The sequence below is a fragment of the Kosakonia oryzae genome (assembly GCF_001658025.2).
Taxonomy (GTDB): Bacteria; Pseudomonadota; Gammaproteobacteria; order Enterobacterales; family Enterobacteriaceae; genus Kosakonia; species Kosakonia oryzae.
Genome location: NZ_CP014007.2, coordinates 4,018,930 through 4,132,834, shown reverse-complemented (window position 1 = coordinate 4,132,834; position 113,905 = coordinate 4,018,930). Strand labels below are relative to the sequence as shown.

Annotated in this window: 109 protein-coding genes, 1 other RNA gene and 1 other annotated feature (2 of these 111 running past the window's edge); of the genes, 58 read left to right on the top strand and 52 right to left on the bottom strand. The window is 54.8% G+C overall.

Features of this window, described 5'->3' with window-relative positions; all coding sequences use genetic code 11:
• Positions 1 to 258, bottom strand: the beginning of a protein-coding gene (locus tag AWR26_RS19655; RefSeq protein WP_007373509.1) for a SadB/YajI family lipoprotein. It extends 285 nt beyond the left edge of the window; only the first 258 of its 543 coding nucleotides appear in the window; it begins with the start codon at positions 256 to 258; the stop codon falls past the left edge of the window.
• Between the two features lie 153 nt (positions 259 to 411).
• Between AWR26_RS19655 and nrdR the strand changes: the two genes are divergently transcribed.
• The 6 genes from nrdR (at position 412) to pgpA (ending at position 4,511) form a co-directional block, all read left to right on the top strand.
• Positions 412 to 861, top strand: a complete 450-nt coding sequence (nrdR, locus tag AWR26_RS19650) for a transcriptional regulator NrdR (protein ID WP_064568197.1) — start codon at positions 412 to 414, stop codon at positions 859 to 861.
• Positions 862 to 863: 2 nt separating this feature from the next.
• Entirely contained in the window at positions 864 to 1,967 is a 1,104-nt protein-coding gene (gene ribD / locus AWR26_RS19645) for a bifunctional diaminohydroxyphosphoribosylaminopyrimidine deaminase/5-amino-6-(5-phosphoribosylamino)uracil reductase RibD (RefSeq protein WP_064568196.1), read from the top strand.
• An 89-nt stretch (positions 1,968 to 2,056) separates the two neighbouring features.
• Complete coding sequence (gene ribH / locus AWR26_RS19640; protein WP_064568195.1) at positions 2,057 to 2,527, top strand: 6,7-dimethyl-8-ribityllumazine synthase; 471 nt, start codon at positions 2,057 to 2,059, stop codon at positions 2,525 to 2,527.
• A gap of 19 nt (positions 2,528 to 2,546) precedes the next feature.
• Entirely contained in the window at positions 2,547 to 2,966 is a 420-nt protein-coding gene (nusB, locus tag AWR26_RS19635) for a transcription antitermination factor NusB (RefSeq protein ID WP_007373513.1), read from the top strand.
• Positions 2,967 to 3,040: 74 nt separating this feature from the next.
• Positions 3,041 to 4,018, top strand: a complete 978-nt coding sequence (thiL, locus tag AWR26_RS19630) for a thiamine-phosphate kinase (protein ID WP_064568194.1) — start codon at positions 3,041 to 3,043, stop codon at positions 4,016 to 4,018.
• Positions 3,981 to 4,511, top strand: coding sequence for a phosphatidylglycerophosphatase A (gene pgpA / locus AWR26_RS19625; RefSeq protein ID WP_090397451.1), 531 nt, complete (start codon positions 3,981 to 3,983; stop codon positions 4,509 to 4,511). The genes thiL and pgpA overlap by 38 nt, the downstream gene beginning before the upstream one ends.
• 105 nt (positions 4,512 to 4,616) lie before the next feature.
• Here pgpA and AWR26_RS19620 read toward each other — a convergent pair whose 3' ends face one another.
• The 4 genes from AWR26_RS19620 to xseB are packed head-to-tail and all read right to left on the bottom strand — an operon-like array spanning position 4,617 to position 8,682.
• On the bottom strand, positions 4,617 to 5,591 hold the full coding sequence (locus AWR26_RS19620) for an aldo/keto reductase (protein ID WP_064568193.1): 975 nt from the start codon (positions 5,589 to 5,591) through the stop codon (positions 4,617 to 4,619).
• A 59-nt stretch (positions 5,592 to 5,650) separates the two neighbouring features.
• Positions 5,651 to 7,513 (bottom strand): 1-deoxy-D-xylulose-5-phosphate synthase, encoded by a 1,863-nt coding sequence (gene dxs, locus AWR26_RS19615; RefSeq protein WP_064568191.1) that lies wholly within the window; start codon positions 7,511 to 7,513, stop codon positions 5,651 to 5,653.
• Between the two features lie 24 nt (positions 7,514 to 7,537).
• Positions 7,538 to 8,437, bottom strand: coding sequence for a (2E,6E)-farnesyl diphosphate synthase (ispA, locus tag AWR26_RS19610; RefSeq protein ID WP_043954639.1), 900 nt, complete (start codon positions 8,435 to 8,437; stop codon positions 7,538 to 7,540).
• A gap of 2 nt (positions 8,438 to 8,439) precedes the next feature.
• The gene (gene xseB, locus AWR26_RS19605) at positions 8,440 to 8,682 is read right to left on the bottom strand and encodes an exodeoxyribonuclease VII small subunit (protein ID WP_043954637.1); all 243 of its coding nucleotides are present in this window, start codon (positions 8,680 to 8,682) and stop codon (positions 8,440 to 8,442) included.
• A gap of 214 nt (positions 8,683 to 8,896) precedes the next feature.
• Here xseB and thiI point away from each other — a divergent pair, with 214 nt between their 5' ends.
• Positions 8,897 to 10,345, top strand: a complete 1,449-nt coding sequence (gene thiI, locus AWR26_RS19600) for a tRNA uracil 4-sulfurtransferase ThiI (RefSeq protein ID WP_064568189.1) — start codon at positions 8,897 to 8,899, stop codon at positions 10,343 to 10,345.
• A 147-nt stretch (positions 10,346 to 10,492) separates the two neighbouring features.
• On the opposite strand, the gene yajL is transcribed toward thiI, so the two are convergent.
• On the bottom strand, positions 10,493 to 11,086 hold the full coding sequence (yajL, locus tag AWR26_RS19595) for a protein deglycase YajL (RefSeq protein ID WP_007373521.1): 594 nt from the start codon (positions 11,084 to 11,086) through the stop codon (positions 10,493 to 10,495).
• Positions 11,049 to 11,960: a 2-dehydropantoate 2-reductase gene (gene panE, locus AWR26_RS19590; RefSeq protein WP_064568188.1), complete on the bottom strand. Its 912-nt coding sequence runs from the start codon at positions 11,958 to 11,960 to the stop codon at positions 11,049 to 11,051. The genes yajL and panE overlap by 38 nt, the downstream gene beginning before the upstream one ends.
• Before the next feature lie 139 nt (positions 11,961 to 12,099).
• Between panE and AWR26_RS19585 the strand changes: the two genes are divergently transcribed.
• On the top strand, positions 12,100 to 12,591 hold the full coding sequence (locus tag AWR26_RS19585) for a YajQ family cyclic di-GMP-binding protein (RefSeq protein WP_064568186.1): 492 nt from the start codon (positions 12,100 to 12,102) through the stop codon (positions 12,589 to 12,591).
• A gap of 41 nt (positions 12,592 to 12,632) precedes the next feature.
• Here AWR26_RS19585 and AWR26_RS19580 read toward each other — a convergent pair whose 3' ends face one another.
• The 6 genes from AWR26_RS19580 to cyoA all read right to left on the bottom strand — a co-directional run bounded on the left by AWR26_RS19580 (position 12,633) and on the right by cyoA (position 18,977).
• The gene (locus AWR26_RS19580) at positions 12,633 to 13,994 is read right to left on the bottom strand and encodes an MFS transporter (RefSeq protein ID WP_064568184.1); all 1,362 of its coding nucleotides are present in this window, start codon (positions 13,992 to 13,994) and stop codon (positions 12,633 to 12,635) included.
• 195 nt (positions 13,995 to 14,189) lie between these two features.
• The gene (cyoE, locus tag AWR26_RS19575; protein ID WP_064568182.1) at positions 14,190 to 15,077 is read right to left on the bottom strand and encodes a heme o synthase; all 888 of its coding nucleotides are present in this window, start codon (positions 15,075 to 15,077) and stop codon (positions 14,190 to 14,192) included.
• A gap of 11 nt (positions 15,078 to 15,088) precedes the next feature.
• Positions 15,089 to 15,415 (bottom strand): cytochrome o ubiquinol oxidase subunit IV, encoded by a 327-nt coding sequence (locus AWR26_RS19570; RefSeq protein WP_043954629.1) that lies wholly within the window; start codon positions 15,413 to 15,415, stop codon positions 15,089 to 15,091.
• Positions 15,415 to 16,029: a cytochrome o ubiquinol oxidase subunit III gene (locus AWR26_RS19565; protein WP_043954628.1), complete on the bottom strand. Its 615-nt coding sequence runs from the start codon at positions 16,027 to 16,029 to the stop codon at positions 15,415 to 15,417. Before AWR26_RS19565 ends, AWR26_RS19570 begins: the two co-directional genes overlap by 1 nt.
• On the bottom strand, positions 16,019 to 18,010 hold the full coding sequence (cyoB, locus tag AWR26_RS19560) for a cytochrome o ubiquinol oxidase subunit I (protein ID WP_064568180.1): 1,992 nt from the start codon (positions 18,008 to 18,010) through the stop codon (positions 16,019 to 16,021). Before cyoB ends, AWR26_RS19565 begins: the two co-directional genes overlap by 11 nt.
• A gap of 19 nt (positions 18,011 to 18,029) precedes the next feature.
• The gene (cyoA, locus tag AWR26_RS19555) at positions 18,030 to 18,977 is read right to left on the bottom strand and encodes a cytochrome o ubiquinol oxidase subunit II (protein WP_064568176.1); all 948 of its coding nucleotides are present in this window, start codon (positions 18,975 to 18,977) and stop codon (positions 18,030 to 18,032) included.
• A gap of 550 nt (positions 18,978 to 19,527) precedes the next feature.
• Between cyoA and AWR26_RS19550 the strand changes: the two genes are divergently transcribed.
• Both AWR26_RS19550 and AWR26_RS19545 read left to right on the top strand, forming a co-directional pair.
• Complete coding sequence (locus AWR26_RS19550) at positions 19,528 to 21,231, top strand: molecular chaperone HscC (protein ID WP_064568175.1); 1,704 nt, start codon at positions 19,528 to 19,530, stop codon at positions 21,229 to 21,231.
• The gene (locus tag AWR26_RS19545; protein WP_064568174.1) at positions 21,231 to 22,574 is read left to right on the top strand and encodes a J domain-containing protein; all 1,344 of its coding nucleotides are present in this window, start codon (positions 21,231 to 21,233) and stop codon (positions 22,572 to 22,574) included. Before AWR26_RS19550 ends, AWR26_RS19545 begins: the two co-directional genes overlap by 1 nt.
• A 39-nt stretch (positions 22,575 to 22,613) precedes the next feature.
• Here AWR26_RS19545 and ampG read toward each other — a convergent pair whose 3' ends face one another.
• Together ampG and AWR26_RS19535 are read right to left on the bottom strand one after the other, a co-directional pair.
• A complete protein-coding gene (gene ampG, locus AWR26_RS19540) occupies positions 22,614 to 24,089 on the bottom strand; it encodes a muropeptide MFS transporter AmpG (RefSeq protein WP_064568173.1) in 1,476 nt (491 codons plus the stop codon).
• 40 nt (positions 24,090 to 24,129) lie between these two features.
• Entirely contained in the window at positions 24,130 to 24,708 is a 579-nt protein-coding gene (locus AWR26_RS19535; RefSeq protein WP_043954620.1) for a lipoprotein, read from the bottom strand.
• 301 nt (positions 24,709 to 25,009) lie between these two features.
• Between AWR26_RS19535 and bolA the strand changes: the two genes are divergently transcribed.
• The 9 genes from bolA to AWR26_RS19490 all read left to right on the top strand — a co-directional run bounded on the left by bolA (position 25,010) and on the right by AWR26_RS19490 (position 35,434).
• A complete protein-coding gene (gene bolA / locus AWR26_RS19530) occupies positions 25,010 to 25,327 on the top strand; it encodes a transcriptional regulator BolA (RefSeq protein ID WP_043954618.1) in 318 nt (105 codons plus the stop codon).
• A gap of 351 nt (positions 25,328 to 25,678) precedes the next feature.
• Entirely contained in the window at positions 25,679 to 26,977 is a 1,299-nt protein-coding gene (gene tig / locus AWR26_RS19525; RefSeq protein WP_007373537.1) for a trigger factor, read from the top strand.
• A 285-nt stretch (positions 26,978 to 27,262) separates the two neighbouring features.
• Entirely contained in the window at positions 27,263 to 27,886 is a 624-nt protein-coding gene (gene clpP / locus AWR26_RS19520) for an ATP-dependent Clp endopeptidase proteolytic subunit ClpP (RefSeq protein ID WP_007373538.1), read from the top strand.
• A gap of 128 nt (positions 27,887 to 28,014) precedes the next feature.
• Positions 28,015 to 29,289, top strand: coding sequence for an ATP-dependent protease ATP-binding subunit ClpX (gene clpX, locus AWR26_RS19515; RefSeq protein WP_043954617.1), 1,275 nt, complete (start codon positions 28,015 to 28,017; stop codon positions 29,287 to 29,289).
• A 183-nt stretch (positions 29,290 to 29,472) separates the two neighbouring features.
• Complete coding sequence (lon, locus tag AWR26_RS19510; protein WP_043954616.1) at positions 29,473 to 31,827, top strand: endopeptidase La; 2,355 nt, start codon at positions 29,473 to 29,475, stop codon at positions 31,825 to 31,827.
• A 210-nt stretch (positions 31,828 to 32,037) separates the two neighbouring features.
• On the top strand, positions 32,038 to 32,310 hold the full coding sequence (gene hupB / locus AWR26_RS19505) for a nucleoid-associated protein HU-beta (protein WP_007373541.1): 273 nt from the start codon (positions 32,038 to 32,040) through the stop codon (positions 32,308 to 32,310).
• Positions 32,311 to 32,519: 209 nt separating this feature from the next.
• On the top strand, positions 32,520 to 34,391 hold the full coding sequence (ppiD, locus tag AWR26_RS19500) for a peptidylprolyl isomerase (protein WP_064568172.1): 1,872 nt from the start codon (positions 32,520 to 32,522) through the stop codon (positions 34,389 to 34,391).
• A gap of 156 nt (positions 34,392 to 34,547) precedes the next feature.
• On the top strand, positions 34,548 to 34,928 hold the full coding sequence (locus AWR26_RS19495) for a helix-hairpin-helix domain-containing protein (RefSeq protein ID WP_064568171.1): 381 nt from the start codon (positions 34,548 to 34,550) through the stop codon (positions 34,926 to 34,928).
• A gap of 98 nt (positions 34,929 to 35,026) precedes the next feature.
• Positions 35,027 to 35,434, top strand: a complete 408-nt coding sequence (locus AWR26_RS19490) for a YbgC/FadM family acyl-CoA thioesterase (protein ID WP_064568170.1) — start codon at positions 35,027 to 35,029, stop codon at positions 35,432 to 35,434.
• A 109-nt stretch (positions 35,435 to 35,543) separates the two neighbouring features.
• Here the strand turns inward: AWR26_RS19490 and queC are convergent, their stop codons facing one another.
• Together queC and AWR26_RS19480 are read right to left on the bottom strand one after the other, a co-directional pair.
• A complete protein-coding gene (gene queC / locus AWR26_RS19485; protein ID WP_043954609.1) occupies positions 35,544 to 36,239 on the bottom strand; it encodes a 7-cyano-7-deazaguanine synthase QueC in 696 nt (231 codons plus the stop codon).
• A gap of 66 nt (positions 36,240 to 36,305) precedes the next feature.
• Positions 36,306 to 38,003, bottom strand: a complete 1,698-nt coding sequence (locus AWR26_RS19480; RefSeq protein WP_064568169.1) for an SgrR family transcriptional regulator — start codon at positions 38,001 to 38,003, stop codon at positions 36,306 to 36,308.
• A gap of 100 nt (positions 38,004 to 38,103) precedes the next feature.
• Between AWR26_RS19480 and cof the strand changes: the two genes are divergently transcribed.
• Complete coding sequence (gene cof, locus AWR26_RS19475) at positions 38,104 to 38,922, top strand: HMP-PP phosphatase (RefSeq protein ID WP_064569067.1); 819 nt, start codon at positions 38,104 to 38,106, stop codon at positions 38,920 to 38,922.
• Positions 38,923 to 38,963: 41 nt separating this feature from the next.
• Here the strand turns inward: cof and AWR26_RS19470 are convergent, their stop codons facing one another.
• Entirely contained in the window at positions 38,964 to 40,010 is a 1,047-nt protein-coding gene (locus AWR26_RS19470; RefSeq protein ID WP_064568168.1) for a PLP-dependent cysteine synthase family protein, read from the bottom strand.
• Between the two features lie 115 nt (positions 40,011 to 40,125).
• Between AWR26_RS19470 and AWR26_RS19465 the strand changes: the two genes are divergently transcribed.
• From AWR26_RS19465 to amtB, 5 genes are all read left to right on the top strand, one after another.
• Positions 40,126 to 40,584 carry an Lrp/AsnC family transcriptional regulator gene (locus tag AWR26_RS19465; protein WP_064568167.1) on the top strand — a complete coding sequence of 153 codons (459 nt, stop codon included), beginning with the start codon at positions 40,126 to 40,128 and terminating at the stop codon, positions 40,582 to 40,584.
• Positions 40,585 to 40,633: 49 nt separating this feature from the next.
• On the top strand, positions 40,634 to 42,397 hold the full coding sequence (locus AWR26_RS19460) for a SmdA family multidrug ABC transporter permease/ATP-binding protein (RefSeq protein WP_064568166.1): 1,764 nt from the start codon (positions 40,634 to 40,636) through the stop codon (positions 42,395 to 42,397).
• Complete coding sequence (locus AWR26_RS19455; RefSeq protein ID WP_064568165.1) at positions 42,390 to 44,168, top strand: SmdB family multidrug efflux ABC transporter permease/ATP-binding protein; 1,779 nt, start codon at positions 42,390 to 42,392, stop codon at positions 44,166 to 44,168. Before AWR26_RS19460 ends, AWR26_RS19455 begins: the two co-directional genes overlap by 8 nt.
• Positions 44,169 to 44,424: 256 nt before the next feature.
• Positions 44,425 to 44,763: a P-II family nitrogen regulator gene (gene glnK / locus AWR26_RS19450; RefSeq protein ID WP_002891893.1), complete on the top strand. Its 339-nt coding sequence runs from the start codon at positions 44,425 to 44,427 to the stop codon at positions 44,761 to 44,763.
• Between the two features lie 32 nt (positions 44,764 to 44,795).
• Complete coding sequence (gene amtB / locus AWR26_RS19445; RefSeq protein WP_007373552.1) at positions 44,796 to 46,082, top strand: ammonium transporter AmtB; 1,287 nt, start codon at positions 44,796 to 44,798, stop codon at positions 46,080 to 46,082.
• Positions 46,083 to 46,147: 65 nt separating this feature from the next.
• On the opposite strand, the gene tesB is transcribed toward amtB, so the two are convergent.
• Positions 46,148 to 47,008 (bottom strand): acyl-CoA thioesterase II, encoded by an 861-nt coding sequence (gene tesB, locus AWR26_RS19440; protein ID WP_007373553.1) that lies wholly within the window; start codon positions 47,006 to 47,008, stop codon positions 46,148 to 46,150.
• Between the two features lie 215 nt (positions 47,009 to 47,223).
• Between tesB and AWR26_RS19435 the strand changes: the two genes are divergently transcribed.
• The gene (locus AWR26_RS19435) at positions 47,224 to 47,793 is read left to right on the top strand and encodes a YbaY family lipoprotein (protein WP_064568164.1); all 570 of its coding nucleotides are present in this window, start codon (positions 47,224 to 47,226) and stop codon (positions 47,791 to 47,793) included.
• A gap of 35 nt (positions 47,794 to 47,828) precedes the next feature.
• Here the strand turns inward: AWR26_RS19435 and AWR26_RS19430 are convergent, their stop codons facing one another.
• A complete protein-coding gene (locus tag AWR26_RS19430; protein WP_007373555.1) occupies positions 47,829 to 48,140 on the bottom strand; it encodes an MGMT family protein in 312 nt (103 codons plus the stop codon).
• Positions 48,141 to 48,305: 165 nt separating this feature from the next.
• Here AWR26_RS19430 and ffs point away from each other — a divergent pair.
• An RNA gene (ffs, locus tag AWR26_RS19425) (signal recognition particle sRNA small type) lies at positions 48,306 to 48,402 on the top strand.
• A gap of 156 nt (positions 48,403 to 48,558) precedes the next feature.
• On the opposite strand, the gene yczR is transcribed toward ffs, so the two are convergent.
• Positions 48,559 to 49,980 carry a MocR-like transcription factor YczR gene (yczR, locus tag AWR26_RS19420; protein ID WP_064568163.1) on the bottom strand — a complete coding sequence of 474 codons (1,422 nt, stop codon included), beginning with the start codon at positions 49,978 to 49,980 and terminating at the stop codon, positions 48,559 to 48,561.
• Positions 49,981 to 50,064: 84 nt separating this feature from the next.
• Between yczR and yczE the strand changes: the two genes are divergently transcribed.
• The 7 genes from yczE to AWR26_RS19385 all read left to right on the top strand — a co-directional run bounded on the left by yczE (position 50,065) and on the right by AWR26_RS19385 (position 56,942).
• Positions 50,065 to 50,676: a membrane protein YczE gene (yczE, locus tag AWR26_RS19415; RefSeq protein ID WP_064568162.1), complete on the top strand. Its 612-nt coding sequence runs from the start codon at positions 50,065 to 50,067 to the stop codon at positions 50,674 to 50,676.
• 88 nt (positions 50,677 to 50,764) lie between these two features.
• Positions 50,765 to 51,310: a GNAT family N-acetyltransferase gene (locus AWR26_RS19410; RefSeq protein WP_064568161.1), complete on the top strand. Its 546-nt coding sequence runs from the start codon at positions 50,765 to 50,767 to the stop codon at positions 51,308 to 51,310.
• A gap of 233 nt (positions 51,311 to 51,543) precedes the next feature.
• Positions 51,544 to 51,795 (top strand): hypothetical protein, encoded by a 252-nt coding sequence (locus tag AWR26_RS19405; protein WP_007373564.1) that lies wholly within the window; start codon positions 51,544 to 51,546, stop codon positions 51,793 to 51,795.
• On the top strand, positions 51,792 to 52,010 hold the full coding sequence (locus AWR26_RS19400; RefSeq protein WP_007373565.1) for a hypothetical protein: 219 nt from the start codon (positions 51,792 to 51,794) through the stop codon (positions 52,008 to 52,010). The genes AWR26_RS19405 and AWR26_RS19400 overlap by 4 nt, the downstream gene beginning before the upstream one ends.
• 257 nt (positions 52,011 to 52,267) lie before the next feature.
• A complete protein-coding gene (locus AWR26_RS19395; protein ID WP_064568160.1) occupies positions 52,268 to 53,350 on the top strand; it encodes a LacI family DNA-binding transcriptional regulator in 1,083 nt (360 codons plus the stop codon).
• 104 nt (positions 53,351 to 53,454) lie between these two features.
• Positions 53,455 to 56,529, top strand: coding sequence for a beta-galactosidase (locus tag AWR26_RS19390; RefSeq protein WP_064568159.1), 3,075 nt, complete (start codon positions 53,455 to 53,457; stop codon positions 56,527 to 56,529).
• Between the two features lie 59 nt (positions 56,530 to 56,588).
• A complete protein-coding gene (locus tag AWR26_RS19385; RefSeq protein WP_064568158.1) occupies positions 56,589 to 56,942 on the top strand; it encodes a DUF1428 domain-containing protein in 354 nt (117 codons plus the stop codon).
• Positions 56,943 to 56,950: 8 nt separating this feature from the next.
• Here AWR26_RS19385 and AWR26_RS19380 read toward each other — a convergent pair whose 3' ends face one another.
• The 6 genes from AWR26_RS19380 to AWR26_RS19355 all read right to left on the bottom strand — a co-directional run bounded on the left by AWR26_RS19380 (position 56,951) and on the right by AWR26_RS19355 (position 62,615).
• Positions 56,951 to 57,496 (bottom strand): flavin reductase family protein, encoded by a 546-nt coding sequence (locus AWR26_RS19380; protein WP_064568157.1) that lies wholly within the window; start codon positions 57,494 to 57,496, stop codon positions 56,951 to 56,953.
• 29 nt (positions 57,497 to 57,525) lie between these two features.
• Positions 57,526 to 59,100 carry an EAL domain-containing protein gene (locus tag AWR26_RS19375; RefSeq protein ID WP_064569066.1) on the bottom strand — a complete coding sequence of 525 codons (1,575 nt, stop codon included), beginning with the start codon at positions 59,098 to 59,100 and terminating at the stop codon, positions 57,526 to 57,528.
• Positions 59,101 to 59,310: 210 nt separating this feature from the next.
• Positions 59,311 to 59,970: a methionine ABC transporter permease gene (locus AWR26_RS19370; protein WP_167351172.1), complete on the bottom strand. Its 660-nt coding sequence runs from the start codon at positions 59,968 to 59,970 to the stop codon at positions 59,311 to 59,313.
• Entirely contained in the window at positions 59,967 to 60,758 is a 792-nt protein-coding gene (locus AWR26_RS19365) for a methionine ABC transporter ATP-binding protein (RefSeq protein WP_074922453.1), read from the bottom strand. Before AWR26_RS19365 ends, AWR26_RS19370 begins: the two co-directional genes overlap by 4 nt.
• Positions 60,755 to 61,561 carry a MetQ/NlpA family ABC transporter substrate-binding protein gene (locus AWR26_RS19360; protein ID WP_064568155.1) on the bottom strand — a complete coding sequence of 269 codons (807 nt, stop codon included), beginning with the start codon at positions 61,559 to 61,561 and terminating at the stop codon, positions 60,755 to 60,757. Before AWR26_RS19360 ends, AWR26_RS19365 begins: the two co-directional genes overlap by 4 nt.
• A 25-nt stretch (positions 61,562 to 61,586) precedes the next feature.
• The gene (locus AWR26_RS19355) at positions 61,587 to 62,615 is read right to left on the bottom strand and encodes an isopenicillin N synthase family dioxygenase (RefSeq protein ID WP_064568154.1); all 1,029 of its coding nucleotides are present in this window, start codon (positions 62,613 to 62,615) and stop codon (positions 61,587 to 61,589) included.
• A gap of 264 nt (positions 62,616 to 62,879) precedes the next feature.
• On the opposite strand from AWR26_RS19355, the gene AWR26_RS19350 reads away from it, so the two are divergent.
• Positions 62,880 to 63,140, top strand: coding sequence for a type B 50S ribosomal protein L31 (locus AWR26_RS19350; protein ID WP_043954585.1), 261 nt, complete (start codon positions 62,880 to 62,882; stop codon positions 63,138 to 63,140).
• Positions 63,141 to 63,143: 3 nt separating this feature from the next.
• The gene (gene ykgO, locus AWR26_RS19345) at positions 63,144 to 63,284 is read left to right on the top strand and encodes a type B 50S ribosomal protein L36 (protein ID WP_007373577.1); all 141 of its coding nucleotides are present in this window, start codon (positions 63,144 to 63,146) and stop codon (positions 63,282 to 63,284) included.
• Here the strand turns inward: ykgO and AWR26_RS19340 are convergent.
• Positions 63,281 to 63,982, bottom strand: coding sequence for a GNAT family N-acetyltransferase (locus AWR26_RS19340; protein WP_064568153.1), 702 nt, complete (start codon positions 63,980 to 63,982; stop codon positions 63,281 to 63,283). The two genes, ykgO and AWR26_RS19340, sit on opposite strands and share 4 nt — an antisense overlap.
• A gap of 97 nt (positions 63,983 to 64,079) precedes the next feature.
• Here AWR26_RS19340 and pdxR point away from each other — a divergent pair, with 97 nt between their 5' ends.
• Positions 64,080 to 65,525 carry a MocR-like pyridoxine biosynthesis transcription factor PdxR gene (pdxR, locus tag AWR26_RS19335; RefSeq protein WP_064568152.1) on the top strand — a complete coding sequence of 482 codons (1,446 nt, stop codon included), beginning with the start codon at positions 64,080 to 64,082 and terminating at the stop codon, positions 65,523 to 65,525.
• Here the strand turns inward: pdxR and AWR26_RS19330 are convergent.
• The 6 genes from AWR26_RS19330 to acrA all read right to left on the bottom strand — a co-directional run bounded on the left by AWR26_RS19330 (position 65,491) and on the right by acrA (position 72,190).
• A complete protein-coding gene (locus tag AWR26_RS19330) occupies positions 65,491 to 65,970 on the bottom strand; it encodes a YlaC family protein (RefSeq protein ID WP_064568151.1) in 480 nt (159 codons plus the stop codon). The genes pdxR and AWR26_RS19330 overlap by 35 nt on opposite strands.
• Before the next feature lie 100 nt (positions 65,971 to 66,070).
• Positions 66,071 to 66,631 (bottom strand): maltose O-acetyltransferase, encoded by a 561-nt coding sequence (gene maa, locus AWR26_RS19325; RefSeq protein WP_064568150.1) that lies wholly within the window; start codon positions 66,629 to 66,631, stop codon positions 66,071 to 66,073.
• 65 nt (positions 66,632 to 66,696) lie between these two features.
• A complete protein-coding gene (locus tag AWR26_RS19320) occupies positions 66,697 to 66,915 on the bottom strand; it encodes an HHA domain-containing protein (protein WP_007373583.1) in 219 nt (72 codons plus the stop codon).
• Positions 66,916 to 66,937: 22 nt separating this feature from the next.
• Complete coding sequence (gene tomB / locus AWR26_RS19315) at positions 66,938 to 67,312, bottom strand: Hha toxicity modulator TomB (RefSeq protein ID WP_007373584.1); 375 nt, start codon at positions 67,310 to 67,312, stop codon at positions 66,938 to 66,940.
• 512 nt (positions 67,313 to 67,824) lie between these two features.
• Positions 67,825 to 70,974 (bottom strand): multidrug efflux RND transporter permease subunit AcrB, encoded by a 3,150-nt coding sequence (gene acrB, locus AWR26_RS19310; protein WP_064568149.1) that lies wholly within the window; start codon positions 70,972 to 70,974, stop codon positions 67,825 to 67,827.
• A gap of 22 nt (positions 70,975 to 70,996) precedes the next feature.
• Positions 70,997 to 72,190 carry a multidrug efflux RND transporter periplasmic adaptor subunit AcrA gene (acrA, locus tag AWR26_RS19305; RefSeq protein WP_043954577.1) on the bottom strand — a complete coding sequence of 398 codons (1,194 nt, stop codon included), beginning with the start codon at positions 72,188 to 72,190 and terminating at the stop codon, positions 70,997 to 70,999.
• Positions 72,191 to 72,332: 142 nt separating this feature from the next.
• On the opposite strand from acrA, the gene acrR reads away from it, so the two are divergent.
• Both acrR and mscK read left to right on the top strand, forming a co-directional pair.
• Positions 72,333 to 72,986 (top strand): multidrug efflux transporter transcriptional repressor AcrR, encoded by a 654-nt coding sequence (acrR, locus tag AWR26_RS19300; RefSeq protein ID WP_064568148.1) that lies wholly within the window; start codon positions 72,333 to 72,335, stop codon positions 72,984 to 72,986.
• A gap of 128 nt (positions 72,987 to 73,114) precedes the next feature.
• Positions 73,115 to 76,471 (top strand): mechanosensitive channel MscK, encoded by a 3,357-nt coding sequence (gene mscK / locus AWR26_RS19295; protein WP_064568147.1) that lies wholly within the window; start codon positions 73,115 to 73,117, stop codon positions 76,469 to 76,471.
• 33 nt (positions 76,472 to 76,504) lie between these two features.
• Here the strand turns inward: mscK and rsmS are convergent, their stop codons facing one another.
• Entirely contained in the window at positions 76,505 to 76,648 is a 144-nt protein-coding gene (rsmS, locus tag AWR26_RS19290) for a pleiotropic regulatory protein RsmS (RefSeq protein WP_064568146.1), read from the bottom strand.
• Between the two features lie 14 nt (positions 76,649 to 76,662).
• Positions 76,663 to 77,190, bottom strand: a complete 528-nt coding sequence (priC, locus tag AWR26_RS19285; protein ID WP_064568145.1) for a primosomal replication protein N'' — start codon at positions 77,188 to 77,190, stop codon at positions 76,663 to 76,665.
• Positions 77,191 to 77,253: 63 nt separating this feature from the next.
• Between priC and AWR26_RS19280 the strand changes: the two genes are divergently transcribed.
• From AWR26_RS19280 to AWR26_RS19240, 9 genes are all read left to right on the top strand, one after another.
• Entirely contained in the window at positions 77,254 to 77,631 is a 378-nt protein-coding gene (locus tag AWR26_RS19280; RefSeq protein ID WP_064568144.1) for a DUF454 family protein, read from the top strand.
• A gap of 151 nt (positions 77,632 to 77,782) precedes the next feature.
• Positions 77,783 to 78,334, top strand: a complete 552-nt coding sequence (apt, locus tag AWR26_RS19275; protein ID WP_064568143.1) for an adenine phosphoribosyltransferase — start codon at positions 77,783 to 77,785, stop codon at positions 78,332 to 78,334.
• A 120-nt stretch (positions 78,335 to 78,454) separates the two neighbouring features.
• Positions 78,455 to 80,395: a DNA polymerase III subunit gamma/tau gene (dnaX, locus tag AWR26_RS19270; RefSeq protein WP_064568142.1), complete on the top strand. Its 1,941-nt coding sequence runs from the start codon at positions 78,455 to 78,457 to the stop codon at positions 80,393 to 80,395.
• Positions 79,728 to 79,792, top strand: a sequence feature (DnaX frameshifting element). (Overlaps the previous gene by 65 nt.)
• A gap of 81 nt (positions 80,396 to 80,476) precedes the next feature.
• Positions 80,477 to 80,806, top strand: coding sequence for a YbaB/EbfC family nucleoid-associated protein (locus AWR26_RS19265; RefSeq protein ID WP_007373594.1), 330 nt, complete (start codon positions 80,477 to 80,479; stop codon positions 80,804 to 80,806).
• A complete protein-coding gene (recR, locus tag AWR26_RS19260) occupies positions 80,806 to 81,411 on the top strand; it encodes a recombination mediator RecR (protein WP_043954570.1) in 606 nt (201 codons plus the stop codon). Before AWR26_RS19265 ends, recR begins: the two co-directional genes overlap by 1 nt.
• Before the next feature lie 109 nt (positions 81,412 to 81,520).
• Positions 81,521 to 83,395 carry a molecular chaperone HtpG gene (htpG, locus tag AWR26_RS19255; RefSeq protein ID WP_064568141.1) on the top strand — a complete coding sequence of 625 codons (1,875 nt, stop codon included), beginning with the start codon at positions 81,521 to 81,523 and terminating at the stop codon, positions 83,393 to 83,395.
• Positions 83,396 to 83,570: 175 nt separating this feature from the next.
• Complete coding sequence (adk, locus tag AWR26_RS19250) at positions 83,571 to 84,215, top strand: adenylate kinase (protein WP_064568140.1); 645 nt, start codon at positions 83,571 to 83,573, stop codon at positions 84,213 to 84,215.
• Between the two features lie 125 nt (positions 84,216 to 84,340).
• Positions 84,341 to 85,303 carry a ferrochelatase gene (hemH, locus tag AWR26_RS19245; protein WP_064568139.1) on the top strand — a complete coding sequence of 321 codons (963 nt, stop codon included), beginning with the start codon at positions 84,341 to 84,343 and terminating at the stop codon, positions 85,301 to 85,303.
• A 64-nt stretch (positions 85,304 to 85,367) separates the two neighbouring features.
• Entirely contained in the window at positions 85,368 to 86,672 is a 1,305-nt protein-coding gene (locus tag AWR26_RS19240) for an inosine/guanosine kinase (RefSeq protein ID WP_064568138.1), read from the top strand.
• Positions 86,673 to 86,820: 148 nt separating this feature from the next.
• Here the strand turns inward: AWR26_RS19240 and ybaL are convergent, their stop codons facing one another.
• Together ybaL and AWR26_RS19230 are read right to left on the bottom strand one after the other, a co-directional pair.
• Positions 86,821 to 88,497, bottom strand: coding sequence for a YbaL family putative K(+) efflux transporter (gene ybaL / locus AWR26_RS19235; protein WP_064568137.1), 1,677 nt, complete (start codon positions 88,495 to 88,497; stop codon positions 86,821 to 86,823).
• A gap of 229 nt (positions 88,498 to 88,726) precedes the next feature.
• Positions 88,727 to 89,926, bottom strand: coding sequence for an MFS transporter (locus tag AWR26_RS19230; RefSeq protein WP_064568136.1), 1,200 nt, complete (start codon positions 89,924 to 89,926; stop codon positions 88,727 to 88,729).
• A 169-nt stretch (positions 89,927 to 90,095) separates the two neighbouring features.
• Here AWR26_RS19230 and ushA point away from each other — a divergent pair, with 169 nt between their 5' ends.
• Positions 90,096 to 91,748: a bifunctional UDP-sugar hydrolase/5'-nucleotidase UshA gene (gene ushA, locus AWR26_RS19225; RefSeq protein WP_064568135.1), complete on the top strand. Its 1,653-nt coding sequence runs from the start codon at positions 90,096 to 90,098 to the stop codon at positions 91,746 to 91,748.
• A gap of 14 nt (positions 91,749 to 91,762) precedes the next feature.
• On the opposite strand, the gene ybaK is transcribed toward ushA, so the two are convergent.
• The 4 genes from ybaK to AWR26_RS19205 form a co-directional block, all read right to left on the bottom strand.
• Entirely contained in the window at positions 91,763 to 92,242 is a 480-nt protein-coding gene (ybaK, locus tag AWR26_RS19220; protein WP_043954561.1) for a Cys-tRNA(Pro)/Cys-tRNA(Cys) deacylase YbaK, read from the bottom strand.
• 79 nt (positions 92,243 to 92,321) lie between these two features.
• Positions 92,322 to 93,131, bottom strand: a complete 810-nt coding sequence (locus tag AWR26_RS19215; protein WP_064568134.1) for a TraB/GumN family protein — start codon at positions 93,129 to 93,131, stop codon at positions 92,322 to 92,324.
• A gap of 90 nt (positions 93,132 to 93,221) precedes the next feature.
• Positions 93,222 to 95,720, bottom strand: a complete 2,499-nt coding sequence (gene copA / locus AWR26_RS19210; protein WP_064568133.1) for a copper-exporting P-type ATPase CopA — start codon at positions 95,718 to 95,720, stop codon at positions 93,222 to 93,224.
• Positions 95,721 to 95,883: 163 nt separating this feature from the next.
• A complete protein-coding gene (locus AWR26_RS19205; protein ID WP_007373606.1) occupies positions 95,884 to 96,180 on the bottom strand; it encodes a TM2 domain-containing protein in 297 nt (98 codons plus the stop codon).
• Between the two features lie 171 nt (positions 96,181 to 96,351).
• Between AWR26_RS19205 and cueR the strand changes: the two genes are divergently transcribed.
• Positions 96,352 to 96,759, top strand: a complete 408-nt coding sequence (gene cueR / locus AWR26_RS19200) for a Cu(I)-responsive transcriptional regulator (RefSeq protein WP_043954557.1) — start codon at positions 96,352 to 96,354, stop codon at positions 96,757 to 96,759.
• A 3-nt stretch (positions 96,760 to 96,762) separates the two neighbouring features.
• On the opposite strand, the gene AWR26_RS19195 is transcribed toward cueR, so the two are convergent.
• The 5 genes from AWR26_RS19195 to tesA form a co-directional block, all read right to left on the bottom strand.
• Positions 96,763 to 97,221: an NfeD family protein gene (locus AWR26_RS19195; protein ID WP_064568132.1), complete on the bottom strand. Its 459-nt coding sequence runs from the start codon at positions 97,219 to 97,221 to the stop codon at positions 96,763 to 96,765.
• A complete protein-coding gene (locus AWR26_RS19190) occupies positions 97,218 to 98,135 on the bottom strand; it encodes an SPFH domain-containing protein (RefSeq protein ID WP_064568131.1) in 918 nt (305 codons plus the stop codon). The genes AWR26_RS19195 and AWR26_RS19190 overlap by 4 nt, the downstream gene beginning before the upstream one ends.
• 84 nt (positions 98,136 to 98,219) lie before the next feature.
• Positions 98,220 to 99,074 (bottom strand): co-chaperone YbbN, encoded by an 855-nt coding sequence (locus AWR26_RS19185; protein ID WP_064568130.1) that lies wholly within the window; start codon positions 99,072 to 99,074, stop codon positions 98,220 to 98,222.
• Positions 99,075 to 99,135: 61 nt separating this feature from the next.
• The gene (locus AWR26_RS19180; protein WP_064568129.1) at positions 99,136 to 99,906 is read right to left on the bottom strand and encodes an SDR family oxidoreductase; all 771 of its coding nucleotides are present in this window, start codon (positions 99,904 to 99,906) and stop codon (positions 99,136 to 99,138) included.
• 29 nt (positions 99,907 to 99,935) lie between these two features.
• Positions 99,936 to 100,559: a multifunctional acyl-CoA thioesterase I/protease I/lysophospholipase L1 gene (tesA, locus tag AWR26_RS19175; protein WP_064569065.1), complete on the bottom strand. Its 624-nt coding sequence runs from the start codon at positions 100,557 to 100,559 to the stop codon at positions 99,936 to 99,938.
• On the opposite strand from tesA, the gene ybbA reads away from it, so the two are divergent.
• From ybbA to AWR26_RS19145, 6 genes are all read left to right on the top strand, one after another.
• Entirely contained in the window at positions 100,530 to 101,216 is a 687-nt protein-coding gene (gene ybbA, locus AWR26_RS19170) for a putative ABC transporter ATP-binding protein YbbA (protein ID WP_064569064.1), read from the top strand. The genes tesA and ybbA overlap by 30 nt on opposite strands.
• Positions 101,213 to 103,627, top strand: coding sequence for a putative ABC transporter permease subunit YbbP (gene ybbP / locus AWR26_RS19165; RefSeq protein ID WP_064568128.1), 2,415 nt, complete (start codon positions 101,213 to 101,215; stop codon positions 103,625 to 103,627). Before ybbA ends, ybbP begins: the two co-directional genes overlap by 4 nt.
• 196 nt (positions 103,628 to 103,823) lie before the next feature.
• Positions 103,824 to 104,975: a porin gene (locus tag AWR26_RS19160; RefSeq protein ID WP_064568127.1), complete on the top strand. Its 1,152-nt coding sequence runs from the start codon at positions 103,824 to 103,826 to the stop codon at positions 104,973 to 104,975.
• A 301-nt stretch (positions 104,976 to 105,276) separates the two neighbouring features.
• On the top strand, positions 105,277 to 106,113 hold the full coding sequence (locus AWR26_RS19155; RefSeq protein WP_064568126.1) for a MetQ/NlpA family ABC transporter substrate-binding protein: 837 nt from the start codon (positions 105,277 to 105,279) through the stop codon (positions 106,111 to 106,113).
• A gap of 56 nt (positions 106,114 to 106,169) precedes the next feature.
• Positions 106,170 to 107,192 carry a virulence-associated ABC transporter ATP-binding protein SfbB gene (sfbB, locus tag AWR26_RS19150; protein ID WP_064568125.1) on the top strand — a complete coding sequence of 341 codons (1,023 nt, stop codon included), beginning with the start codon at positions 106,170 to 106,172 and terminating at the stop codon, positions 107,190 to 107,192.
• Positions 107,185 to 107,844, top strand: a complete 660-nt coding sequence (locus AWR26_RS19145; protein ID WP_007373618.1) for a methionine ABC transporter permease — start codon at positions 107,185 to 107,187, stop codon at positions 107,842 to 107,844. Before sfbB ends, AWR26_RS19145 begins: the two co-directional genes overlap by 8 nt.
• A gap of 72 nt (positions 107,845 to 107,916) precedes the next feature.
• Here the strand turns inward: AWR26_RS19145 and mnmH are convergent, their stop codons facing one another.
• Positions 107,917 to 109,002, bottom strand: a complete 1,086-nt coding sequence (mnmH, locus tag AWR26_RS19140) for a tRNA 2-selenouridine(34) synthase MnmH (RefSeq protein WP_064568124.1) — start codon at positions 109,000 to 109,002, stop codon at positions 107,917 to 107,919.
• Positions 109,003 to 109,326: 324 nt separating this feature from the next.
• Between mnmH and AWR26_RS19135 the strand changes: the two genes are divergently transcribed.
• Positions 109,327 to 109,959 carry a hypothetical protein gene (locus AWR26_RS19135; RefSeq protein ID WP_139227853.1) on the top strand — a complete coding sequence of 211 codons (633 nt, stop codon included), beginning with the start codon at positions 109,327 to 109,329 and terminating at the stop codon, positions 109,957 to 109,959.
• 424 nt (positions 109,960 to 110,383) lie between these two features.
• Here the strand turns inward: AWR26_RS19135 and purK are convergent, their stop codons facing one another.
• From purK to ppiB, 4 genes are all read right to left on the bottom strand, one after another.
• Positions 110,384 to 111,451: a 5-(carboxyamino)imidazole ribonucleotide synthase gene (purK, locus tag AWR26_RS19130; RefSeq protein ID WP_064568123.1), complete on the bottom strand. Its 1,068-nt coding sequence runs from the start codon at positions 111,449 to 111,451 to the stop codon at positions 110,384 to 110,386.
• Positions 111,448 to 111,957, bottom strand: coding sequence for a 5-(carboxyamino)imidazole ribonucleotide mutase (gene purE / locus AWR26_RS19125; RefSeq protein ID WP_007373622.1), 510 nt, complete (start codon positions 111,955 to 111,957; stop codon positions 111,448 to 111,450). Before purE ends, purK begins: the two co-directional genes overlap by 4 nt.
• A 129-nt stretch (positions 111,958 to 112,086) precedes the next feature.
• A complete protein-coding gene (gene lpxH, locus AWR26_RS19120) occupies positions 112,087 to 112,809 on the bottom strand; it encodes a UDP-2,3-diacylglucosamine diphosphatase (RefSeq protein WP_064568122.1) in 723 nt (240 codons plus the stop codon).
• A 2-nt stretch (positions 112,810 to 112,811) separates the two neighbouring features.
• On the bottom strand, positions 112,812 to 113,306 hold the full coding sequence (gene ppiB, locus AWR26_RS19115; RefSeq protein WP_007373624.1) for a peptidylprolyl isomerase B: 495 nt from the start codon (positions 113,304 to 113,306) through the stop codon (positions 112,812 to 112,814).
• A gap of 173 nt (positions 113,307 to 113,479) precedes the next feature.
• Between ppiB and cysS the strand changes: the two genes are divergently transcribed.
• On the top strand, positions 113,480 to 113,905 hold the 5' portion of the coding sequence (gene cysS / locus AWR26_RS19110) for a cysteine--tRNA ligase (RefSeq protein ID WP_064568121.1). 960 nt of this gene lie beyond the right edge of the window; only the first 426 of its 1,386 coding nucleotides appear in the window; its start codon is at positions 113,480 to 113,482; its stop codon lies off the right edge, out of view.

The window sequence follows — 113,905 nt, the reverse complement described above, 5'->3', positions numbered from 1 at the left end:
AGACATGCGCAACATACCAATCTGGCTGTTCAGACGGGCTGGCGTGTTTGCGCCGGGCAGGAGATAGACACCGCTGCCTGATTTCGCATTCAGCGCGTTCTGCTGGGTGATTTTCACCGTTTCTTTGTTCAGTTTGCTCATCTCACTATTCAGCGTGCTGACGCTTTGATGCAACTGACGGACTTCGCTTTGCTGGGCGCAGGCACTGAGGGCAAAAAGGCTTCCCAGTAAGAGTGTTCTTAGGTAACGTCTTGTCATTATGTCTGTTTCCGTGAAAAGAAAGAGTGTTGTAATGGTAGATCGCAACGGTTGCGTTGCCATCGATCCATTATCTCAAAAACGGTCTGCCTTTGTTGTCATGCCAGTCCAGGGTAAAATAGATTTCAGTTAACTCACACGTCAGGACGCCGTATGCATTGCCCATTCTGTTTCGCCGTGGATACCAAAGTAATCGATTCTCGTCTGGTGGGGGAAGGTTCCTCTGTTCGCCGCCGTCGGCAGTGTCTGGTTTGTAATGAGCGTTTTACCACTTTTGAAGTGGCTGAGCTGGTGATGCCGCGCGTGGTGAAAAGCAATGAAGTGCGTGAACCCTTCAATGAAGACAAGTTACGTAGCGGTATGCTGAAAGCGCTGGAGAAACGTCCGGTAAGCTCCGACGACGTGGAAATGGCGCTCAATCACATTAAATCGCAACTTCGCGCAACAGGCGAACGCGAAGTTCCCAGTAAAATGATCGGCAATCTGGTAATGGAGCAGTTGAAAAAGCTCGATAAAGTGGCCTACGTCCGCTTTGCCTCCGTTTACCGCAGTTTTGAAGATATTCGCGAATTTGGCGAAGAGATCGCACGCCTACAGGACTGATCATGCAGGACGAAATGTACATGGCGCGGGCGCTGAAACTGGCGCAACGCGGGCGTTTTACCACCCATCCGAACCCACGCGTTGGCTGTGTGATCGTCAACAATGGCGAGATCGTTGGCGAAGGTTTTCACTATCGCGCAGGCGAGCCGCATGCCGAAGTGCATGCGCTGCGTATGGCGGGTGAACGCGCACGCGGCGCGACGGCGTATGTGACGCTGGAGCCGTGCAGCCATCACGGGCGTACGCCGCCCTGCTGCGAAGCGCTGATTGCGGCTGGCGTCGCACGCGTTGTCGCGGCGATGCAGGATCCCAATCCACAGGTGGCCGGACGCGGCCTTTATCGCTTGCAGCAGGAAGGTATTGATGTCAGCCACGGGCTGATGATGAGTGAAGCCGAAGCGTTGAACAAAGGTTTCCTCAAACGGATGCGCACCGGGTTTCCGTATGTGCAGCTTAAGCTTGGCGCATCGCTGGACGGCCGAACGGCGATGGCCAGCGGTGAAAGCCAGTGGATCACCTCCGCGCAGTCGCGCCGGGATGTGCAGCGTCTGCGGGCGCAAAGCCATGCTATTCTCACCAGCAGCGCTACCGTGCTGGCGGACGATCCCTCGCTGACGGTGCGCTGGGAAGAGCTGGACGCCGACAGCCAGGCGCTCTATCCGCAAGAAAATGTGCGCCAGCCGGTGCGCATTGTGATCGACAGCCAGAATCGCGTCACGCCAACACACAAACTGATCGGACTGCCGGGTGAAACCTGGTTTGCCCGCACGAAAGCGGATGAGCGCAGTTGGCCTGCGGGCGTGCGCGAGATTATCGTGCCGGAACATAACGGCCACGCCGATCTGGTGATGCTGATGATGTTGCTGGGAAAACAGCAAATTAACAGTATTTGGGTGGAAGCGGGCGCAACGCTTGCCGGGGCGTTATTGCAGGCCGGGCTGGTGGATGAACTGGTGGTTTATCTTGCGCCGACGCTGTTAGGCACAGACGCGCGCGGCCTGTGCGTATTGCCGGGGCTGTCGGCGCTTGCCGATGCACCACACTTTAAATTCAATGAGATACGGCAGGTTGGCCCGGATGTCTGCCTGCATCTTACCCACGCGTGATGTCTGCTGTAAAAGGGAAGCAGCGCGTAAAATATTATGCTAAAATCCGCCCCCCTGCGGGGTCCGAACTGAACCTGTGAAGGAAGTGTATGAACATTATTGAAGCCAACGTTGCTGCTCCGGACGCTCGCGTCGCCATCACCATTGCGCGTTTCAACAACTTTATCAATGATAGCCTGCTCGAAGGCGCGATTGATGCGCTGAAACGCATCGGTCAGGTAAAAGATGAAAACATCACTGTCGTGTGGGTACCTGGCGCTTACGAACTGCCGCTGGCGGCTGGCGCTCTGGCGAAAACCGGCAAATACGACGCGGTGATCGCGCTCGGCACGGTGATTCGCGGTGGTACTGCGCACTTCGAATATGTTGCTGGCGGTGCAAGCACTGGCCTGGCGCATGTTGCCCAGGACAGCGAAATTCCGGTCGCTTTCGGCGTGCTGACTACTGAAAGTATCGAGCAAGCTATCGAACGCGCTGGCACTAAAGCCGGTAATAAAGGTGCAGAAGCCGCACTGACCGCGCTTGAAATGATTAATGTATTGAAAGCCATTAAGGCCTGATTTTTGTAAGGGGAATTCCGTGAAACCTGCTGCTCGTCGCCGCGCCCGTGAGTGCGCCGTCCAGGCGCTCTACTCCTGGCAGTTGTCCCAGAACGACATCGCTGATGTTGAATACCAGTTCCTGGCGGAACAGGACGTAAAAGACGTTGACGTTCTGTACTTCCGTGAGCTGTTGACCGGGGTGGCGACTAATAGCGCATATCTCGATGGCTTAATGCAGCCGTATCTGTCCCGTCAGCTGGAAGAGCTGGGTCAGGTTGAGAAAGCGGTATTGCGTATCGCACTGTTCGAACTGTCCAAACGTGATGATGTGCCCTACAAAGTGGCGATCAACGAAGCTATCGAACTGGCAAAAACCTTTGGCGCTGAAGACAGCCACAAGTTTGTTAACGGCGTGCTGGATAAAGCCGCTCCTGCGATCCGCCCCCACAAGAAATGATCCGTAAGCCGGTGATAAGCGATGCTCTGCGCGCCTGTCCCGGCTTTTTCTTTTTTCTACCGAGGCATTAACGTATGGCATGCGGCGAATTTTCCCTGATTGCCCGTTACTTTGACCGTGTACGAAATTCCCGTCGCGATGTAGAAACCGGCATTGGCGACGATTGTGCTCTGCTCAACGTTGTTGAAAAACAGACGCTGGCGATCAGCGTCGATACGCTGGTGGCGGGCAACCATTTTCTGCCGGAGATCGATCCTGCGGATTTGGCCTGCAAAGCACTGGCGGTGAATTTAAGCGATCTGGCTGCCGTGGGCGCGGATCCGGCGTGGATGACGCTGGCGCTTACGTTGCCGGAGGTAGATGAAAGCTGGCTGGAAAAATTCAGCGACAGCCTGTTTGAGCAGCTTAGCTACTACGATATGCAGTTGATTGGCGGCGATACCACGCGTGGCCCGCTGTCGATGACCATCGGCATTCATGGCTATGTACCGCCAGGGCGGGCAATGAAGCGCTCTGGCGCTAAACCGGGCGACTGGATTTATGTTACCGGAACGCCGGGCGACAGCGCTGCTGGCCTGGCGATTTTGCAGCAGCGTTTAGCCGTCGGCGATAAAGCCGATGCGGAGTATCTGCTTAAGCGTCATTTGCGGCCAACTCCGCGCGTGTTGCATGGTCAGGCGCTGCGCAACCTGGCAAGCTCGGCGATCGATCTCTCCGACGGTTTGATCTCCGATTTGGCGCACATACTGAAAGCCAGCCAGTGCGGCGCGCGTATCGATCTGGATGCATTACCTTTCTCCGACGCGTTCAGTCGTCACGTAGAGCCTGAGCAGGCGCTGCGCTGGGCGCTTTCCGGCGGTGAAGATTATGAATTGTGTTTTACCGTGCCGGAGCTGAACCGTGGGGCGCTGGATGTCGCCATCGGCCAGCTCGGCGTGCCTTTTACCTGCATCGGGCAGATCAGCGCCGATGTGGAGGGGCTGCATTTTACCCGTGGCGGCAAGGCTGTCGCCCTTGACTGGAAAGGATACGACCATTTTGCCGAGAGCTAAAGATATAGCCAAAAGCCGTCTGAATTTGCGAAACCCCTGGCATTTGCTGGCAACCGGGTTTGGTAGCGGTTTAAGCCCGATAGTGCCGGGCACCATGGGATCGCTGGCGGCGATCCCCTTCTGGTGGGCAATGACATTTCTGCCCTGGCAGCTCTATTCGCTGGTGGTGATGCTGGGGATTTGTCTGGGCGTGTATTTGTGCCACCAGACGGCAAAAGATATGGGCGTACACGATCACGGCAGCATCGTCTGGGATGAGTTCATCGGAATGTGGATCACGCTGATGGCGCTCCCGACCAATGACTGGCAGTGGGTCGCCGTCGGCTTTGTGCTGTTCCGTATTCTCGATATGTGGAAACCGTGGCCGATTCGCTGGTTCGATCGCAATGTTCACGGCGGTATGGGGATCATGGTCGATGATATCATTGCCGGGATCATTGCTGCCGGGCTGTTGTATCTGATTGGCCACCACTGGCCGATTGGCTTGATCTGAGGGTGATGCGCCGGATGGCGGTTGCCTTATCCGGCTTGCGGGCTCAGCTTTGACATGCGATTACGATAACCCGGCCCGGTCAGCGCCACCGGGCATTTTTATGGGTTATTTAAATCCTACCACCGGGTGCTGTTTGTAGGGTGTTTCCAGCTCGGCAATCTGTTCCGGTTTCAGCGTTAAATCCACCGCGCCTAACAACTCTTCCAGCTGCTCTTCGCGGGATGTGCCGATAATCGGCGCAGCGACGCCAGGCTTACTCAGCAGCCAGGCCAGCGCCACCTGCGCGCGGGAAGCGCCAACTTCTTCTGCTACGCCGGCCAGGCGCTCGGCGATCTGGCTGTCATTTTCATCGGTTTCGCTGTACAGCGTTTTACCGAATTCATCCGACACCAGACGCGCGGTGGTTTCTCCCCACGGGCGGGTTAAACGTCCACGCGCCAGCGGACTCCACGGAATAATCGCCACGCCTTCCTTGTAACACAGCGGCAGCATCTCGCGCTCTTCCTCGCGATAGATCAGATTGTAGTGATCCTGCATAGTGACGAAACGCGCCCAGCCATTTTCTTGCTGCAAGGCCAGCGCGTGAGCGAACTGGCGAGCGTGCATCGACGACGCGCCGATATAGCGCGCTTTGCCCGCTTTCACCACTTCATCAAGGGCTTCGAGCGTCTCTTCAATGGGCGTGTGGTAATCCCAGCGATGGATTTGTAGCAGATCGACATACTCCATGCCCAGCCGTCGCAGGCTATCGTCGATGGAACGCAGGATCTGCGCGCGGGAGAGGCCTTCCGCCAGATCGCCTACCTGGTGATAGACTTTGGTGGCGACAACCACCTCGTCGCGGCGGGCGAAATCGCGTAGTGCGCGTCCGACAATCTCTTCGCTGCTGCCATCGGAATAGCTGTTGGCGGTATCAAAGAAGTTAATGCCGCCTTCCAGCGCGCGCTGAATGATAGGGCGGCTGCTCTCTTCCGGCAGCGTCCAGGCGTGTTTGCCCCTGTCAGGTTCGCCAAACGTCATGCAGCCAAGGCAAAGGCGGGAAACCTTAAGGTCTGTTTTTCCTAATGTGTTGTATTGCATGGTTCCACTCCTGCTATGAAAAACTTACGTTTAAGCATAGCAGGAGCGGCAGGGGAGGATCAGGCGAGCCAGTTGCGGATGCGGGATTCGATGCCTGCGGCGTTCAGCCCCAGATCGGCGCGGGCTTCATCCTGCGTACCCTGCGGGATGAAGAAATCCGGCAGGCCGAGATTGAGCACCGGCACCGGTTTGCGGTGCGCCATCAGCACTTCGTTGACGCCGCTGCCTGCGCCGCCTGCGATAGCATTCTCTTCCAGCGTCACCAGCGAGTCATGACGCGCAGCGGTTTCCAGTATCAGCGCTTCATCCAGCGGTTTGGCAAAACGCATGTCGATAAGCGTGGCGTTCAGGGCTTCGGCGGCTTTTTGCGCTTCCGGCAATAATGTACCGAAGTTCAGAATCGCCAGCTTCTCGCCCTGGCGTTTCACCACGCCTTTACCGATCGGCAGTTTCTCCAGTGGCTCCAGCGGTACACCAACGGCATTGCCGCGCGGGTAACGTACGGCGCTTGGGCCATCGGCATAGTGATAGCCGGTAAACAGCATCTGGCGGCACTCGTTTTCATCGCTTGGCGTCATGATGACCATCTCCGGGATACAGCGCAGGTAGGAGATATCAAAAGCACCCTGGTGCGTCTGCCCGTCGGCACCGACAATCCCGGCGCGATCGATGGCAAACAGCACCGGCAGTTTCTGGATCGCCACATCGTGGATCACCTGATCATAGGCGCGTTGCAGGAAAGTGGAGTAGATCGCCACCACCGGTTTGTAGCCGCCAATCGCCAGCCCGGCCGCGAAAGTCACGGCATGCTGCTCGGCAATGGCCACATCAAAATATTGATCCGGGTATTTGCGTGAAAATTCGACCATGCCGGAACCTTCACGCATCGCTGGCGTGATCGCCATCAGCTTGTCGTCTTTGGCGGCGGTTTCGCACAGCCAGTCGCCGAAAATCTTCGAATAACTCGGCATGCCACCGCTGCTTTTCGGCAGCGTACCGCTGGTCGGATCGAATTTCGGCACCGCGTGGAAGGTGATCGGATCTTTTTCGGCCGGTTCATAGCCGCGCCCTTTTTTGGTCATAATATGCAGGAACTGCGGACCTTTCAGATCGCGCATATTGCGCAGGGTCTGCACCAGCCCCAGCACATCGTGACCGTCCACCGGGCCAATGTAGTTAAAGCCCAGCTCTTCAAACAGGGTGCCCGGCACGACCATACCTTTGATATGTTCTTCGGTACGCTTGATCAACTCTTTGATCGGCGGTACGCCGGAAAGCACTTTTTTGCCGCCTTCGCGCAGGGTGGAGTAGAGCTTGCCGGAGAGCAACTGCGCCAGGTGATTGTTCAGCGCGCCGACGTTCTCGGAAATCGACATCTCGTTGTCATTCAACACTACCAGCATATCCGGGCGGATATCACCGGCGTGGTTCATCGCTTCGAAGGCCATACCAGCAGTGATCGCGCCATCGCCAATGACGCAGACGGTGCGGCGCTGCTTGCCCTCTTTGGCGGCGGCGACGGCAACGCCAATTCCTGCGCTGATAGAGGTGGAGGAGTGACCCACGCTGAGAACGTCGTATTCGCTTTCGCCGCGCCATGGGAACGGATGCAGACCGTTTTTCTGCCGGATGGTGTCGATTTTGTCGCGACGCCCGGTAAGAATTTTGTGCGGATAGGCCTGGTGGCCGACGTCCCAGATTAACTGATCGAACGGCGTGTTGTAGACGTAATGTAACGCGACGGTCAGTTCGACCGTGCCAAGCCCGGAGGCGAAGTGCCCGCTGGAGCGGCTTACACTGTCAAGCAGATAGCGACGCAGTTCGTCGCACAGCTTCGGCAGACTCTCTTTCGGCAGCAGACGCAACTCTTGTGTGGTATCTACCAGCGCCAGCGTCGGGTATTTGGCTATATCAAAACTCATCAGCAACTCATCTAGTGTGTCGTTTTATTTATCACGCTGGATTATATAATTCGCCAGTGCTTCCAGTGCCGTCGTATCAAGCGACTGTGCAGCCAGCAGGCTAAGCGCCTGTCGGGCATCGTCAATCAGGTCGCGGGCTTTTGTCCGGGCTTGCTCAAGACCCAGAAGTGCGGGATAGGTACTTTTCCCCAGGTGCTGATCGGCGCCCTGGCGTTTACCAAGGGTGGCAGTATCGCCGACCACATCCAGGATGTCATCCTGAACCTGGAACGCCAGACCGATGCTTTGGGCGTAGCGATCGAGCTGAGGTAGGGCTTCCCGGCCTCTGTCGCCCGCGCTCAGCGCGCCCATTTTTACTGCCGCACGGATCAGCGCACCGGTTTTGTGGCGATGGATCTGCTCCAGCGCTTCCAGCGAGATTTGCTCGCCTTCAGCCGCCAGATCCAGCGCCTGGCCTCCGCACATGCCGGCCACGCCGCTGGAGATCGCAAGGGTTGATACCATCGCCAGCCGATCGTGTGCCGCCACTTCCGGCATCGGCGCATCGGCGAGAATCGAGAAAGCCAGCGTCTGCAATGCATCTCCCGCAAGAATGGCATTGGCTTCGCCAAATTTAATATGGCAGGTCGGCAGGCCACGGCGTAAATCGTCGTCGTCCATCGCAGGCAGATCGTCATGGATCAGCGAGTAAGCATGGATGCACTCCACGGCCGCCGCGGGCGCATCCAGCGTTTGCTGGCTGACGCCGAACATCGAGCCGGTTGCGTAAACCAGAAACGGACGCAGACGTTTACCACCTAATAGTGCGCCATACTGGATAGCGTCAACCAGAGGAGTGTTCTGAAAGGGCAACGGAGCGATAAAACGGCGCAGCGCGTCATTGGCCCGATCGACGCAGGCCTGCAATTGTTGATTAAAATCCATCGTTATTCAGCATCCGGTGCGAAAGGCTTTAACGGCGCCTCTTCGGAATCGGAAAGCAGGATCTGCACGCGCTGCTCCGCCTGCTGTAACTTTACCTGCCCCTGGCGCGCCAGTTGTACGCCACGTTCGAATTCATTGAGTGCCTCTTCGAGCGGAAGATCGCCGCTTTCAAGACGAGTGACAATCTGTTCCAGCTCGTTCAGCGCTGTTTCGAAACTGGCTGGTGCTTCGTTTTTCTTTGGCATAGTGAATGTCTGACTCTTCTATTATTCATCCTGACTCAATTTAGCTATGGTAGCGGAGTCGTGGCACTTAGCCAATTACGCTCAAGGGTAATGCATTGCGCAAGGTCTATTCGATGGTGGTATACTTCCGCGCCTGGATGCAGCCGCGGGTATGGGCTGCTGTATTATTTTCCCTTACAGGCCCAGTCGGGCTTGCCAACGAACCATTGCCGCCATGAAGTTTATCATTAAATTGTTCCCGGAAATCACCATCAAAAGCCAATCTGTGCGCTTGCGCTTTATTAAAATTCTGACCGGGAACATTCGTAACGTTCTGAAGCACTACGACGAAACCCTTGCCGTTGTGCGCCACTGGGACCATATCGAAGTCCGCGCCAAAGATGAAAACCAGCGTCTGGCTATTCGCGACGCGCTGACCCGCATTCCGGGGATCCACCATATTCTGGAAGTGGAAGATGTGCCTTTCACTTCTCTGCACGATATTTTTGAGAAAGCGCTGGTGCAGTATCGCGAGCAGATTGAAGGTAAAACCTTCTGCGTGCGCGTGAAACGCCGTGGTAAACATGAATTCAGCTCTATTGAAGTGGAACGTTACGTAGGCGGCGGGCTGAACCAGCATGTCGAATCTGCGCGCGTGAAGCTGACGCACCCGGATGTGACGGTGAATCTGGAAATCGAAGATGATCGTCTGCTGCTGGTTAAAGGCCGTTATGAAGGGATTGGCGGCTTCCCGATTGGCACCCAGGAAGATGTTCTGTCGCTGATTTCCGGCGGTTTCGACTCCGGCGTTTCCAGCTATATGCTGATGCGTCGCGGTTGCCGCGTACACTACTGCTTCTTTAATCTCGGCGGCGCCGCCCATGAAATTGGCGTTCGCCAGGTGGCGCATTATCTGTGGAACCGCTTTGGCAGTTCGCACCGCGTGCGTTTTGTGGCAATCAATTTTGAACCGGTGGTCGGCGAGATCCTTGAAAAAGTCGATGATGGTCAGATGGGCGTGGTGCTGAAACGTATGATGGTGCGCGCCGCGTCGAAAGTCGCTGAACGTTACGGCGTACAGGCGCTGGTGACCGGTGAAGCGCTGGGACAGGTTTCCAGCCAGACGCTGACCAACCTGCGTCTGATTGATAACGTCTCCGATACGCTGATCCTGCGCCCGCTCATCTCTTACGATAAAGAGCACATTATCGATCTGGCGCGTGAAATCGGCACCGAGGATTTTGCCCGCACGATGCCGGAATATTGCGGCGTGATCTCCAAAAGCCCAACGGTAAAGGCGGTGAAAGCGAAGATCGAAGCGGAAGAAGCGCACTTTGATTTCGCTATCCTCGACCAGGTTGTGGAGGAAGCCAGCAATATTGATATCCGCGAAATCGCTCAGCAAACCCAGCAAGAGGTGGTGGAAGTTGAAACGGTTAACGGTTTCGGCCCGAACGATGTGGTGCTGGATATCCGTTCGATTGACGAACAGGATGATAAGCCGCTGAAGCTGGAAGGCGTTGATGTGGTGTCGCTGCCGTTCTACAAGCTGAGCACGAAGTTTGGCGATCTCGATCAGAACAAAACCTGGCTGCTGTGGTGTGAGCGTGGCGTGATGAGCCGCTTGCAGGCGCTCTATCTGCGTGAGCAAGGCTTCCAGAATGTGAAGGTTTATCGCCCGTAAACAGAATGCCGGATGGCGGCTTCGCCTTCATCCGGCCTGCAAGGGCACGAGCCTGAGCCCGGTTGTGTTCCGAAGGGCAAGTCCCGGTTGTAGGCCGGATAAGCGTCCGCGCTATTCGGCAAACAGCGCCCCCGGGCACTGCCATGTTTACGCTTCGTAGTAGTTATAAATCCCCGCCGCCATCACCAACTGCGACGCCACTTCATGAGCTTTTTCGCGCCCGACCAGCAGATCAATAATCTTCAGGCCAAAATCAATGGCTGTGCCTGGCCCCTGGCTGGTCAATAAATTCACCCGAGGATCCCACACCACTCGCTTATCCTGCCACTGTTCGGGCGGGATCGTCTCTTTCAATCCCGGGAAACCGGTCATATTGCCAATCGGGAAGAGCTGATGTGGCACCAGTACTGTACCGGCGGCGGCACAAATGGCGGCAACAATGCGCCCGGAAAGGTGGAACTGGCGAACGGTTTCGACCAGCAGCGGGCTGTCGCGGAAGCACTCCGCGCCTTTCAGGCCGCCCGGCAACACGATCGCATCGAAATCACCATCCGCCACTTCAACCAGCGGCGCATCGGCCAGCAGTTTAACCCCGCGTGAGCAGGTGATAACCAGGTTGCCGTCGCTGGCGACGCTGGCGGTAGTGACAGCAATACCACCGCGCACCAGCAGATCGATAGTCGTGACCGCTTCGGTCTCTTCACTACCAGGGGCGAGGCATATCAGAGCTGATGCGCTCATACTCACTCTCCTTACGTTTAATCATTTCATACAGACGGGCGTTTTCCGGCACCGCGATACCGTGCGCGCGGGCGCGTCTGAGCAGGTAGCCAGTAATATAATCGCTCTCGGTGTGCCGCAAGGCGCGTACATCCTGGAGCATTGATGAAATATTTTCCGCTGTATTTTCGATAATCTGGTTCACATAACTCAGCAAATCATCCGCAGAGATGTGGTGGCCTTCACGTTCGATAACGGCAGCCACTTCGCGGGTGATTTTTGCCACCTCATCGGGAAATTCGCGCAGATTGCCATTTTTGCAGTCGTGCAGGGCGGTCAGCGGATTGATTACGCAGTTCACCGCCAGCTTGCGCCACAGCGCCGGGCGAATAGTGTTGTGCCAGGCGACATCCGGCAGCGCTTCTTGCAGGGTATCTGCCAGCGCACTGAATTCACCGTCCTGCTGCCGCGCCGGGCCAATATGCGTAGTGCCGCTGGCCACATGCACAATCACGTTACCATCGCGGCGAGCAGCGTGCGTCGTGGTGCCAATCAGCAGGGGATTCGGCAGCGCTTTTAACTCTTCCACGGTGCCCATACCATTGTGAATCAGCAGTACCGGCGTCGCGGGAGAAAGCGCAGTTGCCAGGCTTTTTACCGCATCAGAAACTTGCCAGGCTTTCAGCGTCACCAGCAGCAGATCGCTACGGGCTAAAAATTCAGGATCGTTAGCCGTCAGGGACTCATTAAAAACCGTGCCGTCTTCTTCCACGACATTCACACTGCAAAAAGGCTGAGGTACGCGTAACCAGCCCTGTACTTCATGTCCCTGTTTACACAGCGCTGTTAACCACAATTGCCCTAAAGCACCGCAACCGAGTACGGTAATTCTCATTGTTCCTCCTCACCTGCAACTGCGCCAGGTGTTACTTCAACCATTATAGTGCTGTCGGCTATGCTTCCAGTATTACAAGTTGAGTTATACCTCGTTGCGGGTATTATGCATCGCAACAAATAGAGAGGGAGAAGAAAAGATGCCATCTTTCGATATCGTTTCCGAAGTTGAAATGCGCGAAGTGCAAAACGGTGTTGAGAATGCGACCCGTGAAGTCGCAACACGCTTTGATTTTCGCAACGTTGAAGCCACATTCGAACTGAATGAAGAAAAACAGACCATTAAGGTACTGAGCGAATCTGATTTCCAGGTGAACCAGTTGCTGGATATTTTACGTGCCAAGCTGCTGAAACGCGGCATTGAAGGGGCATCGCTGGATGTGCCGGAAGAGTTCGTCCACAGCGGGAAAAACTGGTTTGTGGAAGCAAAGCTGAAGCAGGGGATCGATGCGCCGACGGCGAAGAAAATCATCAAGCTGATTAAAGACAGCAAACTGAAAGTGCAGGCGCAGATTCAGGGTGAAGAGATCCGCGTGACCGGGAAATCCCGTGACGATCTGCAGGCGGTGATGGCATTAGTGCGCGGCGGCAAGCTGGGCCAGCCGTTCCAGTTCAAAAACTTCCGCGATTAATCGCTTTTCCCCTCCCGCCAGGGGAGGGGAAAATGGCCGACTTAACCTGCGACGGCCTGTTCGACTTCAAAGCGGTTTGTCACTTTGCTGTCGATCTTCACGTAAGCGCTACGCTCTTCCGCCACGACCAATACTTCACTGACCCCCGCTGTTGCCTGCAGACGCTGCTGTAGCGCGTCATCAATAGCCACATCGTCAGGAATGGCGATACGCAGGCTGCTGACATAGGGCGGCTCCTGCATGCTGCTGGCAACCAGCAGCCAGACCACGGCCAACAATGCACCAAACAGGAACACCATTTGTGAGTCAAATAAGCCATCCACCCAGCCGCCGACCGCGCCGCCAATAGCGACGCCGAGAAACTGGCTGGTGGAGTAAATGCCCATTGCCGTTCCTTTATAACCAGCTGGCGCTTCTTTACTGATTAACGACGGCAGTAGCGCTTCCATCAAGTTAAAGGCGAGGAAGAAGATCTGTACGCCAATCACAATTTCCCAGAAGTAAGCGCCGGCGCCCCACAGCACGATTTCCGCAATCAGCAGTAGCGCAACGCAGAGCACAAAAACGCGCTTCATCCGGCGTTTCACTTCGGCGTAGATAATAAACGGCACTACCGAAGCAAACGAGATAAGCATGGTGACGAGATAGATTTTCCAGTGCTCTGAAGCCGGAAAACCGGCCGATTCAAGCTGACCGGGCAGCGCCACAAACGTCGACATCAGCAGGATATGCAGGCACATAATGCCAAAGTTCAGCTTCAGCAGCTTTGGATTGACGATCACCATGCTAAAGCAATCTTTAACCATTCCCGATTCGCGGTTGCGTACATGGTGTTTGCTGTCCGGCACGACCCACAGCGTCAGGATGATGCCGATCGTCGCCAGCACGGCAATCATCCAGAACAGCGCATGCAGGCCTAAAAGATGGGTAATGATCGGCCCTAAAACCATGGCAATGGCGAACGTGATGCCGAAGCTGACGCCGATAAACGCCATCGCCTTGGTGCGATTTTGCTCGCGAGTGAGATCCGACAATAGCGCCATCACGGCGGCGGCAATCGCCCCGGAGCCCTGCAGCGCTCGGCCAAGAATAATGCCCCAGATGGAATCGGTGAGCGCGGCAATCACGCTGCCCAGCACGAAGATCGCCAGCCCACCGACAATCAGCGGCTTGCGGCCGATGCGATCCGACAGCAGCCCGAAGGGGATCTGAAATACCGCCTGGGCCAGGCCGTAGATGCCGATCGCCAGCCCAATCAGGGCTTCCGATGCTCCCTGCAACGCCATGCCGTATGTGGTCAGAACGGGCAGGACCATAAACATGCCGAGCATGCGCAGTGAGAATACAGTCCCTAAACCCCAGGTGGCGCGCAACTCGCCCGGCGTCATTTTATAATCGTTCATTACCACCTCAATTTAAAAACCGGACATAGTGTAGTGCGGCGGCAGGGTAGGGTAAACATGCGGTTATTTAACAAATATTACATATCCTTAGAGTTCGTCCTGTTATTGACTTCACCGTCACAGAGCCAGCAAAGGGCTTACTCCGGACGAAAAAAAACCGGGTTTCCCCGGTTTTTCCAGTGTGGTGCAGCAAACTTACCAGACGTATGTCAGCAGGCTATGTGAATCCGGCACCATAAAGTCCACGGACATCATCACGGAAAGGGAAGTGATAGCAACAATGGAGAACACAAACAGTTTGCGCGCCCATACTTTGTCGTCTTCCACTTTGTAACCGCGCAGCGCCATGCCCAGCCACCAGAGGCTTACCGCAGCAGCAACGACAAGATATTTGTACCCGGCATAGCCGCCCAGCGACAGCATCAGCGTGGCAATAGCAAACGCCATGATGTACAGCGTGATATGGTTTTTGGCCACGGAAATGCCTTTCACCACCGGCAGTACCGGAATGTTCGCTGCCTGATAATCCTTAAAGCGGAAAATCGCGATGGCATAAGAGTGAGGCATTTGCCACAGGCTGAAAATCGCCAGCAGAATTGCCGCACCGCTATCGAACTCGTTGGTGACCGCACAGTAGCCAATCACCGGCGGCGCAGCGCCGGAGAGAGAACCAATCAGCGTGCCGTAAACAGAGTGGCGTTTCATGTACAGGCTGTAAACGCCGACATAAACCACAAACCCCATTACCCCCAGCCAGCAGGCCAGCGGGTTGGCGCCGAACCACAGCAGCATAAAGCCAGCAATACCCAACAAGGCGGCGTACACCAGCGAGACTTTTGGCGAGATCAGCCCTCTGACCAGCACCCGGTTTTTCGTTCGTTCCATCTTTTTATCGATGTCACGATCGATGTAGTTGTTAAATACACAACCAGAGGCGACCACCAACGACACGCCAATCAGCGTGTAGAGGAACAGGGGATAGTCGATGTGGCCTTTGGAAGCCAACAGGAACCCCCCAATCACGGAGATCAGATTGCCAAAAATAATGCCCGGTTTCGTAACTTGCAGGTATTGCTTAAACATACTCGCCGCTCTTAGTGAACCATCATGTTGTAGTTGAGGTTCCACATAATCCAGATGGAACCGACTACCAGGATAGCGATGATAATCACGGTAAAGATAAAGGCGGTAAGGTTCCAGCCTTCATCAGACTTGGTGTTCATGTGCAGGAAGCAAACCAGATGCACCAGAATCTGAACTACGGCGGTAACCAGGACAACGCCCAGAAGCACCGGCTTAGAAGCAGAACCGTTCATCACCATCCAGAACGGGATTAGCGTCAGGATGATCGACAGGATGAAACCTGTCATATAGGTTTTTACGCTGCCGTGGGAAGCGCCATGATCGTTAGAATGACTCATTACATCGCCCCCATCAGATAAACAACAGAGAACACGCAGATCCACACCACGTCCAGGAAGTGCCAGAACAGGCTCAGGCACATGATACGGGTACGGTTAGTGCTGGTCAGGCCGCGACGGGAAATCTGGAACATCAGAACCGCCATCCAGATCAGACCCGAGGTCACGTGCAGACCGTGGGTGCCTACCAGCGCGAAGAACGCTGACAGGAAGCCGCTGCGATCCGGACCCATGCCTTCGGCAATCAGGTGGTGGAACTCATAGAGTTCCATCCCGATAAAGCCTGCGCCAAACAACCAGGTCAACGCCAGCCAGGCAACAACCTGGCTTTTGTTGTTTTTGTACATGGCGATGGCCGCCATGCCGTAGGTGATGGAGCTGAACAACAGCAGCGCGGTTTCAACCAGTACGAACGGCAGCTCGAAAATGTCCTTACCGGTCGGGCCGCCCGCAGTGCCGTTCACCAGAACGGCATAGGTCGCGAACAGACAGCAGAACAGAATGCAGTCGCTCATCAGGTAGATCCAGAAACCGAAGACTTTATTCGGCCCTGCATCGTGGTGCCCGTGTTCGTGCGCGTGGGCGTGCGCGTTGGTCAGAGTATCAGTTGCCATTTTTCAGCCCTGCTTTAGTGATCTCATCGAAATGCTGGTTTTCCAGTTTCTCGATTTCTGCAACCGGTACGTAGTAATCCACGTCCTCGTCGAAGCTCTTCACAATCCAGCTGATGATGATGCCAGCGAAACCAACGATAGCCATCCACCAGATATGCCAGATCATGGCGAAACCAAACACGGTTGCAAACGCGGCGATAACAATGCCGGCACCGCTGTTTTTCGGCATATGAATTTCTTCATACTGCGCAGGTTTTTTGTACGCTTCGCCTTTCTCTTTCATTTCCCAGAACGCATCACGTTCGTGAATGTGCGGGACATGAGCAAAGTTGTAGAACGGCGGAGGAGAGGAGGTTGCCCACTCCAGCGTACGGCCACCCCACGGGTCACCGGTCAGGTCACGGTTCTGATCGCGGTCGCGAATAGAAACGTAGATCTGAATCAGCAGACACAGGATACCGATAGCAATCAGCGCCGCACCGCAGGCTGCGACCATCAGCATGGTGTGGAACTGCGGATCAATCTGCTGGCTCAGGCGACGGGTCATACCCATAAAGCCCAGCACGTACAGCGGCATAAATGCAACGAAGAAGCCGATGATCCAGAACCAGAACGCGCGTTTACCCCAGGTTTCATTCAGGGTGTAACCGAAGGCTTTTGGCCACCAGTAAGTCAGACCTGCGAAGCAACCGAAGACCACGCCGCCGATGATAACGTTATGGAAGTGCGCAATCAGGAACAGGCTGTTGTGCAGTACGAAGTCTGCGCCCGGAACCGCCAGCAGCACGCCGGTCATCCCACCTACGGAGAAGGTCACGATAAAGCCGATGGTCCACAGCATAGAGGAGTGGAACACAATGCGGCCCTGGTACATGGTGAACAGCCAGTTGAAGATCTTCACCCCGGTCGGGATGGCGATAATCATCGTGGTGATACCAAAGAAGGCGTTTACGTTCGCGCCAGCACCCATGGTGAAGAAGTGGTGCAGCCAAACGATGAACGACAGTACGGTAATACATACGGTCGCCCACACCAGCGAGGTGTAACCAAACAGGCGTTTACGCGAGAAGGTGGCGGTGATTTCGGAGAACACCCCGAAGACCGGCAGCACCAGAATGTACACTTCCGGGTGACCCCAGGCCCAAATCAGGTTGATGTACATCATCATGTTGCCACCCATATCGTTGGTAAAGAAATGGGTGCCCAGATAGCGATCCAGGGTCAGCAGCGCAATGGTGACAGTCAGAATTGGGAACGATGCGATAATCAGCACGTTGGCGCACAAAGATGCCCAGGTAAATACCGGCATTTTGAACATCGTCATGCCCGGCGCACGCATCTTCAGAATGGTCACGAAGAAGTTGATACCGGTCAGCGTCGTACCGATACCCGAGAGCTGGAGACTCCAGATCCAGTAATCGACCCCAACGCCAGGGCTGTATTCAATTCCCGAAAGCGGCGGATAAGCCAGCCAACCGGTCTGCGCGAACTCACCGACGCCCAGAGAGATGTTGACCAGAATGACGCCCACAACCGTGAACCAGAAGCTCAGGTTGTTCAGGAACGGAAACGCAACGTCGCGCGCACCGATCTGCAATGGAACCACCAGGTTCATCAGACCGATAACGAATGGCATTGCCACGAAGAAGATCATGATCACACCGTGAGCGGTGAAGACCTGATCGTAGTGGTGAGGCGGCAGGAAGCCCGCTTCACCCGCAGAGGCCAGCGCCTGCTGGCTACGCATCATGACAGCATCTGCGAAGCCGCGCAGCAGCATCACAACGGCCACGAGGACGTACATGATACCAAGGCGTTTGTGGTCAACAGAGGTCAACCATTCTTTCCACAGCCAGGACCACTTACCGAAGTAAGAGATCAGGCCAACTACCGCCAGACCGCCGACGATAATCGCAGCAACCGTGACCATGATAATGGGTTCATGGTACGGCACTGCATCCAGTGTAAGTTTTCCGAACATCGTTTTCTTCCTCGACCCCTTAGTGAGAGGTTTCCGCGTGGCTCATGTCCATGCCTTCCATTCCTTCGTGCGCGTTATGCTCGCCTTCCGGTTGGGTCATGTCCATGCTCTTGCCGTGGCCCATAAATTTGTTGATAACGTCTTTAAACAAATCGGGTTTCACGCTGGAGAAGTATTCAACCTTGTTGTATTCGCTTGGCGCAGCAACTTTCTCATACGCCGCCATATCTGGCAGGGTGTTTGAAGATTGTTTCGCTTTTGCGACCCACTGGTCGAATGCGGCGCGGTCCGGCGTAGCAATGGCTTTAAACTTCATGCCAGAGAAGCCCGGGCCGCTATAGCTGGCGGAAATGCCATCGTACGTACCTGCTTCGTTGGCGATGAGATGCAGTTTGGTCTGCATACCGGCCATTGCGTAGATCTGGCTGCCCAGACGCGGAATAAAGAACGAGTTCATCACGGAGTTGGAGGTCACTTTGAACTCTACCGGTGTGTTCGCCGGGAAGGCGATTTCATTAACGGTAGCAATGCCCTGTTCCGGGTAGATGAAGAACCATTTCCAGTCCATAGCGACCACTTCAATGGTAATTGGGTGTTCGTCATGTGCCAGCGGTTTGCTCGGTTCGAGCGAGTGGGTGGTTTTCCACGTCAGTACAGCAAGGAACAGGATGATCAGAATCGGCACCGTCCAGACCACAGCTTCCACTTTATTGGAGTGTGACCAGTTCGGGCTATACTTCGCATCTTTATTGCTCGCACGATACTTCCAGGCGAAACCAACGGCCATCAAGATGGCGGGAATAACGACAATCAACATCAGGCCAAAAGCCGTCAGTATCAGCGAACGTTGCTCCAGTCCAATCTGTCCTTTGGGGTCAAGAAGTGCAGAATCGCAACCACTGAGTAAAACAGTGCTGGCGATTAATGACAACCATCCCAAACTTTTATTGTATTTCCTGAGTCTCATTTAACGACCTCAATTCCACGGGATCTGGTGGCGCTTAAAGTGTGCGGGCATTTTACGGAAAGGTTACGTTACTGTAAACATACTTGGCTCTGTGTCAGTAAGGTGTTACTGGGTTCTGCCGTTTATGTCACACGAAATGCAACAAACTGTAAAATCGAGCATTCGCACAGCCTGAAGTTGAGATTATAACGAAAATATTACATTACAATCAGCGCTGAGGGTAAGTTGGTATAACCAATCAATTAATTAAACAAATAATTAACATATATTCAGCAATTACCGTACATTATTGGAACTAATGTGAAACCCAATAATTAATAACAGTGCTGAATCGTTAAAGAATAGTCCTTAATTTATAGTGCACAAAATAATTAAAGAAAATGTATACATATAACGATAAATAACCGATTAGGCCTGGAGTAAAATAATGGTTATGAATTGTACGAAATAATAACCATCATGAATTATTTAGTTGGTTTTTTATCCTTGCGATTGATTTTAAAAACAAAAAAATCCAGGAAATTGTTAATTATGAAGGGATGATATTCAGATGGCTGGAAATACCTCGCCGATTATTGGCATCGACTTAGGAACCTCCAATAGTGCTGTCGCCTGGTTCACTGAGGGCAACACGCAGCTGATCCCGGGCGCGCAAGGGGAGCGCTTAACCCCCTCTGTTATCGGCATTGATGATGAGGGACACCTGCTGGTCGGCGCCGCCGCCAAAGCGCGGCTGGTCAGCCACCCGCAGATGACGGTCGCCAGCTTTAAGCGCTATATGGGCACGGATAAAACCTGGCTGCTCGGCGCGCGGCAATTTCGCGCCGAAGAGTTGTCTGCTCTGATCTTACGTAAACTCAAAACCGATGCCGAAGTGGCGCTGGGCTGTCCGGTCACCCGTGCGGTGATCACGGTCCCCGCCTACTTTAATGACGCGCAACGCAAGGCAGTAAAAGCTGCCGGGCGTCTTGCCGGGCTTGAGGTGATGCGCCTGCTCAATGAACCGACCGCTGCGGCGCTGGCTTACGGGCTGGCCGATAACAGCGAGCAAAAGTTCCTGATTTTTGATCTCGGCGGCGGCACTTTTGATGTCTCTATCGTGGACATCTTCGAAGGCGTGATCGAAGTGCGTGCCAGCAGCGGCGATGCCTGGCTGGGCGGCGACGACTTTACCGATCTTATTCGCCAGTGGATGTTAAACGTTTCCCCGGCATTAAAGGACGCGCCGTTAACCAGCCTGGCGCAATTAACTTCGCTGGCGGAAGAGCTTAAACAGGCGCTCAGCGCACAGGAGAGCGCCAGCGCGCAGCTCGCTTTTGCCGGTGAAACGTACCGCTGGCAACTGGACGGCGAAACCTTTGCCGGGCAGGCTGCCGGGTTACTTTCACGGCTGAAAAAAACAGTCGTGCAGGTTTTGCAGGATGCGCAGTTTGATCCCCGCGATCTTGATCATGTCATCCTGGTGGGCGGCGCGACCCGTATGGCACTGGTGCGCCAACTGGCAACGCGAATGTTTGGCCGTTTTCCGCGTAATGAACTTAATCCGGATGAAGTCGTGGCGCTTGGCGCAGGGATGCAGGCCGGGCTTATCGCTGAAGACCGTGCGCTGGACGACATCGTATTGACCGATGTGATGCCCTATTCGCTGGGTGTGGCAGTGGCCCGGCGGCTCGAAGGCGGCAAAATAGACGACGGCTATTTCATGCCATTGATTGAGCGCAATGCGTTTGTTCCGGTCAGCGTTGTCGAAACGGTAGAGACAATGAGTGACAACCAGGATCATATTGTGATCGCGGTCTATCAGGGCGAAGCCCGCCGCGTCAGCGACAATTTGTTGCTCGATCGTATGACTATTCCGGTTCCGGCCCGCCGCGCAGGCGAGGTGAAAATCGATGTGCGCTTCACCTATACGCTGGACGGTATTCTGGAAGTGGAATGTAAAGTGCAGGGCGAAAGCACTGCTTCAACGCTGATCATTGAAAAAGCCCCTGGCGTGTTAAGTGAAGAAGAGATCGCCGAACGTTTACGTCAGCTTGATGGCCTGAAAATGCATCCCCGCGATGTGCCGGAAAACCGGCAATTGCTGGCGGAGGCGTCACGCCGTTACGAACAGCTTTTAGGGCAGCGTCGGCAACTGATCGACCACTACGCCACGCAGTTTGAAATGGCGCTTAATCGTCAGGATGTGCGTGCTATCGTTGCGGCGCGTGATGAACTGCGCCGGGCATTAGCGATGCTGGATGACGGGATGTAATGGCGATGACTATCTGGGAAACCCTTGGCATCGATGCCACTACGGATGAATCCGCTATCCGCCGGGCCTACGCCCGCCAGCTTAAACTGCATCGCCCTGATAAAGATCCTCAGGGTTACCAGCAACTGCGGGAAGCGTTCGATCTCGCAAAGCAATACGCCAGCAATGCGGCGATGTGGCAGGACGAAGAAGAGGATGAACCCGCAGCGGACGAAGCTGACCATAGCGAAGTGACGCTCTCCAGCGCACAGGATTATCTGCGCACGCTGGAAGGACATCACGACATCGCCCTGCAACCCGACTGGCAACGCGAGGCGCTGGAAGATGACGCAGAGCGTTTTTCCGTCCGGCTCTTAACCGATGAAATGCCTGCGCTGAAAGCCTTGCGTGAGTATCTGGATCATGAACTGCCGGATGCTCTGGACGCGCGCGCTGTTTTCAGCCTTGCGCTGGCGCAGGCGTTAAGCGAGCGCAAAGGCATTACGCGCAGCCTGGTCAGTGAAGTCTCCGATATTATGGGCTGGGAGCTGGACGGCTATCGCGTCAGGCATATCCCGCACTGGGTGGTTGAGGCCATTGAACAGCAAGTTGCGCTGAGTGAAGCCGAGGAGCACTGGGCGTATCTGGCGCGGCAAAGCACAAATGACAGGCAAGCGAAACTGGCCTGGCGGCTGCTGTCTGGCGAGGTGAAAAGGGTGCCGTGGTGGGCGAAACTGATTCCCGGTTTCACGCAACAACTGGTCAATCATGTTGCGACAATTAAATATCACTATCCGCAACTGCTGGACCGTCTGAATCCCGAACTGCTGGAATATATCTCCTCGCCGCACTTTTTGTTGAGCTGGAGAGAGGTTGCAGCGCTCTGGTTCTGGGGCGTGGCTGCCTGGTTACAGGTGCGGGTCGCACCCGCAATGGCAGGGCAGGCTGCGGCGATAGTGGGGAGTCTTATCGTCTATCTATGGGTCATGCCGCTTTTACTGGCGTATTATGAGCAGGGAAAACGTAGCGCCAGGGCAGTGCTGCCGCTCTTGTGGCTACTGGGATGGATTATGCTGGCGATCCCGCTGTTTCATTTATATGAAGTGGTCTTCAGCTACCCGCCAGTGTACAAAGGTGTTTCTCGCGTCATGATGCTGACCGCTGTGCTGGCTTATCCCGCCTGGTGGGTAATTAGCCGTAACCGACATCAGTGGTACGCGATGCCCTTCAAAGGGGTTGCGTTTATGTTTATGTTACCCGTCGCGTTTTTGCAGCAATTTTCGCCAATAATCACCGCCGTCGGCGTGATTATTTTACCGGCGCTCTTCACCCACGTCCTGCGCGGGCTATTTTTCTTCTATTAATAACGCCAGCGCTTACCTGCTATCGGGTAAGCGCTGTGTTCACATCAACTGCGTTTTGCGCAGCGCCAGCAGATCCAGCAGCCCGCCGAACAGAATGCCGACAATCGCCAGCAGTGCGCCGCCTTCGAGAAGCCAGCTGCCAATGGTCCAGTTCGCTATTCCGCTGGCCGTTATAATAAGCACCACCAGCCAGCCGCTAAGCAGCAGGCAGCCGACACTCAGTATGCGCAAGGCCAGACGGTAGGCAGACGGATATTCGCTGCGCGGCATGAAATGCCCGCTCTGTTGGGTAAATTCCAGCGTCCTCTTACACATTGCCAGCAGCAGCAGGCCCGGCGCGGCGGCAATGATGGAGAAGAGATAAAAGGTTGACCAACTGTAGGTTTCTACAAACCAGCCTGCCAGCGGGCCGACGTACACGCGTCCGACAGCGGATAGCGCCGAAAGCAGAGCAAACTGGGTTGCGGAGAAGGATTTATTGCAAAGCGTCATTAATAACGCGACAAATGCCGCCGTCCCCATGCCGCCGCACAGATTCTCGAAGAACACGGCGGCACCCATGTTGACGATATCTTTCTGCGTGGTAGACAGCAGCCAGTAACCGGCATTGGAAACCGCCTGTAAAAATCCGAAGATCATTAACGCGCGGAACAGAGAGAGGCGCTGCATTAATACCCCGCCATACAGCGCGCCAATGATTGTTGCTGCCAGCCCCAGCGTTTTGTTGACCACGCCGACTTCGCCTGCGTCAAACCCGACGCCGCGAATCAAAAAGGTGGTCGTCAGGCTCATGGCGAAAGCATCGCCGAGTTTATACAGCACGATCAGCAGTAAAATCAGCCAGGCATTATTGCGGCCGAAGAAATCACGCAGCGGCTCGACAACCGCCTGCTCCAGCGTTTTCGGCACCGGGATGGTGTCCGTTGGCTCCGGTGCCAGCAGGGTGGCAATAATACAAGGGATCAGCAGTGCGGCCATCAGCCAGTACATTCCTTGCCAGCCGAGCCAGCGGTCGGCGAGCCACAGCGCCAGCCCACCGGAAACCAGCATGCCAAGGCGATAGCCGAGTACGCTAATGGCTGCGCCAGCGCCGCGCTCTTCAACAGGCAGGACATCCGTTTTCCAGGCATCGAACACAATATCCTGCGAGGCGGAACAGAAGGCAATCAGCACAGCCAGCGCTGCCATCCAGCGCAGGTGGTTGGCCGGATCAAGGAAGCCCATTCCGGCGATGGAGGCCAGCAATATCAGTTGCGTCAGCAGTAGCCAGCCGCGACGCCTTCCCAATAGCGGCGGCGTGTAGCGATCCATGAGCGGCGACCAGAGGAATTTAAAGACGTAGGCCTGGCCGACCAGCGAGAAGAAACCGATGGTTTTAAGATCGACGTTTTCAACGGTCATCCATGCCTGAAGCGTACCGCTGGTCAGGGCAAGGGGTAAACCGGAGGCAAAACCCAGGATAAGCAGAATCGCTGATTTGGGCTGCGTGAAGATGCGTAAGTAGTGGCTCGACATGAGATAAAAACTGGCCCGTAAAACCGGGCCAGTGCAGCAATTAGCGGGCGTTTTGCTTGATGAAATCGTGGACGCTGGTGTCCTGAGACATATCCGCGATAGTGTCGGTCAGCACGCTGTTAACCGCGGTAGTGATTTTGTCGTTAGTCGCCTGGAAAGCGCCTTCGACGTTATAGCTGGCGCGGTAGTTTTTCGTCATCTTGTTGCCATTGGCTGCGGTGGCAATGATGGCGATATCCGCTTTGGTGGCGATGTTGTAACGCACGTTGCCCTGAGAAACGTCGGCATACAATTGGTTAACAATGATTTGCAGGTTTACCGCGCCGTTCGGCCCGATCATATAGCCGCGCGCCGTCATCTGTTTCTCCAGCACTTCCTGTAACAGGAAACGCAGATCGCGGGAGGCGGTTAGGGTGACCAGCTGATTGTCACGGGTTACTTTTGCCAGCGCCTGGTCCTGACGTTGATCGGCACCGGTAATGCTAACGGTCACGCCCATCAGGCTCGGATCCTGCTGCGGCAGGGTGATTTTCGGAGAAATTTCAAGCGTTGTCGGCGGGGTAGCGCACCCGGCCAGCATAAATAAAGCGACCAACGGGAAGAGTAGTTTTTTAAACATGTTCAGGCTCTCAAGGGATCGTAAGCGTTTGGGGAAAAATTCTCGTCATCATAACATCGCCGCCGTTAAGGGGAAGTCCTCAACGTATGTAAATTCATCGCCTTGTGCTTTTTCGGCATCAAAAAACAGGTTGTTGAAGCGGGATGGTAAAAATCCGCCGTCTTTTAGTAGACTTCATCGCGTTGAGCGGGCAAATCAGACGAACGCTAATTTTTTGTTGTTTTATTGTTATGAAAACGGTAAAAGCGGCTAACATTTAAAGAGATGGCTGGCATCTCAGCGTTGTCGGAGGCGTAACATCATGATGATGCGTGAACAGATAGAAGCAAAATTGAAAGCGGCATTCGAGCCTGTATTACTTGAAGTCGTTGATGAAAGTTACCGTCACAACGTTCCGGCGGGTTCCGAAAGCCATTTCAAAGTGGTGCTGGTAAGCGACCGCTTTACCGGAGAACGTTTTCTTAATCGCCATCGTATGATCTACGGTACGTTGACTGACGAACTGGCAACGACAATTCATGCCCTTGCGCTGCATACTTATACACTCAAAGAGTGGGAAGGTTTGCAGGACACCCTCCTGACCTCGCCTGCATGCCGGGGCGCCGGAAGCATCGCTTAGAAAACCAGGTTGCAACCGTCTGAACTTTTCCAGTATGTTGCATGCAGATTATGTAAAAACGGCCTGCGGGCCGTTTTGTTTTGCCTGAATTTTGAGCGAGAAACGCAATTTTTTGAGCGAAATTGCTTCAGAAGTGTGAAAAATGGCGCATCATTGCGCCATTCCCCTTCTCGACTCATATCTGTGATGCCGCTATAATGCTGCGTCTTATTTTTCGGAATGTCTTCGGGATGCTTCTGACGACAGGGAATGTGTTTTCTGATTGGAGAGAACATCCCGGTTCTGCAAAGCGAAAAGGTTTGCTTCGCAGAGTAGAGTTGACCGAGCACTGTGATTTTTTGAGGTAACAAGATGCAAGTTTCAGTTGAAACCACTCAGGGCCTTGGGCGCCGTGTAACGATTACAATCGCTGCTGACAGCATCGAGACCGCTGTGAAGAGCGAGCTGGTCAACGTAGCGAAGAAAGTGCGTATTGACGGCTTCCGTAAGGGTAAAGTACCGATGAACGTCGTTGCTCAGCGTTATGGCGCTTCTGTTCGCCAGGATGTGCTGGGCGACCTGATGAGCCGCAACTTTATCGACGCGATCATCCAGGAAAAAATCAATCCGGCTGGCGCGCCGAACTACGTTCCGGGCGAATACAAATTGGGCGAAGACTTCACCTACGCGGTAGAGTTCGAAGTGTACCCGGAAGTTGAGCTGAAAGCGCTGGACACCATCGAAGTTGAAAAACCGGTTGTTGAAGTGACTGACGCTGATGTCGATACCATGCTGGACACTCTGCGTAAGCAGCAGGCGACCTGGAAAGACAAAGACGGCGCTGCTGATGCGGAAGATCGTGTCACTGTTGATTTCACCGGTTCTGTTGACGGTGAAGAGTTCGAAGGCGGCAAAGCGACTGATTTCGTACTGGCGATGGGCCAGGGTCGTATGATCCCGGGCTTCGAAGACGGTATCAAAGGCCACAAAGCGGGTGAAGAATTCACCATCGACGTGACCTTCCCGGAAGAATACCACGCAGAAAACCTGAAAGGTAAAGCAGCTAAGTTCGTCATCAACCTGAAGAAAGTTGAAGAGCGTGAGCTGCCGGAACTGACTGAAGAATTTATCAAACGTTTCGGCGTTGAAGATGGTTCTGTTGCTGGTCTGCGCGCCGAAGTGCGTAAAAATATGGAACGCGAGCTGAAAGGCGCAGTGCGTAACCGTGTTAAATCTCAGGCGATCGAAGGCCTGGTGAAAGCGAACGAGATCGACGTTCCTGCTGCACTGATCGACAGCGAAATCGACGTTCTGCGTCGTCAGGCTGCACAGCGTTTTGGCGGTAACGAGAAACAGGCTCTGGAGCTGCCGCGCGAACTGTTCGAAGAGCAGGCAAAACGCCGCGTTGTGGTTGGTCTGCTGCTGGGCGAAGTGATTCGCACCCACGAGCTGAAAGCTGACGAAGAGCGCGTAAAAGGCCTGATCGAAGAGATGGCGTCTGCTTACGAAGATCCGAAAGAAGTGATCGAGTTCTACAGCAAAAACAAAGAGCTGATGGACAACATGCGTAACGTAGCGCTGGAAGAACAAGCGGTTGAAGCGGTTCTGGAAAAAGCGAAAGTGACTGAGAAAGCCACTTCCTTTAACGAACTGATGAACCAACAGGCTTAATCGGCTTCAGCGTTAGCGAAATGTAATAAGCCCGTCACCTGCTGGTGGCGGGCTTTTTTTATCGTATTGACATTTACAGATGTGTGCTAAAAGAGCGTTTCAGTATTAGCGTAACAGCAAAAGATTGTTATGCTTGAAAACAGGCTTGGCCATCCCCACTAAAGAGGGTACTGGCAGTAAAGGCTCTGGCTGATAATCCGTCCGTGAGGGGTCATAGTCAGATCCCGCTCACTCAAGTACAATCAGTAAAGCAGGTTAGTTTATTTTTTTATCCAGGAGACGGAAATGTCATACAGCGGCGAACGAGATAACTTTGCACCCCATATGGCTCTGGTGCCAATGGTTATTGAACAGACCTCACGCGGTGAGCGCTCTTTCGATATCTACTCCCGTCTTCTCAAGGAACGCGTGATTTTTCTCACCGGCCAGGTCGAAGACCATATGGCAAACCTGATTGTGGCTCAAATGCTCTTTCTGGAAGCGGAAAATCCGGAAAAAGACATTTACCTGTATATTAACTCTCCGGGCGGCGTGATTACTGCCGGGATGTCGATTTACGACACCATGCAATTTATTAAGCCGGACGTCAGTACCATTTGTATGGGTCAGGCCGCGTCAATGGGCGCATTTCTGCTGACGGCGGGCGCAAAAGGCAAGCGTTTCTGCCTGCCGAATTCACGTGTGATGATTCACCAGCCGCTGGGCGGCTACCAGGGCCAGGCGACGGATATCGAAATTCACGCTCGCGAAATCCTGAAAGTGAAAGGCCGTATGAATGAACTTATGGCGCATCACACGGGTCAATCTTTAGAGCAAATTGAACGTGATACCGAACGTGACCGCTTCCTTGCTGCGCAAGAAGCTGTGGATTACGGTCTGGTTGACTCAATTTTAACCCATCGTAACTAATGCTCAGATTGCATGTGCCGCTATACTATGTGATGCAAGCGGCATTATGTTTGAGTAACGTTTTGCGCCTGGAATGGCATTTGCGTCGTCATGTGCGGCACAAAGAACAGATTAAGAGGTTTTGACTCATGACAGATAAACGCAAAGATGGTTCGGGCAAACTGTTGTATTGCTCTTTTTGCGGCAAAAGCCAGCATGAAGTGCGTAAGCTGATCGCCGGGCCGTCCGTGTATATCTGCGACGAATGTGTGGATCTGTGTAACGACATTATTCGCGAAGAGATTAAAGAAGTTGCGCCGCATCGCGAGCGCAGCGCGCTGCCGACCCCGCACGAAATCCGCCACCATCTGGATGACTATGTCATTGGCCAGGAACAGGCGAAAAAAGTGCTGGCAGTGGCGGTCTATAACCACTACAAACGCCTGCGCAATGGCGATACCAGCAATGGCGTTGAACTGGGCAAAAGTAACATTCTGCTAATTGGGCCGACCGGTTCCGGTAAGACGCTGCTGGCTGAAACGCTGGCGCGTTTGCTGGATGTGCCGTTCACTATGGCGGATGCCACTACGTTGACCGAAGCCGGTTACGTGGGGGAAGACGTCGAAAATATCATTCAGAAACTGCTGCAAAAATGCGACTACGATGTGCAGAAAGCGCAGCGCGGAATTGTTTACATCGATGAGATCGACAAGATCTCCCGTAAATCCGACAACCCGTCAATTACGCGTGATGTTTCCGGTGAAGGCGTGCAGCAGGCGTTGCTGAAACTGATTGAAGGCACTGTGGCTGCGGTTCCGCCGCAGGGTGGACGTAAGCACCCGCAGCAGGAGTTTTTGCAGGTTGATACCTCGAAAATCCTGTTCATTTGCGGCGGCGCATTTGCTGGTCTCGACAAAGTGATTTCCCACCGTGTTGAAACCGGGTCGGGCATTGGCTTCGGCGCGACGGTGAAAGGCAAATCTGAAAAAGCCAACGAAGGCGAGCTGCTGGCGCAGGTTGAGCCGGAAGATTTGATCAAATTTGGTCTGATTCCTGAGTTCATCGGCCGTCTGCCGGTGGTGGCGACGCTGAGCGAGCTGAGCGAAGAAGCGCTGATTCAAATCCTGAAAGAGCCGAAAAATGCGCTGACCAAGCAGTATCAGGCGCTGTTCAATCTGGAAGGTGTGGATCTTGAGTTCCGCGACGAAGCCCTGGATGCGATCGCCAAGAAAGCAATGGTGCGCAAAACCGGTGCTCGTGGCCTGCGTTCCATTGTAGAAGCTGCTCTGCTCGATACCATGTACGATCTGCCGTCGATGGAAGATGTTGAGAAAGTGGTCATTGACGAGTCGGTTATCGCTGGCCAAAGCAAACCGCTGCTGATTTACGGCAAACCGGAAGCACAGCAGGCATCTGGCGAATAATTCACCAATTCTTACAATCAGTTAACCAAAAAGGGGGGATTTTATCTCCCCTTCTATTTTTCCGTATTCCCGCCGTTGAATGTGTGGGAAACATCCCCATATACTGCTTTACATGTTAATGGTGCGTGTTGCACAGTCACGTCACCTGATTACCTGGCGGACTTTAAACTAAGAGAGAGCTCTATGAATCCTGAGCGTTCTGAACGCATTGAAATCCCCGTATTGCCGTTGCGCGATGTGGTGGTTTATCCGCACATGGTCATTCCCTTATTTGTTGGACGGGAAAAATCGATCCGTTGTCTGGAAGCGGCCATGGACCATGATAAAAAAATCATGCTGGTTGCGCAGAAAGAAGCGTCAACGGATGAGCCGGGTGTAAACGATCTTTTCACCGTCGGGACCGTGGCGTCTATTCTGCAGATGCTGAAGCTGCCTGATGGCACTGTAAAAGTGCTGGTCGAGGGGTTGCAGCGCGCGCGCATTACCACGCTTGCCGACGATGGCGAGCACTTCTCTGCAAAAGCGGAATATCTCGACTCGCCGGCTATCGACGAGCGCGAGCAGGAAGTGCTGGTACGTACGGCGATCAGCCAGTTTGAAGGCTATATCAAACTGAACAAAAAAATTCCGCCGGAAGTGCTGACTTCGCTGAACAGCATTGACGATCCCGCACGTCTGGCTGATACCATCGCTGCCCATATGCCGCTGAAACTGGCTGATAAACAGTCTGTTCTGGAGATGTCCGACGTTAATGAACGTCTGGAATATCTGATGGCGATGATGGAATCTGAAATCGATCTGCTCCAGGTTGAGAAACGTATTCGCAACCGCGTTAAAAAGCAGATGGAAAAATCTCAGCGCGAGTACTACCTGAATGAGCAAATGAAAGCCATTCAGAAAGAGCTGGGTGAAATGGATGATGCGCCGGACGAAAACGAAGCGCTGAAACGCAAAATCGATGCGGCAAAAATGCCGAAAGAGGCGAAAGAGAAAGCCGAATCCGAGCTGCAGAAGCTGAAAATGATGTCGCCAATGTCAGCGGAAGCGACCGTCGTGCGCGGCTATATCGAATGGATGGTGCAGGTGCCGTGGAACGCGCGCAGTAAGGTCAAAAAAGACCTTCGCCAGGCGCAGGAGATCCTCGATACCGACCATTACGGCCTTGAGCGCGTGAAAGATCGTATCCTTGAGTATCTTGCGGTGCAGAGCCGTATGAACAAGCTGAAAGGGCCGATCCTGTGTCTGGTTGGGCCTCCGGGGGTGGGGAAAACCTCTCTGGGTCAATCGATTGCCAAAGCCACCGGGCGTAAATACATCCGCATGGCGCTGGGCGGCGTGCGTGACGAAGCGGAAATCCGCGGTCACCGCCGTACCTACATCGGTTCTATGCCGGGTAAACTGATCCAGAAGATGGCGAAAGTGGGTGTGAAAAACCCGCTGTTCCTGCTCGATGAGATCGACAAAATGTCGTCCGATATGCGCGGCGATCCGGCTTCGGCGCTGCTGGAAGTACTGGATCCGGAACAGAACGTCGCCTTCAGCGATCACTACCTGGAAGTGGATTACGATCTCAGCGATGTGATGTTTGTCGCGACCTCGAACTCCATGAATATTCCAGCACCGTTGCTGGATCGTATGGAAGTGATCCGTCTTTCCGGTTACACCGAAGACGAAAAACTGAACATTGCAAAACGTCACCTGTTGACCAAACAGATTGAGCGTAACGCGCTGAAAGAGAGCGAGTTGACCGTTGATGACAGCGCAATCGTCGGCATCATTCGTTACTACACCCGTGAAGCTGGCGTGCGTGGTCTGGAGCGCGAAATCTCCAAACTGTGCCGCAAGGCGGTGAAACAACTGCTGCTGGATCCGTCGCTGAAGCACATTGAGATCAACGGCGATAACCTGCATGACTACCTGGGTGTTCAGCGCTTTGATTATGGTCGCGCGGATGATGAAAACCGTGTCGGTCAAGTGACGGGGCTGGCGTGGACGGAAGTGGGCGGCGATCTGCTGACCATTGAAACCGCCTGCGTTCCGGGCAAAGGTAAGCTGACGTATACCGGTTCGCTCGGCGAAGTGATGCAGGAATCTATCCAGGCGGCGCTGACCGTTGTTCGCGCCCGTGCGGAGAAACTCGGCATCAATGGCGATTTCTATGAAAAACGCGATATCCACGTTCATGTACCGGAAGGCGCAACGCCGAAAGATGGTCCGAGTGCTGGTATCGCAATGTGTACCGCGCTGGTTTCCTGCCTGACCGGTAACCCGGTTCGCGCAGACGTGGCAATGACGGGTGAAATTACCCTGCGTGGCCAGGTACTGCCAATTGGTGGTCTGAAGGAAAAACTGTTAGCGGCGCACCGTGGGGGCATTAAGACTGTTCTGATTCCTTACGAAAACAAACGTGACCTGGAAGAGATTCCGGACAACGTTGTGGCCGATTTGGATATCCATCCGGTTAAGCGTATCGAAGAAGTTCTCAGCCTTGCGTTGCAGAACGAACCCTTTGGTATGCAAGTCGTGACGGCAAAATAGTGACCTCGCGCAAAGTGCGTTGATAAAAACAAGGCTGGTGAGTGATTTCGTACTTGCCAGCCTTTTTTTGTATAGCTAATTTAGATTGCTGGTTGGGTGTGTCATCATCAACTGGTGTTGTAAGGGCATGACAGGCCTGATATAACTGCTGCGCGGTCGCACTGCGAAGGATTCAGGTGCGATATAAATTATAAAGAGAGGAAGAGAAGAGTGAACAAATCTCAGCTGATTGACAAGATTGCCGCAGGTGCTGATATTTCCAAAGCTGCTGCAGGACGTGCGTTAGATGCTTTAATTGCTTCTGTTACTGAATCTTTGAAATCCGGGGACGACGTAGCATTGGTAGGTTTCGGGACTTTCGCGGTTAAAGAACGTGCTGCACGTACTGGCCGTAACCCACAGACCGGCAAAGAAATCACTATCGCTGCGGCTAAAGTACCAGGGTTCCGCGCAGGTAAAGCGCTGAAAGACGCAGTAAACTGATTACTTTCCCCGTGTGGGGAGAGTAAGAAAATACAAGGCGCATCGCGAGATGTGCCTTTTTTTATTTGCGAATTCTTACTTTGTACGAGTTTCTGCATGTTGTGGGCTAACAATTGCGCCGGTTTCTTGTCAAAATACGCGCTTACACGCAGCGGGCAACTCTTGCTGCCTGAGATCTAAAGTCACCTACAGCGGAGTGTTGTTACACCATGATGGACAATTTACGCGCGGCGGCAAATCACGTCGTGCTCAAGATCATTCTGGGTTTGATTATCGTGTCATTCATTTTGACTGGCGTGGGTAACTACCTGATTGGCGGTAACAATAATTATGCCGCAGAAGTTAACGGTCAGGAAATTAGCCGTTCGCAGTTTGAAAATGCGGTGACCAGTGAGCGCAATCGTATGGCGCAGCAGTTGGGCGATCAGTTCTCTGAACTGGCTGCCAACGAAAATTACATGAAATCCGTGCGCCAGCAAGTGCTCAATCGCATGATTGATGAAGCGCTGCTGGACCAGTACGCCAAAAAGCTGCACCTCGGCATTAGCGACGAGCAAGTGAAGAAGGCCATTTTTTCCACTCAGGCTTTCCAGGCTAACGGCAAATTCGACAACAATCGCTTTAATGCCATCGTCAATCAGATGGGCATGAGCGCCGATCAATACGCGCAGGCGCTGCGTAACCAGTTAACCTCCCAGCAGCTTATCAACGCTGTTGCCGGTACTGATTTTATGCTTAAAGGCGAGACCGACGAACTGGCGGCGCTGGTTGCTCAGCAGCGTGTTGTTCGCCAGGCGGTGATCGATGTGAACGCACTGGCAGCGAAGCAGACAGCCAGCGATGACGAAGTCACCAGCTACTACGATCAGAACAAGAGCCGTTTCATTGCGCCGGAGCAGTTCCGCGTAAGCTACATCAAACTTGATGCTACTGCGATGCAGGAAAATGCCAGCGATGCAGAGATTCAGGCTTACTACGATCAGCATCAGGATCAGTTCACTAAGCCGCAGCGCAACCGCTACAGCGTCATCCAGACAAAAACGGAAGACGACGCTAAAGCCGTGCTTGATGAGCTGAACAAAGGTGCTGATTTCGCCACCATCGCGAAAGCGAAATCCACCGACATTATCTCTGCCCGCAACGGCGGTGATATGGGCTGGCTGGAAGAGGGCACCACGCCGGATGAACTGAAAAATGCCGGTCTGAAAGAGAAAGGCCAGCTTTCCGGCGTTATCAAATCTTCTGTGGGGTTCCTGGTTGCGCGTCTTGATGATATCCAGCCTGCGCAGGTGAAACCGCTCAGCGAAGTGCACGATGAACTGGCTGCCAAAGTGAAACAGGAAAAAGCGCTGGACGCCTGGTATGCACTGCAACAGAAAGTGAGCGAAGCTGCGAGCAACGATAATGAATCTCTGGCTGGCGCAGAACAGGCCGCAGGCGCGAAAGCGGTGCAAACGGGCTGGTTTGGTCGCGATACTCTGCCGGAAGAGTTGAACTTCAAACCGGTGAGCGACGCGATTTTCAATGGCGGTCTGGTGGGGCAGAACGGCGCGCCGGGCAGCAACTCCGATATCATCACTGTTGATGGCGATCGCGCGTTTGTACTGCGTATCACCGATCACAAAGCGGAAGCCATCAAACCGCTGGCTGAAGTGAAAGCGCAGGTTACCGACATTGTGAAGCACAACAAAGCTGAGCAGCAGGCGAAGATGGATGCAGAAAAACTGGTGTCTGAGCTGAAAGCGGGCAAAGGCAACGATGCGTTGAAAGCCGCGGGTCTGAGCTTTGGCGAGGCGAAAACGCTGGCACGTACAGGCCAGGATCCGGTAAGTCAGGCTGCGTTTAATCTGCCGCTGCCGGAAAAAGATAAACCGTCTTTCGGCTCGACGACCGATCAGCAGGGTAACGTTGTGGTTCTGGCGTTGGACGAAGTAAAAGCAGGCACCATGCCGGATGCACAGAAAGAAGCGATGGTTAAAGGCATCACGCAGAACAACGCGCAGATCGCTTTTGAAGCGCTGATGAGCAACCTGCGCAAAGAAGCCAAAATCAAACTCGGCACGATCGCTGAACAGCAGTAACGGGTAAAGGCGCGAAGCGTCTCCCAAAAAAAAGCAAAATTTTGCAATTCACAAAGGCCGCTTTCGCGGCCTTTTCCATTTCTGCGTTTTGTCCTTTGCCCCTATTCCGGCTTCTGTTTATTGTTGCCTCACATTGAAAACAAAGGAGAAAACAGCATGAAACATGGAATCAAAGCACTGATTATTACTCTGAGCGTTGCCTGCGCGTCGCTGAGTTACAGCGCGCTGGCCGCTCCGGCAGCCGCAGAGAAAGCACCGCTCTCGCTGAACAAAAGTGAAAATGCTTCAGCAGGCAAAGCAAAAGTACAGGATATGGCGACCAACGCTGATGAAGGGGGCGGCACGCGGGTAAGTATTAACAGCGCCAGTGCGGAAGAGCTTGCGCAGGTGATGAGCGGTGTCGGCATTAAGAAAGCTCAGGCGATAGTCAGTTATCGCGACGAGTATGGCCCGTTTAAAACGCTCGACGATCTCAAGCAGGTGCCAGGTATGGGCGGTACGCTGGTGGAACGTAATCTGGCGCACTTGAAACTGTAAGGCGCTTGCGTAGTCGCTAATCTTTGCCAGAATAGAGAGGTCATACCAGTTATGATCTCTCTGTCTCTATAACAATAAACGGTAAAGGTTAAAGCGCTATGCAGACACAAATCAAAGTTCGCGGTTTTCATCTCGATGTTTACCAGCACGTCAATAATGCTCGCTATCTGGAGTTTCTCGAAGAGGCTCGCTGGGACGGGCTTGAGAATAACGACAGCTTTAAATGGATGACGGCCAATAACATTGCTTTCGTGGTGGTGAACATCAATATCAACTATCGCCGTCCGGCGGTGCTCGGTGATTTGCTTACTGTCACCAGCCATGTACAGCAGATCAACGGTAAAAGCGGCGTTTTAAGCCAGATCGTCACGCTGGAACCGGAAGGACAGGTGGTTGCTGATGCGTTGGTGACATTTGTCTGCATCGATCTGAAAAGCCAGAAGGCGCTGGCATTAGAAGGGGAACTGCGGGAAAAACTGGAGAATATGATCCGCGCAGGCGATTAATAGTAAAAGCGGGCTGGCGAAAACCGGAAAAGACAAAACCGCTGCCCGGCGAGATTGCAAACCGGATGAGCGTTAGCGCCCATCCGGCACAGATACCGGTGAGTGCTTTTTATTTCAATCCGGTTTTCTGTTTCATGGCTGCCATCACGCCGCTTTTATCCGCGAGGTAATGTTGCAGGCCGTTGGCGCGCAGGTTGCAGGCTGCGCAATGGCCGCAGCCATCGCCTTTAATGCCGTTATAGCAGGTCAGCGTTTCGCTACGTACCAAATCCAGTTTGCCCCAATAATCTGCCAGCGCCCAGGTTTCGGCTTTATTGATCCACATCAGCGGGGTTTCAAAGCGGATATCTTTCGCCAGGCCAAGATTGACCGCATGGTTAAGAGCTTTAACAAACTCATCGCGGCAATCCGGATAACCGGAAAAATCGGTTTCACAAACGCCAGTGATCACGGCTTCAGCCTGCACTTGATATGCATACACTGCCGCCAGCGTCAGAAACAGAATATTACGCCCCGGCACGAAGGTATTTGGAATACCGGTGGCATCAGGCTCATAGTCCGGCACCGGAATGCTGTCGCGTGTCAGGCTGCTGACCGCCAGTTCATTAAGCAAGGTGACATCCAGCACTTTGTGCGCACGGGCGCCCAGCGTTAACGCCAGTTCGCGGGCAACGTCGATCTCTGCGCGGTGGCGCTGGCCGTAATCAAAGGTGACGCAATGCACTTCGTCATACTGCTGCAATGCCTGCACCAGGCAAGTTGTGGAGTCTTGTCCGCCACTGAACACGACAACGGCACGTTTCATAGTTCTTCCTGACAATCGCGAATAAAACGCTATGGTAGCGCGTGCCGCTGACAGCGACCAGCTTCTTCACCGCGCCGGGGCGGGAAGCCACGCTTCGGCAAAGTCAAACCAGCCGCGCGTATTCAGATGGATCCCTTCCACGCCTGGCGGTGCGCTGATACGGTACTGGTAATTAAACAGCGGTGTGAGCGTGGCATTATCCATCAGCGTATTGAACACATCGTGCAGCGCCTGGTAACGCTCCCGCTCATTCGCCTGGCGCTGCACGGCATCCAGCGTTGCCTGCAAATGCGCGAATTGCGGCGCACTAAGCAGGTTAGGCCATAGCGGGTCGCAACGTATCCACTGCTCAAGGGTATATTCCGGCGTTTCGCCAATCAGCCGGTCTCCCATCATCAAATCTGCAGTCGCAAGCTGGGTACAGCCATCCCAGTTTTTGCCGTCGTGGAAAATGACCGTCAGTTCACAGCCGAGCGTGGCGAGATAAAGCCTGAGTTGCTCCGCCATGATGTGCAGTTCCACCGGTAAATGGTAGAGCAGGGTGAGTTTCGCTGGCAGTGGAACCTGTTCGTCTGGCCATTCAGGCATTTGCCAGCCGGGTAAGAGCTCACGGCTGGGCGTGATCAGATTCTCGTCAAGCGGCAGCGTCTGTACCAGCGAGGTGTGATGGATAATCTGTACCAGACGGCGCGACTGCGCCGGGCTCAATCGTGCGCCAGGTCGCTGGGCAAGATAACAAAACCCAAGGCTGATGCCGTTACTGACGGGTTGCAGGTGACGAAGCTCATCCGGCTCGCCAATGGCAATTTGTACCGGATGCCGGCAACTGGTGCCTAAATCCTGCTCAAACAACTGTGGCGTGATCCAGAACTCCACCGCCTTCAGGAATGGATGCCCAAGATGATAGTGGTCGTGACTCTCGAGCCGGACCAGTTCGCGGCTGTACGTGACCAGGCGAAACGGCCCGGTACCGACCATAGGCTGCTGCGGATGTGCCAGACGGCTACCGTAGCTGGCAAGCCGGTACGGCAGCCAGAAATCCGGGCGGTGCAGTTTGAATGTCAGACACCAGGGATGCGTGATTTCAATGCTCGCGACGCTGGAAAATAACGTTTGCAACGCCGGCAATTGCAGCAGTCGATGCAGGCTCTCCTGCAACTGCGCAGCCGTGACGGTATCACCGTTATGCCAGTGCAGCGTGGCATGCAAATGGAATCGCCAGCACAAACCGTCTTCGCTCACATCCCAGTGATGCGCCAAATCGCCCTGCGGTTGAATGCTGTGACGGACAAAACGTGTCAGCCCGCTGAAGATCTGCCCGGCAAGATGCTGTTCCGCGCGTCCGGGAAGAAAACCGGGAACGAGGGGATCAAGCGGGCGATAGTAGGGAATGCGCAGGGTTGGCGTTTCGTTTTGCCACAAGCCGCCGAGAAACGGATTCAGCAATGTGCGCAGATCATCCGGTGCAATTTGCGCCAGCGCCAGTGCGTTCTGCTGCTGGCCGGTATTGAGCGCCTGTTCGAGCATCTCACTGCGTATCGATTCCGGCGTGACCAGCAACTGCAGCTCACCGCGTTTACCCCGTCCGGATTGCGCTTGCCAGCGCAGCCAGCCAGCGTCCTGCATCTGGCGCAGCAGTGTGCGCATATGCCGCTCGCTGCAAAAACAGTGTGCCGCCAGTTCGGTTACGCTGGCGGATTGTGTTTCCCCGGCAGAAATCTGCCACAGGCGTTGGTACTGATTGAGCCGATTGAGGAGTCGCATAAACCCGGAACAATATTTATCATCTATTCACTATTACTTCCGTATATCTCACGTAATACTGGAACGCAACTGTGAATGAGACATAACCGGAGAAAAGATGATGGCGCGTTTGGCTGCTTTTGACATGGATGGCACCCTGTTAATGCCCGACCACCGTTTAGGCGAACAAACGGTCACCGCGCTCCAGCGTCTGCGCGAACGGGATATCACCCTGACTTTTGCCACCGGGCGACATGCGCTGGAGATGCGTAGTCTGATCGGCAGCCTGGCACTGGATGCTTTTTTAATAACCGGTAACGGAACGCGCATCCATTCGCAGGAAGGCGAGCTACTGTTCCGTCAGGATCTGAACCCGGAAGTGGCGGAGCTTGTTCTGCACAGCACATGGGATACCCGCGCGACTGTTCACGTATTCAATGATTCCGGCTGGTTGACGGATAATGCGCTGCCAGAGTTGCTGGAGGCGCATCTGCTCAGCGGTTTTTCCTATCAACTGGCCGATCTCAGGCGCTTGCCAGCTCATGATGTGACTAAGATCTGTTTTGTCGGCGATCATGACGATCTCTGCCGCCTGCGCATTCAACTGAATGAGGCGCTGGGAGCGCGCGCGCACTTGTGTTTTTCTGCCACCGATTGTCTGGAAATCCTGCCGCCAGGCTGTAACAAAGGTTCCGCGCTGGCGGCGCTGAGCCTGTCGCTGGGGTTGACGTTGCAGGATTGCATGGCGTTTGGCGACGCGATGAATGACAGAGAGATGCTTGAAAGCGTGGGGCACGGCATGATCATGGGCAACGCCATGCCGCAGTTACGGGAAGCGCTGCCGCATCTACCGGTTATTGGGCACTGCCGTAATCAGGCAGTATCACACTTTTTGCTGCACTGGCTGGACACACCTAATCTTCCTTATTCCCCCGAATGAAAAAGATTTTTCCAGCAAGCCGGGTTTTTACCCGGCTTTTTTTATGCTGTCAGACGGGCGATTTCCGCGCGCCAGGGATCGATATCGCCGATGTTTGCCGCCACCCATTGCGGATTGTAGTAGGTTTCCAGATACCGCTCGCCGCTGTCACACAGCAACGTCACGATAGAACCGCTGCGTCCTTCGTCGCGCATCCGCGCGGCAAGCTGTAGCGCGCCCCACATATTGGTACCGGTGGAGGCGCCCACTTTGCGGCCGATTTGCGTTTCCAGCCACTGCGCCGTTGCCACACTGGCGGCATCGGGAACCCGCAGCATCTCATCCACCACGTCGGCAATAAAAGAAGGTTCCACGCGCGGACGGCCAATCCCTTCGATTTTGCTGCCTGTTGTGCTGCGCAGGCTGGCGTCGCGCTGCTGCCAGTAATCAAGGAACACCGAGTTTTCCGGATCCACGACCATCAACTGCGTGCCGTAGCCCTGGCTGCGAATATAGCGGCCAATGGTCGCTGAGGTGCCGCCGGTGCCTGCACTCATCACAATGTAATCCGGCACCGGATGTGGCTCATTTTTCATCTGACGGAAGATACTGTCGGCAATATTGTTGTTGCCGCGCCAGTCGGTTGCACGTTCAGCAAACGTGAACTGATCCATATAATGTCCGTTCAGCTCTTTTGCCAGCCGTTCCGATTCCGCATAGATCTCACAGGCGCTGTCAACAAAATGGCAGCGGCCGCCATAAAACTCGATCTGCTCGATTTTGCGTTTAGCGGTGCAGTAAGGCATGACCGCGATAAAGGGCAGCCCCAACAACCGTGCGAACCAGGCTTCGGAGACGGCAGTTGAACCGGATGAGGCCTCAATAATGGTCGTGCCTTCTTTGATCCAACCGTTACACAAACCATACAGGAACAATGAGCGTGCCAGCCGGTGTTTCAGGCTACCGGTCGGATGCGTGCTTTCATCTTTCAGATAGAGATTGATTCCCGGAAAAGCTGGCAGCATCAGGCGAATAAGGTGCGTATCCGCAGAACGCTGTGCATCGGCGTTAATTTCGTTGATAGCGTATTTGACCCAATTGCAATTCATGGCGGTTATCCGTTTGTCATTTTGTGCCCAGTCTAGCGAAAGTAAAAGAAAAAAGGGTTGCCATTTAGCCTTTGCATTAGACTATAAAGAGAAAAATATTCTCCAGGATTCCCAAATGTTAGATAAAGTTGACCGCAAGCTGCTCTCCCTGCTGCAACAGGATTGTTCGCTCTCTTTGCAGGCGCTGGCAGATGCCGTTAATCTGACCACCACTCCCTGCTGGAAACGTCTTAAGCGGCTGGAAGACGACGGGATTTTGCTCGGTCGTGTCGCGGTGCTGGATGCTGAAAAAGTGGGGCTGAATTTGACCGCTTTCGTGCTAATTAAAACCCAGCACCATAGCAGCGACTGGTATTGCCGCTTTGTCAGCGAAGTGACGCCAATGCCGGAAGTGCTTGGTTTCTGGCGCATGGCGGGGGAGTATGATTATCTGCTGCGCGTGCAGGTGGCAGACATGAAACACTATGACGACTTTTATAAGAAGCTGGTGAACAGCGTGCCGGGGCTGTCAGATGTCACTTCTAGCTTCGCCATGGAACAGATAAAATACACCACGGCTTTACCCATTGAATAACGCTTAGGCTAAACCAACAGCCAGAAAATCACCTTCAGGATATAACCGCGTGCGATTATTTGCCCAGTTAGGCTGGTACTTTCGCCGGGAGTGGCAACGCTACCTCGGCGCAGTGGCCTTACTTATCATTATTGCTATTCTGCAACTCATTCCGCCCAAAGTGGTGGGGGTGATTGTCGATGGCGTAACCGAACAGCATTACACCACATCACAGGTGTGGATGTGGATTGGCGTACTGGTCGCGGTCGCTGTCGTCACCTATCTGCTGCGTTATGTCTGGCGCGTCTGGTTGTTCGGCGCTTCTTATCAACTGGCCGTGGAGCTGCGTGAAGATTTCTACCGGCAGTTGAGCCGCCAGCATCCGGAGTTTTACCTGCGTCACCGTACCGGTGATTTAATGGCGCGAGCAACGAACGACGTCGATCGCGTCGTGTTTGCTGCCGGTGAAGGCGTGTTGACGTTAGTGGATTCGCTGGTGATGGGCTGCGTGGTGCTGGTGGTGATGTCGACGCAAATTAGCTGGCAATTAACGCTGCTGTCGCTGCTACCGATGCCGGTTATGGCGCTGGTTATCAAGCGTTACGGCGATCAGTTGCACCAGCGTTTTAAGTTGGCGCAGGCGGCCTTCTCCGCGCTTAACGATCGCACGCAGGAGAGCATGACCAGTATCCGCATGATCAAAGCCTTCGGCCTGGAGGATCGCCAGTCGGCGCTGTTTGCGGCGGAAGCCGCCGACACCGGGGCGAAAAATATGCGCGTCGCTCGTGTTGATGCGCGTTTTGATCCAACCATTTACATTGCGATTGGCCTGGCGAATATGCTGGCGATTGGCGGCGGTAGCTGGATGATTGTCCACGGTACGCTGACGCTCGGTCAGCTCACCAGTTTTGCCATGTATCTGGGGCTGATGATTTGGCCGATGCTGGCACTGGCGTGGATGTTTAATATCGTGGAGCGCGGAAGTGCGGCTTACAGCCGAATTCGCGACATGCTGGCAGAAGCGCCGGTAGTGAATGACGGCAATGAGCCAGTGCCGGAAGGGCGCGGCAATCTGGCTGTCGCTATTCGCGAATTTCGCTATCCACAAACGGAAAGCGCCGCGCTGAATAATGTTAACGTGCTGCTGACGCCGGGCCAGATGCTGGGCATCTGCGGGCCGACCGGTGCCGGGAAAACTACCTTGCTGGCATTAATTCAGCGCCATTTTGACGTCGGGCAGGGGGATATTCGTTTCCACAATATTCCTCTTCAGCAATTGAAGCTGGATGCCTGGCGCAGCCGTCTGGCAGTGGTGAATCAGACGCCGTTCCTCTTCTCCGATACGGTGGGCAATAACATTGCGTTAGGCAAACCCGGCGCTACGCAGGAAGAGATTGAACACGTGGCGAAGCTTGCCAGCGTGCATGACGACATTCTGCGTCTGCCGCAGGGCTACGATACGGAAGTGGGCGAGCGCGGCGTGATGCTTTCTGGCGGCCAAAAACAGCGCATTTCGATTGCACGCGCACTGCTGCTCAATGCCGAGATCCTGATCCTGGATGATGCGCTATCGGCCGTTGACGGTCGCACCGAACATCAAATTTTGCATAACCTGCGCCAGTGGGGCGAAGGGCGCACAGTCATTATCAGTGCGCATCGCCTGTCGGCGCTAACGGAAGCCAGCGAGATTTTAGTCATGCAGCATGGACATATAGCCCAGCGCGGTCAGCATGAGCAGCTTGCGCGCCAGCCGGGCTGGTATCGCGATATGTATCGCTACCAGCAACTGGAAGCTGCGTTGAATGACGTACCGCAGGAGGCCGCCGATGCGTAATCTCGCACGACAATGGCCGACGCTGAAACGCCTGCTGGTGTATGGCAAACCGTGGCGCAAATCGTTAATCAAAGCGGTGTTGATGCTGTGGGTTGCGGCGATTGCGGAAGTCTCCGGCCCGGCTCTGATCAGCTACTTTATCGATAATATGGTGGCGAAAAGTTACCTGCCGCTTGCGCTGGTCTCCGGGCTGGCGGCGGTTTATGTCGGCCTGCAACTGCTGGCGGCGCTGCTGCACTACAGTCAGTCGCTGCTGTTTAACCAGGCGGCGGTCGGCGTGGTACAGCAACTGCGTACCGATGTGATGGATGCCGCGCTGCGCCAGCCATTGAGCGAATTTGATACCCAGCCGGTCGGGCAGATTATCTCCCGCGTGACCAACGACACCGAAGTGATCCGCGATCTTTATGTCACGGTGGTCGCGACGGTGCTGCGCAGCGCCGCGTTGATTGGCGCGATGCTGGTCGCTATGTTCAGCCTGGACTGGCGGATGGCGCTGGTGGCGATGGCGATTTTCCCGGCGGTGCTGATCGTCATGTTGATCTATCAGCGCTATAGCACGCCGATTGTGCGCCGGATGCGTGCCTACCTTGCAGACATTAACGATGGCTTTAACGAAATCATTAACGGCATGGGCGTGATTCAGCAGTTCCGCCAGCAGGCGCGCTTTGGTGAACGTATGGGCGATGCCAGCCGTTCCCACTATCTTGCGCGCATGCAAACTCTGCGGCTGGATGGCTTTCTGCTGCGCCCGCTGCTGAGTCTTTTTTCTGCGCTGGTGCTGTGCGGGCTGCTGATGCTGTTTGGTTTCTCCTCCGTGGGAACAGTGGAGGTCGGCGTACTGTATGCGTTTATCAGCTATCTTGGCCGTCTGAATGAACCGTTGATTGAGCTGACGACGCAGCAATCGATGTTGCAGCAGGCGGTTGTCGCGGGCGAGCGTGTGTTCGAACTGATGGATCGGCCGCGCCAGTCTTATGGTGACGATGATACGCCGCTACACAGTGGCGCCATTGATATTGAGAATGTTTCGTTTGCCTACCGCGACGATCAACTGGTGCTGCAGGATATTTCGCTATCGGTTGAGCCGCGCAGCTTTGTCGCCTTAGTGGGGCATACCGGCAGCGGGAAAAGTACGCTTGCCAGCCTGTTGATGGGTTACTACCCGCTCACGCAGGGTGAGATCCGCCTCGACGGAAGGCCGCTCTCTGCGCTCAGCCATACGGCGCTGCGCAAAGGCGTGGCGATGGTGCAACAGGATCCGGTGGTGCTGGCGGACAGCTTTTTCGCCAACGTGACGTTGGGGCGTGATATCAGCGAAGCGCAGGTATGGCAGGCGCTGGAGACGGTACAACTGGCGGAACTGGCGCGCGGTATGAGTGCGGGTATTCATACCCGGCTCGGCGAGCAGGGGAATAATCTCTCGGTTGGGCAAAAACAACTGCTGGCGCTGGCGCGCGTGCTGGTCGATACGCCACGGATCCTGATCCTCGATGAGGCAACGGCAAATATCGACTCCGGTACCGAGCAGGCAATCCAGCATGCGCTGGCGGCGGTGCGTAAACAGACCACGCTGGTGGTGATCGCCCACCGTTTATCGACCATTGTTGAGGCCGAAACTATTCTTGTGTTACATCGCGGGCAGGCGGTGGAGCGCGGGACGCACCAGCAATTGTTGGCCGCGAAAGGGCGCTACTGGCAGATGTACCAACTGCAACTGGCCGGGGAAGAACTGGCGGCCAGCGCGCGAGAAGAGTCGCTTATCGCCTGATGCACCAAAATTAGGCATGCTACTGACAGGATCCTCTGTTGGTGCAAAAAAGTAACGCACCATGCACTGTTATGGTGCGTTTTTCTTTTCTGGCACCAGGCCGAATCGCGAGCCTGCATTTTCCCCCTTCCGCTTTTCCCGGCCTGTCTGCACTAACAATCTGAAATTCTCCTCGTTTTCATTGTTGGCACACCGCTTGCAATATCTGTCGTGTGTTAGCTGCGGCCATTATCGAATTTCGACTGGAGGGGGATCTATGAAGCTGGTTACCGTGGTGATTAAACCATTCAAACTCGAAGACGTTCGTGAAGCACTGTCTTCTATTGGTATTCAAGGGCTGACCGTGACTGAAGTTAAAGGTTTCGGGCGTCAGAAAGGTCATGCCGAGCTGTACCGCGGTGCGGAATATAGCGTCAATTTCCTGCCTAAAGTGAAAATTGATGTGGCGATTGCTGATGATCAACTCGATGAAGTCATCGATGTGATCAGCAAAGCGGCCTACACCGGAAAAATTGGCGACGGTAAAATTTTCGTTGCTGAGTTGCAACGCGTCATTCGTATTCGTACCGGCGAAGCCGACGAAGCGGCACTGTAATAGCTGGCCACACAGTGATAGGGATTGGAACAATGAAAAACACAACATTAAAAACAGGTCTTGCTTCACTGGCATTGCTGCCAGGTCTGGCGATGGCGGCTCCCGCTGTAGCAGATAAAGCAGACAACGGCTTTATGATGATTTCTACCGCACTGGTGCTGTTTATGAGCATCCCGGGCATCGCGCTGTTTTACGGCGGCTTGATCCGCGGGAAAAACGTGCTCTCTATGCTGACGCAGGTGGCTGTCACCTTCGCGCTGGTGTGCGTTCTGTGGGTGGTTTACGGCTACTCTCTGGCTTTTGGCGAGGGCAACAGCTTCTTCGGCAGCTTCAACTGGGTAATGCTGAAGAATATCGAACTGACGGCGGTCATGGGCAGCATCTATCAGTATATCCACGTTGCTTTCCAGGGCTCTTTCGCCTGTATCACCGTCGGCCTGATTGTGGGTGCGCTGGCTGAACGTATTCGCTTCTCTGCGGTACTGATTTTCGTGGTGGTATGGCTGACGCTCTCTTATGTGCCGATTGCGCACATGGTATGGGGCGGCGGTCTGCTGGCAGCGCATGGCGCGCTGGACTTCGCGGGCGGTACGGTGGTGCATATCAACGCCGCTGTTGCAGGCCTGGTGGGTGCTTACCTGATTGGTAAACGTGTGGGCTTTGGCAAAGAAGCGTTCAAACCGCATAACCTGCCGATGGTCTTTACCGGCACCGCTATCCTCTATGTTGGTTGGTTCGGCTTTAACGCGGGTTCCGCAAGCGCGGCCAACGAAATCGCCGGGCTGGCTTTCGTAAATACCGTTGTGGCTACTGCTGGTGCAATCCTGGCGTGGGTGTTCGGTGAGTGGGCGCTGCGTGGCAAACCGTCTCTGCTGGGTGCATGTTCCGGCGCGATTGCAGGCCTGGTAGGTATTACTCCGGCGTGTGGTTATGTCGGTGTCGGCGGCGCGCTGATTGTGGGCCTGGTTTCAGGTCTGGCAGGTCTGTGGGGCGTTACTGCACTGAAACGTATGCTGCGTGTTGACGATCCGTGTGACGTGTTTGGTGTGCACGGCGTGTGCGGTATCGTCGGCTGTATCCTGACTGGCATCTTTGCCGCAACGTCCCTGGGCGGCGTAGGTTACGCACAAGGCGTGACGATGGGGCAGCAGCTCCTGGTTCAGCTGGAAAGTATCGCACTCACCATCGTGTGGTCCGGCGTCGTGGCCTTTATCGGCTACAAACTGGCTGACATGACTGTGGGCCTGCGTGTACCGGAAGATCAAGAGCGTGAAGGTCTGGATGTTAACAGCCACGGCGAAAACGCCTACAACGCCTGATCGAATTGAGTTATCTCCTGAGCATAAAAAAGCCTCCATACGGAGGCTTTTCCTTTTGTAGAGCCTTAGTTGCGGTTGCGCATCACGCCTTCCTGCACGGTTGACGCCACCAGCACGCCCTGTTGCGTATAGAACTCACCGCGTACAAAGCCGCGTGCCCCGGAGGCTGACGTACTTTCCACGCTATAAAGCAGCCATTCATTCATATTGAATGGGCGATGGAACCACATTGAATGGTCGATGGTAGCGACCTGCATACCGTGCTCAAGAAAACCCACGCCGTGCGGCTGGAGCGCCACCGGCAGAAAGTTGAAGTCTGAGGCGTAGCCCAGCAGGTATTGATGGACGCGAAAGTCTTCTGGCACCGCGCCGTTTGCGCGGATCCATACCTGGCGCGCAGGCTCAGCAACGTGCCCTTTTAGCGGGTTGTGAAATTCTACCGGTCGGATCTCCAGCGGTTTATCGCTGAGGAATTTCTCTTTCACCAGCGGCGGCAACAAATGGGAGAGTGCACGGGCGATATCGGTTTCGGATTTCAGTGAATCCGGTGCGGGCGCGTCCGGCATCGTTTTTTGATGTTCATAACCCGTTTCCGGCGCCTGGAACGAGGCGGTCATATAGAAAATCGGTTTCCCGTTCTGGATTGCCGCCACGCGGCGGGCGCTGAAGCTGTTGCCATCGCGCAGAACTTCCACGTCATAGACAATCGGTTTCTGGCTATCGCCAGGACGCAAAAAGTAGCTGTGGAAGGAGTGCACCAGTCGCTCGGCGGGGACGGTCTCTTTAGCGGCGTACAGCGCCTGGCCGACAACCTGACCGCCAAAGACCTGGCGTAACCCTAAATCTTCGCTCTGGCCGCGAAACAGGCCTTCTTCGATTTTTTCCAGATTTAATAATGACAGCAGGTTAGAGAGTGCCTGACTCATAAATTTCCTCAAATAAATAGCGGCTGACTGAGCGAATAATCCGATAAGTATAACCTGGAACAATGAGTGGTCCGATGGGTTCAATAATCTGAATAAATGGGGCTTTGCAGGAATATATCGCGCTTATGTGCCAGACTTGTTCTCGTTACGATGGTTTAACCACCCATCCTGGCAGGCAAGCGTTCTGCCGGTGCATTGAAGATAAGGAGAAATCAATGAAACTCGTGCACATGTTAAGTGGTTTGGCAGTTGCTGTTGCGCTCTCTGCCTGCGCTCAAAAAGGCGCTGACATTCCGACACCAGCACCTAATCCCAGCGCGCCTGCGGCAACCAATAAAGCTGCGATTGCGCAACCTAACGTCTCCGGTACGATCTGGATCCGTCAGAAAGTGGCGCTGCCGCCAAATGCGGTATTAACCGTGACAGTTTCTGATGCGTCCCAGGCGGATGCGCCGTCGAAAGTGCTGGCGCAGAAAGTCGCGCGTACCGAAGGTAAACAGGCTCCGTTCAGCTTCGTGTTGCCGTTTAACCCGGCTGATATCCAGCCGAATGCCCGTATCCTGCTGAGTGCGGCCATTACTATCGACGATAAAATTGTCTTTATCACCGATACGGTTAAACCGGTTATCAACCAGGGCGGAACCAAAGTGGACCTGACGCTGGTACCAGTGCAGCAAACGGCTGTGCCGTTGCAGCAAAACAGTGGCGCCGCCACGACCGTGCCTTCCACATCACCCACGCAAGTAAACCCGTCTGAAGCCACTCCGGCGCCGACACAGTACTGATAACGGCTCCTCTCCTGCGGGGGAGGAGCGTTTTTTTAGTAGATCCAACGGTAACGTTGTAAATCGATTTGCCCGCTGCCTGACACCACCACGCCTTCAGCCAGTAACGCCTGGCGCTGACGCTGTAAATCCGGCCCGGTCAATGAAATACAGCCATGACGATTCACCACCCGATGCCACGGCAACGTACTTCCTTCCGGTAAGCGTTTCAGTACGCCACCCACCTGGCGCGCGGCGCGCGGAGAGCCAGCCAGTTTCGCCACGTCGCCATACGTTGTGACGTAACCTTCCGGTATTGCGGCAACGATTTGCCAGACCCGCTGCGGGAAAGAATCCTGTATATCCATGCTGATATCCTGAGGGAAGACGTTGCAGCATAAACAGCATAAAGCGTGCTGTGAAGAGACAGTTGCGCAATAAACCAGCATCCGTCCCGGCGCGGCTTGCAATTGCCATCCTGGACAGGGATAATGCGCCAGCGCGTTGATTAGCAACGCTCTCAATGGGGGCCCTGTTGGTTCTCCCGCAACGCTACTCTGTTCACCAGGTCAGGTCCGGAAGGAAGCAGCCAGGGCAGACGACGTGTGTGCCGGGATGTAGCTGGCAGGGCCCCCACCCATTTCTGTCTTTGAAACTCTCTTTTCCGTTTATTCCTTTACGCTTTCAGCATCCCAGCGGTTCTGGAAAGGCTTACCGTGCTCTATTGTTCTTCTGCGATTCGGCTAATGGGCATGTCGTGCGGATGCAGGCGAACAATTTCCGGCATTACACCATGCTGCGTTTTACCGGGGGTTGCGAATAGTTGAGCGAGAGCCATAGCGGTTTAATACGCAGTAGTGCGTTTTCCAGCTCGGTTAATTCCAGGGAAAAGGGCATCCGTAAATAGCGGTCAAAAGCACCGGAAAGACCAAAACGTGTTCCCGCGCCGAGGTGAATGCCGATAGTTTCCGCACGGGCGGCAAACTGGGTTGCCAGCATACCGGGCAGTTCTACCCAGTAGGAGAGGCCGCCCTGCGGTGTCTGAAAGCGCCATTCCGGAAAATGCTCGCGCATTAACGCGGCGCAATCATCGCGGCGGCTGGCGAGCATTTGTCGACGGCCGGGCAAAAATGCCTCTGCGTTTTGCATTAGCCACAGCGTTGCCAGTTGCTCCAGTAACGGGGAACCCAGATCCAGCGTGTCACGGGTCTGGGCGAGGGCGGCAATTGTGCGCGTTGAGGCGCGGATCCATCCCAGGCGTAAGCCACCCCAGAAACTTTTCCCCGCCGAACCGAGTGTGATCACGTTTCCTGCAGGATCAAACGCCGCCAGTGGCGGAGGCGGCGGCGCGTCGTACCACAAATCCACCATCGTTTCATCGACCACCAGCGTCGTGCGCGTGCGCGCCGCGATGGCGGCGATGGCTTCGCGGGTGGCGCTATCCATACAGCGCCCGGTTGGATTGTGAAAGTCGGGCATCAGCCAGGCCAGACGCGGCGCAGTCTGCGCCAGCGTGGCGGCAAAACCGTCGCAGTCCCAGCCAGTTTGTGGCAGCGATACGCCAACGGGCCGGCATGATGCGCCCTGGATTGCGGCAATCGCCAGCGGGTAGGTTGGGTGATCGACGACCACGCGATCGCCCGGCCCGGTCAGCATGCGCAGTACCAACGCCAGACCGCTGACGGCACCATTCACCACCATCACTTCATCGGCGTGAGTTGGCAGCCCGCGCGCGGTATAACGTGCGGCAATGGCTTCACGCAGCGGCAGCAAGCCGAGCTGGCCATAGCCGGTTTGCGTCAGGTAGTGCGGGATCATGCTCAGCGCGTGGGTATAGGCCTGGTGGATCTCCGGCCCGGCGCTCAGTGCCGCCGTAGAGAGATCCAGTGCCGTACCGGCTGTTGCGAGCGTTGGTACGCTACGGCTATCCGGCAGAATCACCCGCGATCCGCTGCCGTGACGGCTCTCCAGGTAACCTTCATCGCGCAAGTGCGCCAGCGCGCTGGCAACGGTGGTGCGGCTTATTTCCAGCGTTGAGGCCAGTTCGCGCTCGCCGGGCAGACGCGTGTCCAGCGCCAGCCTGCCATCGAGAATCAGCAAACGCAGGGCGTCGGCAAGCTGACGCCATAGCGGCATACGGGATTCGGGTTGTTGCCAGTGCCCTAACAGGCGCTGCAAAGATTGGCTACCAAAGCGACGGGATGACATATGCAGTCCACTATATGAAAACTGGACATTAATCATAATGCCATTTGCGGAGAAGATGGAAGCATGAACAGCCGGAGAACAAAAATGCTACGTCGATTACTGCAACTCTATATTGGTTTAGTCCTGTACGGTGTTTCTACCGCGATGTTTGTCCGCGCGGATTTGGGTGCCGATCCGTGGAACGTTTTCCACCTTGGTGTGGCGAAATTGCTGTCGATGGATATCGGTACGGTGATGATCGCTACCGGCGCGCTGGTCTTGTTGTTCTGGATCCCGCTGCGCCAGCGTCCGGGTCTGGGAACCCTCAGCAATGTGATCGTGCTTGGGCTTGCCGCCGATGCTGCGCTGGCGTTGATGCCGCCGCTGGAGACACTCCTGGCGCGCAGCGTAATGCTGGTGGCGGCGGTAATTGTCAATGCGCTGGCGACCGGAATGTATATTGGTGCCGGGTTTGGCGCTGGCCCGCGTGATGGCCTGATGACAGGGATCCATGCCCGCACGGGCTGGTCAGTGCGCAGTATCCGTACGGCGATTGAGATTTCAGTCCTGCTGGCAGGCTGCCTGCTGGGCGGCACGTTTGGCATCGGCACGGTATTTTACGCGCTCAGTATTGGCCCGCTAATTCAGCTTTGTCTGCCGTGGTTTCGTCAGAAACCGACGCTAAGCGTGGCGCCGCAAACCGAACCGGCAGGCTGATTTTTTCGTTAATACAGCGAAAAAAAACCTGATCTGGCGGAGCGTCTGCAATACTTGCTTCTCTCAGGAAGAAAAGGAGCGATCACCTGTGACGACACCAGAGCTTCAAACGGCACGTCTAATTCTCAAACCGCTGGCATCGGAAGATGCCACACAAATTCAGCGCATTTTCCCTCGCTGGGAGATTGTCCGTTATCTGGTTGCCAGTGTTCCGTGGCCCTATCCGGATAACGCAGCGCAGAACTATGTCGATAATGTTGCACTGGCGGCAACGCGCGCAGGGAAAGGCTGGTTCTGGACGTTGCGACGTAAAGAAAATGCCGATGAACTCATGGGCGTGATCTGCCTGATGGATACGCCGGACAATAACCGGGGATTTTGGCTGGCTCCCGAGTGGCAAGGGCAGGGGTATATGACGGAGGCCTGCCATGCAGTCACGGATTTTTGGTTTAACGCGCTCGGGCGCGATGTATTGCGTGCGCCCAAAGCTGTCGCCAACGATCGTTCGAAGCGACTTTCTCAACGCAGCGGTATGCGCCTGGTTCGCCTGCAAAAAGGTGAGTACGTTTCCGGGGAGCTGGAGACGGAGCTGTGGGAGATAACCCGCGAAAAATGGAATCAACTGCACCACTGAAACCTGCCAGCGTACGCGCTGGCGGGTTTTATTCCCGCGATTAGCATATATTTATTCGTTTTAAATTATAGTGTCATTTAATTGAAATATTATCTTCATTTTTCTGTCATAAATATAGGGCAGATTATTTATGGGGATTTTTCGCCCTGTTATAATTTTGAAATATAAATCTGGATCGGTTTCATAAGTTCGTGTATTAATTAGCATGTTTATTCATACAAGAAGGGATAATCATGGCCAGTGCAGTATTAAACGTCAAAATTGATGAAGCGCTAAAAGAAAAGCTGCGTCATTATGCAGAAGTAAATAGTGAAAATTTAAGCACGGCGACAGAAAAACTGCTGCTGCTGGCGTTCGAAGCAGCGGAAGAGGCGGGAGTCTCGGAAGATGACATTGACAACCAGCACACGGAAGAAGAGAGTGCAACTCCGTTCACTCCCAAAGAGATCAAAGCATTACGTAAACTCCTGAAGAAGAAAAAATGAACCAACAACTGCTATCAACCGCCAGTAACTACGGCGAAGCTTGCGCGATGTTGCGCTCAGGCTTTGTTAAACAAGTACGACTGGACTGGAATATCGGAAGTGATGAGTTTTTTCGTATCGCATCGGACTGGTGTGACGCTGGCGCAAAAATAAAAAAAGAGGGAAACAGTTTTATTATTTCAATAAAAGGATTTCCTATTCCTCGCCAGCAGTAACCTTGTTGTCATGAAACCGTCATTTAAATTGCATTAAAAACTGTGATGATTGTTTCATAATAACTCTACAGAACCATCTCAAAACACATTACGGATGATGTTTCCGGCGAGCCTTGTGGTTCGCCGATATTTCTTTTTATCCCACGCAATATATTTTTTTACCGGTTGTCGTAATTCCTGTTATTTTTCACGAAGCGCTCACAAGCAGACCTGGGCAAAACGGGTATACTAATGATCCCTTTGCTGCCAGGAACGCCATGAAAACTATCACACTTTACGACGTTGCCAGCTATGCAGGCGTCTCTTACCAGACCGTATCCCGGGTGATCAATGATGCGGCCCATGTCTCAGTTCGTACCCGTGAAAAGGTGCTCGCCGCAATGGCCGCGCTGCACTATGTTCCCAATCGTGGTGCCCAGCAACTGGCGGGCAAACGCAGCAGAACGCTGGGGCTACTGACTACCGATCTGGCGCTCCATGCGCCGTCACAAATTGCCTCGGCGGTGAAATCCCGCGCTGGTCTTGCCTCCGCGAGTGTCATTATTTCGATGCTTGAGCAGCATGACGCGGCCAGTTGTAGCGCGGCATTGCAAGAGTTGTTGGCACAGCGTGTGGAAGGCGTGCTCATCAATGTTCCGCTGGAGGATGCGCTGGCGCAGCAGTTAGCGGCGCAGGCGCAGCCGACGCCGGTTTTGTTTCTGGATGTCAGTGATAAGGCGGCCGTTAACAGCCTGGTATTTGATGCGGAGCAGGGCGCGCGACTGGGTGTGGAACATGTACTGTCGCAAGGCCATCAGCGTATTGCCCTGCTGGGCGGACCGCAGAGTTCAGTTTCAGCCCGCGCCCGTTTTAGCGGCTGGCTGGCGGCGTTAGCGCAGGCGAAGTTGAACCCCTGCGCCAGCGAGCACGGGGACTGGAGCGCCGCGTCGGGATATGAAAAAGCCCATCTGCTGCTGGCGGGCCCCCGGCTGCCGCAGGCGATTCTGGTGGCTAACGATCAGATGGCGCTCGGCGTGATGCGCGCCTGTGCCGAAAAGGGGATTGCTGTGCCAGGCCAGATTTCAGTGGTGGGGTATGACGACACGGCGGACAGCGCCTGGTTTTCTCCGCCGCTGACCACGGTGCACCAGGCGTTTAAAGATGCTGGTGAGCGTAGCGTGGACTGGCTGCTTAACCCGCCCGACGTGGACTTGCCCCTCAGTCAGACTCGGCTGCCCGTTACGCTGATCGAACGCTCGTCTACCGCTCCGGCGTGCGAACGGCAGATCCGCAGCGGTGAAACCCTTGCCAGGCAACTGAGTGAACTGGCGCAGCAGGTTGCCATGCTGGATCGGCGCTAATGCTTTTGTGATCCTCTTCGCTTTCAGCCGATCGCGGGCTTTACCCGCGATTAAAAATGCGTCATTGTTTCCTACATTGTGAGCGCTTCGCAAAAAGAGGTTTTATGTCTGCTACCGCGTTAAGTTCGCTGGTTTTCCGTCGCGATTGGGAAAACCCGGCGATCACCCACTGGCACCGTTTACCGGCTCATGCGCCCCTGCGTAGCTGGCGTGATGAAAATGCGGCGCGCGATGATGCCGCTTCACCTGCGCGGCGCCTGCTGAATGGCGAATGGCGCTTCAGTCTGTTTGGCTCGCCGGAAGCCGTGCCGGAACGCTGGATAACAGAGGATTGCGCCGATGCGGTGGCGATGCCGGTGCCATCGAACTGGCAGATGCAGGGATTTGATACGCCCATTTATACCAATGTTACCTATCCGATTCCGGTGACGCCTCCGTTTGTTCCGCAGCAAAATCCGACGGGTTGTTACTCGCTCACATTTTTAATGGAAGAAGAGGCGCTGGCGCAGGGGCAGACGCGGATTGTTTTTGATGGCGTCAATGCGGCGTTTTATCTTTGGTGTAACGGCCAATGGATCGGCTATTCGCAGGACAGCCGTCTGCCTGCCGAGTTTGACCTCAGTCAGGCGCTACACGCGGGGGAAAACCGGCTGGCGGTGATGGTGCTGCGCTGGTGCGATGGCAGTTATCTGGAAGACCAGGATATGTGGCGGATGAGCGGGATTTTTCGCGATGTCTCCCTGCAACACAAACCGCAGACGCATATTGCCGATTTCCACTATGTCAGCGAACTGAATGCGGAACTGACTCACGCGCAATTACAAGTTAACGTGCAACTGGCCGGGGCGTTTGCAGAGTGCCGCGTTGCCGTTGCCCTGTGGCACGACGGAAAAAACATTGCCGCCGCGCAGCAGTCGCCGGGCAGCGCCGTGGTGGATGAGCGCGGCGCGTGGGCAGAACGCCTGTGCATGACGCTGCCGGTTGCCGCGCCCGTGCTGTGGAGTGCGGAAACACCGAACCTCTATCGCCTGACATTAACCCTGCTCGATGCACAAGGAAACGTACTGGAAGCGGAAGCCTGCGATGTGGGTTTCCGCAAGGTGGAAATCTGTAATGGTTTGCTGCTGCTTAACGGCAAACCGCTATTGATTCGTGGCGTAAACCGTCACGAGCATCATCCCGAAAACGGACAGGCCATTGATGAAGCCACCATGCGGCGCGACATTGAGCTGATGAAACAGCACAACTTCAATGCCGTGCGCTGTTCTCACTATCCGAACCATCCGCTGTGGTATCGCCTGTGCGATCGGTACGGCTTATACGTCGTGGATGAGGCCAACATTGAAACCCACGGCATGGTGCCGATGAGCCGCCTGGCGGACGATCCGGGCTGGCTGCCAGCCATGAGCGAACGCGTTACGCGCATGGTGCAGCGCGATCGCAACCATCCGTCGATCATTATCTGGTCGCTGGGCAACGAATCCGGTCATGGCGCGAACCACGATGCGCTGTATCGCTGGCTGAAAACGACCGATCCGACGCGTCCGGTGCAGTATGAAGGCGGCGGTGCGAACACGGCGGCCACCGATATTGTCTGCCCGATGTATGCCCGCGTTGACCAGGATCAGCCCTTTCCGGCTGTGCCGAAGTGGTCGATTAAAAAATGGATCGGTTTGCCCGGCGAAAATCGCCCGCTCATTCTTTGCGAATACGCACATGCGATGGGCAACAGCTTTGGTGGTTTTGCCAAATACTGGGAAGCGTTCCGCGCTTTCCCGCGTTTGCAGGGCGGTTTTGTCTGGGACTGGGTTGACCAGGCATTAACCAAAACCGGTGATGATGGGCAACCATTCTGGGCTTACGGCGGCGATTTTGGCGATACGCCGAATGACCGCCAGTTCTGTATGAATGGGCTGGTATTTCCCGATCGTACGCCGCATCCGGCGCTGTATGAAGCGCAGCGCGCGCAGCAATTTTTCCAGTTCAGCCTGCTTAGCACCACGCCGGTGGTGCTGGAAGTTGAGAGCGAATATCTGTTCCGCGCCACTGATAATGAATACCTGCGCTGGTCTGTCGCCCGCGATGGCGATGTACTGGCGCAGGGAGAAATCACGCTGGATATTGCGCCACAAGGCAAGCAACGTATTGAACTGAACATCCCCGCGCTGGTGGCCGCGCCCGGCGAAGTCTGGCTGAATGTGGATGTTTTTCAGCGTACGGCGACGCGCTGGTCGGCGGCGGATCATCGTTGCGCCTGGGATCAATGGCGTCTGCCCGAGCCGTTGTATATCGCTCCGCGCGTGGTGCAGAACTCGCGCCCGACATTGCAGGCCAGCGAGCAGGAATTTGTCATCACGCATCAGTCGCAGCGCTGGCACTTCTGTCGCCGCAGCGGCAACCTGCAACAGTGGTGGCGCGATGAACAGCCGACGCTGCTGGCTCCGCTGAGCGACTGTTTTTCCCGTGCGCCGCTGGATAACGACATTGGTATCAGCGAGGTGACGCGCATCGATCCCAACGCATGGGTGGAGCGCTGGAAGGCGGCAGGCATGTACGATCTGTCGGCTGAACTGCTTTATTGTGACGTTGAAGAGCACAGCACCGGGATTGTGGTAAACACCGGTCAGCGCTGGCTGGGCGCAGGGAAAACCGCGTTTCTCAGCCATAAATGCTGGCGAATTGATGGTGACGGCGCACTGCATGGCGATGTCACGGTTCAGGTGGCGGGCGATATTCCGCCGCCCGCGAGGGTGGGCCTGGTCTGCCAGCTGGCGGAGCGGCATCCGCAGGTAAGCTGGTTGGGGCTGGGGCCGCATGAAAACTACCCGGATCGCCAGTTGGCGGCGCGTCAGGGAAGGTGGACGCAGCCGCTGTCGGCGCTGCACACGGCCTATATTTTCCCCGGCGAAAATGGGCTGCGCTGCAACACGCGCGCAGTGTGGTACGGCGCGCACCTGTGGCAGGGGGATTTCCATTTTTCCCTCGGCTGTTACAGCGATAAGCAACTGCGGGAAACCACGCACCACCACTTTTTGCGCGAAGAAGCCGGTTGCTGGCTGCATCTCGATGCTTTCCACATGGGCGTCGGCGGCGATGATTCCTGGAGTCCGAGCGTGTCGCCGGAGTTTATCCTGCAAGATGAGACGGTGCGTTACGCCTTTTGCTGGCGGCAGAACTAAACTTATCGGGTCTGATGCGGCGGGGTTGTCCCGCTGCGCAGTCATGCGGGGATTGATGCATGAAATATGTCGATGGTTTTGTGGTCGCAGTGCCGGAGGATGAAAAAGAGGCGTATTGCCAGCTTGCGGCGAAAGCGGCACCGATCTTCAAAGAGTTCGGCGCAACACGCATTGTCGAATGTTGGGCTGATGACGTACCGGATGGCAAACTCACCGATTTTCGCATGGCGGTAAAAGCTGAAGACCACGAAGCGGTCGTCTTCAGCTGGATTGAATACCCGTCCAAAGAGGTGCGCGATATGGCGAATCAAAAAATGATGGCCGATCCCCGCATGCGCGAACTGGGTAATGCGATGCCTTTTGACGGTAAACGCATGATATACGGTGGCTTTGTGCCGGTGCTCGATGAGTAATGTGACACTCAGGAGACTTTGGTGAAGAGCGCTTTGCGCTCAAGCACATCGCCATCGGTACGGAACACGCCGTCACCGGTGTAATGCAGCGTCTGCGGCCACGCAGGTTCGCGGTTTACCCGCGCAGCAACCACTTCAAAAATAAAGAAGTTGTAAGTATCCACCATTGCGTCGTCATAAAGGCGGCATTCAAACTGGCCGTAGCACTCTTTAATGGATGGCGCGGCCACATGCTCGCTTTTTTCTGCCGTCAGTCCAAATTGAGCAAACTTATCGACCTCATCGCCCGTACAGTTACCAATGCGGGAAACGGTGTCGATCATGCTGGCTTCAGGCAGGTTAATGACGCACTCTCCGCTTTGTCGGATGCGTTCGAAGCTGGCATTGCCAGCGGAAATCATGCAGCCGACCAGCGAAGGGGAAAACTCCAGAATCGTGTGCCAGCCTAAGGTCATAATATTATTTCGCCCTTGCCAGTGGCTGCTCAGCAGTACCACCGGGCCAGGCTCCAGCCAGTGCCGGACATCGTGCAGCGGCCAGGATTGCTTTTTCATTGTGCTTCCTCCGCGTTGTTAAAACTCTTTTAACAGTAGCAGAGCCCTTTCTCATGAAGGTTATTTTCCGCCCAGCGAATAAACTCCTCCGCCGGTAGCGCTTTGCTGTAAAGCCAGCCTTGCCCGTACTCCACGCCGCACTGTTTTAGCCACTGCAACTGAGCTTCGGTTTCGATACCTTCGGCAACCATCGCCAGCTTTAAGGCTTTTGCCATCTCGATAATGTGCGGCGTCACGGTTTTTTGCTCCAGCGCATCGACAAACGATTTATCGATTTTAATGGTATCGACGTCGAGGTTTTGCAGGTAGCTCAGGCTGCAATAACCGGTACCGAAATCGTCAATGTAGATCGCATGGCCTGCGGCACGCAGCGTGTTGATCGCCGGGCCGCTGACGGCCGGATCGGCAAAACCTCGCTCGGTCAGTTCTAAGGCGATTTGCGATGGCGAAAGCTGCCAGCGTTGTAGTAATTCCGCGAGTAGCGCCGGCAGGCCCGGATCCAGCAGATCGGCGGGTTCCAGATTGACAGAGATATGCTGCTCCGGGTGTTGTTGCAACCATGACCCCATATCGGCAAACACATTTTCCATCATCAGCCTGGTTAATTGCGGCATCAGGCCGCTGTGTACTGCCAGCGGGATAAAAATATCTGGCGACAGAAAAGAGCCATCCTTTTGCTGCCAGCGCGCCAGCGCCTCGGCTCCGACGATACGCCCGCTCTCCAGCGCCATAATCGGCTGGTAATGCGCCATGATTTCACGGCGATGGATGGCCTCCTGCAACTGATAGCGCGGCGATTGCAGCCGACGCAGTACTTTGAGTAAAACGAAGGCGAGCAATAAACTCATCAGCAAGCTAAACGGAACCCAAATAGTCAATAAACGATGCCAGTTGTTTTCCAGCGGTGTGTCCGGCATCCATGTCACGGTGGCCAGCCCCAGGCTGGCATCGTATTTAATGTGGTAGGTTGATTCCCGGAAATGCTCTGTTGTTTGCGCACGTTGCGCTATCTGCTCAAGCACGGCACTGGGGATCTCCGTACCACCCGCGATGATTTGCCGGGTGCTGGTATTGACCAGCGAGAAGTGCAGCGGAAGCGAGCCGTAAGAGAGGATATCGATAAGCGACTGGGGATCGACCATCACGACATAATGCTCATTGCCGATGGCAATCATGTTCCGCGATAAACCCAAATCATTGTGACGAGTAAGCCAGACGCGAAAGCCATCTGCAGTAATTTTCCTGGGCGGTGGAAAGGGAGATGTCGAGGTGCCGTTTTGCAACGATGAACAGTGCGGCTGAAGAGCGTCAACGTATAAGACTTCCTGCACATAGCGATGGGCGTAAGAAGCGCGTTGCATCTCCAGCAGATGGTCGGCGGTACAAACCGGGCCTCGCCAGTTTTCCAGTTGCCGGAGCGCCGTTTTACTTTCGTTAACGACACGCAGTGTGCGCATATCCGCCAGCTTTGAGTAAGTTTCAAGCTGATCCATAAACGTTTCTTTAGCCTGGCGATGGGTCATCCAGATACTCAGCCCTGGCGGCAGGATCAGCGCGAGCGCCATAATCGCGATAATAAGAGTTATCAGCCGTCGATTAGTCATGATCAAAAATCCCTCTTTGATACTGATAAACATAGCGTATCTTTCACCCGCAAATGTTATATCACGCGGCAGCGATTGTTTTCTTTCAGGATGAGCAGGTAGAGGAAAAAAGAGTCTGTGGTGCAGGTTAGCTAAGAAATTTTTATCAAACAAGAAGGGATAAACGGCGTCTCTTTCCCGGTTTTTGGGACAAAGAAACGCCGGAACAGCTTATCGGCGGTGCGCCAGCCGGCGAACCAGGCGATCTCCCAACATCTGAACGCCCTGTACCATCGCCACCAGGATAATCACGGTGCCGAACATGACCTGGTTGTTAAAGCGTTGATAGCCGTAGCGAATGGCTAAATCGCCCAGCCCGCCACCGCCAATTACGCCCGCCATCGATGAGAAGCCAATCAGCATTACCACCGTTAAGGTAATCCCGGCCAGCAGCGTGGGAAGCGCTTCCGGCAACAGCGCTTTTACAATCACATGCCAGAGGTTACCGCCCATGGATAAAATGGCTTCAATGCGCCCGTAATCCACTTCGTCGAGCGCGGTTTCCGTCAGGCGCGCGAAGAAGGGAAATGCGCCAATGGTCACCGGCACGACGGCGGCGGTACTGCCCAGCGTGGTTCCTATCAGTAACCGGGTAAATGGAATCAGCGCAATCAACAGCACAATAAATGGCAGCGAGCGACCAATGTTGATAATCGTACCGAGCAGCGCATTCAGCTTTGGCATCGGCGCTAAGCCATTGCTGCGGGAAATAAACAGCAGTACGCCCAGCGGCAGACCAATCAGCACGGTAAAGAGTGCCGACAGGCCGACCATATAAATAGTCTCCAGCGAACCGTTTAACAGCAGCGGCCAGAGATCCTCCCAGCTCATGCGACCCCACATAACGGCCTCCCGGTCACACCATGACGAGCCAGAAATGCCTGTTCTGCCTGCGGATCGTGCAGCAGCGCCTGGCGCAACCGCGACCACGGAGCAACCAGCAAATCAGCGATTTTCCCGCTCTCTATGACTTCGCCATTTTCCAGCAGCGCCGCGTGATCGCACAGCGTTTTGACCACGTCCAGTTCATGGGTGATCAACACAATGGTGAGTTGCAGTTTTTGGTTGATGTCTGCCAGTAACTCCAGCACTGACGCGGTAGTTTCCGGATCCAGCGCGCTGGTGGCTTCGTCGCACAGCAGCACATCCGGGTGCGCCGCCAGCGCTCTGGCAATGCCGACACGCTGCTTTTGTCCGCCGGAAAGCTGTGACGGGAAGGCGTGCGCTTTTTCGCTTAATCCCACCAGCCACAGCAGTTCTTCTACGCGCGCCTGACGCTGATCTTTCGCTACACCGGCGATTTCCAGCGGCACAGCGACATTATCGGCGACCGTACGCGCATGCAGTAAATTGAAGTGCTGGAAAATCATGCCGGTGCGCAGACGGTGCTCGCGAAGCCCGGCCTTATCCAGTTGGGTGATGTCATTACCGTTCACGATAATGCGGCCCGCAGTGGGCCGCTCCAGCAGATTAAGGCAACGGATCAACGTACTTTTCCCTGCGCCGCTGCGCCCGAGGATGCCGTAAATCGCGCCTTTCGGTACGCTTAGCGACACCTCTTTTAACGCCGGTCGGCCTGCTCCGGCGTAGATTTTACTCAGCCCTTCAATCTCAATCATGACTGCGGCGCAACCGGGATCACGGAACCGTTATATTGCTTGCGGATAAACGCCGCGACCTGCGGGGAGGTCAGATCTTTGGCCAGTTCTTTGATGCGCGGATCGTTGGCCAGTTGTGGGTTGGTGACCAGAATATTGGCATAGGGATTGTGCTTCGCACTCTCCAGACCGAGCGCATCTTTCGCCGGGCTCAGCCCTGCTTCCAGCGCGTAGTTGCCGTTGATCACCGCCAGATCGACATCATCCAGCGAGCGCGGGATTTGCGGCGATTCAATCTCCAGGATCTGCAAATGTTTCGGGTTCTGCGCGATGTCTTTCGGCGTCGCCAGGGTGGTGGCCGGATCGGTGAACTTGCTGTCGAGCTTGATCAACCCCTGGGCTTGTAGCAGGAACAGGGCGCGGCTCAGGTTAGTGGCATTATTCGGCACGGCCACTTTGGCGTTATTCGGCAGCGATTTGAAATCCTTGTATTTATGTGAATAGATGCCGAGCGGTTCAATGTGTACCGTCGCGGCAACGGCAAAAGTCTTGCCCAGCGCCTTTTCCTGATCCTTCAAGTAAGGCACATGCTGGAAGTAGTTGGCATCGACATCGCCGTTCGCCAACAGCTCGTTAGCATTGGCACCATTGGTTAATTCAACCACTTTCAGATCCAGTTTCGGATCGATCTTTTTGATGTAATTGAGGATCTCCGCGTGCGGTACCGGGTCGGCGGCGACGCGCAGTGCTTCTGCCTGGGCGGAAGTCCAGACCAGAGAAAGAGACAGTGCTACCCCTGCCAGAGTAAAAGCGGCATGTTTCATGATGTGTGTTCCTGTGTTGTTATGGTCAGACGATCAATTGTTCAGTGCGTTCGCGCAGCACATCGCGGTAATAACGTTCCGCCACATCCGGATGGGAGCGCAGGCGGCCTTTCAGGTAGTTCCAGCCGACGTCGCGCAGCAGCGGATTGTGCGGATCGCTCTCCGGCCCGCGCGCTTCTTGCGCCAGCTTCGGTGGTAGGGTGTACAACGGCACCACCGCATCGAGCTGGGCGCCGAGGAAGAAAGCGATCGACAAACGCTGCTGTTCCGCCGGGGGCGAAACCACGCGGTGAACGGTGGCGCGCAAATAGCCGTTGGTAGCCAGTTCCAGCAGTTCGCCAATGTTGACGACAAAACTGCCTGCCAGCGGCACGGCATCGATCCAGTGGCCTGGTTCGACTTCTACCTGCAGCCCTTTTTGCTCGTCCTGCAGCAGAAAACTGAGAAAGCCGGAATCTTTATGGGCACCAACGCCTTGCGCACTCTGGGTCGAATGCTGGCCAGGGTAGCGGATCAGCTTGATATGCTCGTTCGGTTTATCGCCATACAGCGCGTCAAAGGCGTCCGCAGGTAGTTGCAGTGCTTCGGCAAACGCCCGCAGCAGCGTGATGGCCATACCGGTCATCGCCTTTTGCCAGGCGAGCAGAGCGGGTTTCAGCGTTGGCAAAGCTTGCGGCCAAAGATTTGGGCCTTGTAAACGTCGCCAGCCGGGATCGCTGTCGCTCAGCAGCAGCGCCGGGCGTTCCGCGCCAATATCGAACTGCTCGCGCCAGTCCGGCTGCCCGCGGGTTATCTCTGAAGCGGCGCGGTTATAGCCACGAAAATGGGGGGAGTGGATCATCCCCACTTGCTGTTTTTGCTCATCAGTCAGGGCGAAAAAACGTCGGGATTCTTGCTGGACGGCGTGTAGCAGTGCGTCATCGACGCCGTGGTTAATCAGGTAGAAGAAACCGATATCACGCGCAGCGTGGCGCAGATCGGCAAGAAAGCGTTCGCGCTCAGCGCCGTGCGTATAGCGGGAAAGATCGAGGATCGGTAACGTCGTTGCGTTCATTGTGTTCTCCGAAGGCAGTCAATAATCGTGTTCTGGTCAGGTTCAGGGTTCGGGGACAACAACAGCGCATTTTCTTCTTCCTCTTCGTCAGGTGTGAGGACAGCTTGCCTCAGGGGCAACAATTCAACCAATAACGTTCTTTTCTAATTTATGTCCGCGCAGGATCACGTGCTTTTGCGAAAAACGCATAACGCGGATGGCTTGAAATGGAGAAATAACTTCGATAGACTTTTGTTATGTTATAACAAAACAGATGAGTGAATCATGAAAGCTGATATCCATCCTCACTATCGTACGGTGGTGTTCCACGACACCAGCGCCAACGAGTACTTTAAAGTGGGTTCAACCATTAAAACGGAACGCGAAATCGAACTGGAAGGCGTGACCTATCCGTACGTCACCATCGACGTTTCGTCGGCGTCGCATCCTTATTACACCGGCAAACAAAAAGTGATTGCTAACGAAGGCAGCGCGGCACGTTTCCAGCAACGCTACGGTCGCTTTTTTAGCGATAAAAAGGAGTAAGTGATGCAGGTGCTGAATTCATTGCGCAGTGCGAAACAACGCCACCCTGACTGCCAGATTGTCCGGCGCAAGGGGCGTTTATATGTGATCTGTAAATCCAATCCGCGTTTCAAAGCGGTGCAAGGCAAAAAGAAAAAACGTTAAGCGCGAAGTGATGCCAGGGAGTGACGCTGCTTGCCATCGGCCGTGAAGTTGTCGGCGGCAAGCCAGCGTTGCAGTGCGCGATCAATCTGCGGCCATTCACCATCAATAATTGAAAACCAGTCGGTATCGCGATTATGGCCTTTGAGCACCAGCGCCTGACGAAAACGGCCCTCATATTGAAAACCGAGACGCAGCGCCGCCTGGCGTGACGGCTCATTCAGGCTGTTACACTTCCACTCGTAGCGCCGGTATCCCAGCGTTGTAAAGGCATAGTTCATCAATAACCATTGTGCTTCTGTCGAGGCGGGCGTACGGGCCAGCAACGGCGAGAAATGAACGCTTCCCACTTCCATAACACCATTTTTCTCATCAATGCGCATCAGCGCGAGGCTACCAACCGGCCGCGAAGTTTTGTTGTCTATGACGGCAAAATGCAGCGGATCGTGCAGCGTGCAGGTGCTTGCTATCCAGTCGCGAAACGCCGCTTCATCTTTTTCCGGTTCCCGCAGTAGCCACGTCCAGCTCCGGTCATCACCTGCTTGTTGATGCGCCTGAAACAGCGCGCTGGCGTGCTCAGTACCCAACGGCTCAAGACGGCAATAACGGCCTTCGAGAGTAACGCGCTGCGGGAAAGGGCGCGGCTGCCAGTTGGGCAGCGCATCGCCGATAGGTTGTTGATAGTGATTGAACTGGCTCATTGTGTCTCCTTGTATATGCGGAGGCAGCGTAACGCTGTGCTGGTTCCATAAAAAGAGCCATCGTTTTATAGTTTTATGGGGCCACGCGGAGAAAATAATGAATATTCCTGAGGAAGGATTGTACGCGCTGTTGCGCCGGGCGCTGGAGGAGCGTGCCAGCCTGACGCGCCAGCGCGCGCTGTATGTGGCGCTGCGCGATGCGGTACGGCAGGGGATGTTAAAGCCCGGCAGCCTGTTGCCGGGATCGCGCGTACTGGCGGAGAGGCTGCATATTTCGCGTAATACCGTGAATGCGGCGCTGGAACAACTGGCCGTTGAAGGGTATGTGCTGCGCGATCGCCAGGGCACTCGTGTGGCGAAACTGGCGACAGTGGAGCGAACGGACCCGGCACCATCGGTAACGCTCGCGCAGCGTGTACAGCAACTGCCGGGCGGGGCTTTTCGTCATTCCCCCGCGCTGGCGCTGACGCCGGGCATTCCGGCGGCAAATTACTTCCCGTTGGCTGTCTGGCGACGGCTGGCTGAACGCGTGTGGCGCGATGAAGGCAGTCTGCTATTGAATTATGGTGAATCCGCCGGTGAATGGCGTTTACGCGTAGCGATAGCCCGCCATCTGGCGATATCTCGCGGCATTGATTGCGATGCTGAACAGATAGTGATCACCGAAGGCGCGCAGGAAGCGCTGATGCTTTGTGTGCATTTACTCAGCGACGTGGGCGATCATGCCTGGGTTGAAGAGCCGGGTTACGGCGGTGCCAAAAGCGCTTTTCTCGCCGCAGGCCTGGAAGTGACGGGAATGCCGATCGACGATGAAGGGATGGTGCTGAACCCTGCGGCCCGGCCGCCGCGCATGATTTACACTTCGCCGTCACATCAGTATCCGCTGGGTAAAGTGATGAGCGCGGCCCGGCGGCTGGCGCTGCTGGACTATGCCCGGCACATGGGAAGCTGGATTGTGGAAGATGATTACGATAGTGAGTTTCGCTATCCGGGCGAGCCCATTCCGGCGATGTCAGGCATGGTGGCGAATCCGCCTGTGGTTTATCTTGGTACTTTTAGTAAAACCCTGTTTCCCTCGTTGCGTATTGGTTTTATGGTGATGCCGCCCGCGCTGGCGCAGGCTGCCGGGCCAGCAATCGGTAGTTTGTTACGTGGCGGTCATCGTGCCGAGCAACTGACGCTGGCGCGTTTTATTGAAGATGGGCACTACGCACGTCATCTCGCCGCGATGCGTCGGCTGTATCGCAAGCGGCAAGCGCATCTGCTGGAAGCTGTTCGCAATGAGCTGCATGCTGCGCATCAGGTTTATGGTGGCGGCGGTGGGCTGCACTTAACGCTGGCGATCCCGGGGATTGATGATGAGGCGGTAGTTCATGCTGCGAGGCAACGGCAACTTGCGCCCCATGCATTAAGCCGTTTCTGGCTGCACAAGAGCGCAGCATCCAGCGGGCTGGTTCTGGGGTACGGTAATACGTCCGCCAGCCGATTTACGGCGGCGGTACGTACGCTTAACCAATTGATTGAACACTCTCTGGGCGGGTGAGGGTGAAGACGTCGTAAAACGAGAGCTCGCCCTTACGCGCGACCATTTTTTCCAGCCGGGTTTTGCTCTCTTCCTCGACTCGCGGGGATTGCAGGATCGCGTTAATCAAACCTGACGGAACAAATCGTGTGTTGTACCACTCGCCGTTATAGCAGACCCGGAAGTCGAGTACATCGATATCTTCGTAGTGGTAGCGCGGATAAACGTCAAAAAAGAAGAAACCGTTCAGGATCACGAAGAGCACGATCAATAACCAGACGGAGCCGGAAAGGGTTTCGGACTGCAGCATCACCGCCAGCGTGGCAAGCCAGGCCAGATACATGCCGACAAACAGGCCGGGGTGTTTGCGAATAAAACTGATGCTGAAGCGCGGGCGGTTATCCCGTTTCTCGCGCTGGTTGATCTCTTCAATCGTTTCGGTGAGCAGCCGCTGTATCTCTGTCATCTTACGCCTTTACTGATACTGTTTTGCAGGTGGACACGCTATTTTAAGTTGCCATTTTGTATGAAAAAAGTAACAGTTTTGCCGCAAAAAACGATAACAGTTAGATAGCTGGCAGGGGCTTGATGATCCGCGCCGGGTTGCCGCCGACCACGACATTGGCCGGAACATCTTTCACAACGACCGCGCCGGAAGCGATGACGGCGTTATCGCCAATCGTTACGCCCGGGTTGATAATGGCACGGCCACCTATCCAGACATTGTGGCCAATGGTGACAGGTTTGCCATATTCCACGCCGCTAATGCGTTCGGCGACATCCAGCGGATGCGTCGCGGTGTAGATATGTACGCCGGGCGCCAGCATGCAGTTATCGCCGATATGGATTGGACAAACATCGAGCATGACGCAGTCGAAATTGGCGTAGAAATTGCGGCCGAGAAAAATGTTGTAGCCATAATCGCAGCGAAAATTCGGTTCGATATAGACCCCATCACTATGACCGAGAAGGCGGGAGAGAATATCTTTACGCTCAGCTTTTTCTTCCGGCGCCGAATGATTGTATCGATGTAGTAACTGCCTGGCCCGCAGACGATCGGCGCGCAAGACTTCATCTGCCGAAAGATAGGGCAATCCGGCAATCATTTTTTGCTTTTCGTCATTCATCTGATTCGAAGACACTCGTCACGGAATCTGAACGCTCTTTATGCGCAGAAAAAGAGTTAGCAGAATTATCGTACAAATTTCCACACGGAGGAGGGGATTTTGTCATACAGCTTATTCATGGTCAGTTCTGCCAGGCGATGATCGGCTGCTGAATAAAACACCGCGAGTTCCTCATCCGGAAGTTCGTATTTATTTTTTTCAATTACACGTTCAAGGGTATCAATTGTCTGACAACGTCTGAGACGCATCAAATAATCAACTTTTGTTAATGGTTTTTCGGACATATCTTCACCTTAGTGTTGAAAATTAACAAGAGTGGCTAACTGGATTAGCCTTGCTTACATTGACGAAGCAGCGGAACAGTTTGTTGCCTGTTTTGCGCCATTTCTGTAAGTCATGTGTATTTATGCCATAGCTACTGAACAACATAAACGTATCGTCAAGATATTCGTCTATCTGTTCAATCAGTTTATTATCTTCATTGTACTTAATTTTATAATTAAGTGCGAAGGTCGCTATGTGTTCTATCAGCTCATTTAACTGCAAATTGACCGCTGATGTAGGATCGTTAACCCACCCATGATGGCTCTCTTCGAGATTAACAAGGCAGTCATGGTACAGCGTTTCGCAGAGAAATTTGAGCTGCGCGATATCATGCCTTTTTGGCGAGTATTCGTCCATAACGCATCCCCTTCTGAGTGGTAATTTTTTTTACTAACCGACTGCTGTTTCAGGATGGGAACTTCTGCTCTGACCAGAGACAGACGTTGCTTTATGTTTGTCAATATAACTATAAGCTAGTCTGAATAGGATTTCATTGTGCTATCACGAAAAATTACAAATAATGTTTTTTTTGAGAAAAATGGACAAAATAGGAACTTGACCTTGCGATGAAGCTTGTTACGCCTGTAGGCGTTATTGCTTGTTCATCCTTGAGATTCATTAAGTTAGCATGGGGGAAATTATTCCAGCCCGAACGGTATTTTTATACCAGGAATCGTCTGAGTTAAACTGATTGTACCAGATAATTAAGGATTATAAACGGTAAATGATCGCTGCTTTCAAAATACATACTTATTATAAGCCTTATATCGGCAGTACAAAATAAACGAATAGACAATAAATGCTTTTAATTTCGGATGTGCAGATATGAAAAAGGCCGCTAAGTGCGGCCTTTTCTATTAGAGAAACAATCAGTGCTCCTCAACCTTATGGCTGTGCTCTATATCCTCGCCGCGGCGGCTAAAGCGGCGGCGCACCACCACGAAGAACACCGGAACGAAGAAGATAGCCAGTATGGTTGCGGTGATCATCCCGCCCATTACGCCAGTACCTACTGCGTTCTGCGCGCCGGAACCTGCACCGGAGCTGATAACCAACGGCAGTACCCCAAGGATAAATGCCAGCGAGGTCATCAGAATTGGTCGCAGACGCATACGAACCGCTTCCAGCGTCGCCTCTACCAGGCCTTTGCCTTCTTTATCCATCAGGTCCTTGGCGAATTCGACGATAAGTATCGCGTTCTTCGCCGACAAGCCAATGGTTGTCAGCAGGCCCACCTGGAAGTAAACGTCGTTGGTCAGACCGCGGAAGGTGGCAGCCAACAACGCACCCACAACACCCAGCGGTACAACCAGCATGACCGAGAACGGAATCGACCAGCTTTCATACAGCGCTGCGAGGCAGAGGAAAACCACGATCAGCGAGATAGCATACAACGCAGGCGCTTGGTTGCCGGAGAGACGTTCCTGGAAGGACATCCCCGTCCAGTCATAACCGATACCGGTCGGCAGCTTACTGGCCAGTTGTTCCATCATCGCCATCGCTTCACCGGTACTTTTACCCGGTGCCGCCTGGCCGAGGATTTCCATCGACGGCAGACCGTTGTAACGCTCCAGACGCGGTGAACCATATTCCCAGTGTGTGCTGGAGAAGGCGGAGAATGGCACCATCTGTCCATCGGTCGCCCGCACGTACCAGTTACCAATATCGCTTGGCAGCATGCGGTATTTGGCCTGTGACATGACATACACTTTCTTCACGCGACCACGGTCGATAAAGTCGTTAACGTAGCTACCGCCCCAGGCTGCACCCAGCGTGGTGTTGATGTCGCTAATCGACACACCCAGCGCCTGTGCTTTTTCCTGATCAATATCGATCTTGAACTGCGGTGTATCTTCCAGGCCGTTAGGACGTACGCCCACCAGCAGATCCGGATGCTGAGCGATTTCGCCAAACAGCTGGTTACGCGCCTGGGTTAATTTCTCATGTCCCAGGTTCGCCTGATCAATCAACTGGAAGTCGAAGCCGGTTGCCGTACCGAGTTCAACAATCGCTGGCAGGTTGAAAGCGAAGACCATTGCATCTTTAATCGATGCAAAGTGTGCGCTCGCACGGCCTGCGATTGCGGGTACTTTATTCGCTTCACCAGGACGTTCGTCCCAGTTTTTCAGCGATACGAACGCCAGACCGGTGTTCTGACCGCGACCAGAGAAGCCAAAGCCGTTAACGGTAAAGACGGAGTTAACGTTGTCTTTCTCATTTTCCAGATAATATTTCGTCACTTCATCCAGCACTTTCTGCGTACGCTCTTGCGTCGCACCCGCAGGCAGCTGGGCCATAGTGAGAAATACGCCCTGGTCTTCATCCGGCAGGAACGAACTTGGCAGGCGCACAAACAGCACCGCCATACCCGCAACGATGACAATATAGAGCAGCAGATAACGACCGGTGCTGCGCAGAATGTTTCCTACGCTATCGGTGTAGTGGTGCGTGCTCTTCTCAAACATGCGGTTGAACCAGCCGAAGAAGCCTTTTTTGCCTTCACCGTGGTCGCCTTTGGCAACTGGTTTCAGCATTGTGGCGCACAGCGCCGGCGTCAGGATCAATGCGACCAGCACAGACAGTACCATCGCGGAAACGATAGTAATGGAGAACTGGCGATAGATAGCACCGGTAGAACCACCGAAGAACGCCATCGGGATAAATACCGCTGACAGCACCAGCGCAATACCGACCAGCGCGCCCTGAATCTGCCCCATGGAACGGCGCGTCGCCTCTTTTGGCGGCAGGCCTTCTTCCATCATTACACGTTCGACGTTTTCCACCACCACGATAGCGTCGTCCACCAACAGGCCTATCGCCAACACCATACCGAACATGGTGAGGGTGTTGATGGAGTAGCCAAAGGCGGCGAGTATCGCGAATGTCCCGAGCAGTACCACCGGCACCGCGATCGTTGGGATCAGCGTTGCGCGGAAGTTTTGCAGGAACAGGTACATTACCAGGAATACCAGTACGATCGCTTCCACCAGCGTTTTCACTACTTCGTTAATCGAGATCTTAACGAATGGCGTGGTGTCATACGGATAAACCACTTTCAGGCCGTGCGGGAAGAACGGCTCCAGTTTGGCAATGGTCGCACGTACCGCTTCGGCAGTATCGAGTGCGTTCGCGCCGGTTGCCAGTTTGATACCGAGACCCGCAGCCGGTTGGCCGTTATAACGCGCGATTACGTCATAGCTTTCACCGCCCAGTTCAATCTTCGCTACGTCGCGCAGACGAACCTGCGAACCGTCAGTGTTCACTTTCAGCAGGATCTTACCGAACTCTTCCGTGGAGGTCAGACGGGTCTGCGCGATGATAGAGGCGTTCAACTGCTGCCCTTTCACCGGCGGAGTACCGCCTAACTGGCCTGCAGCGACCTGGGCGTTCTGCGCTTTGATAGCCGCAATCACGTCAACTGGCGTGAGCTGGAAGTTATTGAGCTTGCTTGGATCCATCCAGATACGCATCGCATACTGCGCACCGAATAGCTGAACGTCACCGACGCCGGAAGTACGGCTGACCGGATCTTTGATGGTTGCGCCGACGTAGTCCGCAATATCTTCCTGCGTCATGGAACCATCGGTACTGATCATCCCGAGAACCATCAGGAAGCTGCTGGATGATTTCTCGACGCTAACGCCTTGCTGTTGCACTTCCTGCGGTAACAGCGGCATGGCCAGTTGCAGTTTGTTCTGCACCTGAACCTGCGCGATGTCCGCATCCGTTCCGGAATCAAAGGTAATTGTAATTTGTACCGTACCAGAGGAATCACTGGCAGAGGACATATAAAGCAGGTTATCGATACCGTTCATGTTCTGTTCGATAACCTGCGTCACGGTATCCTGTACCGTTTTCGCATCAGCACCCGGGTAGGTAGCCGTGATCTGAATTGCAGGCGGCGCAATTGTTGGATATTGCGCTACCGGCAATTTGAGGATCGAGAGAGCCCCCGCCAGCATGATGATAATCGCGATAACCCACGCAAAGATGGGGCGATCGATAAAAAACTTAGCCATGTCTTAACGGCTCCTGTTTTAGTTAAGACTTCGGTTTTTCTGACTGGCCGCCGGCCTGGGCTTGCTCTTTGTTGTCAGAAGTCACTTCCTGAGCTTTAACCTGTACGCCCGGTTTGACTTTTTGTAAGCCGGCAATGATCACGCGATCGCCGCTTTTCAGACCGTCAGTCACCAGCCATTTATCGCCAATGGCCTGGCTTGCGACGATATTACGGACTTCAACTTTATCGCCTTCACCTACCACCATCGCCGTTGCGTCACCGCGCGGCGTACGGGTAACACCTTGCTGTGGAACCAGCATGGCATTTGGGTTGACGCCTTCTTCCAGTTTGGCGCGAACGAACATGCCCGGCAGCAACGAGTGATCCGGGTTCGGGAACACCGCACGCAGAGTGATGGAACCGGTGGTCTGGTCTACCGTCACGCCAGAGAACTCAAGCGTACCTTCCTGGGCGTATTGAACACCGTCGTTGGTAACGAGCTGAACTTTCGCTTTGCCGTTGTCCTGCTTCAGCGTACCGTTCGCCATTTCCTGCTGCAGACGCAGAAAATCATTGCTCGACTGGGTAACGTCAACGTAGATCGGATCAAGCTGCTGCACGGTAGTCAGCGCAGTGGTTTGCCCGCTCTGTACCAGCGCACCTTCTGTGACGGTAGACGTTCCGATACGGCCGCTGATGGGGGAAATCACTTTGGTATACGCCAGGTTGATGCGCGCGCTTTCTACTGCTGCTTTTGCCGCGACAACGGTAGCGTTAGCCTGCTGAGCGTCCGCCTGCGCAGTATCGTAATCCTGTTGGCTGATGTACTTGGTGCCCAACAGTTTCTGATAACGGTTGACGGTCATTTGAGCGATGTTGGCAGCCGCTTGCGCTTTCGCCAGATCGCCTTTGGCGCTGTCATAAGCTGCCTGATAAGTAGCGGGATCAATCTGATAGAGCGAGACACCTGCTTCGACGTCACTGCCTTCCGTAAAGTTGCGTTTCAAAATAATGCCGCTGACCTGAGGACGCACTTCCGCAATGCGAAAAGCAGTCGTTCGGCCCGGTAGCTCAGTGGTGATTTGCAGAGGTTCCGTCTTGACCGTGACGACGCCAACTTCCGGCATCTGCCCCGCACCCTGCTGAGCCGGTTTTTCATCACATCCTGTAAGCGCTAAGCTGCCCGAAAGCATCAGAACGGCCGCCAGAGGCGTAAACCCTCTGTTTTTGTTCATATGTAAACCTCGAGTGTCCGATTTCAAATTGATCAATGGATCAATGGCCCAAAAACCCATTGCTGCGTTTATATTATGGTCGTGCTATGGTACAAACATTCACAAATGTATGTAAATCTGACTCCTGTAAATTCACCAACATATGGCACGAAAAACCAAACAACAAGCGCTGGAGACGCGACAGCACATCCTCGATGTCGCCATACACGTGTTTTCCCGGCAAGGCGTATCTTCTACTTCGCTGGCTGACATTGCGCAGGCGGCAGGCGTGACTCGCGGCGCGATTTACTGGCACTTCAAAAATAAGTCGGATTTGTTTAGTGAAATTTGGAAATTGTCAGAGTTCAGTATTGACGATCTTGAGCTTGAGTATCAGGCAAAATTCCCTGGCGATCCACTCTCAGTATTAAGAGAAATATTGGTTTATATCCTTGAAGCAACAGTTGTTGAAGAGCGGCGGCGATTAATGATGGAGATCATTTTTCACAAATGTGAGTTTGTCGGCGAAATGACTATTGTGCAAGAAGCGCAGCGTAACCTGAGCCTCGAAAGTTATGATCGAATCGAGCATACGCTTGCCCAGTGTATTCAGGCAAAATTGCTGCCCGCTAATTTACTCACTCGCCGTGTTGCGGTCTTAATGCGCGCCTATATTTCCGGCATTATGGAAAACTGGCTGTTTGCGCCGCAATCCTTCGATTTGAAAAAAGAAGCACGTGATTACGTGGCGATCCTGCTGGAGATGTGCCAGTTATGCCCGACGCTGCGGACAGACCAGGGCGCTATCAGCGCCTGATTACCCGGGCCGCCAGGATTTATCCTGGAGGCGATTCACTTTTCTAGGTTGTTGCATAACGGCGTGATATTCTTGCGTTCGCGGCCATTCCGGCCGCCTTTCCCGTACAGAAAACGATCGCTCAAATTATGTTGCACAACTACCGCACGCGAAACACGCTCGCCGCTTTTGCCGCCGCATTGTTCCTTCTCTTCGCAAGCCTGGTGAGTAACGCCGCCCTTGCGCAGACCACGAACGATTTACCTTCCCGCAGCGACGTACAAAGCCAGCTTGATACGCTAAACAAACAAAAAAATCACACCGCGCAGGACAAACTGGTTATCCAGGATTTGACCGAGACGCTGGATACGCTCGACAAAATCGATCGCGTGAAGCAAGAAACCGCGCTGCTGAAGCAAAAAATTGCCCAGGCGCCGGATAAACTGCGCCAGGCGACGGATGCCCTGAATGCACTGAGTGATAAAGATAGCGACGATGAGACGCGTAAAACGCTGGCCTCGCTCTCTTTGCGCCAGCTGGAATCCCGTATCTCGCAATTGCTGGAAGATTTACAGTCTGCCCAGAACGATTTATCGAACTACAACAGCCAATTGGTCTCGCTGCAAACGCAGCCTGAGCGTGTACAAAACTCCATGTACTCCGCTTCCCAGCAGTTGCAGCAGATCCGCAACCGTCTGAACGGCACTGCTGCAGGCGAGGGCGCGCTGCGTCCTACGCAACAAACGCTGCTGCAGGTGCAACAGGCGTTGTTGAATGCGCAGATCGAGCAGCTGCGCAAAAGCCTTGAAGGCAACACCACATTACAGGATACGCTGCAAAAACAACGTGATTACGTGACGGCGAACAGCAATCGCCTTGAGCATCAGTTGCAGTTGTTGCAGGAGGCGGTGAACAGCAAACGTCTGACGCTGACAGAAAAAACGGCCCAGGAAGCGGTAACGCCGGATGAAACGTCGCGCATTCAGGCCAACCCGCTGGTGAAACAGGAGCTGGATATTAACCATCAGCTCAGCCAGAAGTTGATTGCCGCCACGGAAAATGGCAACTCGCTGATGCAGCAGAATATTAAGGTGAAAAACTGGCTCGACCGCGCTCTGCAATCCGAACGTAACGTTAAAGAACAGATTTCGGTGCTGAAAGGCAGCCTGTTGCTGTCGCGTATTTTGTATCAGCAACAGCAGACATTGCCGTCGGCGGATGAGCTGGAAGACATGACCAACCGCATTGCGGATCTGCGTCTTGAACAGTTTGAAATCAACCAGCAGCGTGATGCGCTGTTCCAGAGCGATACCTTTGTCGCCAAACTGGAGGAAGGTCATTCCAGTGAAGTCAACGATGAGGTGCATGACGCGCTGTTGCAGGTTGTGGATATGCGCCGTGAACTGCTCGATCAACTGAACAAACAGTTGGGCACGCAATTGATGATGGCCATCAACCTGCAAGTTAACCAGCAGCAGCTGATGAGCGTGTCGAAAAGCCTGCAGGAAATTCTGACGCAGCAGATCTTCTGGGTGAACAGCAATAAGCCAATGGACTGGGACTGGATCAAATCCTTCCCGCAGGCGCTGCATGACCAAATCAAGGCCATGAAGATCACCGGTAACTGGGAGAAAGCCTGGCCTGCGGTAGCCATCGCGTTCCTTGCAGGGCTACCGTTGCTGCTGATCGCCGGGCTTATCCGCTGGCGTCTGCGCTGGCTGAAAGATTATCAGGCGAAGCTGGCGGCGCAGGTTGGACAACTGCGTAACGACAGTCAGTTGCATACGCCGAAAGCGATTCTGATCGATCTTATCCGTGCGCTACCGGTGTGCCTGATTATTCTGGCGATCGGCCTGATCCTGCTGACCATGCAGCTTAACGTCAGCGAATTGCTGTGGGCATTCAGTAAAAAACTGGCATTGTTCTGGCTGGTATTCGGCCTGTGCTGGAAAGTGCTGGAAAAAAACGGTGTCGCTGTCAGCCACTTTAATATGCCCGCCCAGCTTACCAGCCACTGGCGTCGGCAAATTGTGCGTATCAGCCTGGCGCTGTTGCCGCTGCACTTCTGGTCGGTTGTTTCTGAACTCTCTCCGCTGCATTTGATGGATGACGTGCTGGGGCAGTTTGTTATCCTGTTGAATCTGCTGGTAATCACATGCCTGGTCTGGCCGATGTCCCGCGAAAGCTGGCGCGACAAAGAGTCTCACGCCATTCGCCTGGCAACCATCACCGTGCTGGCAATCGTGCCGATCGCGCTGATGGTGCTGACCGCGACGGGGTATTTCTATACCACGCTGCGTCTCTCCGGGCGCTGGATTGAAACCGTCTATCTGGTGATTATCTGGAACCTGCTTTACCAGACGGTTCTGCGTGGCCTCAGCGTGGCCGCGCGACGTATTGCCTATCGCCGCGCACTGGCGCGTCGGCAGAATATGGTGAAAGAGGGGGCCGAAGGCGCTGAACCACAGGAAGAGCCGAGCATCGCGCTGGAACAGGTTAACCAGCAAACCCTGCGTATTACGATGCTGGTGATGGTGGCGCTGTTTGGCGTGATGTTCTGGGCGATTTGGTCCGATCTGATCACCGTATTTGCCTACCTCGACAGCATTACGCTATGGCACTACAACGGCACCGAAGCCGGCGCTGCGGTAATGAAGAGCGTAACCCTTGGCAGTTTGCTATTCGCGGTGATTGTTTTTGTTGTGGCCTGGGCGCTAATCCGCAACTTGCCGGGTTTGCTGGAGGTGCTGATCCTCTCAAGGCTCAATATGCGGCAGGGCTCTTCGTATGCCGTGACGACGATCCTGAACTACATCATCATTGCCGTCGGGGCGTTGATGGTATTCGGCTCGCTGGGCGTTTCGTGGGATAAACTGCAATGGTTGGCGGCGGCGCTGTCGGTTGGTTTAGGTTTCGGCTTACAGGAAATTTTCGGTAACTTTGTCTCCGGCTTGATTATCCTGTTCGAACGCCCGGTGCGTATCGGCGATACCGTGACTATTGGCACCTTCTCCGGAACGGTCAGTAAGATCCGCATTCGTGCGACCACCATTACTGACTTTGACCGTAAAGAGGTGATCATTCCGAACAAGGCGTTTGTTACCGAGCGTCTGATCAACTGGTCGCTCTCCGATACCATCACCCGCGTGGTGATCCGCCTCGGCGTGGCGTACGGGTCCGATCTGGATAAAGTGAAAAAAGTGCTGCTGAAAGCGGCGATGGAGCATCCAAAAGTGATGCACGATCCGGAGCCGTCGGTGTTTTTCACTACTTTTGGCGCCAGCACGCTGGATCATGAACTGCGTCTGTATGTGCGCGAACTGCGCGATCGCAGCTACACGGTTGATGAACTGAACCGCACCATCGACAAGCTGTGCCGCGAGAACAATATTGATATCGCCTTTAACCAGCTCGAAGTTCACCTGCGCAATGCCAAAGGTGATGAGCTGACTGAAGTTAAGCGCGAAATGAAAGGCGACGATCCGACGCCTTCTCAGGCAGGGTAAATCCTGTCGATCCTCTCCCCTGTGGGGAGGGGATCACTCCTCAAGTTTTTTCTCAAAATCCCGTTTGACGATCTCCAGCGCTTTCAGCACGACGTCTGGCGCAATCTCATGTTGTTCCAGCAACATAATCAGATCCACGGCCAGTTTGATCTCCTCCGGAGCGTTTTCCAGCGACATTTTCTCTCCTCGCTTTAGCGGGTTAAGCGCGCCAGCACGCGCTCAATATTGTCCAGCGCCTGGCGGCAACGGGCAAGTCTGCCAGCCAGCGCCTCCACTTCTTTATGTAGCTGCTGCTGTTCGACCAGCGTGCTGACGGCATTTAAGCGTTGTTCGCGCGCCTGTTTCATCGCCAACAGACGACGCTCATACTCCTGATGCTGCAAACGCCTGCGCTGCCAGCGCGCAATACCTGGCGATGCATGATCCCACGCGCGCAGTGGCCAGACGGCACTTTCACGCGTGAGAGCGGCAATTTGCGCGGCCAGGCGCTCCGCCAGCCAGGCAACCTGCTCCAGATGATTGCCCTCCACGGCACGACGCAGCGCCGCCAGATTGACCGTTGCCTCATCCAGACAGGACTGCATCAACGTGCTGCGAGTCTGGAAAAGCTGGCGATCAAAACGCGCGCCGATCGTCGCATGCTGCGCCAGCGGCGCGGCCAACTGGCGTAATTTGTCCAGTTGCTGTTCCAGCGTGTTTAAAAGCGCGGCGTTTTTCACGTCTCTTCCCCCGGTAAATATCAGTCTGTTACATTAACCGTTCATTTTCTGATGAAGCGCGCTATGCAACGGACTATTTTACTCATCATTGGCTGGCTGGCGGTAGTGCTTGGCACGCTTGGCGTGGTACTGCCGCTCCTGCCGACAACGCCGTTTATTCTGCTGGCGGCGTGGTCTTTTGCGCGCTCATCGCCGCGTTTTCATCACTGGTTGCTTTACCGCTCCTGGTTTGGCGGCTATCTGCGGCACTGGCAAACGTACCGTGCCATGCCGCCTGGCGCGAAGCCGCGCGCCATTGCGGTGATTCTGTTGACCTTTGCCGTTTCTCTGTATCTGGTGAAGATGTGGTGGGTACGCGTGTTGTTGTTGGTGATTCTGGCCGGTCTACTGCTATTTATGTGGCGTATTCCGGTGATTGATGCAAAACAACAAAAACCATAAACCACAGCAATGACAGTTGCAATTGTGGCGCACAGTCAGTAAATTCGGGCGTTTTCGAGCACGGGTACGGCTGATTAAACGTTAATCAGTGGTTACATAAACTGTAAACGCGTGTACCGTGAGTAATACCGTTTCTATCAGGCAAAAATCCATGACAGCGACTGCGCAGCAGCTTGAATTTCTTAAAAACAGCATCAAAAGCATTCAGGATTACCCGAAGCCGGGCATTCTGTTCCGTGATGTCACCAGTTTGCTGGAAGATCCGCAAGCGTACGCTCTTAGCATTCAATTGCTGGTTGAGCGTTATAAAAACGCTGGCGTAACCAAAGTAGTGGGAACCGAAGCGCGTGGCTTCCTGTTCGGCGCACCGGTTGCGCTGGGTCTGGGCGTTGGCTTTGTGCCGGTGCGTAAACCGCGTAAACTGCCGCGTGAAACCATCGCCGAGAGCTATGAGCTTGAGTACGGTACTGACCAGTTAGAGATCCATGTTGATGCGATCAAGCCGGGCGATAAAGTGCTGGTGGTCGACGATCTGCTGGCAACTGGCGGCACTATCGAAGCCACAGTGAAACTGATTCGCCGTCTGGGCGGTGAAGTGACCGACGCGGCATTCATCATTAATCTGTTTGATCTTGGCGGTGAACAACGCCTCGAAAAACAGGGTGTTAACTGCTACAGCCTGGTGCCGTTCCCGGGACATTAATGCCATGTCCGCCTCCTCATCCTTCAGGCCTGCGCCTGAGGGATGAAGTGTATTAACAGCATGTGCTGTGTTAGCATTATCCCTTCGTAAATCCACCTTCCAGCGTTTCAGAGCCTGCCAATGAGTTATCAGGTCTTAGCCCGAAAATGGCGACCGCAAACTTTTGCTGACGTCGTCGGCCAGGAGCATGTGCTGACCGCACTGGCGAACGGCTTATCATCAGGACGCATTCATCATGCGTATCTGTTCTCCGGCACCCGCGGCGTCGGCAAAACCTCTATCGCCCGTCTGCTGGCGAAGGGGCTGAACTGCGAAACCGGCATCACCGCAACGCCGTGCGGCGTATGTGATAACTGCCGCGAAATTGAGCAGGGCCGCTTTGTCGATTTAATTGAGATCGACGCCGCGTCGCGCACCAAAGTCGAAGATACCCGCGATCTGCTGGATAACGTGCAATACGCCCCGGCGCGCGGGCGTTTCAAAGTCTATCTGATTGACGAAGTGCATATGCTCTCGCGTCACAGCTTTAACGCGCTGTTGAAAACGCTTGAAGAGCCGCCTGAGCACGTCAAATTCCTGCTGGCGACTACCGATCCGCAAAAGCTGCCGGTGACCATCCTTTCCCGCTGCCTTCAGTTCCACCTGAAAGCACTGGATGTCGAGCAGATCCGCAGCCAGCTTGAGCACATTCTCACTGACGAGAAGATTGAACATGAAGCCCGTGCGCTGCAACTGCTGGCGCGTGCGGCTGACGGCAGCCTGCGCGATGCGCTAAGCCTGACCGATCAGGCGATTGCCAGCGGCAACGGGCAGCTCTCCGCAGCGGTGGTCAGCTCCATGCTCGGCACGTTGAATGACGACCAGGCGCTTTCATTAGTTGAAGCGGTGGTTGCCGCTGACGGCGAACGCGCTATGGGGCTGGTGAACGAGGCGGCATCGCGCGGCGTTGAATGGGAAGCTTTGCTGCTGGAGATGCAAACGCTGCTGCACCGTATCGCCATGGTACAGCTGACGCCTGCGGCGCTCGGCAGCGACATGGCCCCGATTGAGCAGCGTTTGCGTGAACTGGCCCGCACCGTGCCGCCCACCGATGTGCAGCTCTACTATCAGACGCTGCTGATTGGGCGCAAAGAGCTGCCTTACGCGCCGGATCGTCGCATGGGTGTTGAAATGACGCTGCTGCGCGCGCTGGCGTTCCATCCGCGTGCGCCGTTACCGGCGCCAGAAGTGCCGCAGCAATCCTTCGCGCCTGTGGCACCCACCGCCGTGATATCGCCGCAGCAGGTTCCGCCCGCGCCGCAGGCTCAACCGGCGGCGGCACCGGTGCAGAACGACGTACCGCTGCCTGAATCAACCAGCTCAGTGCTGGCGGCGCGCAGGCAGTTGCAACGCGCTCAGGGAGCAGACAAAGCAAAAAAGAGTGAACCGGCAGCCGCAACCCGCGCGCGGCCGGTGAGTAATGCCGCGCTGGAGCGTCTGGCTTCGGTCACCGAGCGCGTGCAGTCGCGCCCGGCGCCGTCCGCGCTTGAACAGGCTCCGGCTAAAAAAGAGGCCTACCGCTGGAAAGCAACCACTGTTGTCACCGAGACAAAAGAGGTTGTTGCCACGCCCAAAGCGCTGAAAAAAGCGCTGGAACATGAGAAAACGCCGGAACTGGCGAAAAAGCTGGCGGAAGAGGCGATTGAGCGTGATGCCTGGGCGAAAGAGGTCAGCCAGCTAAAATTGCCAAAACTGGTTGAGCAGGTGGCGCTGAACGCCTGGAAAGAGCAGGAGGGCGATCGCTGGTGTCTGCATCTGCGCAGCGCGCAGCGTCACCTGAATTCGCAGGGCGCACAGAAGGCGCTAAGCGACGCGCTTAGCGAATTGCACGGTTCGACGGTTGAACTGACTATCATTGAAGATGATAATCCGGCAGTGCGAACGCCGCTGGAGTGGCGTCAGGCAATCTATGAGGAAAAGCTCGCGCAGGCGCGTGAGGCAATTATTGCGGATAGCAACATTCAGACGCTGCAACGGTTTTTCGATGCGGATCTGGATGAAGAGAGTATTCGCCCCCTTTGACGGCAAGCTGCGGCTTTCCGTTTTCAACCCTGAATGTGACTTATCACTCTGGTCAGTCACCACAGCTAAAGAGAGAAGCCTATGTTTGGAAAAGGCGGTCTGGGTAACCTGATGAAACAGGCCCAGCAGATGCAAGAAAAAATGCAGAAAATGCAGGAAGAGATCGCACAGCTGGAAGTGACCGGCGAATCAGGCGCGGGCCTGGTAAAAGTAACCATTAACGGCGCGCATAACTGCCGTCGCGTGGAGATCGATCCGAGCCTGCTCGAAGACGACAAAGAGATGCTGGAAGATCTGGTCGCCGCTGCATTTAACGATGCTGCGCGCCGTATCGATGAGACCCAGAAAGAGAAAATGGCTTCTGTTTCCTCCGGCATGTCTCTGCCGCCAGGCTTTAAGATGCCGTTCTGATGCAGACCAGTCCGCTGTTAACGCAGCTTATGGAAGCACTGCGCTGCCTGCCGGGCGTTGGCCCGAAGTCGGCGCAGCGCATGGCGTTTACGCTGTTGCAGCGCGATCGCAGCGGCGGTATGCGGCTGGCGCAGGCGCTCACCCGGGCGATGTCGGAAATCGGCCACTGCGCCGATTGCCGTACCTTTACCGAGCAGGAAGTGTGCAATATATGCAGCAACCCGCGGCGCCAGGAAAACGGTCAAATCTGTGTGGTGGAAAGCCCGGCGGATATTTATGCCATCGAGCAAACCGGGCAGTTCTCGGGGCGCTACTTTGTGCTGATGGGGCATCTGTCGCCGCTGGACGGTATCGGGCCGGATGATATCGGTCTCGACCGGCTTGAGCAGCGCCTGGCCGCAGAAAAGATCCAGGAAGTGATCCTCGCCACCAACCCGACGGTGGAAGGTGAGGCAACGGCTAACTATATTGCGGAGCTTTGCGCGCAATATGGTGTGGAAGCCAGCCGCATCGCGCACGGCGTGCCGGTGGGCGGTGAGCTGGAGATGGTTGACGGCACCACGCTGTCGCATTCGCTGGCCGGTCGCCACAAGATTCGTTTTTAACCAAACGGAGGCAGAAATTTTTGCCTCCGCTTGAAAATTCTCGCCCCTGTCCCCACTTCCCCCTCAACGCACTTTTTACCTTGTAAATGGCATTGTTGAGGTTTTCCCAATGAAAGGACAAGAAACTCGCGGTTTTCAGTCTGAAGTTAAACAGCTTCTGCACCTGATGATCCATTCTCTCTATTCGAACAAAGAAATCTTCCTGCGTGAGCTGATCTCCAACGCCTCGGATGCGGCGGACAAACTGCGTTTCCGCGCACTGTCCAACCCGGATCTCTACGAGGGCGACGGTGAACTCCATGTCCGCGTCTCTTTCGACAAAGAGAAGCGTACGCTGACCATCGCCGATAACGGTATTGGTATGACCCGCGATGAAGTTATCGATCATCTGGGCACCATCGCTAAGTCCGGCACCAAAGCGTTTCTCGAATCAATGGGCTCCGATCAGGCTAAAGATAGCCAGTTGATTGGTCAGTTCGGTGTCGGTTTCTACTCGGCGTTTATCGTCGCGGATAAAGTGACTGTGCGTACCCGCGCGGCGGGCGAGAGCGCAGAAAACGGCGTGTTCTGGGAATCTGAAGGCGCAGGCGAATACACCGTCGCCGATATCACCAAAGCCGATCGCGGGACGGAAATCACGCTGCATCTGCGTGAAGGGGAAGATGATTTCCTCAATGACTGGCGCGTACGTTCCATTATCAGCAAATATTCCGACCATATCGCTCTGCCGGTAGAGATCGAAAAACAGGAAGAGAAAGACGGCGAAACCGTGGTTTCCTGGGAGAAGATCAACAAAGCGCAGGCGCTGTGGACGCGCAACAAGTCTGAAATCAAAGACGACGAATACAACGAGTTCTACAAGCATATCGCCCACGACTTTACCGATCCGCTGACCTGGAGCCACAACCGCGTGGAAGGGAAGCAGGAGTACACCAGCCTGCTTTATATCCCGTCGCAGGCGCCGTGGGATCTGTGGAACCGCGATCATAAACATGGCCTGAAACTCTACGTGCAGCGTGTGTTTATCATGGACGAAGCCGAACAGTTCATGCCGAACTACCTGCGCTTTGTTCGTGGCCTGGTGGATTCCAGCGATCTGCCGCTCAACGTTTCGCGCGAAATTCTGCAGGACAGCAGCGTCACGCGTAATCTGCGTACCGCGCTGACCAAACGCGTGCTGCAAATGCTCGATAAACTGGCGAAAGATGACGCAGAAAAATACCAGACGTTCTGGCAGCAGTTCGGCCTGGTGCTGAAAGAAGGGGCTGGCGAAGACAGCGCCAACCTGGAAGCGATTGCCAAATTGCTGCGCTTTGCCTCCACGCACAATGACTCTTCTGCGCAGACCGTGTCGCTGGAAGAGTATGTATCACGCATGAAAGAAGGTCAGGAGAAGATCTACTTCATCACCGCTGATAGCTACGCTGCGGCGAAGAGCAGCCCGCATCTGGAACTGCTGCGTAAGAAAGGTATCGAAGTGCTGCTGCTTTCCGATCGTATCGACGAATGGATGATGAGCTACCTGACAGAATTCGACGGCAAACCGTTCCAGTCCGTGGCGAAAGCTGATGCGTCGCTGGAAAAACTGGCCGACGAAGTGGACGAAAGTGCGAAAGAGGCGGAAAAAGCGCTCGAACCGTTTGTTGAGCGCGTAAAAACCCTGCTTGGCGATCGTGTGAAAGAGGTGCGCCTGACCCATCGTCTGACCGAAACGCCAGCGGTGGTTGTAACCGATGCCGACGAGATGAGCACGCAGATGGCGAAACTGTTCGCGGCTGCCGGTCAGAATGCGCCGGAAGTAAAATACATCTTTGAACTGAACCCGGATCACGCGCTGGTGAAACGCGCTGCGGAAACCGAGGATGAGAGCCAGTTCAGCCAGTGGGTTGAGCTGTTGCTCGATCAGGCGCTGTTTGCCGAACGCGGTACGCTGGAAGATCCGAACCAGTTCATCCGCCGTATGAATCAACTGCTGATTGCCTAAGTTTCTGTTTTTAGTCTGACCTTACCCCTCTCGTTTCACGCGAGAGGGGTACTCGCCAAAGTAATCTCTCTCATTAACCGTTTCAGCCAGCCCGGCTTCCTTGAGCGATACTCGTTCTGGTGGTATCTTTTAACGCTTTTGAAAAATTGAACCAACTTTTGAGGGGATTTTCGCAATGCGTATTATTCTGCTTGGCGCTCCGGGCGCGGGTAAAGGAACTCAGGCTCAGTTCATCATGGAGAAATACGGTATTCCGCAAATCTCTACTGGTGACATGCTGCGCGCGGCTGTTAAATCTGGCAGCGAACTGGGTAAACAGGCGAAAGACATCATGGACGCGGGCAAACTGGTGACCGACGAGCTGGTTATCGCGCTGGTGAAAGAGCGTATCGCCCAGGAAGATTGCCGTAATGGTTTCCTGCTGGACGGCTTCCCGCGTACCATTCCGCAAGCGGATGCCATGAAAGACGCCGGCATCGCCGTGGATTACGTACTGGAATTCGATGTTCCGGACGAGCTGATCGTTGACCGTATCGTAGGTCGTCGCGTACACGCCGCTTCCGGCCGCGTTTATCACATCAAATTCAATCCGCCGAAAGTCGAAGGCAAAGACGACGTGACCGGCGAAGAGCTGACCACGCGTAAAGACGATCAGGAAGAGACCGTGCGTAAACGTCTGGTGGAATACCATCAGATGACCGCGCCGCTGATCGGCTACTACCAGAAAGAAGCGCAGGCGGGTAACACCAAATACGCTAAAGTAGACGGCACCAAAGCCGTTGCTGATGTACGCGCAGAGCTGGAAAAAATCCTCGGCTAAACGCGTTTCCTCACCCGGAGCCCTCCGGGTGAGAATATTTCTCATCTCACCTTTCGCTGCAATTGGTTCCGTTTAAACGCTTTTACGCTACAATTACCAACCATTCAAAAGGTTAAGAGGCGTGAATGAGTCAGGCGAAAACCGGCATCCTGCTTGCCAATCTTGGCACCCCCGATGCACCCACTCCGGCAGCTGTAAAACGTTATCTGCGGCAGTTTTTAAGCGACAGACGCGTTGTTGATACGTCGCGCTTGCTGTGGTGGCCGCTATTACGCGGTGTGATCCTGCCGATTCGTTCACCGCGCGTGGCAAAACTCTACCAGTCGGTCTGGATGGAAGAAGGTTCGCCGCTGATGGTTTACAGCCGCAGGCAGCAGCGGGCGCTGGCGGCGCGGTTGCCGGACGTTCCCGTGGCGCTCGGCATGAGCTACGGTTCGCCGTCGCTGGAAAGCGCCGTGGATGCCCTGCTGGAACAGGACGTTGACCATATTGTGGTGCTCTCGCTCTATCCGCAATACTCCTGCTCAACGGTGGCGGCAGTATGGGACGAGCTGGCGCGAATTCTGGCGAAGAAACGCCATATTCCCGGCATCTCCTTTATCCGCGATTATGCCGACGATGCGGATTACATCTTTGCGCTGGCGAACAGCGTGCGCGCCTCTTTTGCAAAGCACGGAGAGCCGGATCTGCTGCTGCTCTCTTATCACGGCATTCCACAGCGTTACGCGGCGGAAGGGGACGACTACCCGCAGCGCTGCCGTGATACCACGCGTGAACTGGTTTCGGCACTCGATCTGCCGCCGGAAAAAGTGATGATGACCTTCCAGTCGCGCTTTGGCCGCGAACCGTGGCTGACACCGTACACCGATGAAACGCTGAAAATGCTGGGCGAGAAAGGGGTGAAACATATTCAGGTGATGTCGCCAGGTTTTGCTGCAGATTGCCTGGAGACACTGGAGGAGATCGCGGTGCAAAACCGTGAGTTTTTCCTCGAGGCGGGCGGCAAGAAGTATGAATACATACCAGCGCTGAATGATTCGCCAGAGCATATCGAAATGATGGTCAACCTGACGGCCAAATATCGCTGATCGTGCGCCGGGCTGAGAATGTGTTAACATTCACAGCCCGTATGTTCAGCGCTTATTACAACCCATGAAATTTCCCGGTAAACGTAAATCCAAACACTATTTTCCCGTTAATGCCCGCGATCCGTTATTGCAACAAATCCAGCCAGAAAATGAAGTTGGCACCTGCTGGGTGGTCGGTATTGATCAGACGCTGGTGGATATCGAGGCGAAAGTGGACGATGCGTTTATCGTGCGTTATGGCCTGAGCGCCGGGCATTCGCTGGTGATCGCCGATGACGTGGCCGAAGCGTTATACCAGGAGCTGGTAAGCAACGATCTGATCACTCACCAGTTTGCAGGCGGCACCATCGGTAACACCATGCATAACTATTCGGTGCTGGCCGATGACCGCTCGGTGCTGCTCGGCGTGATGTGCGACAACGTGAAAATCGGCAGCTATGCCTACCGTTATTTGTGCAATACCTCCAGCCGTACCGATCTGAACTATCTGCAAGGTGTGGATGGCGCGATTGGCCGTTGCTTTACGTTAATCAGCGACAGCGGCGAACGGACGTTTGCCATCAGCCCCGGGCAGATGAACCAGCTTCGCCCGGAGAGCATCCCGGAATCGGTGATTGCGGGCGCGTCTGCGCTGGTGCTCTCTTCATATCTGGTGCGTTGCAATCCCGGCGAGCCGATGCCGGATGCCACTCTGCAAGCCGTAGCCTATGCCAAAAAGCATAATGTGCCGGTGGTGCTGACGCTGGGCACCAAATATGTGATTGCCGATAATCCGCAGTGGTGGCGCGATTTTCTCAAAGAGAACGTCTCGATTCTGGCGATGAACGAAGAGGAAGCCCACGCACTGACCGATGAAAGCGACCCGTTGCTGGCTGCCGATAAGGCGCTGGATTGGGTGGATCTGGTGCTCTGCACCGCCGGGCCAGTTGGTCTGTATATGGCCGGTTTTACCGAAGAGGAAGCGAAGCGCAAAACCCAGCATCCGCTGCTGCCGGGAGCGATTGCCGAGTTCAACCAGTATGAGTTCAGCCGGGCGATACGCCATAAAGATTGCCAGAACCCGCTGCGTATCTACTCGCACATTGCTCCCTACATGGGCGGGCCGGAGAAGATCATGAACACCAATGGTGCGGGAGATGGCGCACTGGCGGCGTTGCTGCACGACATTACGGCGAACAATTACCACCGCACTAATGTGCCGAATTCCAGCAAACATAAATTCAATTGGTTGACCTATTCGTCGCTGGCGCAGGTATGCAAATACGCCAACCGCGTGAGCTATCAGGTGCTGAACCAGCATTCGCCGCGCTTAACCCGTGGCTTGCCGGAGCGGGAAGACAGCCTCGAAGAGGCGTACTGGGAGCGTTGATTTCGCGGGTTTCGCCGGATGGCGGCGTTGCTTTATCCGGCCGACAAAACCGGTATTGATATGCAGGCCCGGTAAGCGAAACACCACCGGGCATTCAGACTCGCAGGCCGGATAAGCGTAGCGCCATCCGGCAATTAAAGCGGTTGGTTTACCCCGTCACGGCTTCTTCAACCGGCGGTTTCTCCAGTAGCCTCAGCATGGTATTGGCGATTTCGCGTTCGCCCATCACCACCTGGTTGGCGCCACGTTCGGTAATGTAATCCACTTCGTCGTCATAATGCGCACGGGCAATAATTTCAATGTCCGGGCATTTCTCACGTGCCGTCGCGACAATCTCCCCGGCTTCGTAACCATTCGGAATGGTCAGCAGCAGCCAGCGGGCGCAGTCGAGATGCGCCAGATTCATGATCTCTTCATTGGCGGCATTGCCCAGTACGGCGCGGATCCCGCGCTCGCGCAACTCATCCACCCGCGTGCGCGAGGTTTCAATCACCACCAGCGGAATGCCCTGCGCCATCAGCTTTTCGCCCAGCAGGCTACCGACGCGGCCAAACCCAACCAGCAGCGCATGGTTGCAGATATCCACCGGGATCTGCTTCTCTTCTTCGATGGCTTCTTCCAGCGTTTGCTCTTCCAGCGTCTCGGTCTTGTCGAGGTACTTCTCCAGCAGCGTAAATAGCACCGGGTTGAGCATAATCGACAGGATCGCCCCCGCCAGCACCAGATTTTGCCCGGCCTGCGGCAGCAGCCCCAGCGACATCCCCAGACCCGCCAGAATAAAGGCAAATTCACCAATCTGTGCCAGGCTGGCGGCAATGGTCAGCGCGGTACGCGGCGAGTGGCCGAACAGGCGCACAAGGAAGAAGGCGGCCACCGATTTACCGAAAATGATGATCGCCAGCGTGCCGAGCACCGCCAGCGGCTGTTCGATCAGAACCATTGGGTCGAACAACATGCCGACGGAGACAAAGAACAGCACCGCAAACGCGTCGCGCAGCGGCAGAGTGTCGTGCGCAGCCCGGTGGCTGAGCTCGGATTCGTTCAGCACCATACCGGCGAAGAACGCGCCAAGAGCAAAGGAGACATCAAACAGCTCGACGGCGCCAAAGGCGATGCCGAGCGCCAGTGCCAGCACGGAGAGGGTAAACAGCTCGCGCGAACCGGTTGCGGCGCTACGCGCCATGATCCACGGCACCAGACGGCGGCCAACCAGCATCATAATGGCGATAAAGGCCACCACTTTACCGATAGTGATGCCCATATCCAGCGCCAGCGATGCCAGCCCGGCGTTGCCTTTTTCCATCATCCCGGCGACGGCAGGCAGCAGCACCAGTGTCAGCACCATCACCAGATCTTCAACAATCAGCCAGCCGATGGCGATTTGCCCGCGCTGGCTGTCGATAAGCTGCCGCTCCTCAAGCGCGCGCAGCAACACCACCGTACTGGCGGTGGAAAGACATAACCCAAAGACGATACCGGTCATAAGAGACCAGCCAAGCAATGCGGAAAGCGCCATACCCAGCAGCGTTGCGACGGCAATTTGCGCTATCGCTCCGGGAATGGCGATCGACTTTACCGCCATCAAATCCTTTAAAGAGAAGTGCAACCCAACGCCGAACATCAGCAGAATCACGCCTAATTCCGCCAGTTCGGGTGCCAGTTGAGTATCAGCGACAAAGCCCGGCGTAAATGGCCCGGACAGCACACCCGCTAACAAGTAGCCCACCAGAGGAGAAATTCGCAATTTATTGGCAAGCATGCCGAGAATAAAGGCCAGTACAAGGCCGCCGACAATGGTGGTGATAAGCGGTGTGGCGTGATGCATTCCGTCTCCTTTCGTTGATGCGTGGATCCCACGGTCGATGACCGTTAACTGAGTTACAGTTTATGACAATTTTCACCGGTATGTTTATGAATAATTGTTGAATTATGAATAAAACAGCAATTTGGCAGAAAAAAAGGCGCAATAGGGTCATCCGTAACAGAAATCGCACGGCAGATGAGGAGAGGCAATAGAAAGCAGCGGCCAAAGAAGGATTTTGACCGCAGGGAAATCAATGTTGTGGGCGGTTATCGGGCAGGAATATCGTCAGAATCCCGAGTAACGGCAGGAAAGCACATATTTTGTAGACCAAATCGATGCTGGTGTGGTCGGCAACCAGCCCCAGCACCGCAGCGCCAAGCCCGCCCATACCGAAGGCGAAACCAAAAAACAGCCCGGAAACCATGCCAATACGCCCTGGCAACAGCTCCTGAGCGTAGACCAGAATGGCGGAGAAAGCCGATGCAAGAATAAAACCAATTATCACCGTCAAAATTCCGGTCCAGAAGAGAGATGCATAAGGTAAAACCAGAGTGAAAGGGGCAACGCCGAGGATAGACCCCCAAATGACATACTTTCTGCCGATCTTATCGCCCAAAGGCCCGCCGATAACGGTGCCCGCGGCAACCGCAAACAGGAAGATAAACAGATGTATCTGCGCGTTTTGCACGGATAAATCAAACTTATGCATCAGATAAAAGGTGAAATAGCTGCTGATACTCGCCATATAGAAGTATTTAGAGAAAATCAGAATCAGCAGAATGCAGACCGCCAGCACCACTTTATTGCGTGGCAGCGGATTATTCACCACAGCTATCTTTTTCCCTTTATTCACGCGGTGCTGGGCTGCATACCAGCGGCTCACCTGCAGCAGCACGATGATCGCCAGCAGAGCGGCCAACACAAACCAGGCGACGTTGCCTTTACCGTAAGGCGCAATGATCGCCGCCGCCAGCAACGGGCCGAGCGAAGCGCCAAAATTGCCACCAACCTGAAAAATGGATTGCGCCAGCCCGTGACGGCCGCCGGAAGCCATGCGCGCCACGCGCGAAGATTCCGGGTGGAACACCGAAGAACCGGTGCCGACCAGCGCGGCGGCAATCAGCACCGTTGTAAAATTACCCGCCAGCGCCAGTAGCACCAGTCCGCTGAGGGTAAAACACATACCCATCGGCAGCGACCACGGCATCGGATGTTTATCCGTCCAGTAACCGACCACCGGTTGCAGCAGCGAGGAGGCGACCTGGAAGGTGAGGGTGATAAACCCAATCTGCACAAATGACAGGGAAAAATCGGCCTGCAATAGCGGGTAAATCGCCAGCAGCAGCGACTGGATCATATCGTTAAGCAGGTGCGAAAGGCTGATAGCGCCAAGAATACCGAACGAGGTGCGTGCGACCGGAGGAGTCTGCGACGTTTCACTGATTGCCATAAATACCACGTATGTTTTGTCAGAAGAGGAAAGAAGAACGGTAATTGTTATCTGCCTAACATTACCTGCGTGGATGCTTTGAAGGAAGTCGCAATGCTGAAAACATATTTGTCTATTATTGTTCAGCATTGTAATTTCGGGTTTTTATCAATGGGTCAGGGAGAGAAGCATGAATTGGCTACCAAAGCGCGCCGCGTTGGCGCTGCTGGCAACGATGGGCATGGCAAGCTGGCAGGTGCAGGCATACGAGCAGGACAAAACTTATAACGTCACCATCTTGCATACCAACGATCACCACGGCCACTTCTGGCGCAGTGATTACGGCGAATATGGGCTGTCGGCGCAAAAGACGCTGGTGGATGGCATTCGTAAAGAAGTGGCGGCCGAGGGTGGCAGCGTACTGCTGCTCTCCGGCGGCGATATCAATACTGGCGTACCCGAATCCGATTTACAGGATGCTGAACCAGATTTTCGCGGCATGAACCTGATTGGTTATGACGCCATGGCTGTCGGCAACCATGAATTCGATAATCCGCTCAGCGTCCTGCGTCAGCAGGAGAAGTGGGCGAAGTTCCCGTTCCTGTCCGCCAATATTTACCAAAAAAGCACTGGCGAACGTCTGTTTAAGCCGTGGATGATCTTTAATCGCCAGGGGCTAAAGATTGCCGTGATCGGCTTAACCACCGATGACACTGCCAAAATCGGCAGCCCGGAGTTTTTCACCGATATCGAATTCCGTAAGCCTGCTGAAGAAGCGAAGCTGGTGATTCAGGAACTTCAGCAGAACGAAAAACCAGACGTGATCATCGCCACCACTCATATGGGCCATTACGACAATGGCGAGCACGGCTCGAATGCGCCGGGCGATGTGGAGATGGCGCGCAGCCTGCCGAAAGGGGCGCTGGCGATGATTGTGGGTGGTCACTCACAAGATCCTGTGTGCATGGCTTCCGAGAACAAAAAGCAGGTCGATTACGTGCCCGGAACGCCGTGTGCGCCCGATCAGCAGAACGGTATCTGGATTGTGCAGGCCCATGAATGGGGTAAATACGTTGGTCGCGCCGATTTCCAGTTCCGCAACGGAGAGATGAAACTGGTGCGCTATCAGCTGATTCCGGTCAACCTGAAGAAGAAAGTCACCTACGATAACGGCAAAAGTGAGCGCGTACTCTACACACCGGAAATTGCTGAAAACCCGCAGATGTTGTCGCTGCTGACGCCATTCCAGAACAAAGGCAAAGCGCAACTGGAGGTGAAAATCGGTAACACCACCGGTCATCTGGAAGGGGATCGCAGTAAAGTCCGTTTTGTGCAAACCAACCTGGCGCGGGTGATTCTGGCTGCGCAAATGGCGCGCACTGGCGCGGATCTGGCGGTGATGAGCGGCGGCGGCGTGCGTGACTCCATTGAAGCGGGCGACATCACCTATAAAGATGTGCTGAAAGTGCAGCCGTTTGGCAATACGCTGGTTTACGCAACGCTGACCGGCAAAGAGCTGACGGATTATCTCACTGCTGTGGCGCAGATGAAGCCGGATTCCGGCGCCTATCCGCAGTTTGCTAACGTCAGTTTTGTCGCGAAAGACGGCAAGCTCAACGATCTGAAGATCAAGGGTGAACCGGTTGATGCAGCGAAAACATACCGCCTGGCAACGCTAAGTTTCAATGCCACCGGCGGTGATGGTTATCCGCGTCTTGATAATAAAGCGGGCTATGTGAATACCGGTTTTATCGATGCTGAAGTGCTAAAAGAGTTTATTCAGAAAAACTCGCCGCTGGATGCGGCTGCTTTCGAACCGAAAGGGGAAGTGAGCTGGCAGTAACCAGCTCATAAGCGTTAATCGCGGCGGGCGATATCGGCAAATTTCGCGTCCAGCATTTTTGCCAGATCGCTCGCCGCCAGTTCAATATCCAGCCCGCGTTTGCCGCCGGAAACGTAAATCGAGGCGAATTCCTGCGCCGGTGCGTCAATCAACGTCGGCAGGCGCTTTTTCTGCCCCAGCGGGCTGATGCCACCCACCAGATACCCGGTGCTGCGCTGTGCGACCATCGGATCGGCCATATCCACTTTTTTTGCCCCCAGCGCTTTGGCGACCTTTTTCAAATCCAGTTGACCGGCGACCGGCGTAACCGCTACGGCCAGATGTTTCATATCGCCGTTAATCGCTACCAGCAGCGTTTTATAGACCTGATCGGCATTCAGCCCCAGCTTGCGTACCACTTCATCGCCAAAATTGGTTTCGTTGGGATCGTGATCGTAAGTATGCACCTGAAAAGAGATGTTGTTTTTTTCGAGTAATTTCACGGCGGGAGTCATAGCAAATCCTTCTTACCACAGTCATTTCACGCCATAAGCATACGCCTGTGTGCCTCAACAAAAATAGTACCATCTTGCGCTATTGCGCCATCCGTTGTTGCAGCAGTGCCGGAAGATTGCCATCGCCATAGAGATGAAGCGCGCCGGCTGCCACCACATAACGTCCCGGAGGCAGCGCAAACAAGCGATCGCACCACGCTTCATTACGCTGATGCATCAGAACATCATGCAGCGGCTGGCTGAAGGTTGACGGTAAGCTGAGCTGTTCTGCAGCAGGCGGCGTTTCCAGCCACCAGCTCATCATCACCTGTAACAGGCGCGCATTTTCATGCCAGTGCGTTAAGGTGTCCTGTAGCAGTTCAATGCCGTCATCGGGTAACTGGCGCAGGATATCCAGTTGGCTGGTGGTGCCTTCCAGTTCCAGCACGCTGACCTGATGCTGCTGGGCCTCCTGCAACAGTTGATAATCGACGCCATACTCCGGGCGCAGCCCCAACCGTTGAGCCTGGGTAGCCTGCAGCACCAGCGCGATATGCCAGGCGGGGCGCTGTTCAAACTCCTCGCGCGACAGCGAAAGGGTTTGCAGTGTCTGCTCAAGCTGGCGCAGAAGTTGTGGATTCAGGCGCTCTTCAAGCGGCGTTGCGGGAGGAAGGTTTTCAAAAGGGGAATCGGAACCGGCAATATCCGCTTCGACGATCAGCGCATCGGCATGACGCAGTTTTTGCAGCAGCAATTCCGGCAGCGGCGACATGCCATAGGTGCCCATATGAATACTGCCGACCAGGTGCAGATGCTGGCCGCCGGGCAGCGTGATATCCATTGCTGGCCAGCGGTAGCGGCGCACACGAAGCGCGAGAAAGAAGTTTTTCAATCGTTGAAACAGAGTCATACGCGCTTTCCGGGTGAAAAATCCCATGCTAACGCGGCAGGCTGCAAGGTGCAAACCCCGCCGCCTGAACGGCGGGGTAACATTGGCTGGTTACTGGTGAGGTTTAAAACGCAGCAGACGGTTGGCGTTGCTGACCACCGTAATGGAGGAGAGCGCCATTGCCGCACCCGCCACAACCGGGTTGAGCAGGGTGCCGGTCAGCGGCCAGAGAATTCCGGCAGCAATCGGAATACCCAGCGAGTTATAAACAAACGCCCCCAGCAGGTTTTGCTTCATATTGCGCAGCGTCGCTTTGGCAATCGCCAGCGCATCAGCGACGCCCAGCAAACTATGGCGCATCAACGTAATCGCGGCAGTTTCAATGGCAACATCACTGCCGCCGCCCATGGCGATCCCGACGTCGGCCTGCGCCAGTGCCGGCGCGTCGTTTATTCCATCACCCACCATCGCCACCTGGCGACCCTGCTGTTGCAGGTTTTTGATCGCCTCGGCTTTGCCATCAGGCAGAACGCCGGCAATCACCTCATCAATCCCGGCCTCTTTGGCAATCGCGTTGGCCGTAATGGGGTTATCACCGGTAAGCATCACCAGGCGATAACCGGCGCGGTGCAAGCGTTGCAGGGCTTCCACGCTGTCATCGCGCAGCGGATCGCGAATAGCGAACAGCGCCGTGGCGACGCCTTCCACCGCCAGTAGCACTGGTGTTGCTCCAAGGCTGGCCTGAGCGGCTATCTCATCGTCAAGCGCGCGGGTATCCACCTTCTGCTCTGCCAGCAGAGCCTGATTGCCGAGCAATACAGTGCGTCCATCGACAATACCGCTGACGCCCAGCCCGCGTAACGTGCGGAATTGATTCACCGTCGGCAGCGCATCGCTGCCCGCTTTTTCCACGATCGCCCGCGCCAGCGGGTGGCTGGAACCTTGCTCCAGCGCCGCCGCCAGACGCAGCGCCGCCGAATCGTCGCCATTCAGCGTTTTCACGCTGACCACTTCCGGCTTGCCACGCGTCAGGGTACCGGTTTTATCAAACACGATCGTATCCAGCGTACTGGCGCGTTGCAGAGCATCGGCATCGCGCACCAGCACGCCAAATTCCGCAGCGCGACCGACGCCGGAGATAATCGACATCGGCGTTGCCAGCCCCAGCGCACACGGGCAGGCAATAATCAGCACGGTGGTGGCGATCACCAGCGTATAAACGATTTGCGGCGCAGGACCCGCGAAGTACCAGATTGCGCCGCTGAGCAGGGCGATAGCGACCACCACCGGCACAAATACCGCCGAAATACGGTCGGCCAGTTGACCAATTTCCGGCTTGCTGCTTTGCGCCTGACGCACCATCCGGATGATGCGCGAAAGGGTGGTGTGGCTACCGACCGCGCTGGCGGTAAACAGGACGCTACCGTCCTGCACCACCGTCCCGGCGTGAATGCTTTCGCCGATACTTTTTTCCTGCGGCACGGGTTCGCCGGTCAGCATCGCTTCATCGAACCAGGCTTCGCCCTGGCTGATTTCGCCATCTACCGGCACGCGATCGCCGGTGGTAAGACGCAATGTCATTCCCGGCTGTACTTCTGCCAGTGGCAGATTTTTTTCGCCGTCGTCAGTAACGACCCGCGCCGTTGGCGGTGTTAAATCCAGTAAGCGTTCCAGCGCTTTTGATGAACGCTGGCGGGCGCGGGCTTCCAGCATATGGCCGAGATTTATCAGGCCGATAATCATCGCGCTCGCTTCGTAATACAGATGGCGGGCTTCCATTGGGAACCACTGCGGCCAGATATTAACACTCATCGAATAGAGCCAGGCGGCACCGGTTCCCAGCGCCACCAGCGTATCCATGGTAGCGGCACCGTTACGCAGGCTTTTCCACGCGCTGGAGTAGAAGTGCCCACCGGCGACAATCATCACCGCCAGGGTAATCAGGCCGATAAACAGCCACAGGGCGCGATTGCTGTCGGTGACCATCATATTGTCACCCACCATGCCCCAGACCATGATGGGTACGCCGACCACCAGCGCGACAATCGCCTGCCAGCGGAAGCGCTTCATGGTGGCGAGCGCGGTTTCCTGCTGGCGCTCGCGGCGCTTAATATCATCTTCTATGGCTTCAGCGCCGTAGCCCGCTTGCTCTACGGCACTGACTAATTCAGCGGCGGGCGCGCTACCCATGACTAACGCAGTGCGCTCCGCCAGATTGACCCGTGCCTGCGTCACGCCCGGTACGGCCTGCAAGGCTTTTTGTACCCGGGAAACACAACTGGCGCAGCTCATGCCGTTGATCAACAGCTGTTGGCTGTCATCAAGGTCGCTGGCTGCCGGAAGCTCAGGGGTGGCCGCTGTCAGTGCTTCCGACGGGAGTGATGACTCTGTCAGCGGTTTAGCCTTTGGGTGGCTTAAGCTCGCGCCGTATCCGGCTTCTTTAATGGTCGCGATCAGCGCATCAGCGCTGGCGCTGCCAGTGACTTCGGCACGTTCAATGGTCACGTCCGCCTGTTCAACATCGGGGCGTTTTTCCAGGCTCTCTTTGACGCGTTTAACGCAATGGCCGCAGGAGAGGCCATCCAGGTTTAGTTCTATGGTATGAGACATGGTAAATCTCCTTGGTTGTGGTGCTTCAATACTGAGTGAAGTGAAGCTTAAACCTTCCATCAAGGGGAAGGTCAAGGCCTTATATTCACGATGATGGCATTAGCGGTTTATAAACAACAAACCCCGCATCGGGCGGGGTTTGTTGATTGTCAGCGAGCCGAACTCAACCGTATTTACGGGCAAATTCCTGATCGGAGTTGCACAGATAAATAATAAATTCGACGAAAGAGATGATCGCCGGAATAAAGGTCCAGCAAAACAGAAGATAAAGGATCCCCTGTCCTGGTTTCCCTAAATAAAACTTGTGTGCACCAAAACCACCTAAGAAGAAGGCGAACAACGCAGCGGAAATTCGGCTTTTCTTCCCGGCAATATTTTGTGGCGCGCCGCAATGCGGGCAGGCCACCGCTTCTTTATGTATTTCCTTTCCGCAACCACGGCAAAACGCCATATCACTCATAAACACTCCTGTGTGTAAATCATTTATCATTCTTTGAAACATCCGGCCACATGTTATAGCGAAGCGGCAAGGTGGGTAAATAAAAAATATATTAGTTACATGGATATATTTGGTTGATTACATGTTTGCGATTTATATTATAAATCAGAGGTTCGGCAGCAAGGTGAAAAAATGAATATCAGCGATGTGGCAAAAAAAACCGGTTTAACCAGCAAAGCGATTCGTTTTTATGAAGAGAAAGGGCTGGTGACGCCGCCGCTACGCAGCGAGAACGGCTACCGTAGTTACAGCCAGCAGCATCTGAACGAACTGACGCTGCTGCGTCAGGCGCGGCAGGTTGGGTTTAACCTTGAAGAGTGCGGCGAACTGGTGACGTTGTTCAACGATCCGGCCCGCCACAGCGCCGATGTGAAAGCGCGGACATTACAAAAAGTGGCGGAGATTGAGCGTCATATTAAGGAATTACAGGTAATGCGCACGCAACTGTTGGCGCTGGCGGATTCCTGCCCAGGCGATGACAGCGCCGAGTGCCCGATTATTGATAACCTTTCCGGCTGTTGCCATCACGCGAAAGGGTGAGCACTATTCGCTCACGGCTTTAACCCGCAGCGTAATGCCTTCCACGGCAATCACTTCGACGCGCGTGCCGGCGGCGAGATCGTCATCGGCGCTGACCGGCCATGAACTGTCGCCGACGCGCATATGACCACGCCCATTAACCAGAGCGTTATCTAACTGAAAGCGGCGTCCCATCAGTTGTTGCCCGCGCAGATTAAGCGAGGCATCGGCGGGTTTCTGCTGTTTCACCCGGCTGCTCAGCCATTTCCACCATAGCCAGGCGGCCAGCAGGGTGAGCAGGGCAAACAGCACCCCTTGCCACTCCCAACTGAAAGGAATGATCCACGCCAGCAAACCGGTGATCACTGCCGCCACGCCGCTCCACAATAAATAGCCGTTACCGCCGAGCATTTCGGCGGCGAGCAGCAATCCGCCCAGCACCAGCCAGGCGAGATGGGTGTGTTCGAGCAGCAGCGCGATCATCGTTTAGTCCGCTCGCTGGAGCTGTCTTTGATAAGCTCAGCGATCCCGGCAATCGAACCCATCAGGCTGCTGGCATCCAGCGGCATCATCACGACTTTGCTGTTATTCGCCGAGCCGATCTGTTGCAGCGCTTCGGTGTATTTCTGCGCCACAAAGTGGTTCACCGCCTGAATATCCCCGGCGGCAATGGCTTCAGAAACCATCTGCGTTGCGCGGGCCTCCGCTTCGGCAGAACGTTCGCGCGCTTCTGCTTGCAGGAATGCCGATTGACGATCGCCTTCCGCTTTCAAAATCTGCGACTGTTTTTCCCCTTCGGCTTTGAGGATTTCCGCCTGGCGAATCCCTTCTGCTTCAAGGATATAAGCGCGTTTGGTACGTTCGGCTTTCATCTGCGCATTCATCGAGGCAATCAGTTCTGCCGGTGGGCGAACATCGCGGATCTCAATACGGGTTACCTTCACGCCCCACGGATTGGTGGCTTCATCGACAATGTGCAGCAGGCGTGTGTTGATGCTGTCGCGCTGCGAGAGCATTTCGTCCAGCTCCATCGAGCCGAGCACCGTACGAATGTTGGTCATCGTCAGGTTGATGATTGCCTGTTCCAGATTGCTGACTTCATAAGCGGCGCGCGGCGCATCAATTACCTGAATAAAACAGACCGCATCGATGGTGACGTTGGCGTTATCTTTCGAGATAACTTCCTGCGAGGGGATATCGAGAACCTGCTCCATCATATTGATTTTACGACCAATACGATCCATAAACGGCACCACCAGGCTCAGGCCCGGCTGCAGGGTTCGGGTAAAGCGGCCAAAGCGTTCCACCGTCCACTGGAAACCTTGCGGTACGATTTTGACGCCGGAAATAACCACCACCAGCGCGACAAAGATAAGAACCAGAATGACGATTGGCATCAAAAAAACCTCCTGTTTAATTTGATGCCATCTTAGCCCGATTTGGCGATCAAAACAGCACGATCGCCAAATTTAGCGGGGGAATTAGTAAAGCAGGGAGTAAAGCTGGCGGCGGTATTTCGAGGCCAGCGCGTCGCCGGTTCCCAGCGCGGCAAGAATCTCTTGCAGCATTTTACGCGCTTCGCCGTCGGCGGCACTGAGATCTTTACGCAGATGGCTGAACAGCAGCTCCAGCGCTTCTTCGTTGCGCCCGACCTGGTGCAGTTGCAGCGCGAGTTGCGTGGCCAGCAGCGCGTCCTGCGGATTGTCGGCAACCTGTTTTTGTAACTGCTGGATCTCCGGCGTATCGGCGGCTTTTTTCAGCAGTTCAATCTGCGCAACCAGCCCCTGATAGCGGGTATCCTGATCCTGTAACGGGATGGTTTTCAGCACGTTCTCGGCTTCATCCGCGCGGTTCAATACAATCAGCGTTTCCGCCAGTAGCAGGCCGATTTCGCTGTTTTGCTGCGAAAGCTGCCAGGCCTCTTTCAGCAGCGGCAACGCTTCGCCGTGCTTGCCTTCCTGCATCAGTTGCATCGCCTGTTGCGCTTTCAGTTCCTCTTCACGCGGCAGGACTTTATCCAGCAATGCGCGGATGGCTTCTTCCGGCTGCGGCCCCTGGAAACCATCAACCGGCTGGCCGTTCTGGAACAGGTAGACGGTAGGAATGGCGCGCAGACCAAACTGCGACGCCACCATTTGCTCAGCGTCGCAATCGACTTTCGCCAGAATAAACTGTCCGTTGTACTGCGCGGCCAGGCTTTCCAGCACCGGTGTCAGTTGCTGGCAGTGCTGGCTACGATCGGACCAGAAATAGAACAGCACCGGCGTGGCCATCGACTGCTCAAGCACCTGTTGCAGGTTCACTTCGGTAATATTGACAATATTCTGTACGGACATAGGAAATTCTCTGTTTTTTAACTCATTGTTCTTACATGGGGGAGGATATTGCGCCTTCAACTCACCCCCGCAAAATTTTATCCATCATGCGCCCAGGCAGCAGGCGTTTCAGCAGGCTCACCGCCCAGGTCACCAGCGTAACCGGATAGCGCATTTTGGGATGCGCGCTTTCAAAAGCATGGCGCACTTTTGCCACTACCGCCTCTGGGCCAAGGGTAAAACGTGCCGCAATGCCGGGGTTTTCCACGGGTTTTTCGCGCTGCGTCTGATTAACGTTGTCGGTAAAACGGGTACGGATAGGGCCTGGCTCAATCAGGCTGACTTTGACACCGCTGTGGCGTAGCTCCATTCGCAAAGCGTCGGACCAGGCTTCAAGCGCATACTTGCTGGCGGCATAGGCACCGCGGCCGGGCGTAGAGATAAGCCCCATCACTGATGAGGTCATCACAATGCGGCCTTCGCCGTGCGGTGTCATGGCGGGCAGCAGGCGCATCGTCAGTTGGTGGGTGCCGAAAAAGTTACTGGAGAACTGCTGTTCTAACTGCTGGCGGCTGATGGTTTCCAGCGAGCCGTAAACGCCGTAACCCGCATTATTGAAGAGACCATACAGGCGGTTGTTGGTCAGAGCGATCACTTCATCGGCGGCGCGTTCGACGCTCGTCGGATCGTCAAGATCCAGCAAAATACCGGTAAAGCCTTCCTGGTTCATGCGGGCGACATCGTCCACTTTGCGGCAGGCAGCCAGTACGCGGAACCCCTGGCGTTTGAGTTCGCGCGCGCTTTCCAGACCGATACCGCTGGAACATCCTGTTATTAAGACCGTTTTTTGCATAACTTTACCTGCGGGGCGTGCCTGAATGCTCAGGAGTCGTGGTTAACTAAAGGAGCCAGTCGCGTCGCCATCCAGTCGGCAATAAACGGCTGGGCATCGCGGTTGGGATGAATACCATCATCCTGCATCCATTGTGGTTTCAGATAGACCTCTTCCATAAAAAAGGGCAGCAGAGGGACATCCAACTCTTTGGCGAGCTTAGGATAAATGGCGCTGAACGCCTCATTATAGCGACGACCGTAGTTGGCGGGCAGCCGAATTTGCATTAACAGCGGTTTTGCATTGGCGGCTTTGATCGCCTGCAATATTTGACGCAGCGTCTGTTCTGTCTGCTGCGGCGCAAAACCGCGCAGGCCATCGTTACCGCCCAGTTCGACCAGTACCCAGTGCGGCTGATGTTCTTTAAGCAGCGCGGGCAGACGCGACAGCCCTTGCTGCGAAGTATCTCCGCTGATGCTGGCGTTCACCACCACCGGCTTCTGCTGCCATTTGTCATTGAGCAGCGCGGGCCAGGCCGCGTTCGCCGCCATGCGGTAACCGGCGCTCAGGCTATCGCCCAGAATCAGCAACGTGTCCGCCGCCGCGGCGCGAAAGGTTAACAAAAGCAACAACAGGAAGGGCAAATGCCAGCGGAAAACATTGTTGAAGTTCATCGTCTTAAGAAGTCCGTCGGTCAGGGGGAGCATGAGCTTTCCATCCTTACCGGAGTTGAGCTTGTTGTCAAACCAGCCGAGACCATCGCCCTGATTGGCGAATCGGGATCCGGTAAATCAACCCTGCTGGCGATCCTCGCCGGGCTGGATGATGGCAGCAGTGGGGAGGTTCATCTGCTGGGTAAGCCGCTGCATGCGATGGATGAAGAGGCGCGAGCGACACTGCGGGCGCAGAATGTGGGTTTTGTTTTTCAGTCGTTTATGTTGATCCCCACGCTTAATGCTCTGGAAAACGTAGAGTTACCCGCCCTGCTGCGCGGAGAAAACGGCGGCCAAAGCCGCGGCAGCGCTAAAGCCCTGCTGGAAGAGCTGGGGCTGGGCAAGCGCCTCGATCACCTGCCTGCGCAACTTTCTGGCGGCGAGCAGCAGCGAGTGGCGCTGGCGCGCGCCTTTAACGGTCGTCCGGCCGTGCTGTTTGCCGATGAACCCACCGGTAACCTCGATCGACAGACCGGCGACAAAATCGCCGACCTGCTGTTTTCCATGAATCAGCAGCACGGCACAACATTAATTCTGGTGACGCATGATTCGCAGCTGGCGGCGCGCTGCAACCGGCGCTTACGTCTGGTTAATGGCGAACTGCGGGAGGAAGCATGATTGCCCGCTGGTTCTGGCGTGAATGGCGCTCGCCCTCGCTGCTGATTGTCTGGATGGCGCTCAGCCTTTCTGTCGCTTGCGTGCTGGCGCTCGGCAACATCAGCGATCGGATGGAAAAAGGGCTGAGTCAGCAGAGCCGCGACTTTATGGCTGGCGATCGGGCGCTGCGCAGTTCCCGCGAAATCCCTGCAGCATGGCTGGATGAGGCGCGCAAACTCGGCCTGAAAGTGAACGAGCAAATCAGCTTTAACACCATGACCTTCGCCGGAGATACGCCGCAACTGGCGGATGTGAAAGCGGTCGACGATCTTTACCCGCTTTATGGCGAGCTGCAAACCCGTCCGGCCGGGCTGAAGCCGCAGGCGGGCAGCGTATTGCTGGCGCCACGGCTGATGGCGCTGCTCAATTTGAAGGTTGGCGATACGATCGATGTTGGCGATGCAACGTTACATATCGCCGGTGAAGTGGTTCAAGAACCGGATTCCGGTTTCAACCCCTTCCAGATGGCGCCGCGCCTGCTGATGAATACGGCGGATGTGGCGAAGACCGGCGCCGTACAGCCGGGGAGCCGGGTAAGCTGGCGCGCAAAATTTGCGGGTACGCCCGCACAGATCGACGCCTACGAAAAGTGGCTGCTGCCGCAGCTAAAACCGGAGCATCGCTGGTACGGGATGGAACAGGATGAAGGGGCGCTCGGTAAATCGCTTCAGCGTTCGCAGCAGTTTCTGCTGCTTTCGGCACTGCTAACCCTGCTGCTGGCAGTGGCTGCGGTGGCCGTGGCGATGGCGCACTACTGTCGCAGCCGTTACGATCTGGTGGCGGTGCTGAAAACCCTTGGCGCCGGGCGCGCGCAACTGCGCAAGCTGATTGTTGGACAGTGGCTATTGGTGCTGGCGCTGGCAGTGGTGACGGGCGGCGTACTGGGGTTGGCTTTTGAAAGCGTGTTGATGGTATTGCTCAAACCGGTGCTTCCCGCTGCGCTGCCGCCTGCCAGCTTGTGGCCGTGGCTGTGGGCTGTTGGCGCGGTGGTGGTGATTTCGCTGCTGGTGGGATTACGTCCTTATCGCTTGCTGTTAGCCACGCAGCCGTTGCGCGTATTGCGCCGCGATGCGGTGGCGAACGTCTGGCCGCTGAAGTTCTATATTCCTGTCATCTGCGCCGTGGCGATTTCGCTGCTGGCCTGGCTGATGGGCGGCAGTATGCTGCTGTGGTCGGTGCTGGCGGGGGCCGTAGTGCTCGCGTTGTTATGCGGTGTGGTCGGCTGGCTGCTGCTCAGTGTTTTAAAACGGCTGACCCTGAAAGCGCTACCGCTGCGTCTGGCGGTGAATCGCCTGTTGCGCCAACCGTGGTCAACCTTGAGTCAACTGTCGGCATTTTCCCTCTCTTTTATGTTGCTGGCGATGCTGCTGGTACTGCGCGGCGATCTGCTGGATCGCTGGCAGCAGCAGTTGCCGCCGGAAAGCCCAAACTATTTCCTGATCAATATCGCGCCGGAGCAGGTGGCGCCGATGAAGGCGTTCCTGGCTGAACATCATGTGCGCCCGGAATCGTTCTATCCGATTGTGCGGGCCAGGATGACGCAGATTAACGGTCAATCCACCGAGGGAAATCAGGATGAAGCACTGAACCGTGAACTGAATCTTACCTGGCTGCAGCAGAGACCGGAGCATAATCCGATCACCGCAGGAAGCTGGCCGCCAAAATCGGGTGAAGTTTCTGTCGAAGAGGGGCTGGCAGAACGGCTTGGTTTGAAGCTGGGCGACAGCGTAACCTTTATGGGCGATACGCAGGAGTTCAGCGCCAGAATCAGCAGTTTGCGTAAAGTTGACTGGGAAAGCATGCGCCCTAATTTCTTCTTTATCTTCCCGCAAGGGGCGCTGGATGGTCAGCCGCAAAGCTGGCTGACCAGCTTCCGCTGGGAAAATGGTAACAGCATGTTGACTCAGCTTAACCGGGAATTCCCCACCGTCAGCCTGCTGGATATTGGCGCAATTTTAAAACAGGTCGGCCAGGTGCTGGAGCAGGTAAGCCGGGCGCTGGAAGTGATGGTGGTGCTGGTCACTGCCTGCGGTCTGTTGCTGCTACTGGCACAGGTTCAGGTAGGCATGCGTCAGCGTCACCAGGAACTGGTGGTTTATCGCACACTGGGCGCGGGGAAGCGGCTGTTACGCGCCACGTTATGGTGCGAATTTGCCTTACTGGGCGCAGTCTCCGGGCTGGTGGCGGCCATCGGCGCAGAAACGGCGCTGGCCGTACTGCAAACCCGGGTGTTTGATTTTCCCTGGCAGCCTGACTGGCGGCTGTGGATCACCCTGCCGCTGTGTGGCGCGCTGCTGCTCTCCGTCTGTGGTGGTTGGCTTGGTGCGCGTCTGCTCAAGGGCAAAGCACTGTTTCGTCAATTCAGCAGTTAATCATTTCTCAATAACTTCTTAACGAAAAACACACCATTAATTCTAATGGTGTGTTTCCATTTCAAAGTGTAAATGCTTGGTTTCAAAGTATTTAGTAGCACAAAAAATCAAAAAATCCCCAACAGACGCGAACTTTTAGACGTTAGTATCTCGCCGCTAGTAATTACTAGTGGCGTCTATCCATCAAGGAAAAACCATGAAAATAAAAACAACCGCCCTGGCGACAGCCATTGGCGCAGCAGTGGCATTAACATCTTTCGCAACTCAGGCGGAAATCACCCTTCTTAAACAGGATCCACAGGCCGGCGATCCGCTGAGCCGTCTGAACTTCACCGTTGGCGGTTCTATCCGTCCGCAGTTCGATAATGCGATGGGCAATAGCGACAAAGGCTCGTACAAACGTAACGGTTATGACGGCGGTACCCGCTTCCGTTTCGCGTCGGACTACTACCTGTTTGATGATATTAGCTGGATTAACTATTACGAACTGGGTGTGAACATTCCGGCGCTGTTCGACTGGGATAGTCACTACGCAGCAGGTTCCAACAACACCACCCGCCGTATGCTATACACCGGTCTGAAAAGCAAAACCTGGGGTACGATGACCTTTGGTCAGCAGAACAGCATTTACTACGATGTGGTGGGTGCGAAAACCGATATCTGGGATTACGACATGAAAGCCCAGGCCCCGGGCAACGGTATCAAAGGTGATTACGACGGTTCTTACCGTTCACGCAAGATGCTGAAATACAAAAACACCTTTGGTGATTTTGATCTCTATGCCGCCTACCTGTTCTCCGATAGCGAACTGCTGCTGAAAAACAGCAGCATCCGTTACAAACGTAATGGCGGCGGTTCACTGGGTGTGGATTACCACCTGGCCAAAAACCTGACCTGGGGTACGGCGTGGAACTACACCAAAGCCAACGTGCGTAACAGCAGCACTGGCGATACTGACTCTTACAGCCAGAACATCTATGGTACAGCGCTGAGCTGGACGCCGGATAACTGGACCTTCTCCTTCGGCGGCGGCTGGTACGAAAACTTCCTGACTACCGGTCAGAAAAATGTTCACGACTACTTCGCGGGCGACGCGTGGGGTATTGAATATTTTGCCGGTTACAAAATCCCGGTGGGGCAGTACGCGCTTAAATATGTACAGCCGTACGTGATGGGTGACCGTCTGCAATACACCACTGGCCGCGACTATCAGCGTATCGACAACGGCGTCGGTGTGACCTTCCAGTTGGATTACGGTTTCCGTGTCGATTACGAACACGTATTCACCAGCAGCAGCGACAAGTCTCTGGCTGATATGAACATTGTTCGTCTGCGTTACGACTTCTGATAAGTCAGGCGCTGCCGGGTTTAGTGCTTAGTTTAAATCCGGCAATGCTTAGCAATAAAAAGCATAACGAAACGGCGTATTACCCGTGAAAAGTGGGGCTTTTCGTTATGCTTCATCACCTTATCCTGAAAATATCTCCCCACCATTCAGTGACATAGTTCACAGCATAGTGAATTTTTTTCAATTACCGCTGGGCCGCGTTTGTGCCATCTTATCTTCCAGCCTTATTCACAGGGTGAAAATGGAACGCGGCGCATTGCACGTCGCGCCACACAGCATCTCAACTCATTAGGGAGAATTTATGGGACGTCGTCTCAGCTTACGCGCTACCTTCGGCGCACTACTTCTGGTATGTGGTTTACCTTTTGCTCACGCCAGCAGCGATCCGCACACTATTGTCTTTGGCGTGGCGCCTGGCCCATACGGCGATATGGTGAAGCTGGCGATCGCGCCGTCGCTGAAAGAGAAGGGCTATAAAGTTGTCGTACGTGAATTCAGCGATTATGTGCAACCCAACATGGCGCTGGCGAACGGCAGTATTGATGCGAACCTGTTTCAACACAGCCTCTATTTTGACAAATTCACGGCGGATAAAGGGCTGAAGTTAAGCAAACTGATCAGCGTACCGACGGCGGGAATGGGGTTTTACTCCCGTAAAATCAAAAGCCTGGATGAGCTGAAAAAGGGCGATATTGTCACGCTTTCCAACGATCCGACCAACCTGGCACGCGGGCTGCGTTTCCTGCAATCGCTGGATCTGATCACCATCAAAGAGTCGATCGATCCGACTAAAGCCTCCGAGCGCGATATCGCCAGCAACCCGAAAGGGCTGGTGTTCAAACCGCTGGAAGCGGCACAACTGCCGCGCACGTTGGATGGGGTAACTGCCTCACTGGTTAACGGTAACTTTGCTATCGCCGCCGGGCTGAAGCTCTCTTCCGCGCTGAAGCAGGAACATCTGGATGAAAATCTGAAAAATATCATTGCGGTACGTACGGAAGATGCCGATAAGCCGTTCGCGAAGGATATTGTTGAAGTGGTGAAATCCCCGGCTTATCGCGCGGTCATTGATGATCCCAACAACGTTTATGGCGCTTTCCAGAAACCCGACTGGATGACGCAAGCGGACAAGAAATAAGTTTCCGGTGATTTGACTGGCAGGCTGCGGCCTGCCTTTTGTCGTTTGAGGTTTGCATGATTGAGATAGAGAAGGTTTGCGTCGATTTTCCCGCAGGCCGCGGGAGCGCAAGCGCTACGCGCGCCGTTGATACAGTCTCGCTGCGCATCGCCGCAGGCGAAATTTTTGGCATTGTTGGTACCAGCGGCGCGGGCAAGAGCACATTGCTGCGCACAGTAAATGCACTCACGCGTCCCAGCCAGGGGCGCGTAAATATTAATGGCGTGGAAATCTCCGCGCTGAATGGCGCTGCGCTGCGTCAGGCGCGTCAGCGCATTGGTATGATTTTTCAGCACTTTAATCTGATGCACACCCGCACGGTGGCGCAAAATGTGGCCTTTAGCCTGAAAGCAGCGGGCTGGGAGCGCAGCAAAATCGCTCCGCGTGTAGCGGAAATCCTGCAACTGGTTGGGTTGAGCGATAAAGCGCATCGTTATCCGGTACAGCTAAGCGGTGGGCAAAAACAGCGTGTGGGTATCGCGCGTGCGATTGCCAACCATCCGGATGTATTGCTGTGCGACGAGCCGACTTCCGCACTGGATCTGGAAACTTCCGCCACCATTCTGGCGCTGTTAAAACAGATCAACGAACAACTGGGGATCACGATTGTGCTGATCACTCATGAAATGAATGTGATCAAATCGATCTGCGATCGTGTGGCGGTAATGTCAGGCGGTAAAGTGGTGGAAGAGGGGGAAGTATTTGATATTTTCGCCCATCCACAGCACGCATTCACCCAACAACTGGTATCGCACACGTTGAACCTGACGCTACCGGAACGTTTACAGCAACATTTACCGGGGCAATTGCTGAAGATCCTGTTTATTGGCGACTCCGCTGAACAGCCGGTGCTCTCTGATGCGGCGGTGAAGTTTGGCGTGGCGGTGAATATTCTGCACGGCAAAATTGAGTATATCGGCGAGCGCGCGCTGGGGATGCTGGTGGTGCAATTGTCGTCGGCTGAAAATCCGCATCGGGTGGCAGAAGCCGTTGATTACATTCGCAACCGTACCGCACAGGTGGAGGTGATTCGTGGATGATTTACTGGCCGATTTAAGCCTGGCCTTTGGCGAAACTTTCCAGATGTTGAGTATCTCGACGGTGCTGGCGATTGTTGGCGGTTTGCCGTTAGGTTTTTTGATTTTCGTAACCGATCGCCACCTTTTCTGGCAGAATCGCGCGGTTTATTTAATCAGCTCTGTGCTGGTTAATATCATCCGTTCGGTGCCGTTTGTCATCCTGCTGGTGTTGCTGCTGCCGTTAACCCAATGGCTGCTCGGCAATACCATTGGGCCGATTGCCGCTTCCGTGCCGCTGTCTGTTGCGGCTATCGCTTTTTACGCCCGGCTGGTCGATAGCGCACTGCGTGAAGTGGATAAAGGGATTATCGAGGCTGCCGAAGCCTTCGGTGCCAGCCCGCTACGCATTATCTGTACGGTGCTGCTGCCAGAGGCCAGCGCTGGCTTACTGCGCGGTCTGACTATCACGCTGGTGAGCCTGATTGGCTACTCGGCCATGGCGGGGATTGTCGGCGGCGGCGGCGTGGGCGATCTGGCGATTCGTTACGGCTACTATCGTTATGAAACGCAGGTGATGATTGTCACCGTGGTGGCGCTGATCGTGCTGGTGCAGGTGGTGCAGATGCTCGGTGACTGGCTGGCAAAACGCGCCGATAAGCGCGATCGTCATTAATATTCCACGAGCGGGTTCATGTCGTCGGCCCGCTCAGCGGGCCGACCGATGAATTGTTGCCTGCCACCGGCATTACTGCTGGTTATTTTGTGCCGCCAGCCAGGCGGCCGTTTCATCGAAATTGCCGCGGAAGATAATATCTTTCGCGCGTTTTTCTAACTGATAGCGATACATCGGGTCGTAATACTCTTCAAGCAGCGGCACGAGCCACGCAAAGTGCGCGCTTGTATTACCGGTGCGCTGTTGTTGAATCAGCGCTTCCTCCTGGTGGGCGCTAAGCTGTGCGAAACGCTGTAACCCAAGGCGGCGGCGAATCGCAAACAGACCGTGGCGCAGATACTCTGCGTAAGCCTGCCAGCCTGCTTCTTCACCATCGCGCTGGATAAAGGCTTGTGACATCTGCAAAAAATAGTCGTTACGCAGGCGCTCAAGCCGTTGCTCAAACGGCTCTTCCACCACCGCCAGCGGCGATTGCGCCATGCGCTCACGCAGTATTGCTGGCAGATGGTTCGCGCCAATCGCGTGCCCTTCATCCTCCAGCAGCCAGAAAGTGGGGGACGTTTTCAGCAGTGCCGCAGCCAGTTGATTTTCAAAACTGGCCTGCGAAAGTTGCGCTTGCAGCGTACGGCCAAACGAGGAGCCGCGATGGCGGGCAAGCCCTTCAAGATCGATCCCGTTACGCCGGGACGCCACCAGTAACGTTTTGCCACTGCCGGTACAGCCGCCAATCAGCAACAGCGGGCGCTGCAAACGCTGATGTATCGCCTCTATTGCTGCCTGACGCAGTATTTTGTAGCCGCCAGTGACCAGCGGATAGTCAACTCCTCGCTCGCGTAACCACTGCTGTACAATGTGCGAACGCTGACCACCGCGTGCGCAGCACAGATAGCCGCGCGGATTTTGCGCGCAAGCCTGTAGCCATGCCTGCATTCGTTGTTCCCGTAATTCGCCCTGAACCAACTGATGGCCCAGACGCAACGCTGCCTCCGGCCCCGCTTTTTTGTAACAGGTGCCGACGGCGGCGCGCTCGCTGTCATTCATCAACGGCAGGTTAATGGCGCCAGGAAGAGCACCCTGTTGAAATTCAACCGGTGCGCGGACATCAATAAGGGGAGTGGTATCACGCAGGATAGTCAGGTAATCCGTCGTGTCGTTCATGGGGCTTCCTTCTGCAAAACACTGGCGGTAACCGCCGCGTGCAGATTTTACGCCTGAAGTGGCGGAGATCAAAGGCAGGGGAAGAGGGCTATTTTATCTGCGTTCGGAATATTGTTGTGATATTCAAAATCCTACCCGGATTCAATCTCTGGAAGGGCGTTGTGGGAAAAAGGTTTTTATTTGGCGATACTTAATAAGATTAAATATCTTATTAAAGACGAGTATTATCTGATTAATTAATAACAATTATCTTGTGGTTTATTTACCTGTAAATTATGTTTTATGTGTAATTTTTAATTAAAGTAAAATAGATAAGGATAAGCTATGTTTAAATGGTTTAAGCGGTTTGGACGGTTGTGTTGCGGGCCTAAAGATAAGGAGGCGCCCGCTTACTTTTATTATGATATAGGAACGAGCTTTAAATGTTGGTTCACCGATCCAGGCAAAAATAAATTCTCATCATTTTATTATTATGACACGGAAACGACTGAGTTTTGCCGAATTCGACTGGAATTGAACCGTCGAACGAACAGCCATGATGATGGAAGAACCTCCGTTTTTTATCGCAATAATAGAATAGTTGGTTTTTCATCACGTGATGACCTTGATATTAGCCCGCGCGCTTGGCACATTCAAAATACATCATCAGGTAGCCGATTATTTTATAAAAACCATCTGATTCTGGAGACGGAGCCAGGGCCGAATGCGCAAAATGTTTATGACTGTTCTGATACGAGCCCATTCATCCATGCAGGAAATCCGGTCATTCCTCTTGAAGACGCCGTTTTACCTCCCGGCGTCATGATGGAACATTTACTGCATTTAGCCAGAGTATCTACTTCCTGGAAGCGCGATCTTTATCTTACGGCTAAAGATGCCACCCCTAATCAACTGGCGTATAAAATTCTGGCGGCAGTCAATATCCCTCTGAATACCTCGAATGTGTCGAATGCTTGACGCGATCGCTTCGGGGCTTACGTTTGATTTATCGGCAGGAGTTTATACTCGGTTCGGATCCAAATGTTCGGGAGAAATATATCTACGATAGTTCCAATACGCGAGAGGGAATTCACAAAGGAAACGCCATTATTTCCTCATTCGAGGTCATATTACTGCCCAGCATCCGGAAATATCATTTGCTGAAATTAGCGAAAATTGCCGTTATGTGGAAGAAAGATATTTACCTGACGTCAAAAAATGCAACCCCTGAGCAGTTGGCAAATAAAATTCTGGCGGAGATTAATTTACCTCAGATGATCTGTAATGTTGTGGCGCGAAACTGATACGTGTACAGGACGTTTATGAAAGCAGCTTGCTTCAAAGGAACGCAGCAAGCGAAAATTGAAAACGCTGGCGATGACCGCCAGCGTAAATCGATAGCTTACTGCAGTTTTGACTGCGCCCAGGCGATGCCGCTGGCATATTCCGGCGGTAACAGCGGAACCAGCGCTTCCAGCGTGGCGCTCAGACGGGCGGTGTCGCTGTCGTTGAGGTTCAGGTGACCCACTTTACGCCCCGGACGCACCTCTTTGTCGTACCAGTGCAGATGCACCAGCGGCAGCTTCAGCCAGTCGTAATTGAGATCGCTGCCAATCAGGTTGATCATCACCGACGGGCTATTGACCACTGGCGGCGGCAACGGTAAATCCACTATCGCGCGCAGATGCAGTTCAAACTGACTGATTGAGGCACCGTTTTGCGTCCAGTGGCCGCTGTTGTGAACACGCGGCGCCAGCTCGTTAATCAGCAGCCCGGCCGGGGTGACAAAGCACTCCATCGCCATTACGCCGACGTAGTTCAGCTCGTGCATGATCGCCGAAAGCATCTCTTCGGCCTGCTGCTGCTGTTCGGCGTTGGCCTGCGGGAAAACCACGCTGGTACGCAAAATGCCATCCTGATGCAGGTTGTGCGTCAGCGGATAAAACACTGTGCTGCCATCATGACCGCGCGCGCCAACCAGTGACACTTCACCTGAAAAGTTGATGCCCTGCTCGACGATGCACTCGCCGTAGCACTCTTCCGGCAGTTGATCGGTATCGGTAGCTCGCAGACGCCACTGGCCGCGACCGTCATAACCGCCGACGCGGCGTTTGACGATGGCCAGCTCGCCCAGACGCGAAAACACGCCCGGCCACTCGCTTTTCTCCGCCAGCAGTTGCCATGGCGCAGTGGCGAGTTGCAGTTTGTCAAAGAGTTGTTTCTGCGTCAGGCGATCCGCAATTACCGGAAATACGTCGCGGTTTACAAACGCCGGATGACGCGCCAGTTCGCGGGTCAGCGCCGTTTCCGGCCAGCGTTCAATTTCCGCCGTGATCACGCTCTGCTGAACCGGCACCGCTTCCGGCGCTGCGTCCAGCCCGACCGGCCACACAGCAATGCTCAGCGGCTCACCGGCCTGGCGCAGCATGCGGCCAAGCTGGCCGTTACCTAATACGCAAACCTGCTTCATGCCGCACCCCGGGGATCCGGATTGTCCAGCACTTCGTCGGTCTGGGTTTTACGCCACTGCGCCAGACGCTGATGCAGTGCAGCATCGTGCTGGGCGAGGATTTGCGCGGCCAGCAGCGCCGCGTTTGCCGCGCCAGCTTTGCCGATCGCCAGTGTACCAACAGGAATACCGCGCGGCATCTGGACGATAGAGTAAAGGCTATCAACGCCGCTCAGCGCGGCACTTTGTACTGGTACACCCAGCACCGGCACCAGCGTTTTGGCCGCAATCATCCCTGGCAAATGCGCCGCGCCGCCAGCACCGGCGATAATCACCTGAAAACCGTTCTGCTCTGCGCTTTCGGCGAAGCTAAACAGTTTATCCGGAGTGCGGTGTGCGGAGACGATTTCAACATGGTGCGGGACGTTCAGGGTATCAAGGATTTCTGCGGCGAACTGCATGGTTGCCCAGTCGCTTTTCGATCCCATAACAATGGCGATGCGCGCCGGTTGGTTGCTTGAAGACATGCGTCTCAAAACTCCTGTGGGTGTACTTCAGACGACAAAAGAGGGCACAGAGAATAGCACGTAAAATGGCGAAGGAAAACGGTTGCGTGGCGATGTTTTGCGCGTTTGCCGCCATCCTGGCGTTGTTATTCAGAAGGGAAAAAAGCGCAGTTCGACACCGGTTTCGCTAACGCGCACCATTGAGCCTTCGCTGTGCCAGGCACCGAGAACGGCGCGATAAGCCGGAGCGTTATTGGCCGTCAATTCATGTACTGCCGGGCGATGCGTATGGCCGTGGATCAACCACTGAACGCGGTACTTTTCCATCGCGTCGATGACGGCTTGCGGGTTCACGTCCATGATCGCCTGCGATTTACTGCTGTTAGCGGCTTTACTTCCGGCGCGCATTTTCGCGGCGACACGACGGCGGATGAACAGCGGTAGGGCGAGAAACAGGGTTTGTATCCACGGCGTGTGGACTTTTTTACGAAACGCCTGGTAACCGGCATCGTCGGTACATAGCGTATCGCCATGCATGATCAATACCTTGCGGTTATACAGGTCAAGCACTTGCGTTTCCGGTAGCAGTTGCATACCGCTTTGGCGGGCAAAGCGTTTGCCGAGCAGGAAATCCCGGTTGCCGTGAATGAAGTAACAGGGTACGCCGCTTTCAACCAGCGATTTGATGGCGCTGGCGATTTGCTGGTGCAGCGGATTGGGATCGTCATCGCCGATCCAGGCTTCAAACAGATCGCCCAGAATATAGAGCGCGTCCGCCTGGCGAGCCTCACCGGCTAAAAAACGCAGAAAACCGGCGGTGATCGCCGGTTCTTCTGTTTGCAGGTGCAAATCTGCAATAAAGAGTGTCGCCACGCTTACTCGCTGACGGTCACGTTTTCAATCACAACGTCTTCTTTCGGAACGTCCTGATGCATGCCGCTACGACCGGTGGAAACGCCTTTGATTTTGTCAACCACATCCATGCCTTCAACCACTTCGGCGAAGACACAGTAGCCCCAGCCTTGCAGGCTTTCGCCGCTGAAGTTCAGGAAGTCGTTGTCTGCCACGTTGATGAAGAACTGCGCAGTTGCGGAGTGCGGCGCCTGAGTACGCGCCATTGCCAGCGTACCACGGCTGTTTTTCAGACCGTTATTGGCTTCGTTTTTGATCGGATCTTTAGTGACTTTCTGATTCATACCCGGTTCGAAGCCGCCGCCCTGAATCATGAAGCCGTTGATAACACGGTGGAAAATCGTGTTGTTATAGAAACCTTCACGGCAGTAGTCCAGGAAGTTTTTAACTGTTTCAGGCGCTTTATCGTCAAACGTTTTGATTACGATGTCGCCGTGATTAGTGTGGAAAGTAACCATTATTGCATCCTGTTCTGATAGTGTAGTGCACAGACCCGCCAGTGGGTCAGAGATAGTCGCCTGTTATAGCATAACCGCGAGGTGGGATCACCTTGCAAAGTGTGCTGCTTCGGGTTTGAATTACGGGTAATATATGCGGTTTTCGTTCCACACACGTCCAAATGGAATCTTCGATGTTAAAAATCTTTAATACACTGACGCGCCAAAAAGAGGAATTCAAACCTATTCATGCCGGGGAAGTCGGCATGTACGTGTGTGGTATCACTGTTTACGATCTGTGTCATATTGGCCACGGCCGCACTTTTGTGGCTTTCGACGTGGTTGCACGTTACCTGCGTTTTCTCGGCTATAAGCTGAAGTATGTGCGTAACATCACCGATATTGACGATAAAATCATTAAACGCGCGAATGAAAACGGCGAAAGCTTTGTTGCGCTGGTCGATCGTATGATCGTCGAGATGCATAAGGATTTTGATGCGCTCAATATTCTGCGTCCGGACAGCGAGCCGCGCGCGACGCACCATATCCACGAAATTATTGAAATCACCGAACGCCTGCTGGAACGCGGCCACGCTTATGTGGCTGACAACGGCGACGTG

Excerpts from the sequence above, each read along its gene's own strand:
- nrdR (WP_064568197.1), top strand. The coding sequence starts at position 412 with ATGCATTGCCCATTCTGTTTCGCCGTGGATACCAAAGTAATCGATTCT.
- ribD (WP_064568196.1), top strand. The coding sequence starts at position 864 with ATGCAGGACGAAATGTACATGGCGCGGGCGCTGAAACTGGCGCAACGC.
- ribH (WP_064568195.1), top strand. The coding sequence starts at position 2,057 with ATGAACATTATTGAAGCCAACGTTGCTGCTCCGGACGCTCGCGTCGCC.
- thiL (WP_064568194.1), top strand. The coding sequence starts at position 3,041 with ATGGCATGCGGCGAATTTTCCCTGATTGCCCGTTACTTTGACCGTGTA.
- AWR26_RS19620 (WP_064568193.1), bottom strand. The coding sequence starts at position 5,591 with ATGCAATACAACACATTAGGAAAAACAGACCTTAAGGTTTCCCGCCTT.
- dxs (WP_064568191.1), bottom strand. The coding sequence starts at position 7,513 with ATGAGTTTTGATATAGCCAAATACCCGACGCTGGCGCTGGTAGATACC.
- ispA (WP_043954639.1), bottom strand. The coding sequence starts at position 8,437 with ATGGATTTTAATCAACAATTGCAGGCCTGCGTCGATCGGGCCAATGAC.
- xseB (WP_043954637.1), bottom strand. The coding sequence starts at position 8,682 with ATGCCAAAGAAAAACGAAGCACCAGCCAGTTTCGAAACAGCGCTGAAC.
- thiI (WP_064568189.1), top strand. The coding sequence starts at position 8,897 with ATGAAGTTTATCATTAAATTGTTCCCGGAAATCACCATCAAAAGCCAA.
- yajL (WP_007373521.1), bottom strand. The coding sequence starts at position 11,086 with ATGAGCGCATCAGCTCTGATATGCCTCGCCCCTGGTAGTGAAGAGACC.
- panE (WP_064568188.1), bottom strand. The coding sequence starts at position 11,960 with ATGAGAATTACCGTACTCGGTTGCGGTGCTTTAGGGCAATTGTGGTTA.
- AWR26_RS19585 (WP_064568186.1), top strand. The coding sequence starts at position 12,100 with ATGCCATCTTTCGATATCGTTTCCGAAGTTGAAATGCGCGAAGTGCAA.
- AWR26_RS19580 (WP_064568184.1), bottom strand. The coding sequence starts at position 13,994 with ATGAACGATTATAAAATGACGCCGGGCGAGTTGCGCGCCACCTGGGGT.
- cyoE (WP_064568182.1), bottom strand. The coding sequence starts at position 15,077 with ATGTTTAAGCAATACCTGCAAGTTACGAAACCGGGCATTATTTTTGGC.
- AWR26_RS19570 (WP_043954629.1), bottom strand. The coding sequence starts at position 15,415 with ATGAGTCATTCTAACGATCATGGCGCTTCCCACGGCAGCGTAAAAACC.
- AWR26_RS19565 (WP_043954628.1), bottom strand. The coding sequence starts at position 16,029 with ATGGCAACTGATACTCTGACCAACGCGCACGCCCACGCGCACGAACAC.
- cyoB (WP_064568180.1), bottom strand. The coding sequence starts at position 18,010 with ATGTTCGGAAAACTTACACTGGATGCAGTGCCGTACCATGAACCCATT.
- cyoA (WP_064568176.1), bottom strand. The coding sequence starts at position 18,977 with ATGAGACTCAGGAAATACAATAAAAGTTTGGGATGGTTGTCATTAATC.
- AWR26_RS19550 (WP_064568175.1), top strand. The coding sequence starts at position 19,528 with ATGGCTGGAAATACCTCGCCGATTATTGGCATCGACTTAGGAACCTCC.
- AWR26_RS19545 (WP_064568174.1), top strand. The coding sequence starts at position 21,231 with ATGGCGATGACTATCTGGGAAACCCTTGGCATCGATGCCACTACGGAT.
- ampG (WP_064568173.1), bottom strand. The coding sequence starts at position 24,089 with ATGTCGAGCCACTACTTACGCATCTTCACGCAGCCCAAATCAGCGATT.
- AWR26_RS19535 (WP_043954620.1), bottom strand. The coding sequence starts at position 24,708 with ATGTTTAAAAAACTACTCTTCCCGTTGGTCGCTTTATTTATGCTGGCC.
- bolA (WP_043954618.1), top strand. The coding sequence starts at position 25,010 with ATGATGATGCGTGAACAGATAGAAGCAAAATTGAAAGCGGCATTCGAG.
- tig (WP_007373537.1), top strand. The coding sequence starts at position 25,679 with ATGCAAGTTTCAGTTGAAACCACTCAGGGCCTTGGGCGCCGTGTAACG.
- clpP (WP_007373538.1), top strand. The coding sequence starts at position 27,263 with ATGTCATACAGCGGCGAACGAGATAACTTTGCACCCCATATGGCTCTG.
- clpX (WP_043954617.1), top strand. The coding sequence starts at position 28,015 with ATGACAGATAAACGCAAAGATGGTTCGGGCAAACTGTTGTATTGCTCT.
- lon (WP_043954616.1), top strand. The coding sequence starts at position 29,473 with ATGAATCCTGAGCGTTCTGAACGCATTGAAATCCCCGTATTGCCGTTG.
- ppiD (WP_064568172.1), top strand. The coding sequence starts at position 32,520 with ATGATGGACAATTTACGCGCGGCGGCAAATCACGTCGTGCTCAAGATC.
- AWR26_RS19495 (WP_064568171.1), top strand. The coding sequence starts at position 34,548 with ATGAAACATGGAATCAAAGCACTGATTATTACTCTGAGCGTTGCCTGC.
- AWR26_RS19490 (WP_064568170.1), top strand. The coding sequence starts at position 35,027 with ATGCAGACACAAATCAAAGTTCGCGGTTTTCATCTCGATGTTTACCAG.
- queC (WP_043954609.1), bottom strand. The coding sequence starts at position 36,239 with ATGAAACGTGCCGTTGTCGTGTTCAGTGGCGGACAAGACTCCACAACT.
- AWR26_RS19480 (WP_064568169.1), bottom strand. The coding sequence starts at position 38,003 with ATGCGACTCCTCAATCGGCTCAATCAGTACCAACGCCTGTGGCAGATT.
- cof (WP_064569067.1), top strand. The coding sequence starts at position 38,104 with ATGGCGCGTTTGGCTGCTTTTGACATGGATGGCACCCTGTTAATGCCC.
- AWR26_RS19470 (WP_064568168.1), bottom strand. The coding sequence starts at position 40,010 with ATGAATTGCAATTGGGTCAAATACGCTATCAACGAAATTAACGCCGAT.
- AWR26_RS19465 (WP_064568167.1), top strand. The coding sequence starts at position 40,126 with ATGTTAGATAAAGTTGACCGCAAGCTGCTCTCCCTGCTGCAACAGGAT.
- AWR26_RS19455 (WP_064568165.1), top strand. The coding sequence starts at position 42,390 with ATGCGTAATCTCGCACGACAATGGCCGACGCTGAAACGCCTGCTGGTG.
- glnK (WP_002891893.1), top strand. The coding sequence starts at position 44,425 with ATGAAGCTGGTTACCGTGGTGATTAAACCATTCAAACTCGAAGACGTT.
- amtB (WP_007373552.1), top strand. The coding sequence starts at position 44,796 with ATGAAAAACACAACATTAAAAACAGGTCTTGCTTCACTGGCATTGCTG.
- tesB (WP_007373553.1), bottom strand. The coding sequence starts at position 47,008 with ATGAGTCAGGCACTCTCTAACCTGCTGTCATTATTAAATCTGGAAAAA.
- AWR26_RS19435 (WP_064568164.1), top strand. The coding sequence starts at position 47,224 with ATGAAACTCGTGCACATGTTAAGTGGTTTGGCAGTTGCTGTTGCGCTC.
- AWR26_RS19430 (WP_007373555.1), bottom strand. The coding sequence starts at position 48,140 with ATGGATATACAGGATTCTTTCCCGCAGCGGGTCTGGCAAATCGTTGCC.
- yczR (WP_064568163.1), bottom strand. The coding sequence starts at position 49,980 with ATGTCATCCCGTCGCTTTGGTAGCCAATCTTTGCAGCGCCTGTTAGGG.
- yczE (WP_064568162.1), top strand. The coding sequence starts at position 50,065 with ATGCTACGTCGATTACTGCAACTCTATATTGGTTTAGTCCTGTACGGT.
- AWR26_RS19405 (WP_007373564.1), top strand. The coding sequence starts at position 51,544 with ATGGCCAGTGCAGTATTAAACGTCAAAATTGATGAAGCGCTAAAAGAA.
- AWR26_RS19400 (WP_007373565.1), top strand. The coding sequence starts at position 51,792 with ATGAACCAACAACTGCTATCAACCGCCAGTAACTACGGCGAAGCTTGC.
- AWR26_RS19395 (WP_064568160.1), top strand. The coding sequence starts at position 52,268 with ATGAAAACTATCACACTTTACGACGTTGCCAGCTATGCAGGCGTCTCT.
- AWR26_RS19390 (WP_064568159.1), top strand. The coding sequence starts at position 53,455 with ATGTCTGCTACCGCGTTAAGTTCGCTGGTTTTCCGTCGCGATTGGGAA.
- AWR26_RS19385 (WP_064568158.1), top strand. The coding sequence starts at position 56,589 with ATGAAATATGTCGATGGTTTTGTGGTCGCAGTGCCGGAGGATGAAAAA.
- AWR26_RS19380 (WP_064568157.1), bottom strand. The coding sequence starts at position 57,496 with ATGAAAAAGCAATCCTGGCCGCTGCACGATGTCCGGCACTGGCTGGAG.
- AWR26_RS19375 (WP_064569066.1), bottom strand. The coding sequence starts at position 59,100 with ATGACTAATCGACGGCTGATAACTCTTATTATCGCGATTATGGCGCTC.
- AWR26_RS19370 (WP_167351172.1), bottom strand. The coding sequence starts at position 59,970 with ATGAGCTGGGAGGATCTCTGGCCGCTGCTGTTAAACGGTTCGCTGGAG.
- AWR26_RS19365 (WP_074922453.1), bottom strand. The coding sequence starts at position 60,758 with ATGATTGAGATTGAAGGGCTGAGTAAAATCTACGCCGGAGCAGGCCGA.
- AWR26_RS19360 (WP_064568155.1), bottom strand. The coding sequence starts at position 61,561 with ATGAAACATGCCGCTTTTACTCTGGCAGGGGTAGCACTGTCTCTTTCT.
- AWR26_RS19355 (WP_064568154.1), bottom strand. The coding sequence starts at position 62,615 with ATGAACGCAACGACGTTACCGATCCTCGATCTTTCCCGCTATACGCAC.
- AWR26_RS19350 (WP_043954585.1), top strand. The coding sequence starts at position 62,880 with ATGAAAGCTGATATCCATCCTCACTATCGTACGGTGGTGTTCCACGAC.
- ykgO (WP_007373577.1), top strand. The coding sequence starts at position 63,144 with ATGCAGGTGCTGAATTCATTGCGCAGTGCGAAACAACGCCACCCTGAC.
- AWR26_RS19340 (WP_064568153.1), bottom strand. The coding sequence starts at position 63,982 with ATGAGCCAGTTCAATCACTATCAACAACCTATCGGCGATGCGCTGCCC.
- pdxR (WP_064568152.1), top strand. The coding sequence starts at position 64,080 with ATGAATATTCCTGAGGAAGGATTGTACGCGCTGTTGCGCCGGGCGCTG.
- AWR26_RS19330 (WP_064568151.1), bottom strand. The coding sequence starts at position 65,970 with ATGACAGAGATACAGCGGCTGCTCACCGAAACGATTGAAGAGATCAAC.
- maa (WP_064568150.1), bottom strand. The coding sequence starts at position 66,631 with ATGAATGACGAAAAGCAAAAAATGATTGCCGGATTGCCCTATCTTTCG.
- AWR26_RS19320 (WP_007373583.1), bottom strand. The coding sequence starts at position 66,915 with ATGTCCGAAAAACCATTAACAAAAGTTGATTATTTGATGCGTCTCAGA.
- tomB (WP_007373584.1), bottom strand. The coding sequence starts at position 67,312 with ATGGACGAATACTCGCCAAAAAGGCATGATATCGCGCAGCTCAAATTT.
- acrB (WP_064568149.1), bottom strand. The coding sequence starts at position 70,974 with ATGGCTAAGTTTTTTATCGATCGCCCCATCTTTGCGTGGGTTATCGCG.
- acrA (WP_043954577.1), bottom strand. The coding sequence starts at position 72,190 with ATGAACAAAAACAGAGGGTTTACGCCTCTGGCGGCCGTTCTGATGCTT.
- acrR (WP_064568148.1), top strand. The coding sequence starts at position 72,333 with ATGGCACGAAAAACCAAACAACAAGCGCTGGAGACGCGACAGCACATC.
- mscK (WP_064568147.1), top strand. The coding sequence starts at position 73,115 with ATGTTGCACAACTACCGCACGCGAAACACGCTCGCCGCTTTTGCCGCC.
- rsmS (WP_064568146.1), bottom strand. The coding sequence starts at position 76,648 with ATGTCGCTGGAAAACGCTCCGGAGGAGATCAAACTGGCCGTGGATCTG.
- AWR26_RS19280 (WP_064568144.1), top strand. The coding sequence starts at position 77,254 with ATGCAACGGACTATTTTACTCATCATTGGCTGGCTGGCGGTAGTGCTT.
- apt (WP_064568143.1), top strand. The coding sequence starts at position 77,783 with ATGACAGCGACTGCGCAGCAGCTTGAATTTCTTAAAAACAGCATCAAA.
- dnaX (WP_064568142.1), top strand. The coding sequence starts at position 78,455 with ATGAGTTATCAGGTCTTAGCCCGAAAATGGCGACCGCAAACTTTTGCT.
- AWR26_RS19265 (WP_007373594.1), top strand. The coding sequence starts at position 80,477 with ATGTTTGGAAAAGGCGGTCTGGGTAACCTGATGAAACAGGCCCAGCAG.
- recR (WP_043954570.1), top strand. The coding sequence starts at position 80,806 with ATGCAGACCAGTCCGCTGTTAACGCAGCTTATGGAAGCACTGCGCTGC.
- htpG (WP_064568141.1), top strand. The coding sequence starts at position 81,521 with ATGAAAGGACAAGAAACTCGCGGTTTTCAGTCTGAAGTTAAACAGCTT.
- adk (WP_064568140.1), top strand. The coding sequence starts at position 83,571 with ATGCGTATTATTCTGCTTGGCGCTCCGGGCGCGGGTAAAGGAACTCAG.
- hemH (WP_064568139.1), top strand. The coding sequence starts at position 84,341 with ATGAGTCAGGCGAAAACCGGCATCCTGCTTGCCAATCTTGGCACCCCC.
- AWR26_RS19240 (WP_064568138.1), top strand. The coding sequence starts at position 85,368 with ATGAAATTTCCCGGTAAACGTAAATCCAAACACTATTTTCCCGTTAAT.
- ybaL (WP_064568137.1), bottom strand. The coding sequence starts at position 88,497 with ATGCATCACGCCACACCGCTTATCACCACCATTGTCGGCGGCCTTGTA.
- AWR26_RS19230 (WP_064568136.1), bottom strand. The coding sequence starts at position 89,926 with ATGGCAATCAGTGAAACGTCGCAGACTCCTCCGGTCGCACGCACCTCG.
- ushA (WP_064568135.1), top strand. The coding sequence starts at position 90,096 with ATGAATTGGCTACCAAAGCGCGCCGCGTTGGCGCTGCTGGCAACGATG.
- ybaK (WP_043954561.1), bottom strand. The coding sequence starts at position 92,242 with ATGACTCCCGCCGTGAAATTACTCGAAAAAAACAACATCTCTTTTCAG.
- AWR26_RS19215 (WP_064568134.1), bottom strand. The coding sequence starts at position 93,131 with ATGACTCTGTTTCAACGATTGAAAAACTTCTTTCTCGCGCTTCGTGTG.
- copA (WP_064568133.1), bottom strand. The coding sequence starts at position 95,720 with ATGTCTCATACCATAGAACTAAACCTGGATGGCCTCTCCTGCGGCCAT.
- AWR26_RS19205 (WP_007373606.1), bottom strand. The coding sequence starts at position 96,180 with ATGAGTGATATGGCGTTTTGCCGTGGTTGCGGAAAGGAAATACATAAA.
- cueR (WP_043954557.1), top strand. The coding sequence starts at position 96,352 with ATGAATATCAGCGATGTGGCAAAAAAAACCGGTTTAACCAGCAAAGCG.
- AWR26_RS19195 (WP_064568132.1), bottom strand. The coding sequence starts at position 97,221 with ATGATCGCGCTGCTGCTCGAACACACCCATCTCGCCTGGCTGGTGCTG.
- AWR26_RS19190 (WP_064568131.1), bottom strand. The coding sequence starts at position 98,135 with ATGCCAATCGTCATTCTGGTTCTTATCTTTGTCGCGCTGGTGGTGGTT.
- AWR26_RS19185 (WP_064568130.1), bottom strand. The coding sequence starts at position 99,074 with ATGTCCGTACAGAATATTGTCAATATTACCGAAGTGAACCTGCAACAG.
- AWR26_RS19180 (WP_064568129.1), bottom strand. The coding sequence starts at position 99,906 with ATGCAAAAAACGGTCTTAATAACAGGATGTTCCAGCGGTATCGGTCTG.
- ybbA (WP_064569064.1), top strand. The coding sequence starts at position 100,530 with ATGCCAGCGGAAAACATTGTTGAAGTTCATCGTCTTAAGAAGTCCGTC.
- tesA (WP_064569065.1), bottom strand. The coding sequence starts at position 100,559 with ATGAACTTCAACAATGTTTTCCGCTGGCATTTGCCCTTCCTGTTGTTG.
- ybbP (WP_064568128.1), top strand. The coding sequence starts at position 101,213 with ATGATTGCCCGCTGGTTCTGGCGTGAATGGCGCTCGCCCTCGCTGCTG.
- AWR26_RS19160 (WP_064568127.1), top strand. The coding sequence starts at position 103,824 with ATGAAAATAAAAACAACCGCCCTGGCGACAGCCATTGGCGCAGCAGTG.
- AWR26_RS19155 (WP_064568126.1), top strand. The coding sequence starts at position 105,277 with ATGGGACGTCGTCTCAGCTTACGCGCTACCTTCGGCGCACTACTTCTG.
- sfbB (WP_064568125.1), top strand. The coding sequence starts at position 106,170 with ATGATTGAGATAGAGAAGGTTTGCGTCGATTTTCCCGCAGGCCGCGGG.
- mnmH (WP_064568124.1), bottom strand. The coding sequence starts at position 109,002 with ATGAACGACACGACGGATTACCTGACTATCCTGCGTGATACCACTCCC.
- AWR26_RS19135 (WP_139227853.1), top strand. The coding sequence starts at position 109,327 with ATGTTTAAATGGTTTAAGCGGTTTGGACGGTTGTGTTGCGGGCCTAAA.
- purK (WP_064568123.1), bottom strand. The coding sequence starts at position 111,451 with ATGAAGCAGGTTTGCGTATTAGGTAACGGCCAGCTTGGCCGCATGCTG.
- purE (WP_007373622.1), bottom strand. The coding sequence starts at position 111,957 with ATGTCTTCAAGCAACCAACCGGCGCGCATCGCCATTGTTATGGGATCG.
- ppiB (WP_007373624.1), bottom strand. The coding sequence starts at position 113,306 with ATGGTTACTTTCCACACTAATCACGGCGACATCGTAATCAAAACGTTT.